Raw genomic sequence first — 100214 nt, 5'->3', positions numbered from 1 at the left:
CAGTCCCAGTGTGGCCGATCACCCTCTCAGGTCGGCTACGCATCGTTGCCTTGGTGAGCCGTTACCTCACCAACTAGCTAATGCGCCGCGGGTCCATCTGTAAGTGGTAGCCGAAGCCACCTTTTATGTTTGAACCATGCGGTTCAAACAAGCATCCGGTATTAGCCCCGGTTTCCCGGAGTTATCCCAGTCTTACAGGCAGGTTACCCACGTGTTACTCACCCGTCCGCCGCTAACATCAGGGAGCAAGCTCCCATCTGCCCGCTCGACTTGCATGTATTAGGCACGCCGCCAGCGTTCGTCCTGAGCCAGGATCAAACTCTCCGATAAAGTAGTTTGACTGACTACGCACATCGCTGTGCGATTTATTTAAAAATGAATTAACAGGTACGTTTTGTCTTGTTTAGTTTTCAAAGATCATTTTCACTTCTTGTTGAAGCGACTTTATTAATATAACATTTCGACTTTCTTTTGTCAAATGTTTTTTTAATTTATTTCTCCGCCGCTGTGAGCTTGTTTTTTCAGAAGCGCATCAGCGACGTTTAATAATATAACATGGTCAAGAATCAGAGTCAATATCTTTTTTAAAAAAATATCCTCGGTGATAGACAGCCTGTCCTTTCGTTTCTATCTGGCAAACGTTGATAAGTCCCTTTTCCGTCAGGTAATCAAGCATAACGCCAAGGTCTTGGGTATAGTGCTTTAAGTCAGGATGCTGAAGAAGCTCACCAAATTGCCAAATGTCTTTTCCTTTCATTACTTCGAAAAGATGTGCTGAACCGATCTCAGCTTTGGAATGGATGAGAAAATCATTTGCTAAGAATAATAATTCGAGTCTTTTTTCCAAGCTCTCGTGACTTTCAATCAGCTCGGAATATAATTTGTACACTTGGGGCTCCATCTGGCGCACTTGGCTCCATACCGTTGTTTCCGGGTGAAATCCCCTATCGATTACTTCAATACGCGCTAAATGATGCAACGCATGAACAACCGCGTTATAAGCATCTAAAAATTGATTCGCTTCAAAAAAAGCTTTTCCTTCAACATATCTTCTGATTAATTTGCCGTATTCGAGTCCGATCTTCAGTTTGCGTTCGGCAAACGGAAATGTATTCAGCCTGTCAATCAGCTCGGCAATGTATTCATTACGGTCAAACATGACTCTGCCATTTACAATCCAATCTATGATTCTTCTATTTGTCCCGAGCAAAATCCATTCTTGAATCTGAGAATCTGTTACCACATGCAAAGAAGCTGTTTTTTGATCAAATTCATAATGCTTTATAAAAACAGGCTCGTCAGCCTCCTTTACAATTACCAGCAGAGCAGCATCAAAGTTATCTGTTAAGGAAGATGTTTTGTTTCTTCTCTCAATCATAATGACAGCCAATGTATTGGGATGACTTGCTCTTTCTTGGTAAATTGGACGGAGAAGATTATCCATCACTATTCCTCCAATGCAATTGTTCAAATTTTTTTATTCTCTATTTGATTCAATTCTATGGTTAAAACGAAATTCCTTTTTTCTAAACACATTGAACTATTATAAACAATTTCACTGTAAGTCTCCATATGTAAATTCCAGTTCAACCGAAAACATGAAGAAAATCCCATTGGGTTTGTGCTATAGTTAAATCAGAGGGGGATGGACATGGCGAAATACTCCAGCAAAATTAATAAAATCAGAACATTTGCGTTAAGTTTGATTTTCGTTGGGTTTATCATTATGTACATCGGGATCTTTTTCAAAGATTCAGTTTTGCTTTCTAGTTTGTTTATGATACTTGGGCTTTTATCCATCGGTCTCAGTACGGTTGTTTACTTTTGGATCGGAATGCTTTCGACCAAAGCGGTTCGCGTTATATGTCCGGGCTGTGAAAAAGAGACAAAGGTTTTAGGAAGAGTAGATATGTGCATGCATTGCAGAGAGCCGCTAACTTTAGATAAGGGATTAGAAGGAAAAGAATTTGATGAGTCTTATAATAAAAAGAAAATGTCCAAATAAAATAAGCTGACCGTTTCGTGCGGTCAGCTTATTTTTAATGGTTCTCTTTTTTCGAACACTCTTGGCAGACGCCGTAAATTTCTAAACGGTGGTGGCTTACTTTAAAACCCGTGACATGGGCAGCCAGCTGCTCCACTTCGTCAAGGCCCGGGTAGTGGAAGTCCACAATTTTACCGCAGTTTTCACAAATCGCGTGATAGTGATCGGATGTGACAAAGTCGAATCTGCTTGAAGCATCGCCGTATGTGAGCTCCTTCACCAAACCGGATTCCCGGAACACACGCAAATTGTTATATACCGTCGCTACGCTCATGTTAGGAAATTTCCCTTCCAGAGCTTTATATATATCGTCCGCTGTTGGATGAGCCATAGAGTTAACGAGATATTCCAGAATCGCATGACGTTGAGGAGTAATGCGAACTCCGGTTTCCTTCAACGTTTCTAAGGCTTCTTTTAGTTCATGTGCAGCCATCCGTCATGCACCTCTCTTCTAAAAAAAATTCTTACATTGTAATGTTTATAATTAGTGTAACTCTTTTTACGATAATTTGTCAATTGATATTAGGGCAAAAGTAAGCATATCATTTGATGCTGAGAGACGAATTTACTTTTCCGACATATCTTTGAGGGTTTGAAGCGCTTCGGCTACATGGTCTTTCACTCTTACCTTTCTCCATTCTTTAACGAGCCGGCCTTCTTTGTCAATTAGAAAAGTAGAGCGCTCAATTCCCATATATTCTTTTCCGAAGTTCTTCTTTAGCTTCCATACGTCAAACGCTTCCGCCAGTTTGTGTTCGTCATCAACAAGAAGCAGAAAAGGAAGGTTATGCTTCTCTTTAAATTTTCCGTGCTTTTCCTGGCTGTCCGGGCTGACGCCGATAATAACGGCATCCAGTTCAGCGAAGCTTTCGTGGCTGTCCCGAAAATCGCATGCCTCAGTTGTGCATCCCGGTGTCATGTCTTTCGGATAAAAATAAAGCACGATATACTTTCCTTTATAATCCGATAATGTTACTGTTTCCCCATGATCGCCTTTTAACTCAAGATCAGGCGCTTTTTGTCCGATTTCTATCGTCATTACGTTACCTCCGAGTGTTTTTTTATTAAGCGTATCCAATTCTTGTCCAGATTACAACTATCGTCCCTGCAACTTGAGCCTGAATCCATTGTTCTTGTTTGGAAGCATGCTACAATAGAAAGGACGCATGGAGATATAGGAGGTTTTTATTCTTGCATACAAAATCAATTGAACTTCACAATGAGGCATTAGAGCACATTGTCGGCGGTGTAAACAGCCCGTCTAGATCATATAAAGCGGTCGGCGGCGGTTCTCCCGTCGCAATGGAAAAAGCAAACGGCGCTTATTTTTGGGATGTGGACGGCAACAAATACATCGATTATTTAGCGGCGTATGGTCCGATCATTACCGGACATGCCCACCCGCATATTACAGAAGCGATTAAAAAAGCAGCAGAGAACGGTGTATTGTATGGAACACCGACGAAACATGAGGTTACATTTGCAAAGATGCTCAAAGAAGCCATTCCTGCTATGGACAAAGTAAGATTCGTCAATTCGGGAACAGAAGCTGTTATGACGACCATCCGAGTGGCTCGCGCATATACAGGCCGGACAAAAATCATTAAATTCGCAGGCTGTTATCACGGACATTCAGATCTTGTGCTTGTCGCCGCCGGCTCTGGCCCGTCTACTCTCGGCACACCAGATTCAGCCGGTGTACCAAAAAGCATTGCAAACGAAGTGATCACAGTTCCATTTAATGATATCGAAAGCTATAAAGCGGCCCTTGATAAATGGGGCAGTGAGATCGCGGCGGTTCTCGTTGAACCGATTGTCGGCAACTTCGGAATTGTTGAGCCGAAAGAGGGCTTCTTAGAAAAAGTAAATGAATTGACACACGATGCGGGTGCTCTCGTTATTTACGATGAAGTCATTACAGCTTTCCGCTTTATGTATGGCGGCGCACAGGATCTCTTACAGGTTAAACCTGATTTAACAGCTCTCGGAAAAATTATCGGCGGCGGACTTCCGATCGGCGCCTATGGCGGTAAAAAAGAAATCATGGAGCAGGTAGCTCCGCTTGGACCAGCTTACCAAGCTGGAACAATGGCCGGGAATCCCGCTTCCATCCTATCAGGCATCGCTTGTCTGGAAGTGCTCAAAGAGGAGGGCGTGTATGAAAAGCTTGATCATCTTGGCGCTATGCTGGAGGAAGGCATTTTACAGCACGCAGAAACACACGGCATCACGATTACCGTCAACCGGTTAAAAGGCGCACTCACAGTTTATTTCTCTGATGAGAAAGTCGAAAATTACGAGCAGGCTGAACGCAGTGACGGAGAAACATTCGCTAAGTTTTTCAAGCTGATGCTGGAACGCGGAATTAATTTAGCACCTTCTAAATATGAAGCCTGGTTTATTACAACAGCACACACAGAGCAGGATATTAAAGACACGCTTGTAGCGGTCGAGGATGCTTTTAAACATCTTAAAAACTAGAATCGGACACCCTGAACAGGAGCATAAAGCTCCTGTTTTTTTATTCATTTAAACAGCGTGTAAGATTTTGGTCTTTTTCTTGAAAAATAGCTTGAATATTTGTATCGATCCCTGTATATTACTTAATTGTTTAGCAAATAAACTAACCGGGAATTTTAAGGATTAGCCATTTGCTATGTCACACAATTTACTATAGAAAGGAATGCACGCACAAACCAATGAAACTTGGTGCCCGCATTTTCAAAACCGGGATTGCGATTACACTCGCCCTTTATTTGGCTTCGTGGATCGGGCTTCCCGCGCCGATTTTTGCTGGAATTGCAGCGATATTTGCGATCCAGCCGTCGATTTACCGCTCTTTTCTCATTATTATTGATCAGGTTCAGGCAAATATTATCGGAGCTGTGATTGCCACAGTGTTCGGCCTTATTTTCGGACCCAGCCCGATCATGATCGGGTTGACAGCAGTTATTGTCATTACAATCATGCTGAAACTTAAAATTGAACATACAATTTCGATTGCTCTTGTAACAGTTATTGCGATATTAGAATCTGCCGGTGACGACTTTTTAATGTTCGCCCTGGTCAGAACAAGCACAGTCATCTTAGGGGTGCTTTCTTCCTTTATCGTTAACCTTGTGTTTTTGCCCCCTAAGTATGAAACAAAGCTGATTCATAATACGGTCGAAAACACAGAAGAAATTATGAAGTGGATCAGGCTGTCCATGCGGCAGTCAACAGAGCATTCGATTTTGAAAGAGGATATTGAAAAACTGAAAGAAAAAATGATCAAGCTTGATCAGACATATCTTCTATATAAAGAAGAAAGAAGCTACTTTAAGAAAACGACCTATGTGAAATCAAGAAAGCTTGTCCTGTTCAGACAGGCCATTATCACTGCAAACCGGGCGCTTGATACACTGAAGAAGCTGCATCGTCTGGAAAACGACATCTATCATATGCCGGAAGAGTTTCAGGAAACACTGACCGAAGAGCTTGATTACCTGCTGCACTGGCATGAACGGATTTTGATGCGGTTTGTCGGCAAAATCAAGCCGCATGATGACGCGGATGAAGAAGGCATTCGATATAAGCAGCTTTTAACAAAGTCATTTTTAAAAAATCAGCAAAACACGGATGATGAGCTTATTGATTACAACATGCTTAATATTATGGCAAGTGCCGTAGAATATCGCGAGCAGCTTGAACATTTAGAAACGCTCATCACAAGTTTTCAAACGTATCATCCGAAAGACTGCGAAATAGAAACAGAAGAGTAACCCGGTTGAACAGCCGGGTTTTTTTATATACAAAAAAATCTTATATCCTTCGTTAAAAGGATATAAGATTGATGTTCAGCTCAAGTTTTGAATGGTAAATAAGTGCTTGTACTGACTGTCATAGTCCATGAGTTCATCATGGGTTCCGACTTCAATGATTGTGCCGTTTTCCATGACAACAATCTTATCCGCATGTGTGATGGTCGATAAGCGGTGGGCGACAACAAAAGTTGTTCTGTCCTTCGCCAGTTTGTCCATCGCTTCTTGAATGTAATGCTCACTTTCCAAATCAAGAGCTGATGTCGCTTCATCTAAAATGAGGAGCGGCGGATTTTTCAGAAATACCCGCGCGATTGAGATTCGCTGCTTTTGTCCACCTGACAGCTTAACGCCTCTTTCTCCCACCCGGGTCTCATACCCTTCAGGAAAACCCATAATAAATTCATGGGCATTGGCAGCTTTGGCGGCTTCGATAATCTCTTCAAGCGTGGCATCAGGTTTGCCGATTGCGATATTTTCCCGAATCGTTTCACTGAATAAAAAGGTATCCTGAAGCACCATGCCAACCTGGTTGCGAAGGCTTCTCGCTTCATAATCGCGAATATCTGTCCCGTCAATCAGCAATCTGCCGGTTGTCACATCATAAAATCTCGGGATCAGGCTGACGAGTGTTGATTTGCCTCCTCCGCTCATGCCGACGAGAGCTACAGTTTCTCCTTTATTTACTTTTAAAGAGACATCATGGAGAATGTTTTCTTTTTCCTTCTCATATTGAAACGAAACGTTTTGAAATTCCACTTCTCCGCGTATCTGATCGGCCTTAATGGCATTTGGTTTGTCAGTGAGTTCATATGGCTCGTCAATAAATTCAAACACCCTGTCCATTGATGCGATTGACTGTGTCAATGTGGTAGACGAATTAATCAGCCTTCTGACAGGGTTGTACATTCTATCAATATATCCGACAAACGCGACCATTGTTCCGACTGTCAGCGGTCCATTAATGACAAAATAGCCGGCGCACGCAATCACGATGAGCGGCGCCAAATCTGTAATGGTATTGACGACCGCAAAGGTTTTGGCATTCCAATTCGTGTGGCGGATGGCTTTATCTAAGAAATGGCTGTTTTTCTCATTAAAATTAGCCTGTTCATGATCTTCTATCGCAAAGCTTCTGATGACCGGCATGCCTTGAATGCGCTCGTGCAAATGCCCCTGCACTTGAGCAAGCGCCTGCGAGCGCTCCCTTGTCAGCCTTCTTAAACGGCCGTAAAAATACTTCACTGATATGCCGTATAATGGAAATAAAACGATAGAGATCAGTGTTAATTTAATGTCAAGTGTCAGCATGATAGAAATCACAATCAAAATCGTCAGCATATCGAGCCATATATTCATTAGGCCTGTGATGACAAAATCCTTTGTTTGTTCCACATCATTGATCACTCGGGAAATGACTTCCCCTGTTCTCGTATTCGCATAAAAACGAAGGCTCAGCTTCTGTATATGATCAAACAGCTTGGCTCTTATATCATAGAGCACCTTGCTGGCTGTCCACTGGGCAAAATATTGCCGATAATATTCTACAGGCGGGCGCAAAATTAAAAATAAGGCGAACATGATCGCCATAATGGTGAACAATGACGTTGTTTTGTCATTGGCCGTGCCGCCTCCTTGAATAATATCGTCTACTACGTACTTCAGAAGCAATGGGAGAGCAAGCGGAATGGAGAATTTTACGATCCCAATTAATACTGTGACGAAAATTTGCTTCTTATAAGGTTTGACGAATTGCATGTAGCGTTTCATAACCCCCACGTTGATTCCCCCTCTCTCTTTATCATGATGTGTGTGAGCCCATGTGAAAAACCTGTTGTACCCCGCAACAGGTTTTTACGTAACGATTATTTTGTATAGCGCAAATACCGTTCATACCACATATCGACAAACTCGGGCGCAAACGGTCCCTGCCGCTGGTGAATCCAATGGAGCAGCGTGTTTAAGTAGTCTCTTAAAATACTGTCGATTTCTTTTGGATAATTCATGGATTTCCGATGATCATCATATTCGTCTTCATCGAGAATATTGTAGGTCATGTCAGGAAAAACCTTAACATCTAAGTCATAATCAATATATTTAATTGCTTCGCCATCATAGGCAAACGGTGAACTGATGTTGCAATAGTAATGAACCCCGTCTTCCCTCAGCATCCCGATGACATTAAACCATTGTCTTGCGTGAAAATAACAGATTGCGGGCTCTCTGGTTATCCATGTCCGGCCGTCTGATTCGGTTACCATCGTCCGGTCATTGGCTCCGATGACACACATTTCTGTACTTTTTAAGATTGTTGTCTCATTCCAAATTCTATGAATCAGCCCGTTGTGCTTATAGCTGTGAATTTGAATGGTTTCTCCTTCCTTGGGATAACCCATATTTCTCCCCTACTTTCTATAAAGCCCTACAGTTAGTATGTCCAAATTTGCTTACCGACAACGTCTTTTACCTATTATAACGTTACAAATTGAAAAATGAAAATAAAAGAGCCATTCCGGCCGGGGAATGGCACATTCCTGCTCTACACAAAGGAAGACGGCTTTTCTGAGCTGCGATAAGAACGAATCACTTGCTCTGTCTGCTTTTGAAACATATCCTGTATATCGGCAAGATGTTTCCGTTTTACCGCAATTTCATTCTGAATTCCGAGCAGCCTTGCATCCCTTTCCAAATGCCGGAGTTCTGCTTCAATTTGTTTGCAGCGGTCGAGCTCTGATTGGAGATCGAGAAGCTTGTCCATCGTTTTCATCTGTTCACTTACCAGCTTTTCAAATTCCGTCATCGGTTCCTCCTTCAGCCTGGTGAAAGTATAAACGTTTCCTCCTTTAATCATTTCGATCTCAATAAAGCAAACCCTTTGACTCATTCTGTAGACCTTTCACAAGTTTTGTCGTTTTTTAAACAGAAAAAAGCACTTCCACCCGAAGATGAAGTGCTTTTTTCTGTTTCAGTGATTAGCTGTTTTGTTGTTTGTTTTGTTCAGCAGATTGGTTTTGCTGTCTTACCTGCTGTGCGTCAGTTTCACTAGCGAATTCAGTGCCGAATTGACCTTGTTGGCCAGCAGCTGATTGCTGGTTTTGTTTTTTGACTTGCTGAGCGTTTGTTTCGCTAGCAAATTCAGTGCCAAATTGACCTTGACCAGCAGCTGATTGTTGGTTTTGTTTTCTAACTTGTTGAGCGTTAGTTTTGCTTGAATTATTTGAGTTAGCCATTGTTATCACCTCCACGGTCATTAGAATGTGCAGGTGATCGTATGGCTATTCCTCTTTTTTAAAATTTTTAAACGAGCAGTGAGCGTCCGCCGTCAACGATAATTGTCTGTCCGCGGATCATGTCAGCCTTGGAAGACACTAGAAATTCAACAGTATCAACCATGTCTTTAATTTCGACCATGCGTCCCGCCGGCGTGTTTTGACGCGCATCCTCAAGCAGATCCTCTCTGTTCGGGAAGTGTTTGAGCGCATCAGTGTCAATCGCTCCGCCTGAAACGGCATTGACGATAATTTGTTTTGGTGAGAGCTCAACCGCAAGATAACGGGTTAAAGCTTCTAATGCCGCTTTTGATACACCAACCGTCGTGTAGTTTTCAAGGTAGCGGATAGAACCTAATGAACTGATGCTGACGATATGCCCGCCTCCGTTCTTTTCCATTAGCTTGGCAGCTTCCTGAGCGCAGAAAAGCAATGCTTTCGCATTAATGTTCATCGTCCAGTCCCAGTGTGTTTCTTCTAATTCCATGACAGGTCTCAGAACGCCTGAAGCGGCATTATTGACAAAAACATCAAGTCTGCCGAACGTTTCTTCAATTTGCTGAAACATTTCTTTGATTTTTGCAGGCTGTCCTACGTTTGCTTTAACGACAAGCACTTTGACGCCAAGCTTTTCGATTTCTTCCGCTGTTTCCAAAGCGGCTTTTTTGCTGCGTGCATAGTTAATAACGATGTTATAGCCATTCTCAGCAAGTCTAAGCGCTGCCGCTTTTCCGACACCGCGGCTGCTTCCTGTTACGAGTGCGCATTTATTTTGTTCCATTTTTTCCTCATCTCCTTGTAGCGTATAGTTCTTTTATTTCCACAAACAATAATGGCAAGAACTTAAAAGGGGGGTCTTCTGTTATGTATGTCGGACGTGATATGAGCGAATTAAACATGGTTTCCAAAGAAGATTGGAAAAACAGTGAACTCGCCTATTTTCATCATGCCTTTCAGCAAATTATGCCTTATTTGAACGAAGAAGGCCAATCAAAATACCGGGAATTAACGCAAGAAATTGAAGCGCGCGGCGGAATGAAGCGCAATGAAGCAGACTACAGCCACGGCACGCGCGTCTCCTACGATTAAGAATGTTTACGGAGCGGCCGAGTATACGGCTGCTTCCACTGCCATCTTCCAGATTTTTTGATGTGACACCGGGAACGCAAATTGTTCGAGCTCTTCTGTCGTTACTTTTTTCAGCTCTGAGGTATCCGACACTTGTTTTACTTTACCGAAAAACACAGAAATATTCCATACCAGGTGGGTGAAAACGTGCTCGACTACACCTTGCAGATCACTGATATCAGCTTGTATCCCGCATTCGTTTTCTAAAAATGCAGTGAGCTGTTCACGCTCGGTTTTAATCCCTTTTTGTGTTTCAAGATTAGGGAATTCCCACAGGTTGGCGAGCAAACCTTTTGACGGCCGTTTGTGTATATACACTTGTCCGTCTTCATCAGTCAGTACGATCGCGGCCATTGTTTTGATCCCGGGCTTTTTCTTTTTGCTTTTTACCGGAAGCTCCCGTTCAGTGCCCTCTTCAAATGCTGAGCAATGCTGCTGAACCGGGCATAGCAGGCATGAAGGCGATTTCGGCGTACAGATCAAGGCTCCAAGTTCCATCAGGCCTTGATTGAATTCAGATGGTTTTTCTTTTGAAATAAATGCACGGACTGCATCTTCAAAGATCGTTCTTGTTTTTGGTTTGGCAATATCATCCCAAATGGAAAGAATTCTGGACATGACACGCATCACATTTCCGTCAACCGCGGGAATGGGTTTATTGTAGGCGATGCTGAGCACAGCTCCCTTTGTATAAGGGCCGACACCTTTTAAGCCGCCAAATTCTTTCTCGTCTGGAGGAACAATGCCCCCGTATTCCTGTTTCACTTCTTTTACCGCGCTTTGCAGGTTTCTGACTCGCGAATAATAGCCGAGCCCTTCCCATGCTTTCAGCACTTTTTCTTCATTAGCATCAGCGAGCGCTTCTACTGTCGGGAATTGTTCCACAAACCGCAGAAAGTAAGGAATCACTGTCTCTACTCTCGTTTGCTGCAGCATCACTTCAGATACCCACACTTTATATGGATCTTGGTCCTCTCTCCACGGCAGAATGCGCTGCTCTCGTTCGAACCATGAGATTAAATCATCGCGAAATTGCTGTATGTCTTTTTGTTTTAATTTGTCTTCAAGTACGTTCATATGTGTTTCTCCCCAGTCTTTCGCGCCCCGCTTTTCTTTAGACTGTTTTTTGTTGTACACTAAGGGCACAGTACGATAATATGTTACATTAAATAGAAGTAAAGAAAAAGCGGAAACATATGAGAAAGATTGAATCGGTTTAAAAATCGGGTATATGAAAATGGGGAATATCTTACAAAAGTGAATGTGCAGGACAATTCTGCAAGGAGGTCACCTATGGATACGGGCACACATGTCGTGATGGGCATCGCACTAGGCGGTATTGCGACGCTTGACCCTGTTGTCGGAGCAGATCCGGCAATGGCTCACGCTGTTATGATCGCAACGCTTGCGGGCTCTCAGGCTCCGGATATTGATACTGTGTTAAAGCTTAAAAATAATGCTGTTTATATAAGAAATCACAGAGGATTTACCCATTCAATTCCCGCCGTTTTGTTTTGGTCTGTCATCATTCCGGCGATTCTGTATTTATTTTATCCGCAGGCCGATTTTCTGCACCTGTGGCTGTGGACGCTGCTGGCAGTCGTTCTGCATGTCTTTGTTGATATTTTCAATGCGTACGGAACACAAGCGATACGTCCGTTTTCGAAAAAATGGGTTGCGCTCGGGCTGATTAATACGTTTGATCCGTTTATTTTTATCAGCCATCTGGCGGCTATCGCGATTTGGTACGCGGGCGGCAGTCCCGGCATCACGTTTCTCAGCTTATATATCATATTGGCTGGCTATTATATGGTGCGCCTGATCATGCAGCTGAGAATCAAACGAAAGCTTCATGAGATGATTCATGATGAGATCGAAAGCATTATTATTTCACCGACGATGAAATTCAGGCAATGGCGGATCGCCGTGACGACAGCCCATGCTTTCTATGTAGGAAGAAGCATGGAAGGGCATGTAGTGATTCTGGATACGTTTAATCGGGTGCCAGTTCCTGAAACCGAAGTGATGCAAGCGGCAAAGCAGGATGATAACATTGCAGCGTTTCTTTCATTTTCTCCGGTTTATCGGTGGGAAGTGGATACGTTCAAAGACCATTATGAGGTGAGATTTATTGACCTGCGTTATCGGAGCAAAGGCCATTATCCGTTTGTGGCCATCGTTCATATCGGCCATGATCTCACGATTCGCTCATCCTATACAGGATGGATATTCAGCGAAGAAAAGCTTCAGAAAAAATTAAAGCTCGGCTCTATTTAGAGCCGGGCTTTTTTCGTCTTATATATAAAACAGCAAGCAGCAGACTGACGAGAGAGATGAGCGCCGATATTTTGAAGTATGGCGGATAGTAGACCAGTTCAATGTCATTGTCTCCCTTTTGCGCCTTAAAGCCTATGAAAGCATAATCCGCTTTTTCGATCGTCTGTGTTTTCCCGTTGATCTTCAGTTCCCAGCCTTTTTCATAGGGGATCGGAAGCATGATGTACTGATTTTTCGGAAGACGATATGCGAACGTCAGCTTATTTTTATCCCATTTCAGATTGTCTGCTTTGTCTGTTTTATTTTGCAGCGCTGCGCTTTTCAGCGTTTGGTAATCTTCTTCATAGAGCGCTATGTTTCTCAGCTCATACGTTCCTTTCGGAAGTTTGATTGAGATATGGCCTGATTTAGGCACTCTGATCGTTATATCATTTACTCCGGTTTTATAAATCGATTGGTTCGATTTCCTCGTTGTGGCATAATCATTTACCTTTAACGTAAATCCTTTGTCTTTTGCTTTGCTTTTCATATAAAAGCTGACATAGTAGTCTCCCGGTGCGGATGAAGCCTCTTTCGGAGTGATGATCAGTTCTCCTCCGTTTTCTCCAGTTACAGTAAGCAGTCCGTTTTGATACTGGGCATGTTTTGCGGAGATGTCAGACTTGGGAATCAGATTGGCCAGTTTTGGTGCCTGCTCCGTTTTCTCCGATGGATCCGCTACTACAATTCCTTTCAGCATTGCCTGTTCTTTCGCAAGAGCAGGCAATTTGTCCAGCTCACTTTCGCTGTATATGGCATCGGCTGTTTTGATGAAAGGAAGCATATATTGATTTTCATAAACGACATAATGCTCCGATTCCAAATGCTTTTTGAAGCCGTACGGGACATTGGCTTCGTTTGTTTTTTCCGTCATATAATATTTGCCGTAAAGCAGACTGTACAAATTCGCCCTGTCTCCCAATGACGCATAACGACTGACGCTTTCCCTTCCCATATCGATGCTCAAGTCATTCCAATAGAAGGTCAGCAGATGTTTGTTTAAAATGCTGGAATAGGCGCTGAAGCCATTAAACCCATAAATAATTGGCGTATTATTGCGGACCCCGTTCATCCAGTCGATTCTCAAGAGCGGATCATCGTCTTCCTTCTGTAAACGTCTGATGATCTCAGATGATTCTTGCCCTTTGTATTCCTCACCCGTGAGATATGCTTTTGTCACACTGTCCAGGCCGCCGCCTTCTGAGAGTGTGTATTTTTGATAGGTGTTGGCGACAAACAGCGAAGATAGAATGATCACACCGTACACAGCCACCGTTGCCCGTTTTTTCGTAAAAGCTACTGCAAACAAGGCAGCGATTGTCAGGAATAAAAGCAATAGAATGCTTTCATTCGCAGGCTTCCATATATCAAGCTCATACCTTTGGATATGATACAAGTAAAGAAGAAGGACAACCGCGGCAGCCGGGAGCAGTTCTTTCCGTTTCAGTTCAGACAGCTGTGACAGGCCTGCCGCAGCTGCTCCCGCAATCGTAAAGGCCAGAACATATTCAAATCGGTTTTGAGGGGCGGAAAAGCCGTTAAATACGCTTGCCGCATACGGACTGAAATGAAGAAGAATAAACAGCAGGCTCAATCCGGCAAAGAGTCGAAACACGCGGTTTTTGTAAAAAGAAACAATAAACAAAAACAGCAGAAAGGCTGCCGGCAAAATAATGATCCGGCTCGAAAATAAGATATTATCGTCGAAATTGAGCCACTCTATTTTCTGGCTGTACGGAGGGCGCAGGTTGTTTAAAAAACCGTATACTACCGGCACAAACGCCGCCGCACTGATGCCGAAAGAAATGATCCCTGAAACCAAAAACATTCTGCATTGAATCCATCTTTTCTCTTCGTGCTCGTCCAGCCTTATCAGCCATCTGAACAGCACGTAGATTCCGATGAATATGAGGTTTATGTATGCAAAGTAAAAATTGTTGATTAATGTGAGCGAGCACGCAATGATAAACCATGCCGGACGCCGCTCTCTAATGATTTTTTCTGCTCCGAGCACAAGCAGCGGAAGCCAAATCATTGTATCGGTGAAAAATTCCCAATACGCTTCGTGGCGGAAATAAATGATCGAGACACCGTATAAAACAGCCCCCGTGAACGACGCCGCTCTATGTTTGAGAATATAGTGAAAAACAGAAGCGGCCGTAAAGATGATCACGCTCAGTTTGAAAATACTGATAAAAACAGCTGACTCCGCCCAAAAAAGCGTATTCGCTTCTCCAATCAGCTGAACGGCTTGAAGAAGCCAGACGGCGGCGGATACCGCAAGAAAAAGAAAGGAAGCAGAAAAATAATAGCCAAGCTGACTGAATGTGCCGCCGCCGAGTCCGAATGAATAATTGTAGAAAAAATTCCCGTGGGTATATTGTTCAAATAGTAATTTTTTAAATACGATCATTTGCGCAAGCCCGTCTCCCGGACCTGTCATATATCTGCCGTCCGTCCATTCTTTCACAAAAAAAGCATGTGCCAGAACGGATGCCAGCAGACTGGCCGCATAGATCATGACATATTTTCTTTTCATATAAATTCTCCAGTCTTGCTTTTGAAATGGTAGACACGCAAAAAAAGCACTGCCAATGGCGCTTGGTGATTTCAGTGCATTTTTGTCAGACGCCGCACGCTTTTCAATTCGTTCGTTTCAGGCAGGTCTTTGTTCGGGATATTCGCTTCTTTAATCAAATAATGCGGGCGTTTTTTTGTTTCATAATAGATTCGGCCGATATATTCGCCTATGATTCCGAGGCTTAACAGCTGTACTCCCCCGAGAAATAACACTGCTGAGATGATAGTGAAATATCCGGGCACAGAAATGCCGTTAGTCAGAATTTTAACGAATGTGGCAATGATATAAATGATGGAAAGCAGCAAAATGAAAATGCCGGTATAAAAGCATATTCTCAGCGGCTTATGATTAAATGAAACGACACCGTCCATTCCGTAGTTAAACAAACTGCTGAATGACCATTTGGATGTGCCGTTTTTTCGTTCGACATTTTCATAAAACACAATTTTCTGATCGAAGCCAATCCAGCAAAACAGACCTTTTGAGAAGCGATTGCCTTCGCTCAGCTTCAAAAGGGCGTTCACGGCTTGGCGGCTTAACAGCCGAAAGTCTCCGACACCATCACGCAAATCAACCTCCACCGCTTTATTGATGAACTTGTAATACAGAGATGACAAGAGTGAGCGGACAGGGCTGTCCCCTTTTCTGTTCCTTTGGGCAATGACTTGATCATAGCCTTCTTCATAGCCTTTGATAAAATCCTTCAGCAAATAGGTCGGATGCTGCAGATCGGCGTCCATTACAATAACCGCCTCGCCTTGAACATGCTCAAAGCCCGCCAGAATCGCGGCTTCTTTTCCGAAGTTTCGAGAAAAAGAAATGTATTTTACCCGGCTGCATACGGCTGCCAAGTCTTTGATCTGCTGAAGCGTGTCATCAACACTTCCGTCGTTTATGAAGAAAATTTCATAATCATAATGAATGCTCTTGAATTCCTTTTTCAAAGATTCATGAATGAGTTTGACATTATATCCTTCATTGTAAGACGGGATAATAATCGAGATTAATCCTTGCTTCATTAAGGCACCTTCTTTTTATTATTCTTTTTAAGTATTGCCTTAGGGGAGTTTCACACAAATCTTCAGTAAGGCTATTCCTTTTTTTAAAGTCGTTTAAACCTGTTTTTTGTTACATTTTTATGGTGACATTCATGATTTTTAATGTTATTTTGTCATGTTTAAAACAGAGTATGAAAAAAACGCACAGAAAAAGTCTGCCATTATGACAGACGAATGGAGAGAAAATCTGACTTATTGTTTTTTAAGATATTCCAAAATAAGCTGATTGACGATGGCAGGTTTTTCGTGGTTAATCCAATGGGAAGCTTCATCAACAAAAATGAGATGTCCATTCGGGCAATGCCTTTCCGTTTCTTTCGCAAGCTTTTTGCTTAAAAAGCGGTCCTCCATTCCCCAGATCATCCGGTAGGGTACTGTTTCGCAAGTGGTTTTCTCTGAAAGGCTTCCTTTTCTGAGGGCCCTGTACCAGTTCAGCATAGCTGTCAGCGCACCGGGCTGTTTCCACGCTTCTTTGTACCTGCTGACATCCTCAGACGAAAAAAGCTCAGGACGGGTTGATAATCCAATCGCTTTGTCTAATGTTTCATAATCATTTTCCTTTAGTGATGCCTCCGGTATGTCGGGAAGCTGGAAAAATGCGATATACGAGCTTTTCAGCCATTGCGGCGGATAAACCGGCGTTACGGTTTTCATGATGTGCGGGTGCGGGATGTTGATGGCAATCAGCTTTTCAAGATATTCCGGGCGTGTGGATGCCAAATGCCATGCGACAGCTCCTCCCCAGTCATGCCCGATGACTATTGCTTTTTCATCTGTGAATTGCGTAATAAGCCCGATGATATCATCTCTTAATGTATCAATCCGATAAGCATCAATACCGTCCGGTTTATCACTGAGATTGTAGCCTCGCTGATCAGGAGCAATGACACGATACCCCGCATCGGCGAGCGGTTTGATTTGATTTTTCCAGCCGTACCAAAACTCAGGAAATCCGTGGAGCAGGACAATTAACGGGCCGTCCTCCGGCCCTGCGGCTGCAACGTGGAGCGTGATTCCGTTTGTTTTGACAAACTGGCAATTAACTCCGTCCACTCATATCTCCCCCTTGACTGTGCGTCATGTTTTTCAGCCTTTTCTCCGTTAGCATAAACGTGATGACACAGGCGGCAAGCAGCAGGATCAGCTGAAGAATGATCAAGTTTGATCTCAGCAGCAAACCCAACGCCGCAATCACCAAACCCGACATGATCATCAATGATGCACTGTAACGGTTCGCTTCATTCCATAATCTTTGATCTGACATTGAGCGTCTCGTTCTGTATCCGTACACACTGTTGATGGATTTGGGAGGAAACAGTTTGATCAGTATACCCGCAATGACCATTAGTCCTCCGCTGACTAAACCAGCCATATCATCATCCCCTTTCTCATTGTTACGTGCAGAAAGAAGAAATGTTTCATATCCAGGCAAAAAGACAAGCCTCGGCCTGCCTTTTTATCATATTTGTAAGTCCTTTGTGTGAATATAGCCTTTGACTCCTCCGTAATCAACGAATGCCCAGGTAAAGTCAAATCCGCCGTTTTCACTGAACCCCCACCCGAGTATTGTCACCTCTGTTCCGGAAGAGAGCTGTTTGGCTTTTCCGTTTTCGGGTGTCGGTGCATAGAAGGCTGTCTGTTTCGCTGTTTTCGCTTGGCTTGGGGTTTTCATTAAGAAGTGTGTTGAAATATATGCTTTTTTTCCTTTGAATTGAATTTGAGCCCAATCGGCATTTGCGAAACCATTGACTGTAACTTTTTGTTCTGATGATATAGTGCCAAGAATGTCACCTTTATGATTTGGCTCAGTCCGGACATTCAGCTTTCCTGCTTTTATGATGTAAGAATCGGATGATGGCATGCTGACAGATATGTTGTGAAGGGGCGCAGCTTTTGCTGCGGGGGCGGAATAAGTTGCTGTCAAACCCAGTCCTGCGGCAGCTGTTAAAGCGAGCAATACTTGTTTCTTTTTCATATAAAGCTCCTCCTCGCATTTGACAAGATATAAGTGGTATTCCCTGATTGACCGATGGTTGAAACACGTTTTGTTTATTTTTTCTGCCTGTTAAGGTAATTTTAAGGAAATGAAAAAAAACTGCCGGATGCTAACGGCAGTTTTTTTAATGCAAAAGGCCTCTGCTTTGGTTTAAGTAATCATTTACGTCGTCACGGGAGCTTTGGAAAAGGTGGAGCTGACCGCCATAGTTTTCGATCCATTGTGTGACGATTTTTTCGGTCATCTTTTCACCCTGATAGGCATGTCCCGCTTTTGCATAGGTTGCTTCGAAATCGCTCCATAGCAATTCCACCCATGTTTTTGCCTGTATATAGCTGATCATATCGTTCTTTTCCAGAAGCAGATTTGTCAGTTTCTCAATGTACGTATTCATGTGTGCAGTCTCCTTTCTTCAGGAAAAAAATGACGCTTTAAAACGTGCTGTTCTCCATATACTAACCTTACGTCTTCATCTGGAAAGACGCAACTTTTTGATCTCGAACCTAGGGGGAAATGACATGGTCCGAAATAAAGAAAAAGGATTTCCTTACGAAAACGAAAACAAATTTCAGGGTGAACCGAGAGCAAAGGACGACTATGCTTCAAAGCGTGCTGACGGATCAATCAATCAGCATCCTCAAGAAAAAATGAGAGCCTCCGGCAAACGGTAAGGAAGAACAGCTGCATGCGCTGCAGCTGTTCAGCGTATAGACAAACCCTCGCATTCGTTGTCAGGCCTGCGCGTCAGTGCTCACGAATTAAAACATTCGCTGTGCTCCGATGCTCGGCCTTCCTAGACTTCAAGGGTTTTCAATCACGCTGAAAAGATGACAAAACCCTAAAGCGAGAACCGCTTTAGGGTTTTGTCGACAATTTGAACAGCTGCATACGCTGCAGCTGTTTTTTACCCTTTATTGACTTGATACTCATAGATGCTCTTCTTTTCTGATACATGTGCGAAGGTAGAAAGCACGAGTCCGCATGCGGTCATAAGCGCTCCGCCTGCAAACAGCCAGGAATAAGAACCTGTTCCGCTTAGAATCATTCCGCCGATCCACGCACCGAGTGCATTAGCAAGGTTAAACGCTGATACGCTGACAGCCGCGGCAATGGTTGTGCCGCTCTCAGATGAGGAAATAACCTTCGTTTGCAGCAGAGGCGGCGTGCCGAATGCGCATGCTCCGAATAAGAACGTTGCAACAATAGCTGCGGCCGGGTAAATGGCGATGTAAGGAAATACGGCCAGAACACCGATCAAACCGATCATCACGCCGATCATCGTCCGAGTCAGCAAAGGAAGCGGCACTTTTCCCGCAAAGAAATTCCCTGCAACGCCTCCCAAGCCATACGCAAAGAGAGCGCCTGTAATGCCGACCGTGCTGAATCCCGCTGAATGTCTCAAAATCGGTTCGATAAAGGTGTAGGCGATAAAGACGCCGGAATAGCCTAAAATCGTAATCGCGAAGGAATACAGCACTTGTTTGTGTTTAAATACTCCCCACTCATTCATAAGCATTGGGATCACTTTTGGTTTTCTGTTCGGCACGGCAGCCATGAGGCCTAAGAATCCGATGACACCAAGTGCGGTAATGATAGAAAATACCGCTCTCCAATTCAGGACATCTCCGAGATAAGAGCCGAATGGAACACCAAGCATCAGAGCCACTGTCAGCCCGCCGTTCATTGATGCAGCAGCTGCGGCACGCTTTTCCGGCGGAACCATTTCACTCGCGAATACCATGGCAATCGCGAAGAAAGCGCCGTGAATGGACGCAGATAAGATCCTTGAGACGGCCAATACCGCAAAATTCGGCGCCAGCGCGCTCATCAGGTTGGAAAGGATAAAAACCGCCATCAATCCAAGCAGCACAGGCTTTCTCGGAAGCTTGACGGAAATGATGGTGACGATCGGGCCAGTCAAACAGACGCTTGCCGCATAGGCCGTGACAAGAAGCCCCGCAGATGAAACCTGTATATGAAAGTCATTGGCAATCGACGTCAAAATACCCATCACCGCGTATTCTGTGTATCCGATTGAAAATGTACAAATCATAAGAACAAATATAATGAATTTTACAGAGGGGTTTTTGATACTCAACGTCATCGCCTCCTTTGATTTTAAAAAACAACGAGTTTCATCTTAAAAGATTTTTGGAGTGAATTCAATGATTTTTTCTTTAAGATTTCGTGTAAATGTGCTGCATATAAAAAAGAGGCTGATATTCAGCCTCCCTGTTACGCTTGTTTCTTTTCTTGCAATACTGATATTGGCAGCGCTTCCTCTTGATGAGGTGACGAGGTTCTGTACCCCCAAGCGAAAACGCCATTTAAATAGCTGATGGTAAACTCGTCTTCAGAGTCTTCCACACGATACGTTTCTCCCGGTGAGAATTCTTCCGGGTTCAGCAAATATGCTTTTGCCATCGTAATTTTCCGTTCGAGCACTGCCAGTTCGTTTATGATTCCATGCTGTTCGGCTTTTCTTGCTTTTTCAGAAAGTGATGCAATTTCGGTATTGAGTTCGTGCGGTGTCATTTGACTGTATCGTTTCTCCATTTTTCCAGCTACTCCTCTTCCTGCAGAAATTGCTCGATTAAATCGAGTGAGAATCCTTTACGGAATAAAAATTGTTTGACCTTCATGGCGCTTTCATATGAGCCGTCATAGCGGTATTTTCTAAACGCTTTTTCCGCATGAAGGCGCAGCGCTTCTTTCTCTGTGTCTTCATCATTTTCATATTCAATCTGCTCCAGCGCCGCGCTGATGACATCAAATGAGAAACCCTTGCGCTGAAGCTGCATCTGGACGCGCTGTTTGAGTTCTTTTGTCGAAAGTTTTTTATCTTTTTTGAGAAGCTTTTCAACATGCTTGACCGCTTCTCTGGTCTGATCCTCAAAGGAAAAGGAACTTAGCGCCTCCTTAATTGTATCGTCGTCGATCCCCTTCGCTCTCAGCTCTCTGGACAAAACGTCAGGGCCTTTTCCGTTCGTTTTTTTGTGGGTGCTGACATAGGCTGCGGCAAATTCCTGATCATTTAAGTACTTATAGTCGTTGAGCTTATGGATGACTTCCGCAATGACGGGCGCCGAGGTTTCTTTTTTCTTTAAGTGGTCCTCAACCTCTTTCGTTGACCTCATTCGGTAGGATAAAAATTCAAGCGCACGGTTGAAGCCTTTCTTCACTTCATCGCCGTATTGAATCTCAATGATGTCAAGGTCATCAAGCTCTTTTCCCTTTTTGAGCTCAAATTTCACGAGCACGTCCGCGTCCACGCTGAAGGCGTATTTTTCATCCAGAAAAATATTGAACCGTTCCGTATTCTTTTTTTGCGTTGATATTTTTGTAATAAATGGCATCTTAATCTCCCTTCTCAGGCCTGAAACGCGTTTTCTTTCATTAAAATGAGGTAAAGTATATTTATTAGAACGATGAGGAGAGATAATCATGAATATAGCAATGACGGGCGGAACCGGTTTTCTCGGCCAGCATCTGACAGGCATTCTTACCCGCCAGGGACACCATGTTTATATTTTATCAAGAAACGCAAGGGAAACTGAACAAAAAAATATCACATATGTCCAATGGCTGACAGAAGGAGCCGCGCCTGAGCAGGAACTTCCTCATATAGATGTCTGGGTAAATCTTGCGGGAAAATCAATTTTTGGCCGCTGGACAGAAAAAACGAAGCAGCAAATTCTCTCCAGCCGTATCAATGCGACGCGTGAAGTGCAGCGGCTTATTCAAAAACAGAAGGAAAAACCGAAAGCGCTGATCCAGGCCAGTGCGGTGGGCATTTACGGCACAAGTCTTGAAAAAACCTTTACAGAGGATTCCGCGACGTCAGATGAGGATTTTCTCAGCCATACTGCACATATGTGGGAAAAGGAAGGACAGAAAATTGAGGCGATGGGCATCCGGACGGTTTATGCGAGATTTGGCGTGATGCTTGGAGAAAAAGGCGCTCTTCCGCTTATGGTTCTTCCCTATAAGCTTCTGGCCGGCGGCACGATCGGAACAGGCAGACAGTGGCTGTCATGGATTCATGTCGAGGACGCAGCCCAGTTGATCTGTTATGCGATGGAAAACGCCGGCATCTCAGGTCCAATGAATGTCACCGCGCCTAATCCTGTGGAAATGGAGCAATTCGGAAAAACGATTGCAAGGGTGAAGCATCGCCCGCACTGGCTCCCTGTTCCGGAATTCTTTTTATCAAAAGCATTGGGTGAAATGAGTCTTCTGATTGTGAAAGGACAGCGCGCTCTGCCTAAAAAAGCGATGACCTCTGGATTTCGTTTTACATATTCGGATCTTGAATTCGCACTCTCACAGCTGATAACGGAACGAAAGGCTGTATAAAAACGGAAGGAAGCGTCAACCTTAAGAATAACATGGTTGAAGGAGGTCCTTTTTATGGAAAAGAAGAGGGAGAAGCATCAGCAAGGAGCCAACCTGAAGAAAATGCAGGAAGTGCTTTATTCAGGCGAATTTAAAAAAGCGGAAAAAGCTGCTAAGCGGAAGTAGGAATACATAGCCCCTTAAAGCCAGATACTATGTTTGTTTGATATCACTTTTTAGGGGGAATTTGATATGGGCAGAAATCATATCCACAAAAACCGTGATAAAAACAAACAAAAACTTCCTCAAGTTCCCGATGCATTAAAAAGGGAAACAGACGGCGTTTACGAAGAATATTCAAGCGAGCTTGCTGACGCGGATGACCGCGAAGCGCAAGAGCGTGCGAAAGCAGCCGACAACAGAGCGAAAAAGAAAAAACGTTAATGAAAAACCCCTTGTCTCCGTTTGAGACAGGGGTTTTTTTACATGTCGGTGAAGCGTTCACGAATCGGCGTGCGTTCTTTTACTTCCGGCGCTTCGTCAGGATAGCCCGTTTGTATGATGGCGGCGAATCGTTCATTATCCTGTAAACCAAAGGCCTGATGCACTTCGTTGTCGTAAAGGATTTTTCCGCTTTTCCAAACCATGCCGATTCCTTTTTCCCAGGCAAGAAGCTGAAGATTTTGGATCAATGAGCTGGTTGCCGCAAAATCATCGTCTCGCGCTCTTTCGTTTTCATCTTCTTGAAACACGACGAGCAGAAATCCCGGGACGCGTCCGAGTGTGTTTTTGAAATTTTGAAGCTTTTCCTCTGTCAGATCCGGCTTGGATTTCTTAGAGAACGCCGCAAATGTGTTGATCAGGTTTGCTTTTCCTGTTTCACTGGAAACGTAAATAAATCTCCATGGCTCTGTCACTCTGTGATTTGGCGCATATTTTGCTGTTTCAAGCATGTCAAGAATGACTGCTGAAGGCACTGGCTCTTGTTTAAATTTTCGAATCGATCTTCTGCTGCGTATAATGTCCCGCAGTGCTGAATGTTGATCTATCTGTTCGGATTGAGGCATACCGTCTCACCTTCCTAAGCAATTGAAAATGATTATCATTCATAATAATAACGGAAAGTGCATCTTTTTGTAAACCATCATCCGTATTAGATTTTAAGGATACGGGTTTCTGAGTACACGGCAGTTCCTGTCATATTCACTTTTACATGGCCGCCGTCTTCGTTCATTTCGATTTCCACTTTTCCGTCTTTCCCGATTTCCTGCCCTTGTTCAATGATAAATTCACGCTGCTCGGCATTGCCGTACTGTTTCATATAAGCCCCCATCACACCGGATGCTGTGCCGGTCACAGGGTCTTCTATCGTTCCCGAATACGGGGATGAAAAGTGGCGTCCGTGCAGGTCGCTGCTAGGATGAACGGTTTCAAAGGTAAACGGGTGAACTGAAGCCTTTGGCAGATCGACTAACACGTCCGGAAACTGTTTGTTATGAGGCACCATTTTTTTGGAGGCCTCTAATGATCTAAGCGGAACGATGGCTGTCCATATGCCAGTGCTGCCAAAAACAATCGGAAGGTCTTCATGAAAGTCTTCTTCGGTGATTCCCAATGCGCCTGCAAGTTTTTCCCGATCGCCTGTAAATGGTTTGAATTGCGGAGAAGCCTGTTCAAGCGTAATATGTATGCGGCCGCCTTTTTCAGAAATTTTCACAGGCAGGATACCTGCTTTCGTTTGGATGCTGTACGTTTTACCGCTCTCCAGCATTCCTTTTTCACATAATGCGTAAAGAGAAGCAACTGTTGCATGACCGCACAAATTCATTTCGTGTCCGGGGGTAAAGTAACGGAGTTCAAGATCAGCCGACTCGCTTTTCCGGATAAATGAGGTTTCTGAATATCCGGCGCGCTCAGCTATGATCTGCATCTCTTCTTCAGTGTAATCGTCTCCCTGCAATACGACTCCCGCGGGGTTTCCTTTGCCGGGACTGCTTGTAAATGCTTCATATTTTAATACCTCTGCTTCTTTCACTTGTCTGCCGCCCTTTCTTTATCAATGTCTCTGTCAGTATAGCAAAAATGATTGTGAATTTTCAGTCATTATCAAAAAACCCATTTTCTTTTTTGAGAAAATGGGAGTAAAGATTAAGAGTTTCTCGTTTTATAAAGCAAATAAATAAAATAAGGGGCGCCGATAGCTGCTGTAAAGACGCCTGCTGGCACTTCCACCGGAGCAAATAAGGTTCTGCCGACGATGTCAGCTGTTAAGACGAGCAAAGCTCCGATGAGTGCCGACGCCGGGAGCAGTGCGCCATAAGATGAGCCGACAAGCCGCCTTGCAATGTGGGGCGCCATCAGTCCGACAAAACCGACTGTGCCGGCAACCGAAACCGCACAGCCCGTAAGAGCCGTACTCAAAAGAAGCAAGAAAAAACGATTTCGCTGCACGGCGCTTCCCGCACCCGCCGCAATATCTTCGCCCAGCACCTGTATATTCATATTTTTTAGCGCGATAAAACAAATAAATAAGAGAATGACAGATAAGATAACAGCTATTTTCACATGCTGCCAGTTTGACCCATAAACAGACCCAGTGATATACACATTGGCTTGTGATGCTCGGTAAATCGGGCCTTTGATCATCAGCAGGGTAGTCATCGCCTGCGCCGACATTGAAAATCCGATTCCGATAAGCACCAGCCGAAATGTGGAGGCACCATTTTTGTATGCCAGTAAATAGACGATGAGTCCAACAGCTGAGGCCCCGATAAATGCAGCAGCCGGAAGCCATGACAGACTGATCGTAAGTGAACTGCTGCGGTCTGAGAAGAACATCATTAAAAGCACGACAGCTACCGCCGCTCCTCCCGTTATTCCGATAATATCCGGTGATGCGAGAGGGTTTCTGACGAGCCCCTGCAATATCGCGCCTGCCACTGCCAGGCAGACGCCGGCGCATAAAGCGGTCAAAATTCTTGGCATGCGGAACGACATGATCATCAGCTCATCCAGCTTGGAACCTGCACCAAAAAATGTTTTTGCTACATCCCAGGGAGGAATAAACCTTTGTCCGAGACCGGCACTAATGATCAGTACAGCTGCTGTTAATCCCAGTAAAATAAAAAAGACGATCCATGCTTTCTTTTCAGCCGCGGTAACGCCAAAACGAAGTTTCATAGTTTTGCCCCCCTTCTTGCGATGTAGACAAACACAGGCATACCGATGATGGCTGTCATGACCCCGACAGGAACTTCCTGAGGCATAATGATATATCGCGCCCCGATATCCGCGGCAACGAGCAAAATCGCACCCAAAACAGCGGAAAACGGCAGAACCCAGCGATAATCATTGCCGACGATAAATCGGGCGAAATGCGGAATAATGATGCCGATAAATGAAATCGGCCCGGCAATGGCGACAGCAGATCCGGCGAGCAAGACAACACAAAGCGCCATCACAAATTTCAGCAGGCCCGTTTTTTGGCCGAGTCCTTTTGCCACATCTTCTCCCATGACGAGGAGATTAATTTTTTGTCCAAGAAAAAAGCAGATCACAAGCGCTGCAGCTGCATACGGGAGCATCGTGATCAGCAGTTCCAGACTCCTGCCCTGCACAGAGCCGGTCAGCCAAAATAGCACCTGAGCAAGCTCGAGTTCATTGACAGAAAGCAAGCCTTGTGTCAGAGAAGAAAACATGGCCGCCATGGCAGCACCCGCCAGCGTCAGTTTGATTGGCGTCAGTCCTTCTCTTCCAAGCGATCCTGCAGCATAGACGATCGCAGCGGTAAATGTTGCCCCAAGAAACGAGCTCCATACTAGCGCCTGAGGTGACTGTATATGCAGAAAAAACGATCCGGCAACAATAAAAAAGCCTGCACCGGCGTTAATCCCGAAAATCCCCGGTGACGCAAGCGGATTTTTTGTGAGCGCCTGCATGAGAGCGCCCGCGGCTGCAAGCGAGGCGCCGACGACTGTCGCAACCAAAGCGCGCGGAAACCTGACATCTTTGATGATGACATGCTCATTTGTTCCGTTGAAGGAAGTAAACGCCTGATAGACCTGTCTCCATGACGTACCTGTATAGCCGTAAACGACGCTTGCGCAGACAGCCGCCAGTAAAATGAAAATCAGACATACTAACACAATCCATTTTGAAGATGCCTTTTTGCAGATCATGATCTAATTCTCCTAGGTTTATTTACTATGTAATGTTTGTTTTTGAGAATAATCCTCAATTAGGGATTGACACTCTTAACACTGCTTATTATGATCTAAATGATAATGAATTTCAATATTGGGAGGAAAAAGATGAAAAAGCATATCAGCATGCTATTCGTATTTTTAATGGCCGTTATGGTACTTTCTGCCTGTAATAGTTCAGAAAGTTCAAGTAACAGCGAGGGGTCAAGCAGCAAAACAAGAACGGTCAAACATGCAATGGGGACATCAGACAACATTCCCGCCAATCCAAAACGGATTGTTGTTTTAACTAATGAAGGAACAGAGGCGCTCTTAGCGCTTGGCATTAAGCCGGTCGGAGCCGTAAAGTCATGGAAGGGCGATCCGTGGTATGACTATCTGAAAGATGACATGAAAGGTGTTAAAAACGTCGGTCTTGAAACGGAACCGAATGTGGAAGCCATCGCAGAATTAAAGCCTGATTTGATTATTGGAAACAAAGTGCGCCAGGAAAAAATTTATGATCAGTTAAATGCGATTGCGCCGACTGTTTTCGCTGAATCTTTGGCTGGGAACTGGAAGGATAACCTGACTCTATACGCCAACGCGGTGAATAAGGCGGACAAAGGCAAGGAAGTTATTGCCGATTTTGATAAACGCGTTTCTGATTTGAAAGACAAGCTTGGCGACCAGACAAACAAAACTGTTTCTGTCGTACGCTTTTTATCCGGCGAGTCAAGAATCTATTATACCGATTCATTCCCTGGGATTATTTTAGACCAGCTTGGCTTCAAACGCCCTGAAAAACAAGTGGAGCTGTTTAAGAAACAAAAGGACCAATTTACATTCTCAACAGACAGTAAAGAATCCATTCCTGATATGGATGCTGATGTGCTGTTTTATTTCACTTATAAAGCCGATAATGCAAAAGAAAATGAAAAATGGGCCAATCAGTGGACAAGCAGTTCACTATGGAAAAACCTGAAGGCCGTGAAGTCAGGTAACGCCCACGAAGTCGATGACGTCGTGTGGACAACCGCAGGCGGAATTAAAGCCGCAAACTACCTGCTTGATGATATTGAAACCTATTTCTTAAAGGCGAAATAAAAAAAGACTCCGTCTGGTTAGACGGAGTCTTTTTTGCTTTTTCCGATCAGCCGCGTGACGAGGAACATGGTGACAGAAAGAGATCTGTTTTTCCGGTACGCCAAGTATTTGCCGCGCCACTCCGGTTTGTATTTTTCTTTAAAGGCCCTGAGGCCGCTGAAGCTGTACATGTATCTGACATTATTAAAAATGATAGCGGCAAATCTTTCTGACCAGAAGGATGTAAAGGCGGTGCCAACATTGGCCAAGGGCGCCATTCCCATGTTAAACGACGTGCAGCCTTCCTCCTTCGCCCATAAAAACATTCGGATGAACAATGCATCCATAATGCCGTTCGGGGCATCATCGCGGTAGCGCATCAGATCAACTGATATCTCTCCTTCCTGATACATCGGCATGACATTTGCAAACGCAACGATCTCCCCTTCTGCATTTTTCATGTAGGCGATCGGCGCTTTCTGTAAATAGGAAGGATCAAAAAATCCGAGCGAGAATCCCTTCTCCTTTTTCGAGCCGAGCCATTCATCTGAAATTTGTTTCAGTTCCTCCAAGAACGCATCAGAAAATGGGGGATGATCCACATGGAAGGTATATTCCTCCCGCTCAAACCGGTTATTGATTGCCCGAAGGCCGGCTTTTTTCTTCCCTGTGAGGGTAAATGTGTTTAAGTCCACATAGGCTTCCTCGCCCAGCTTAAAGAAGTTATAGCCAAAATCGTGATACAGCGCCATGTCCTCTCGTTCAATTTGATAGAACAAAACACTGAACCCCTTCTGGTGTGCTTCGTTCAGAAATTCTTCCAGCACGAGCGGGAACGATTCTCTTTGTCCTGACGGATCGCCGAGTACGACCAGCCTTCTGGCGATTTTTCCAAACATCAGCAGTGCATTCCCGTCACTTGAAAAATAAAACCGCTTATCTCCAAGATAGCCGAGATGGCTCAGCGCGTTGCCTCCGTTTTCATTTAAAAACGAAGCAAGGCGTTCGGGATCAGCTTTTTCCCCGATGTGTTTTGTCTTCTTATGATACACCATTGTAAATATGAAGAAGAACAGCGGCACAATGATAATTGCCATGATCGTCGCATGCGTGATATGAGAATCGCTGTGGACGAAATATTCGTGGCGTAGCACCTTCTTCATCCGGTCCCAAATGAAACCTGCGATGATGTTGTAGTTAAAGAGCGCCACAGTGAAAAGCGCTGCAGCGAAAATCATTTGTCCGAGCGTATAGGATGCCTGTTCTCGGACAAATTGTTTTTTCAAAAGCACAAGCAATACAATAATCATCGGCAGTACGAATATCGCACTGATATTGAGTCCTTTTAAGAAGCTGAACACAAAGCCGCCGACAAGCGCTGTAATCGCCATTGTATACGAGCGTTTTGTCCGTTTATAAAGCTCGATCGGCAAAATCAGCAGAATGAGCGCTGAGCTTAAGGACAGGCCGTTAAACAGCAAAAGGGCCGGGCGCGGAATGTGCGGAATGACGGTAAGCCTGTCAATCGGCAAGGATACTGAAGCCAGGACAATCAAACCTGCAACGAATATAATAAGGGAAAGTGAGCCTTGTAAAATTCTCACTAATATCGCCCGCTGGACAACAAGCAGAACGTTTGTCGTCTCAATTGCCGGTGCGATGCGCGGGTTCGTTTCGAGCCGTTTCATTGTATTTTCGGTCAGGTCGCCGGCAGCAAAGAACAGTCCCAGACCGAATGGGATAAATGAATAGACGATCCTGTACAAAACAATAGATGTAACAATGGCCTCCTGATGATAGCCAAGCTGCTCCATCCCGAGCAAAAACAAAAGGTCAAACGAGCCAAAGCCGCCCGGCACAAGACTGATCATCCCTCCGATCGCCGCAATGACGAATACCCCGAACACATACCTGATATCAGCATGAATGCCCATAGCGAACAAAGACAAATAGATGACGATTCCAGCCATAACCCATTCGGCAACGGAAGCGCCAATATAAGCGAAAATCGGATTTTTCACTTGTTCCGCATTCTCTTCGTCTCCGCCTTTGCGGCCTTTGATTTTAGACACCGCCAAGGATAGCGGCAAAATCAGTGCGAAACCGATAACGACTGCCCAAAGCCAAGGCTTTTCATGAAGCACTTCATCCACTGGCAGCACTCGTGCGGCGACGAAAATGCTGAAAACAGATAATCCGAGCAGCATAGATGATGTAAGCCAGGCGATTCCTTTTACTAGCGCCTTATGGTCTTTCGTATGCTCTTTATAAAACATCATTCTTAACCCGACTCCGGCTAAACCGCCGAATCCGAGTACGTTATTGAATGAATTGGCGATCCAGGAAACCCTGAATACCTTTCCGTTTGTGATCGATAGACGCAGTGAGTATTTCAGGACGTAATCATACAGCGACATGGCAGCAACAGCCAGCAGGCCTATCAATACAAGGATGAATAAGTCCGCTCGTTCCAGCCCATTGATGACCATGAGCGTGCGTTTGAATGACAGATTTGTCAGTTCTTTTTTCGATTGATAAATAACAAATAGTAAAACAGCAATAGGAAAAACAATTTTTAAAATTGATAAAGCATTCTTTTTAATCAGCAATGGTCTCTCCAATCATATTCTAGTTCGATCTTCTTCCCCCAATAATCTCCAACTCATTATACACTACCTCTATTTTTCGGACAAAGTCCCTGATGCAGTTTCTGCTCACTTTCTTTCAGCAGTGAAAATCGAGTAATATGGTAAGAGGAGCGAATGATGAGGAAGTGATGAAATGGAATATAATTTACATGATACAACGGTGTTAAACGAAAACATTCTTTCATCTGAGGAACGGGAAATATGGGTGCTCTATATGAAAGTCTTAACCTCAGCCGGTCTCGGTGATGTGTCCGAGTGGATGAAGCTTGATATGAGCATGCCGCAAATGAAAGTGATGATGCTATTAAACAACCATGGAACACTAAAGGTCAGCGACATTGCTGAAAAAATGGGGGCTTCCCTGTCCAATACAACAGGGCTGCTTGACCGTCTTGAGAAATCAGGGTTTGTCAAACGATCACATTCTGAAGAGGACCGCCGTTCAGTGGTTGTTCAGTTGACGGAGAATGCAAAAAATATTTTTCGGGGTCTATATGAAAAGGGCCATCTGAAATTAAAGCGTTCATTGGAGCTGCTGTCTCCTGAAGAAAAGCAGGCGGTTTCCGAAGGGCTTTCTATCCTTTCCAAAGCATTGGAGAATGCAAAAAAAGAATAAGTCTTTAAGTCTGTCATCCGCAAACTGCGGAAGCAGGCTTTTTTTATTTGACATTTAGTTCACTTAAAATGAATAATATATTCGAAGTGAATTAAAAAGGGGTTGATGAATATGTCTGAAGCATTGACAGAGCAGAAAAGCCAAAAGTGGGCGATCAGCCTGTTTACGATTGGTGTGTTTATGGCTGCACTGGATAACGGAATTATTTCGGCTGCTTTAACAACGATAAACGAGTCATTTGCCGTTTCTCCTTCCTGGGGATCATGGGGCATTACCCTCTATACGCTCGGTCTTAGCGTCAGTGTGCCGATCGTCGGAAAGCTTTCAGACCGCTATGGCAGAAAGAAACTCTTTCTCATTGAGGTTTGCCTGTTCGGACTTGGTTCTTTGCTTGTTGCTTTGAGCCAAAGCTTCCCGCTCTTTCTGATCTCTCGGCTGATTCAGGCGCTTGGGGGCGGCGGGATTTTCATTATCGGCAGCTCGCACATTCTCGCTACCCTTCCAAAGGAAAAGCAGGGGAAGGCGCTTGGGCTGCTTGGCGCGATGAACGGGATGGCTGCTGTGCTCGGGCCGAATATTGGAAGCTTTCTGCTTGATTGGACCGGGTCTTGGCATTGGCTGTTTTTGATTAATTTGCCGATTGCAGTGCTATTAGTTGTTTTCGGTGCATGTTTTATTGCGGAAACAAAAGCGCCTGAGGCTAAACGCCTCGATACGGCCGGAATTTTCCTTCTGTCTCTGTCGATTTTAGCTGTGATGTACGGCATGACGAATCTTGACGGGGCAAATCTTTTAAACAGCTTAGGAGATCCAGAAGTGTATGGATGTATTGTTTTTGGCATTCTCTGTTTTGCAGCGCTTATCTCGTTTGAAAAGAGGGTTGAAATGCGCGGGGGCGATCCGATTTTGGCGTATTCTCTGCTGAGAAACCACATGTTTCAGCGCACGCTTATCATCGGTTTGTTATCCGGCGGACTCTTGGCGGCGGTCATTTTTATCCCGTCATATGTTGAGCAGTATTTGGGCGTTCCTGCTGCAAAAGCAGGCTATTGGATGACACCGCTTGCGTTAGCTTCCGGAATCGGCGCTTGGCTTGGCGGAGCGCTCACCGACAAAAAAGGGCCGGTGAAAACCGTTATTCTTTCGGGCATCATTTCATGTGCGGGATTTGCTTTATTTCCGCTCTGGGTGACGGAAAAATGGGAGTTTGTAATCGCTAGTGTAGCGGCTGGCATCGGTTTTGGCTTCCTGTTAGGCGCTCCGCTGAACGTCCTTGTATCAGAGGCGGCTAAAACGAATAAGGGCACGGCGCTCGGCACGCTTTCATTGGTAAGGCAAATCGGACTGACATTGGCGCCTACTCTTTATGCAGGTTTTATCACAGCCGGGTTTGACCAAATAGATGATGAAATCAGCAGCCGCTTATCGGACAGCGGACATTCAGGAACGGTGATGCAGATGATTCCGGAGATCGACAGTTCTGATGTTTCTTCTTTACAAGAACAAATCGAACGGATTCCCGTCCCTGAAGTCAAAACCGCGATAAGCGACGCCATTCATGCGAGTGTCGCCAGCGGCTATGATCATTTATATGCCGCCGCTGCTGTGATTTCACTGCTGGTGATTGCTGCTATCAGTCTTCCGGCTTTCCACCGGCAAAAGCGTTAAGACCACCCCATCCGTTTTGAAAGCTCCGTAATATGAGCGATATGATGATGTGAGTGCCAGACATACAGCCCGAGCGCGTTTTCTAGGGTCATGATCTCCTTTGTATCGGGATGGTAAAAGCCGCGCTGAAATTGCTGATCCGTCAGGGTGCGGAGAAGAGCCGTCCATCTCCCGTGAAGCTCCTGCAAAAGTGCGAGTGAACCGCTTGGATCTGCTGTTTTCGAGTCCTTTAGCTCCGACCACGCTTTTTCATCATATGGACGGATGGCCGGTGTCTCTTCCGTCAAGCTCAATTTAAACCGAATATAGCTGTTCATATGACTGTCAGCCAGATGATGAATAACTTGCCGAACGGTCCATCCCCCGTCTCGGTACGGTGTGTCAAGCTGGCTTTCCGTCATGCCTTCAACGGCTTTCTTCAGTTTGGCCGGCACTTTTTCAAGCGCTTGAATCCATTCATCTTTTTGCTCCTTCGATACCGATTCCCTCGGCTGGTATTCTCCTATTGGATAGCTTAGATTGGCTGTTGTCATGTATGTTCTCCCTTCTGTTCAATCTTCTCCTTTATTTTACAAGAAAAAGATTGTATATTGTGTCTTTTTCCCATACAATAAAAAACGACACTAGTGTCATTTTAATGATCAGGAGGATGAATCATGGAAAAACCGTTGTTTCGCAATCAAAAAGGACTGATAACACTGTTAGCCTCGCAAACCATTTCTTCACTTGGAGACTGGCTTCACATTTTGGCCGTGCTAACATTAGCCGCTTTTCAGCTTCATGCTTCACCATTAGATATGTCGCTTTTAATGATGTCGTTTGCTTTGCCTGTCATTGTACTCGGACCTGTATCGGGTCTGCTTGCCGACCGTTTTGACAGAAAAACGATCATGTTTCTGTCTGAAATCGGCCGTGCCCTCACCGTTATCAGCTGCGTTTATGTCAGTGAGCTTTGGCAGCTTTACGTATTGCTATGCCTTCAGAGCTGTTTTTCTTCACTTTTTTCACCTGCTAAAAACGGAAAGCTTAAGGAATTGGCTCCGGAAGCACACCTTCAGCAGGCCGTTTCCGTCAGCAGCATCATTGATAACAGCGCAAAAATCTTCGGCCCTGCCCTTGGCGGCATGCTGATCGCTGCTGTCTCTATACATTCTGTTTTCTATATCAACGCCGGCGCCTTTCTTCTTTCCGCTGTCATTTTGTTTTTCCTCCCCAAAGATGCTTTTTTACAAAAAGCCAATACACCTCAAGAAAAAACATCAGCACTTGCTTCTATCAAGGAAGGCCTTCAGTATTTGAAACGGATGCCGCTTCTTTTAACAGGCTTACTCACAGCTTGCGTCGTTCTCTTTGTTTTGCAGATTGGTGATTCCCAGGCTATCATTCTTATCCGTTCTTTTTCAGGCGCTCCGCCTGAGCTTGCAGGCTGGTGCATGGCCGTCAGCGGAGCCGGCATGCTCCTTACGGCGGCAATTGCCGGCAGACGGCGAATCACCTCTTATTTTCTTTATTTCTCAGCTGGGACCTTTCTGCTTGGACTAGCAACTGGAGGCGTGCCATTTCTGAGCGGAATGGGAATTGCCGGCATTGCTCTTTTTATTTTCGCTTTTTTCATCATGGGAGCGGCTTTCGGTCTGGTCCATATTCCATTTCAAATTCTCGTGCAAACAACAGTGCCTGTCGATTACAGCGGCAGGGTGTTTGGCGCCATTCAGAGCGCGACAACCCTCGCCTCCATCCTCGGCATGGCAGGCGGGGGCGTGCTGGCGGAATGGATCGGTGTATCACTTGCTTTTCTTGTCTGTGGCTGCTTGCTGATCATGGTCGGGTTGATTACACTTGTAGGTAAGAAAGTTGCAGAAAGCAGGCGATATCTTGTCACCGAAAGTAACAAAGGAGCACAAGGATAAACGGCAGGCAGAGATTTTAGAGGCCGCCAAAACGGTTTTTAAACGAAAAGGATTCGAATTAACGACAATGAAGGACGTTGTGGAAGAGTCAGGTTTCAGCCGAGGGGGTGTCTATCTTTATTTTTCAAGCACCGAGGAGATGTTTCGGCGAATCATTGAAGCAGGGCTTGATGAAGGGCTCCGAAAGCTTGATGACTCAGCTGAACACCGAAGTGTTTGGGCCGCCATCTCCAGCTATTTGGATGAACTGGCTGAGGGCCTGCGTGATGCAGCGGACACACTGGCGCCGGTGCAGTTTGAATATTTAGTGACGGCTTGGCGCAATGAAGAACGACGGAAGTATTTGGAAAAGCGGTATGATCTTTTTGTGGCAAGGTTTTCAAAGCTATTGCAAAAAGGAATCGATCAGGGGGAATTTCAGCCTCTGCAGCCTCTCTCGACGATCGCGAAATTTTTCCTCAATATGAATGACGGCATCATCCAGAACGCGCTATATTTCGATGAAGAAAAGGCTGATGTATCTGGACTTGCTGAATCTGCAAAACTGTATTTAAAAACGGTACTTCAAGTAGATGAGAAATAAAGAAATGCGGCAGGAACCTCTCTCCTGCCGCTTGTTTTCACCCTGCGTGATCACGCACTTCTAATGTGGCTTTCTTCTGTTTTGGCTGATAAATCTTCCCCACAAATAAATAACCGTATTTGAATTTATTCAGTGCCCATGAGGTCAGAATCGGGCCGGCTGTGCACACGGCAAACAACAGGAGAACAGCCGGTACGGCGGGAATCCCGGGCATATTTAAAAGCAAAACGTAGCCTATGATCATAAAATAAGCATGAAGCAGATAAATCGAAAAGGAATAGTTGCTGATAAACATAATGATTTTCGGCACATGCTTCATTTTAGAAAACAAGTGAAAGCACAGGAAAATCATGCTTGTCGAATACAGCATGATATCAGGCCGTTTCGAGCTGATCATGCCGATTTCACCGACATAAGAAACAGTGACAACCAGCGCAGCAGAAGCTAGCGCGGCGCCGTATATCACTATGCGGTATTGGTTCAGCAAGGCTAAAAAGCGCTTATACTCCTTTCCGCAATAGTAGGCAAGACAAAAGTAGAAAAGCCAGCCTGCGAACGGAACCCAGAAGAACGGAAACCCACCGCCCTCTTCTGAAGCGGGAGCCGGGCTGACTGCTGAAAAATAGCTTAAATAGGCGGCTGTCACCACAAATGAGATGGACAGCACCCATTTCGGCGATGCTTTTTTCAAATACTCATGAAACATCATATGCAGAATGTAAAATTGAAAGATGACGAGAATAAAGTATCCGATAAAGTTTCCTAACAATACGTTCGCCAAATACTTTTGCACGATCGCGAGAAAGGTGATCTCTCCCCCCATCGCACTGGTCATCAGCAGTGCATCGATGGCCGCGATAAATAAAAAAGGAACGAAAATCACTTTTCCCCTCTTCTTTAAAAAACCGTTTGGCACCCCGTCAGGATAAGAACGGGCCAGCAAAAATTCAGAGATGAAAATGAAGGCAGGCGTGCTGAACATCAGGAGTGTGCGGAAAGAATCTACGGTGTGAGAAATATCTGCGAGAGCTTCTGCCTGAAGCATCAGGACCATTGAAATGATATGGAGCAAGACGACACTTAAGCACGAAATGCAGCGGATCATAAAAATTTCTTTAATTTGCATAACAGCGCTCCTTTTATTTCAAATTTTTAGAAATCGATGGTTGTACCTTAACATGTCTGCTTTATTTGAAAAAGTGCCTGATGTCATACATTGGGGTATGTATTATAGACTAAGGCAATAAAAACCCCTGACTTTTTGATGTATCTACCTCAGACGAGCCTAAGAGGATCTCAAAAAACCTGCTGTAACAAAGACGGCAGGTTTTTTTATGGAGATATTAATTTGTATTGAGGCCTTCGCCATTCAGCCCTTCTTTTATATAGCCATTCACTAAACTATTAGAAAGCAAGCCAATATGGCCGATGCCATAAAGCTGAATATTTCTTGCTCCTTGTAACCGAGACAAGCTATTGATTACAATTTCATCATTTAGACTGTAGATAGATGTATAGAGGATTTTCTGATTTGGATCTGTGCCCGGCAGTGCTGTTGACGAAACTAAACCATTAGCCCCTCCAAGCGTTACAACATTTTGAATCTTATTGCCCCCGCCTAAATATTTAATATAGTACAGCGTGTTTGCGCCTCCCATACTATGAGCCACAATATCTACTTTTTTGGCTCCCGTTTCTTTTAGAACGCGGTCAACATATGAAGCGAGCTGCGGACCGTTATTTAGATTGTTCCCTGTTTTATCATAAAAATCAATTGCATACAGTTTGTTGCTTTGCCAGCCTTGAGAAATTAAGTAGTTTTTAATAGCGAAAAAGTTGTATGAGGCACCACTTATTCCATGAACAAGAACAACAGGATTATGTACTGATTCAGCTTTTGCGCTTGACGGCGGAGCGGCTAGAACAGATAGAATCAGCGATAAACAGATAGCGAATGTAATCAATACTTTTTTCACATTCATTCCCCCTTAAAATATTTATACCACCAATTTCCTATTATACATAAAACATCAATATAGTTAATATTTTTTCAGAAAATTAAATATATCATTTTTTATGATCGATGGAAATGAATCCGATATCTTCTCAAATCATTACACACCTTATATCTTCATTTCACGAGTAGACCGGGTTGTGTTCCCTTCCTCCCTTTTCTATAATAAGGGGAATAGGCAGTTAGGATCACAGATGAGCACTTGCTCATCTTTTGTGCGAAACAGCCATAGACACGGAGGATAGCATGAGAGTATTAAAATACGCCATATTAGGGCTTTTGCGAAAAGGCGAATTGAGCGGATATGATATTACGAGTTATTTTAAAGAGGAGCTTGGCCAATTTTGGAGCGCCAAGCACAGTCAGATTTATCCTGAGCTCAAAAAGCTGACAGATGAAGGATTTATCACGTTCCGGACAACAATTCAAGGCACAAAGCTGGAGAAAAAAATGTACACCCTGACAGACAGCGGAAAGCAGGAGCTGCACGACTGGCTGATCCGCCACCAGCCGATACCAGAGACGGTGAAGGATGAATTTATGCTGAAGGCTTATTTCATTTCTTGTCTATCACGGCAGGAGGCTTCCGACTTGTTCACAGACCAGCTGCTGAAACGCAAGGCCAAGCTGTCTGATCTGCAGGGAAGCTATGAAAAGCTTATGGCTTCAGCAGAGCCGATGTCGTTTTCTTCACCGGTCTTCGGCCACTATCTCGTGCTGACGAAAGCGCTGGAGCGGGAGAAAAATTATGTTTCTTGGCTGGAGTCAATTTTGGCCATGATAGATAAGGATTGACCGGGAGCGGCCTTCTGGCTGCTCCGATACTTAATGCGGGGGGACGGACAATTGAAGGTGACATTGCGTGAATTAACAGGGGAACTGATCCGAGTGGTGCCGATGGATAAAAGCCATATTCAAGGTTTATATGAAGCTGCAAATGATGAAAACATCTGGGCGCATTTACCGAAAACCATCAGAACGCTGCATGATATGGAGGCTTTTGTTGAGGAAGCGCTGCAAGCGAAAGATTCGGGTGCAGAATGTCCATTCGTGATTATTCAACGCGAGACTGGCAAAATCGTCGGCACGACACGATTTCTGTATATGTCATCTGCTGCAAGAAGCCTCGAGATCGGCTGGACGTGGTTTCACCCTTCAGTGTGGGGCACCTCGGTCAACACTGAATGCAAATATTTGCTGTTACAGTATTGCTTTGAACAGCTGAACACGATTCGGGTGCAGTTCAAAACAGATGAGCGGAATATCAGATCGCAAAAGGCCATTGAACGGCTGGGAGCAGTTAAAGAAGGCTTATTGCGAAACCAAATGATCAGAAAAGACGGAACATTCCGCAACTCGGTATTTTACAGCATCATCGACAGTGAGTGGCCGTCCGTGAAACAGCATTTGGAACAGAGACTGCAGCTTACAGAAAAAACAAAATGATTGCGAAAAACATCTGCCCCGGGGGCAGATGTTTTTTTAGGCGCGGAGCGCTTTCAGCCCCACTATAAAGGTAATTGCTGCAAAAGCAAGCAAGATACCGCAGATCCCGAAAATATCTGTGACGTGCGCACCGTTAGCGATAATCTCAGTCAACCCGCTCATCGCCCACTTTTGCGGAAGAAATTCAGCGATAGACTGCATAAATGTCGGTTCAATGTCTATCGGCCAATACATTCCGCTTACCATACATGTTGCGATGACGAATAAGTTGCCGTACGCAAGCTGCTGTTCCGGCGTTCTGACATTGGCCGCAATCACCAATCCGATGCCGACAATTGTCAGCAGAAAAAGCGACACTAACACAATAACCGCAGCCGGATTCCCCCAGTTGATGCCAAACAGCCAATGGGATGCGAGAAGCAAGATGCCAAATTGAATCCAGCCTATGACAAAGAAGGACAGCACATACCCAGCACTGATTTCCGCTCGGCTGACAGAGGCTGTAAGCAACCTGGACCAGACGCCATTTTTTCTTGCTTCAAGAATGGTTCCCGCAGCCCCCATCATGGTCATCATGACAAACAGGATGGAAAAGCCTGCTGCTCTGGAAGCTATGTCACTTGCGTCTGCACCCTCTTTTTGATTGCTGAGTGTCTTTCGTTTTACGGCTGGCGCTGCATCTTCGTGATCTTTGGCGATAACCGTTTTATAAGCCGCCTTCCAGTTCTCTCCCGCTGCCTGAGCTGCCGTTTTCGCCGCGGCAACTTGAATATTGAGCTTTGCCAATGTGCTTTCCGCGTACTGTTTGGCCATCGGCGCTTCCGACAGCTCCGGGCCGTGGCGGAAGATCAGCTCAGGATGTTTTCCTTTTTCCAGCTGTGCCTGAAATGAGCGGGATATGATAATGATCCCGGCAATTTTCTTTTGTTTCAGCTTTTCTGACGCTTTGCTTTCAGACATGTTTTCGAATGTATACATATCATCGTGTGACTTCAGCTGCCGAATGTAATGCTGTGAGAGAATCGTGTCGTCCTGATCAACGATCGCAAGCCGCAGCTTGTCGTCATTGCCGCCGAGCATACTTCCAAATACAAAGGTCAGCAAAAGCGGGGCAGCAAACATCATCAAATAGTTCTGCCGCTTCTTGAAAATGAGAGAAAGCTCAATGCCGCAAATGGCTATGATTTTTTTCACCTTGGTGTACCTCCTTATCTTGTATAAAGCCGTCTGATACCAAGCACGAGCGAACAAAGGCCGATCGCCGCAAAAAGAAGCACAGGCTTTTGAAGGCCAGCCCAGCCTCCCCCTTCCATTAAAGAAAGAAAGCCGTCAAGCGCCCATCGATTCGGTACCGCTTTGGATACAGACTGTAAGAAGTCAGGAAATTGGTACAACGGCAGCATGGACCCGCCGAGAACCGCAAGCAATTGAATGCCGAAGCCGCCTATCGCATCGGCCGATTTCATATCGCTGATGCACGACGCAAGCAGCATGGAAATGCCGGATACAGCTGCAGCGTATGAAAGCCCGAGTACACTCACAAACAGCAGATTATCGCCCCAGTCCACACCGAATACATTGATCGTGACGATCAGAAAAATAAAAAATTGTATGATGGCAAACAGATAGGTTCCAAGCCATTTTCCGAAGAGAATGGCGTATTTTTGCACAGGCGTCATCAGCATTCTGGTAAGCGTCTCCGTATCCTTTTCCTGTAAGAATGATTTCGCCCCGACTGTCATATGAAACAGCATAAACATGCAAAGCATTGCCGCCGAATAGTATTGAAAACTGGTAACGGCCTTGCTGCCGACTGATTTTTCCGCAATAGTCAATTTGTCACCCGTTTCTTTTTCAAGCGTCTTTACCAGCTTTTCTGCAATCTGTGAAGGATCAAGTTTTCCTTGCTTTACAGCTGACGTTTTGCTGACGAAGTCCATTGAGGCTGACGCGGCTTCCCGAACCGCTTTATATTGCTCTATAAAAGAGCCGGCGGCTGTTTCGATGATGGAACTTTTTAATGTTTGATCAGGGTCAGCATAGACAAAAGCTGACGTTTTGCCGGCTTCCCAATGACTCGGGATAACGATACCGACATCGATTTTCTTTTCATCAAGCAGTTTCTTCATCTCTTCTTCACTGCTGGCTTGTGTGACCTTTATCGACTTCATTTTTTTGAGCACATCTGTTTTGAACATGTTCGCTGCATCTGACTGGCCTGATTGGACATAGCCGACTTTGATGTCGTCAATCTGGCTGCCTCCGTCAACAACCGATCCGAGCGCCGCCCCTAAAATACAGGTCAGGATCAGCGGCATTAAGATAAGCATCATAAACCCTTTTCTGTCCGTGATTCTGATTTTGACATCTTTCCATGCGATCCATATGCTTTTTTTCATAGCCGTCCCTCCTTAATCCCGCAAAGTGCGGCCGGTCAGATTCAGAAACAGGCGCTCCAGATTCGGTTCCTGCACCTGAAGAGACAGCAGGTTTATATGATGGGCGGTTGCTTCCGCAAGCAGACTTGTGACGACTTTCTCATGATGAGCCGCAGCAATGTCAATTTTGAGCTCTGACTCATGTACTGTTACATCATTCACATGAGCCAGAGAACGGATCGCAAATAGAAACGCTTCGTCGATCCCGCTAACCGTGAGCTGAATGATGGTATCGCCTCCAAGGCGGCTGCACAAATCGGTTTTTGTGCCGATCGCAATCATTTCTCCCTGATCAATAATTCCGATCCGGTCGCATAAATACTCAACCTCTTCCATGTAATGACTCGTGTAGATCACCGTCATGCCCGTTTCATTGAGCTGTTTCACTGTTTCTAAAATATGATTTCTCGATTGAGGGTCGATTCCGACAGTCGGTTCATCCATGATCAGCAGCTCAGGCTTGTGCATTAAGGCGGCACCGATGTTGATTCTCCGTTTCATCCCGCCGGAGAACGTTTCAATTTTATCTTTGGCCCGCTCAGTCAGGCCGACATATTCAAGGACCTCTGTCGATCTTTTTTTGGCCCCGCCATGCGTAAGTCCGTACATTTTCCCCCAAAACATAAGATTCTCGTGGGCCGTCAGCGTCGGATATAAAGCAATTTCCTGCGGGACAACGCCGATTTTTTGTTTCGCTTTGGCCGTTTCTTTACCGATGACATAGCCGCCCACTGTGATGTTCCCGCTGTCATACGGCACGAGGCCGGAAATCATCGAGATGGTTGTGGACTTCCCCGCACCGTTAGGCCCGAGCAGCCCGAACGACTCCCCCTTTTGGAGGGAAAAAGAAATGCCTTTCACGATTGTTTTTTTCCCATAGGCCTTTTTGATGTTTTCTGCTTGCAGCACGTCGTTTCACTCCTTTTTTAATCCCATTGCCATTGTAGAAAAAAGAAGGGCGTGCGGCATGTAGCGCCGGATAGAACATAAGGCATGAAAAAAAGGCCTGTAAAAGGCCTTTTCAGAGAAATGTATATGCTGAACGTCATATGTCAAAAGACAGATACACCATATCTGACTGAATAGATGGCGGCTTGGGTTCTGTCTCTGACAGACAGCTTGCTGATAATGTTCGAAACGTGATTTTTCACTGTGCCTTCTGTAATGTACAGCTTCTCGGCAATTTCTTTGTTATTCAGCCCGTACCCCAGCTCAGCGAGAACTTCCATTTCACGATCGGTCAGGTCGTGCAGCTCCTTAGGTTTTTCTTTCTCGTTTATTCCTTTCAGCTGTCTTTCACGCTTCCATTCATTCAGCATTTGGGCAGTCAGTTCCGGAGGAAGCACCATACCCCCAGATTGAACAGTCATCACCGCTTTTACAATCGTATCGGCTGACATGTCCTTTAGCAGGTACCCGCTCGCTCCTTCTTCAAGCGCTTCAGCAATCAGCTCTGAATCCTTGAAGGTCGTCAGCATCAAAACCTTTACGCCGGGCAGCGAGCTTGTAATCAATTTTGTCCCTTCAACTCCGTTGGAAACCGGCATTCGGATGTCCATTAACACAATATCGGGCTCAAGTTCTTTCGCCTTTTCGAAGGCTTCCTGCCCGTTTCGCGCTGTTGCGATCACATCAAGCTCTTCTCTGAGCTGAAGCAGCGATGCCAGCCCTTCTCTGACGATATCCTGATCGTCGGTAATGATGATCTTAATCATGATAAACTCTCCTTTTGCTGCGCGGGCCCGAAGCTCCATTTTTTATTAGCCAGTGAAAATTTGGCGATCACAGTAAATCCTTGATCCCGTTCGCTCTCAAAGCGGATCATTCCGCCATGCTCCGCTGCCCGCTTTTTCATGTTCAAGAGACCAAAGCCGAGTGCCGCGTCGGGATTTCCTTTTCCGTCATCCTTAATGACAAGTCTGATGCTGTCCGTTGTGCAGGCAAGCTGTATCGAACAGGCTGTGGCGCCGCCGTGCCGTTTAGCATTGGTCAGTGCTTCCTGCACCGTTCTGACCAGAGTCGGATGAAGAGACAGCGGGATCATCGCCGGATCACCGCTGACCGCAAAATCGGTTGTGATTCCCGCATTTTTGTAAAAGTCTTCTGTCAGCTGTTTCAACGTTTCGATTAACGAAGGTTCGTTTTCCGTTTGCAGGGTGCGCACTGATAAGCGGACATCATCAAGCGCTTCACGGGCAAGCGTTTCACATACCCCGACTGTCTCCTCCGCTTTTTGGCTGTCTCTTTTTTGCCATTCACGCAAAAGCTGCAGCTGTACGAGGAGCGCCGTCATTTTGTGCCCGACTGTATCATGGATGTCCCTTGCCATTCTGTTCCGCTCATGAATGGCAGTCAGCTCTTCAACCTGCTTCGCATATAAATGCAGCTCCTGGTGCGCAGCAGACAGCGCCAAGTGTGACTCCGTCAGTTCCTGAAACTGCTGTTTTGCCGTTTCCTGCGTATCCAACAGCTTGCGGATTAATTTACCGACGACTCCGCAAAAGACAACGAATGTCATGCTGATACAATGATCCATCACATATTCATCGCCGAACATACGATATGTACGAATGAGCACAATCAGCCACATGATAAAACAAAAACAAAGGACAGACCATACTGTTTTCCGGTCAAACCCTTTCAAAAAAAAGGTAACAGCAACCGGGCTGAGCAATGTGATATATAAACCTGTACCCGGAAATATGAAACCGAATGAAAAGCCAACTGCAATATCAATCAGACAAAAAATAACGGCATATTTCTCTACTCTTAATAAGAGATGATTTGCTAAGAACACACCCGCACCGCCAGCGATGAACAAATACTCAAACCAACGGTCATCTTTTACAAGAAAAAAGTAAACCGAACAACTTACCATTAAGGTGAAAATCCTAGTAAATATAAGAGCCTTCACGCTCATCACTCCCGTTACCCAATTCCTTTCTTATCATACCTGCCTCAGGTCATTTTTGACAGGAGTTTCTGGAAAATAAAAACCGCATATGAACTTAATGTCATATGCGGCGCTTTCGTTTATTTATTTGAATTCAACCCATACTGATCCTTGGTCTGCTGAACGCACGCAATTCTCAATCCAGCGGATGCCCTCGATTCCTGCATCAATGTCAGGATACACCAAGTTGTTCAAGGTTTCTTCATCTTCGCGGTTTTTCGCATCAATCGCAACGGCAAACTTAAGATAAATATTGGCCCACGCGTCTGACAGCCCTTCGCTGTGTAAGGCGCCCAGACGTTCAACAGCACTGCACGCACCGTCTAAATACGGCATGCCGCGAACGAGTGTCTGAATCGGCTCTCCCTGCACTTCATACGTCAGTTCGTTTGGCTTGCTGTCCCACCATTCGATGCTTGCTTTTGAGCCGACAATCCGGATTCTATTGCCATCCATACATCCGGCATTGATTGATGATGTCCACATCGTTCCGACCGCTCCGTTTTCATAATGCATGAGCACATGTGCGTTGTCCTCCAGCGGCGCTCGGCTGCCTACGAAGCTCTGGCGGTCACACAGCAGTTCTTTGATTTTCATCTGCGGCATAATGAGCTGCGACATATAATACGTGTGGGTAGATAAATCGCCCAGCACAAAGCTTGGCCCGGCGATCGCAGGGTCGACACGCCATTTCTGTGCAGCGCTTATGTTTTCGCCTTCATCTGCTGCACAAAAACCGTGTGTGTACTGCAAGTCAACCACACGAATATCGCCGATCTTGCCCTGCTCAATCATCGCACGCATTTGAAGGAGCATTTGATTGCCGGAAAAACCGTATGTCACGCCGACAATTTTCCCTTTTTTCTCTGCGAGCGCTTTGATTTCATAGCCCTCTTCTGAAGTGAAGAACAGCGGTTTTTCACAAATGACATGCAGATCTGCTTCAAGCGCTGCCTTACATATCTCATAATGAGTGCCGTTCGGCGTGGCAATCGATACAACCTCTATGCCATCCTCTTTTTTCGCTTCCTCCGCAAACATTGTTTGATAGTCGGGATAACAGCGTTCCGCATCCACTCCGAGGTTCACCCCGAAGTCTTTTCCTCTTTCGGCATTGATATCAAAGGCGCCTGCGGTTAATTGAAAGGCAGTATTGTCTCTCAGCGCTCCAATACGATGTTTATATCCAACCTGGCTGAGCCGCCCGCCGCCTACCATTGCCCAGCGCAGCGGTTTTGAAATGATTCTTTCTCCATTTAGCATCAGAAAAACCTCCTATTGGCTGATGGTTTGTTTTAAAGCTTCTATCGATGTGCGGATGCCCGCTTCCGGTGACATCGTTAAGTCCTCCATTTCTAAGGAAACCTCACCGTCATACCCCATCATTTTTACGACTGAAAAAAATTCCTTCCACCACTGTAAATCCTGTCCGCAGCCGACAGCTACATAATTCCATGCCCGGTTTGCAGGATCTGTCACTTCTTTTGTTTCTAACAGCCCGTTAACCGCAGCTAAATGTCTTTCAATTCTGACATCTTTTCCGTGAACATGGTGAATGGCTTCTCCGAGCTCCCTTGCCGCGATGATCGGGTCTGCGCCCATCCATAATAAATGGCTCGGGTCAAGATTCAAACCGACCATCGGGCCGACTGCATTTCTGAGCCGAAAGAGAGTCTCAGGATTATAGACTAATTGAGAGCTGAAATTTTCAAGCGCGATTTTTTCAACACCGCAGGTTTCCGCTTTTTGGACAAGCTCCTTCCAATAAGGAATCGCAACCTCTTCCCATTGATAGTTGAGGATATCTTTTAAAACGGGAGGCCAGCTCACTGTGTATATGATCCAGTTCGGCACTTTGTCGTCCGGGCCGCCGGCTGGCAGGCCGCTCATCATGATCACTTTTTTGACACCTAATAATCCAGCCAGCTCCAGCGTTTTGTCCGTTACTTCTCTGTGCAATTTGCCCAGTTCGCCTGGATCCAAAGGATTCCCCGAGCAGTTTAAAGCGCAAAGTGTCATATTCCGCTTTTCCAGCGCTGCTGAAAACTCTTCTCTTTTGTGGCTGCTTTGCAGCAGTTCATCAAGATTCAAGTGAGGCGCAGGCGACCAGCCTCCGGTTGTCATTTCAAGCGTATCAATGCCAAGCTCCGCGGCAAAATCGAGCATTTCTTCAAAAGGCAAATGTCCTAAGCTGTCTGTTACATAAGATAGTTTCATTGATAGATTCCTCCTGGTATCTGCAGATTACGATAAGTGAGTTGTTTGATTTTGGATTTCCTGATCAGCGCGGCGGCCATACTGGCGAAAGGAATGCTCAAGCTGTTCAAGTGACCGCCCTTTTGTCTCAGGCACATATTTTTTCACAAATAGAATCGCTAGGATATTCATAGCGACAAAGATAAAAAATGTCGCCGACATCCCAATATGATTGAGCAAAATGGGAAAGGTGAATCCAATGAGAAAGTTAGCTGTCCACAAGAAGAAGGTGCTGATCCCCATGCCAAGCCCCCGCACATGCATAGGAAAGATTTCCGAGAGCATCAGCCACGTCACCGTAGAAATGGCAGCCTGCTGAAACGCAAGAAACAAAACGGTCAAACTCAGCACAACATACGGCAGGGCGGGTGTTCCTTCAAGGACAATGGATAAAATCCCGATCAGCAGAAGGGCTGTCATCGTGCCAATCTGTCCGATGATCAGCATGGGCCGGCGGCGGACTTTGCCGAGAAGCCATATCCCCAAAATGACCGCGATAACTGAAATAACACCGTTTGCAATATTGCCGATTAATGCAGCTTCTGTTGAAAACCGGCTTCTCTCAGAATTTCTGTCCCATAGTACATAATCGAATTGACACCGGTAATTTGCTGTACGATGGCGATTCCGATCCCAATGAATAGAATGCGTCTGATCCACGGCTCTTGAAAACCATGAAAGCCGGCCTTTTTTGCTGTGCCCTCAATCGCATGTTTGATTTCTTTTATTTCCTGCTGTGCCCGGCTGTCTTCACGGATTTGCCGAAGCACCCGCAGAGCGTCACCCATTCTGCCTTTAGCCGCCAGCCAACGCGGGCTTTCAGGCACGATGAGCATTCCAAACCATAACACAACTGCCGGAAGTGTCGCGATGACCAGCATATACCGCCATACATTTGCGCTCTCCCCCATTGTGCTGCCGATAATGGCGTTAAAGGTGTATGCCAGCAGCTGGCCAATTACGATCATCAGTTCATTTTGTGTCACGATTCGTCCCCTGCGTTCTGCCGGCGAAATTTCCGCTAAAAAGGTTGGAACCGTTACAGAAGCGCAGCCAACCGCTAGTCCGAGCAGAAAACGAAAGGCAATCATCACGGACGCGTTTGGTGAAAAGGTACAGCCAAGTGTGGCTGCGATGAAGAGTAAGGCTAAATAAAGGATCGTTTTTCGGCGGCCGTGCCGATCGGACAGACGTCCTCCAAACATCGCCCCGAAGGCTGCCCCGAGAAGCAGGGAACTCGCAACCAGTCCTTCTGTAACAGGTGTAAGATTGAGTTGACCTGCAGTTGCCATAAAAGGAAGTGCCCCATTAATGACACCCGTATCATAACCGAACAACAGGCCGCCGAATGTAGATACCAATGTAATCGTTCGTAAAAGCTCTTTATGAGCTAAGCTTTCTTTTTCTTTTACAGCCTCTTTCTTTTTTGTACTCACGGCTTTCTTCCCCTTCTTTCAAGAATGGCAGAGCACCCGACACCAAGCATAAGCCAATGCATCCCTCCTTCAGAACATTCATTGTTGTAACCGCTTTCTAAAGAGATTATAAGACAACGAGATTTCTCGCGCCTTTATCATATGAAGACATTGTTTTGTCATTTCAGGACATCTTATTCGTGCGGCTTGGCCTGTTCGATTTTTTGAAAAGGTTTATTGATTTGAAATGCGGTCATTTTTGAATCTTTATAAAGGGAGCGGAAAAGCCCGGGTGAGCTGCCGATTTTGGCGGAAAATATTCGAGTGAAATAATGTACTGAGAAACCGATTTCTTCCGCTACTTCTTTAATCGATAGACTCGTTGATTTCAGCAGCTCGGCAGCTTTGTTTATTTTTTCATTTTGGACAAATTCTGAGTAGCTGACGCCCAGTTCTGCTGCAAATAAACGTGATAAGTGCCTCCCTGAGATATGAAAGTGGCTGGCAACATCCGTCAGCTTTAACGGCTGTGACAGATTGTCTTTTATGTGCAGTTTCACCTCTGTCAGCAAAGCAGAAGATGTGTGAATGGGCTGCTTTTGTTTCGGGCGTTGGGCGGACGGGAGAAAGGTTTGGATTAATGACAGGATCAATGCATGCGACAAATGAGATAGGATCTCTTTGTCAAAAGCATTGACAGGCTGCGCTGCTTGCAGCATTAACGTTTTCCAAAGCAGGCCCGGCGGTTCGCCATCTTTCAATTGCATTGTGATAAAGGGGCTTTGTTTCACTTCTTCCATCACTTTGATCCATTCGGCGCTTGACTGATCCTCGCTCAGCTCGAAAGCGACGTAAAAAAGGAACAGCCCTGTTTCACTTTTGATTTGGTGCAAATGCTCCGGCTTTGACAAAAAAATCGTCTGTTCACGAAGCGGATATGTACGATCGCCTTCAAGGTAATATCCTTCACCTCTTACGACGTAACAAATTTCATAAAAGGAATGCTTATGAAGCAGTGTGTTATAGTGGTTCGTCATCGCTCCCCAATAGTGGACGTAAAATGAAACATCCTTTTGCTCTAAGCGATGCACATATTGATTTAATGCTATTTTGCCTGTCACAAGGTGATTGAGTTCCATGTAAACGCCTCCTAACAAGTTGGTTCTCCCATCATAACAAGGCGGACAAAAATAAAAAATCCCCCTGCCGTTTTTTCGGCAAAGGGATTACAGTCAAATCACAAATCTAATATGGGCGCCGGAAACAGGATCTTTCACACGGAAGCTGTTTTCCGTTTCTTCGATCGAATATCCGGCACGTTTGACTCGGTCTGCCACTCGATCCAGTTCCTCTTGATGAGGCAGGACAACCGTGTAATAGTCTAGTCCGCTGGCATTTGTCGGTTTAGGCGGCGCGTTTCTTCCCGCCCAAATATTTAAGCCGATATGATGATGGTAGCCTCCGGCTGAAACGAAGAGAGCGGACATGCCCGCATAGTCTCCGACAATATCAAAGCCCAGCACATCCGTATAAAACGCTTTTGCTTCTTTCAAATCACTGACATGCAGATGAATGTGTCCGATGATGGTATCGTTCGGAAGCGCTGCTTTCCGCTCATCTCCGGCTTCTTCCATAAGATCCTCAATGTCCACAGCGGTTGTCGTCATGACGTAGTTTCCTTCACGATCACGCTGCCACGTGCTGCGGGGGCGGTCAGCGTACATTTCAATTCCGTTTCCATCAGGATCAGACAGGTAGAGTGCTTCACTGACAGCATGATCCCCATGTCCGATGGCAATGCCGTGTTCAATCAGGCGGGCGAGCGCGATACCAAGTTCCTTCCTGTTCGGAAGAAGAATTGCAAAGTGATAGAGGCCCGTCACAGACCGTTCAGGCAAGACGACGGCGCTCTGATTTTCTTCGAGAACAAGCAGGACGCGTTTTCCGTCAGCCGATAGTTCGGCTTGGCGATCCGTCTTTTTTAAGACTTGAAAACCGATGACGTTACAGTAGAACTGAAGGGAGCGCTCCAGACTGCGGATTGTGAGTTTGACATAGCCAATGTTTGTATCCTCATGAATGCTGGTCATGCTGTATGCCTCTTTTCTTATGCTGATACGTTTTCGCTCTTTTTTGCTTTAAACACAAGTGGGTCTAGCGCAAGGAAACGGCTTCCGGAAAGAGCCAGGTGGATTGATGTCAAAAGCAGAAGGTAATCAAATTCTGCATTACCCATGAATGGCGCTTTCAGCTTGACTGTAATGATGGCTCCGATCAGCGTGAGGGCAAACAGAACACCGACAATACGTGTAGCCAATCCGAAGAAGACAAGCACTCCGCCAACGAGTTCAATCGCTGCAATGACATACGCCATAAAGCTTGGAAGGCCTATGCTGCCGAAAAATTGGATGGTGCCTTCCATTCCCTGAAACTTAGATAAACCGTGAACAAAAAAGATAATACCTGTAATAACTCTTAAAAGTAATGTGCCAATTTCAAATGATTTATTCATTTTATCCTCCTTGATAAATGTTATCACTTACTTAATGTAAGCTAGTATATATACATAACTTGTTTACGTCAAGTAATTTTGTTACATTTTACGAAAATGAAATAAAAGTACTATAAAACTGTAACAAAAAAGACCTTTGTGCGGGACAAAGGTCTATTTCTCAAATTGGCTTTTATATAAGTCACTGTAAAATCCTTTTTGCCGGATCAGTTCTTCATGGCTGCCTTTTTCAATCATTTCGCCGTCTTTTAGCACCACAATCTGGTCCGCTCTTTGAATGGTGTTCAGCCTGTGGGCGATGATGACGCTTGTTCTTCCCTCCATTAAACGGGCGAGCGCTTCTTGAATGTTGACTTCTGTTACGGTATCAATGTTGCTTGTCGCTTCATCCAAGATGAGAAGAACTGGATCGGCAAGCACCGCCCGCGCTATGGAAATCAATTGTTTCTGTCCTTGGCTGATGCCCGATCCGTTTTGCGTGAGCACTGTGTCATACCCTTTTGGCAGCCTTTCAATAAAGCTGTGGGCGTTCGCTGTTTTTGCCGCGGCTTCGACTTCCTGATCAGATGCATCGAGCCTGCCGTAGCGAATATTTTCTCTGATCGTTCCTTGAAACAAAAACGAATCCTGCAGGACAAACCCCATGTTTTTCCGCAGGCTTGCTCTAGTAAGGGTTTTAATATCTGTACCGTCGATTAAAATCCTTCCCTCATCAGGCTCGTAAAAACGGGCGAGCAGGTTGGTGACAGTTGTTTTCCCCGCTCCCGTCGGTCCGACAAACGCGATGGACCGTCCTGCAGGCACTGTAAACTGTAAATGCTTCAGTGTCTGCTGCCCTTCATCATAACCGAAGGACACATCCCGGAATTCAATACTGCCCGTTTGGATCGGCTGATGCACGGCGTTCTTTTCATCCTCGCGCTCTTCTTTTTCATCAAGCACGTCAAACACCCGTTCAGCGCCGGCAATAGCGGACAGCATCGTATTAAACTGATTGGCCAGATCGTTTAAAGGGCGTGTGAATTGCCTTGAATACTCGGCAAAGACGACGATCGAGCCGATCGAGATCCAGCCTTTCAGCGCGAACAAACCGCCGATTGCGGCAATCATTGTAAAGCTTAAGTTATTCAAAGAGTTCATGACTTTCGGGATAAACCCGGAAATCGTCTGTGCCCAGAAGCCCGAGGTCTTGAGCGCAGCGTTTTTTTCGAGAAATTCGGCATTGATCTGCTTCTCACGCGAATACACTTTGATGACCTTTGCGCCGGAAACAGATTCCTCAATATATCCATTCAGCTCACCAAGGTTTTTCTGCTGTTCTTTAAACAGCTTTCCCGTCCGGTTGGTGATCCATTTCAGGGTTACTGCCATCACCGGAATGATGGTCAGGGTAATCATTGTAAGGAGCGGGCTCATGTACACCATCACTGCAACCGTTCCGACAAAGGTGATGACGCTTGATAGAATTTGAATAACCGACGTGTTTAAAGTAGAGCTGACATTTTCGATGTCATTTGTCACCCGGCTCATCAGCTCACCGTGCCGCTGTTTATCAAAAAACGGAATCGGCAGCTCATGCAGATGGGTGAACAACTCGCTTCTCATTCTGAAAACAGTGCCTTGCGAAATCGTAATCATCCAATAGTTTTGAAACCAGAGTGACAGGGACTGAATAATATAAATGACGAGCAGAAGAAGCAAAACGGGGATCAGTCCACTTACCGTTCGCCCGACGATGAAATGGTCGATGGCCTTTCCGATTACAAAGGGGCCAAGGAGCCCGAATATCGCGCTGATGACAACCATCAGCATGACAAGGATAAGCAGTCCTTTTCGTTCAGCCAAGTAAGACCAGATTCGTTTCAGTGTGCCTTTTGTATCCTTTGCTTTCGCCCGCTTTTTTGCGCCTTCTTTTTTGTCGATTGGCAGTTTGGGATATTGGAAAGGCTTGCGGATGTCTTTTAGCATGACTCGCTCCCCTCCCTTCCGAATTGCGACTCGTAAATGCGTTTGTATAACTGAGATTCAGAAAGCAGCTCACTGTGCGTGCCTTTTTCAATCAGTTCGCCATCCTCAAGCAGCAAAATCTTATCAGCTCTCATCGCCGTGGTCATTTTTTGCGTAATGATCAAGGTTGTGCACTCATATGCGCTGATTGCCTCAAGCAGCTTCGCCTCCGTCTGCAGGTCTAGCGCGCTTGTGCTGTCATCTAAAAGAAGGATGGCCGGCTTTCGGATCAGCGCCCGCGCAATGGAAATCCGCTGCTTCTGGCCGCCGGACAGGTTGACGCCTCTTTGCCCCAAAACAGTGTCATACCCATTCGGGAACTTCATAATCGTTTCATGAATTTGCGCATGTTTGGCCGCTACAATTATTTCATCAAGTGAAGCATTTTCTTTGCCCCAAGCGATATTTTCCTTGATTGTGCCGGAAAACAGAAGCACTTCCTGCGGTACATATCCAATTTGCTTGCGAAGCCCCTCTGCCGGAAAATCGTGAATTGGCTTTTCATCTATGTAGATGCTGCCTGAATCCGGCCGATAAAGCCGCGGAATGAGCTGAAAGAGCGTGGACTTGCCCGATCCCGTCGCACCGAGAATCGCGATCGTTTCCTTCGGCTTTGCGGAAAATGAGACATTCCGCAGCGCTTCTCTGTCCATTTCAGAATAACGGAAGGATACATGCTGAAACTCAATCCGTCCTGACAAACGATCTGGTATGATGCCTTCTTCCCGCTCATCGCCTTCCGTTTCAAGCACCTCGCCTATTCTATCCCCTGAAGCCTTCGCCCGGGTGAAAATCATAATCAAAAACGGAAACATCGAAAGCGCGCCCGTAATTCGTGTTGCGTAGTTAATAATCGCGACAACATCACCGACTTGAGTGCTTCCGTTCGTGATACTGTGTGCACCTGCCCACAAAATCAAAAGGATGCAGAGGTTCATCAGCAGCATCAGCACAGGCATCGTGAATTCCACAAGCTGAAAGGCTGAAACTGTTTTTTCCATCAGCCTCGTGTTGGCTTTGATAAATCTTTTGACCTCGTGGCTGCCGCGAAGCAGCGCTTTGATCAGCTTAATCGCTGTTAAGTTTTCCTGCATGACGGTATTCACCTGATCCAGCCGTTTCTGCACTGAACGGAACAGCGTCCCGCCTTTCTTTAATACCCATAGCAAAAACAAGATCAGGATCGGAATGGTCACAAGCAGAAAAAAGCCGAGCTTCACGTTAACGGTGAGTGACAGCACAATACCGCCTACAATCATTAACGGAGCCCGCAGCATAAACCGCAAACTCATAAAAATCATGTTTTGAACCTGTGTGACATCGTTTGTCAGCCTTGTGATATAAGAAGAGGACGAGAACTGTCCAAAAGTAGAATAGGAGAAGGACTGGATTTTTTGAAAAAGCCCTTTTCTCGTATCGTAGGAAAAGCTTTGGCTGACATGGGCGGCATAAAAGGAATTCAGCATTCCCGCTGCAAATGATAACACGGTCAGTCCGATCATGACCGCCCCCCATGTCCACACATGCCGGAGATCTTGCTTTAAAATCCCATCGTCGATGATTTTTGCGATCAGTAAAGGCTGCATCAGTTCAACCGCAAGCTCCGTCAACATGAGAATCAGCGCAATTCCCACCAGCAATGAGTATGGTTTTAAAAACGATAAAGCCTTTTGCATGTAAAAGCCTCCAAACCCCTTTTTACTCGATTGTCTCTTTCTTTACTTTACTATGACGGTCTTTTTGACGGCAAACGAAAACCCTCCCGAAAAGGAGGGCTGGCATTATTGATTCAATATTTTTTCCACACGCTCCCGCATCTGCGGAACGTTCAATCCGATAATCACCTGAAACGCCTTCCCGTTTCTGACGACGCCGTGTGAGCCAAGCGCTCGGAACACGCTGTCGGGCTCAACCTTTGTTTCATCCTTGACGCTGACTCTGAGGCGGGTGGCGCAGTTTGTCACTTCAGTGATGTTGTCTTTTCCGCCCAGCGCTTCAATATACAGAAAAGCGGTGTCATCTGCCGCTTCAACTGCAGAGGCCGTTTCATCCTTGTTTTTTCTTTCTCTGTATTCTTTTTTTGAATACAGCTTTGTTTCCTGCTGATCATCCTTTTCCCGTCCCGGTGTGGCGATATTGAATTTGAGAATTAAAAATCGGAAGACGAAAAAATAAATAGCTGTAAAAGAAAGCCCGATCAAAATTTGATACACATACGTCATTCCGTGGCTGCCAAAGAGCGGAATCCAGTTCAAGGTCACCGCTTCGATCAGCCCGCCACCCATGTTTCCGACGACACCGGCCATATACATGGCTGTCGACATCGTTGCAGCCAGTACGGCGTGAACCGCAAATAAGAAAGGAGAAATGAATAAGAAAGTGAACTCAATCGGCTCTGTAATACCGGCGACAATCGCCGTCAGCGTGACAGGAATCAGCAGCCCTGCGACAAGTTTTTTCTTTTCCTTTTTGGCTGTGACATAAAACGCCAGGGCGATGCCCGGAATACCGAAGATTTTCGAGTTACCGTGGAGCGCGAATCCGCCTTGCGGGAAGAGCTCCTTCAGCGGTTTTGCGCTTTGCGAATATTCGCCGAGATGCTGTGCCCAATACGTGACGATTCCACCTTCCGCTACAGCAGGCCCGTAAATAAACGGCGTGTAAATAAAGTGATGTAGACCGGTCGGAATCAAAATCCGTTCCAAAAACGTGTAAATCCAAACGCCCACCGCCCCGGAAGCAACCAGGAAGCTTTGAAGCGATCCGATTCCCGCTTGAACCATCGGCCAAATATAAGACACGGCCAAGGCGATCGGGATCATAATGAAGAAGGAAATCATCACGATATACGTTGAGCCTTGAAAGATGCCGAGAAAATCGGGCAGTTTTTTATCAAAATAACGATTATGCAAAAAGACGACAATCGAAGAAATAAAGATGGCTCCGATAATGTTGGTATCGAGCGTTTTGATGCCTGCGATCATCGTTAACCCGCTCGTTCCGCCGACCTCTTGGTTCATGTCGACGCCAAATGCCCCTCCCCATACCGTCAAGATCGAGCTGACAAAGTAATTGAACGTCAAGTAAACCGTAAGCGCTTCCAAACAAGCGCGCGCCTGAGCTTTCTTCGCCAAAGCAACCGGGATGCCGATGGCGAATAAGAGCGGCATTTGATTAAATACTGTCCAGCCGCCCTGCTCAATGATATACCAGCACTGATACCAAAACCCATCAGGATCGGCAAGCGGGCCCATGATGGTTTTATTTTTAAAAAGCGTACTGACACCGACGATAATGCCAGCGAACGCGAATAATAGAACAGGTACAAACATCGCGCTTCCAAAGCGCTGGATTTTTTGCATCATACCAGAACCCCCTGCTACTCAATGTCATTTTTTTCTGCCTCTTTGTAATCAACATATGCGCGGAACAATGCTTCGCCAACGAGAAAGAACGGTGCAAAAGCGACAATTTCCGTTTTATCGCTTAATGTCACAGGTTTGCTTGTCGCATAAAGATTATGCGGAGTCAGCTGGGCGAGTACATTGTTTTTTAAATTCGTAATGGAAATAAAGGGAATACCCTTTGCAGAAAGCATTCTTGCCTGAGGAATCAGCTCCGGTGTTTCTCCGGAAAGAGAAATGATGATAAACAGATCGTTTACTTTAAAATCATTGCGCATCAGATTAAATTCATTTCTGTCTTCAATCAAAATGAGATACCGATGGCGCGGAATAAACATTCTTTGCAGATCACGGGCGCATATCTTTTGCGCATTTCCTGATCCGTACACGAAAATGCGGTCGGCTTCATCAATCAGCTGGCACATATTTGTCATGTCCTTTGTCCTTAAGAACTTCAGATTTGATTCAATATCATCAAGCAGCTTTTGAAAACTCATACTCTCGCCTTCTTCCGGCTGATCTTCCCACTTTAAAAAAACGCGAAATTCACTGTAGCCGCTGAAACCGAGCTTTTGGGCAAGCCGCAAAATCGAGGAACGCGATACACTGCAAGCTTTGGCCAACGCATCGATTCCAAGGGTGTAGCACGTGTGCTTGTGATTCAATATATATTTTAAAATATGAAAATCGTTGTCATTTAATTTGCTGTAGTGCTGATTAATCAGTTCTTCGAGCTGCATATCAGATCCCCCCATTTTCTTTCTATTATATACAATAACAGATTCGAAAATGGTGGGATTTCAGTTACGAAATACGGGTTGGGCTTTGATCAAGCTCAGGCCAGAAGTCTTTGTTGGCCTCAATTAAATCCTCGAGAATAAGCCTTGCCACACGCGCGTTTGGCACAGTTTTTGACAGGATCAGCGCCTGCCACAGCTTTTGGAACGATTTCTCCGCCCACGCTTCAACAGTCAGTTTCTCAACGGATACCTGCTGCTCCATCAGTCCTTTTTGGAATTGCGGAATGGTGCCGACGGTGATCGGTTCAGGCCCATTTGAGCCGACAATACACGGCACCTCGACCATCGCAGTCGGGTCAAAGTTCGCAATCGCTCCGTTATTTTCAACGATCAAGAGCATTCTTTCACCTGTGTTGAAGGCAATCGCCCGGGCTAGATCAACAATATATGATGCGTGATCATCGATTTTGATTTCGCTGTTTTCCGAGGACTGCTCGCGTGTGATCATGTCACATTGGCTGAAAATAAAGGCTTCGCGCCCTTCCATTACTTCGTTTGCCCGCGTATGATTCGGATTTGATTTTTTTACCATATCATCCGGGAACAAGTAATATTGCAAATACGTATTCGGCAGTGTGTCAGGATCTGCGGCCTGCACGTCACGCGCTTTTGCGAACGTGTCATTCCAGCTCGCCTCGACAGCTTCAGCCTCCGTCTTCGGAATGTACCCGTATTGAGATACATGCTCCTTCAGCTTCGGCATTAAATCATTGCCCTCTTGATCCTGAATCGATGTCCACCAGCCGAAGTGATTTAATCCGTAATAGCGAACCTTCATTTCTTTTCTTGAGGACAGACCGAGAATTTGCGCCATCCGGTCTTCGATTCCAACCGGCATATCGCAGATGTTTAGAATTTTCGAATTCGGTCTGAGGCGTCTTGTTGCTTCGGCTACAATTGCCGCCGGGTTGGAGTAATTGAGCATCCACGCATCAGGCGAATATGTTTCCATGTAATCTAATATTTCAAGCACGCCGCCGATCGAACGCATGCCGTATGCGATGCCGCCCGGCCCGCATGTCTCCTGGCCGACAACTCCGTACTTCAGCGGAATTTGCTCATCCAGCGCACGCATCGCGTATTTCCCTACCCTGATGTGCGCCATGACAAAGTCGACATCTGTAAAAGCTTCTTCCGGGTCAGTCGTCGCTGTAAATTCAATTTCCGGCGCTTTTTCTCTGATAAAAACGTCACAGGCGCCTGCTATGCGATCCTGTCTCTCCTTATCATTATCATACAGCTTCAGCTTTCTGATCGGAAACTCCTCCAAATGGTCCAAGAGCATCAGTACGATCCCTGGAGTGAAAGTGCTCCCTCCGCCCGCTATTACGATTGAGAATGATTTTTTCTTCATATGACGACCTCCTTGATAACGTTTACATTTCATTTATACCATGTGAAGGCCCGTCCCGTAACACGTTTGGCGCACTTAGATCATTTGATCAATTTTAGTGTTTTTTCCCACAAAGCGGGAAATTTCTCATTTACCTTACGTCTGGGAGATTTGATTTTTTTACCTTTTTTGTAATCTTAAAGTCTCACCTACTGTGAAATTTAAGTGAATATACGCCCTTCCATTTCTTATGAAAAGGTTCTTTTGTACGATTCGGATACATGCCGAATTATTTATAATCATTTATATAAAACATCCATTTGTGCGTGAATTTAGAAAAGGCAGGGGACAAAAGTTGGACTCATATAAAGTCATTGAGCTGGCAAACAAGTACAGTGCGGCCGCAGAAGAGGTCAGAAGCTCCAAAATGCTGCTTGAATCCCGGTTATCTGCATTAGGGGATGCTTGGCAGGGAAAAGCAAGAGATTCGTTCGACCAGGATTTCGAGGAAACGAAAGCCGCCTACGATCAATTCGAACAGGAGCTGCTTGAAACAAGCCAGGAGCTAAAGGCAGCCGCCGTCAAAATAGAAGAACGAAAAGCTGAAATTGCCAGAATGGAAGAACTGGAACGTAAAGCAAGAGAGGAAAGACATAAACTCAGGGGGTGAATGGTGTGTCAGGAAACATTGCAGTTGATCCGGATAAACTCGAACAGCTGGCAAATGATGTAGTCACTGAATTAACCGATATGGAAAGCAAATATAAGGACCTGCATTTGGAGCTGGGGCAGATGATTTTACAATGCGATCCCCGCTACAGCAGCTGTTTTTCCGGAGTCGGCGATGCGTGGAGCTCAGGAAAAGCGCTCGTCACCAAGCTGAGTGACAATGAGATTTTTATCAGAAAAACGGGCGATAAATTTGTTGAACAAGATGATATTTTACGAAAGCTCTATCATGCTTACGACAAATACGGAACGATGACAAGCTTAACCGCCCTTATGCTGACACAAGGAAAATACTACGGATTAGGGCTTACGAAATTTGTGAAACAGCCAAGCGGTTTGCATACCGCCCGGCACTCAAAACTTCTATTGGATATTTCCAGAGCCGTTGACAGCTCACGTTATCAAAAAGCGGCTAAAGTGCTTATGAATCCTAAATATTTGTTTAAAAAGACAAACCGGCCATTTTCAGATTTGGTACATAAAAAGTTTACAAAGTACTTCCCTCAGGATACGGTCGATTTTTCAAACAGCGTCAGAAGCTACACAAGAGGATTTCTTAATGAAGCCGGCGTACGCTCAACTTTGAAGGATGTCGGAAAAACGGGCTTGAAATTCGCAAAAGGAAATGCCATTACCGCCACACTGATCACCGGTGCGACCGAAACGTTCGGAGCGGGCTTGAAAATTGCTGAAAATTACGCGAAATACCAAGACAAACCCGAAGTTCTCAAGCGTGAAAACGCCAAGGCCGTCGGGAATGCTGTGAATAACACTATTTTCATCGCAGGAGGAGCTACGGCAGGCGCTGTCGTCGGCGGCGCCATCGGAAGTGTCTTAGGTCCTGTTGGTACAGTAGTCGGAGGCACAATCGGATCAGCCATAGGAGGGTTTGCTGGGGAAAAAATCGCAAAGTTCACATCAGGCTTTGCTGAAAAAGCGGCGATAAAGCTGAAAGAACCGATTCACGCTGTCGTCGATACAGCCAAGAAAGGGCTGGAATCAGCCGGCAAAGTCGTCAAATCAGTGAATGACGGCATAGATGCGGCGAATAAAACGATACATAAAGGGATAGACAGTGCGAAAAAAGGAATGGAAAAAGCAAAGAAAACAGCGGACTCGCTTATACACGGCGCAACCCATTTCCTTAAAGGGAAACTTTCATTTGGATAGGAGAATAATCAATGAAGCAGTTTACAATCAGCATAGAGGAACTCTTATTTTGTTTTTACAGCGAAGGGTTTTTTGAACAGGGAATGGCCTTGAAGCAGGCCTATTTTCCGGAAATAGAAGATGAACAGCTCGGTGCTTTGTTCGAAGCGGCATGCCGCTCGCTTTTGGCCAAAGATGCGGCGGAATACCGTAATCATCAATACCGATTAAAGGACGAGTACTGCCCGTTTATCCACGTATTAAACGACGCGGATTATACAGTGAAACTGTCCAAATTTGATGAACAAGGCAAAGAACAGAATGTGTCCTGCCACGTTTCTAAGTTCGGCACTTACTCTCATGAACTGCTGTTTGATGAACAGGTGCACAGCATCAAAAAAATGGATTCAAGTGACGGATTACTTTCTAAAACATCCGAGTTTTTAAATATAATAGATGCTGAGGATAACAAAGAATCAATTATTACTCTGACATCAACTGAATTTGAATTGCTTCTGGAAGGTGCTTCTGACACTCCCACATATCTGAAAGAGTTTCTCGTTAAGCATGAACATCAAGAGGATATTACCCGATTCGTAAATGATCTGGCTTCACGAAAAGGGAAAATGGATACGCTGATGCGCCTTGTTTATGACAAAGACAACTCTCCGGAAGTGGCTGACATGGCTTTCGTCTTGCCTAGTAGCCGTCATACTTGGCTGGTAACAGGTATCACTCAAAATGAATTTTCTATCGTACCAGCAAATAAAGATGTGGTAAAAGGAATACTTTTTTGCTAAAGAGCGATAAAGGAGAATAGCAATTGAAAAACAATGAAGTAATTAAGATCAAGAGTAGAATGTTTTTTAGAATCTGGCTGTTCCTCGCCACAGGGGGCGCTTTTATTGCAGGAGTGTGGCTGGTGTTTGAAGCTCTCACATTTGAATCTAAGTATGCCCTGCTTTATTTGGGCGGAGGATTAATGGCGATTGTTTATGGATTAATCACATTTTTTATGGCTTTTCCGGCGTTCACAAGCCGGGGAAATGTCATTTTCAGCGTAAAGACTGGGCCTGATGGCGAGATCTTCTCGAGAAAGCGCAGTGTGCTGTTTTCTGAGGTAAAACGGATTTATATGGGACGGCATCATTACAGTTTGAAAGGGATCTTTTTTGAGGATATCATCATCGAGAAAACAAACGGCAAAGTCGTTCGCATCCCTACCTGGAACATTATCGCGTATCCTCCGTTTTTCGAAGCGGTTGAACGCTATATCCTTCCCCATCTGAATGAAGAGGCGAAAAGCAATTGGATTGGCCAGTTTACGGAGGTTCAGCGAAACGCGTATTTGAAGGAGATGGAGAATCATCCAAAGCTTTAACAGCACTCCTCCTTTATAATGAAAGAGAAAAGCAAGTTGAGGAGTGCGCGTGATGCTGATTACCATTCTTTTATTTCTCGCGGCGGGGCTTGCCGAAATTGGCGGCGGGTATTTGGTTTGGCTGTGGCTGAGAGAGGCAAAGCCAGTCGGCTATGGCATCGCCGGAGCGCTGATCCTGATTGTCTACGGCATTCTTCCGACGTTTCAGTCCTTCCCTTCCTTCGGCCGTGTATACGCCGCTTATGGCGGGGTATTCATCGTGCTTGCGGTTCTATGGGGATGGCTTGTCGACCGGAAAACACCTGATCTGTATGACTGGATCGGTGCATTCATTTGTCTTATCGGCGTCTGTGTCATTTTATTTGCTCCGCGCGGATAACAAAATGGCCCGCTTATGAAGCGGGCCATTTTTGTTTAATCCTCTTTTAAGTTGGTCAGCTGTACTTCATGCTCCTGCTCAGGTTCGTCCAGCGGATAAATTCTCGCTGTTCCGTTTTCTTCATTCACGTGCTGAATGTAAATAGGCACGCCGTTATATGTTACTTTCTTCATGTCGGGAGATTCTACAATTTCTTTCGCCCTTTGACTATTCATTCTAACACCCTCCTTCATACATAACGTTTCCATTTCTTGAAAGAAGTATGCTTTATGATTCAGCGGACAAGTTGAATTTTTTCAGCCGTTTGTAGAAAGTGCTCCGGGGTATCCCGCTGATTTTGGCGGCTTGAGAGATGTTTCCTTTTGCGGATTCAAGCGCTTTGATGATAATATCTTTTTGGATTTGCTCACGAAGGGTCAGCGCGCCGGCAGCATCCGGCTTTTTTTCCGCCGGGATGATCGGCAGTCCTGCAGCTTCCAGTAAAGCGGTGAGCGGCTCATCCTTCAGCCGGCCGTCCGGAAATCTGATGGAAAGACGTTCAAACACATTAAACAGCTCGCGAATATTCCCCGGCCACCTCCATTGCTTCAGCATATCCAAAAAAGCAGGGGGAAGTTCGCCAGGCCAATGATTCTTCTGTTTGTAGTACTGGAAAAGATCCGGAATATCTTCAGGGCGATCGCGTAAAGGAGGAAGCTCAATCGGATAGACATGAATACGGTAAAACAAGTCCTCTCTGATTTTCCCGCTTTCGGCAAGCTCGCGCAAATCACAATGTGTGGCGGCAATGACTCTGATATCAACCGGAATTTCTTTCGTTCCGCCGACCGGCGTAATCTTGCGTTCCTGAAGCACCCGTAAAAGCGCAACCTGCATCGAGTGGGAAATTTCTCCGATCTCATCTAAAAATAAGGTGCCTTGATTCGCCTTTTGAAAGGCGCCTTTGTAGCCGCTTCGTTTCGCTCCCGTAAAAGCGCCCTCCGCATAGCCGAACAGCTCGCTTTCAATCAAATCAGACGGGATCGCTCCGCAATTGACAGCAACAAACGGGCCGTGCCGCCGCTCGCTGTTCTCATGAAGTGCGCGTGCCGCGACTTCCTTCCCCGTACCAGTTTCGCCCGACAGACAGACCGTTACATCCGCCGCTGCCGCTCGTTCAAGGCTCTTCAGCATAGCTTGCGATCGGCCGCTTTGCCCGATAACTCCGTTGAATCGAAACGCCGTCTTTTTCTTTTGTTCCGCGAGATAAAAACAAGTGCCGCCATCCCCCATAGTGACGGCTTTTTCAATTGAAAAGCCCCGTTCCTTCAATTCATACAGGTGCCTGCCCTGCCAATCCGGCATTGAGGTTCGAACCGCTTCACTCGCGCTGATGATATGCTGTTTGACATTGCAGAGCACCATCGGCACACGGGATGCAGCTCTATCCGCAAAACGGCTGATCAGCTCCAGCTCTTTCTCACGGCTTTTAGCTGCCAGTTCCCGTTCCGCGGCATAGGCAATCGCCGTAGCAATACCGAGCATATGAGGATGCGCGCCTGCTGCCGGACACGATATGTCAATCACACCTGCAAGACTGCCATCCTCATGGTGAATCGGAGCGGCTGAACAGTTCCACTGATGGGAAGCGATAGAGTAATGTTCGGATCCTTGTATCGCAACCGGCTCACTAATGTGAAGCGCCGTGCCAATCGCATTTGTCCCGACAGCCGTTTCCGTCCAGCATGCGCCTTCAACAAAGTTGATGCGTTTGGCTTCATAAAGCGCGCGAGGATGGCCGTCCAATGCCAGAACAACGCCGTCTGAATCAATTAACAGCGCCATCATTTCCATTTCTTTTATGGCAGGCAGCAGTTTTTCGAGGTAAGGCTGTGCGGTCGTCAAGAAGAATGAATGCTTTTTTGACTGCTGATCCAGCTCGGTTTGCTGTAAAACCTTCGGGCCTTTTTCTAAATAAGGATTGACCTCAGCTTTTTTGCAGCGATGCCATGACTCGGCGATCCGTTTTCTTAATCGGGCTTCGTCAAGCACACCGTCTTTCACAAAACGTTTCCAGGTTTGCAAATCGTTTGGGATCGAATTCATTTCCTTGATCGCTCCTCCCTTACACGCCGTTTTCATCTATTGTAGGGGAAAAATAAAGCGCTTTCAACACTAAAAAAGCAGACGCCTTGTATCCCTGCGCCTGCTTTTTCCCGTGTTACGCATGCACTGCAAGCCCAATCGTGCTTAACAGCGCCTCGTGCAATGTTTCCGACAGTGTCGGGTGGGCGGCGATAAAATGCTCCGCCATATCAGCGGTCATCTCACCATTCATGATCGCAGCCGCCTGGCCGATGAGTTCGGTCACATCAGGACCAATCATTGAGACACCGACGATTTCGCCGAATTCCGGTTCTGCCACGATTTTGATCTTTCCTTCCGCTTGCTGTTTAATGAGCGCCTTGCCGTTTGCGGAAAAAGGAAATTCGCCAATCTTCACATCCCCGTATACGCTTCTTGCCTGTTGTTCTGTCATCCCGATGCACGCGATTTCCGGTGATGTATAGATGCAGCGGGGCACATGTTTCTCATTGATTTTGACATCCCTTCCAGAAGCATGAGAAGCAGCGATGATGCCCTCGTGGAAAGCTGCATGCGCCAGCTGAATGCCTCCGATTGCGTCTCCGCACGCATAAATATGAGGCACGTTCGTCTGCATATGCCCGTTTACCGAAATGCCTTTTGGAGAAAAATCAACTCCGGCCTGCTCCAACTGTAATCCGTCAAGACGGGGTTTTCTGCCGATCGCCACCAGCACATAATCAGCCTTCGTTTTAAACTCCCGCTGCCCGCTTTTCCATATTGCCGTTTTGGCCGTTTGATCCACCCGCTCTAACCTGGATGAAGTATGCACTTCAACACCGTCTTCCTCGAGCTTCTCCTGAAAGAGACGGGCAATCTCTTCATCTTCAGCCGGGATCAGCTGGCCGGCTGTTTCAATGATGGTCACCTTCGATCCCAGTCTGGCAAACAGCCCGGCATACTCACACCCGATGACACCGCCGCCGATAATGACAAGCGAAGATGGAATCTCAGAAAGGGAAAGCGCGTCCTTGCTGTCGATGATCCATTCGCCGTCAAACGGGGCGAATGGCAGCTCGATCGGCTCTGATCCAGAAGCAATCAATACTTGATCTGCTTCTCTGATTTCTTTTCCGTTCTCTCCTTCGATCAAGAGCTTTCTGTCAGAAAGAAAGGAGGCCGTCCCCTTCACAACCTGTATTTGATTTTTCTTCATTAAATACTGAACGCCCTGGACAAGCTGTCTGACAACCTGTTGTTTTCGGTTTTGCATTTTACTCCAATCGACCGATATCGCACCTGCCGGAAGTTCAATTCCAAAGCTGGCGGCATGCTTGATTTTATCAAGAACGTTTGCGCTTTCTAACAAAGACTTCGTCGGGATGCAGCCTTCATTCAGGCAGGTTCCCCCAAGCGGGCCTTTGTCAATCAGCAGCACGTTTCTGCCCTGCTGTGCCGCGGAGACCGCAGCCGCATAGCCTGCAGGTCCGCCGCCGATAATGGCTAGTGTCATGTCGTTTTCACCTGCTTTTCCTATAAAATTAATGCTGCCGGTTCTTCTAAATATGTTTTAATCGCCTTTAGAAATGCAGCGGCAGGGGCGCCGTCACATGCTCTGTGATCAAATGTCAGGCTGAGCGGCAGGATCGTGCTTCTGACAATCTCCTCCCCTTGATACACCGGCGTGTCATAGCTTGCTCCGATGCCGAGAATCCCTGTTTCCGGCGGATTTAATATCGGCGTGAAATGCTCGACTCCAAAAGCGCCAAGATTTGTAATGGAGAAGGTTGAGCCTTGCAGTTCTTCGCTTCCCGCCCGTCCCTCGCGTGCTTTTTTGGCATGTTCTGAGATGGATTGAGCCAGTTCGATCAGCGACTGCTTTTCAGCATGGCGAATCACAGGCACAACTAATCCATTTTCCAAGGCCACAGCCATTCCGAGGTGCACATGAGGATGTGTGATGATGCGTTCATTTTTATAAAAGCTGTTTAGCACAGGATGAGCTTGCAGGGCGAGAACGGCGGCTCTTGAGACAAAATGAGTCATCGTCAGCTTTGTGCCGTACCGTTCTTCCGCAGTTGGCGAAAGCTGTTTTTGAAGGGCTGTCAGCTTGGTGATATCAGCCTTCATCGTAATCGTCAGCTGCGCGCTGTTTGCCAGGCTTTCCTGCATTCGGGCCGCGATGACTTTTCTCATGCCTGTCACTGGGGTTTCCTGCGCTTTCTGCTCAGAAACCGGCTCAGCCTGATCTTTTTTCTGTTCAGCAAGCGCCTTTATAACGTCGTCCTTCACGATTCGCCCGCCTGGTCCAGTGCCTTTCAGCTGTTTCAGGTCTAATCCCGCTTTTTCCGCTATTTTTCTGGCGACTGGAGATATCTTGATTCGTTCTTTTTTGGCGGCTGCGGGTTTGTTTTCTTGTTTGACGGGCTGGACGGCTAGCGGCGCGCTATCTTCCGAAGCAGGCTCTTTCGCCTCTTCCTGCACCGATTCATTGGCGTCCCCGATGTAGCAGATCGCTGTGCCGGGCGGAACCTCTTCTCCCTCTTTCACTTTGATATCGATCAGCGTTCCTTTTTCAGGCGCCTCGATTTCCATTTCAATTTTCTCCGATTGAATGCTGGCAATGCTTTCTCCCTTTTCAACCGGGTCACCTACTTTTTTATTCCATATCGATACTTCCCCTTGTTTCATGGCCATTCCCAATTTTGGCATCACTACTTTTACCGCCATTTGTGTCCCCCCTTTAATTCATTGCCGGCTCGCCAAGCAATTCAAGCGTGACGCTGACAATTTGATCTGGTGTCGGCAAATATTGATCTTCAAGCACTGGCGAAAACGGCACTGGTGTATGCGGCGCTGTAATTCGTTTAATCGGCGCATCAAGCAAATCGAAGCCCTTGTCGGCAACAATCGCAGCAATATCCGTGGCAATGCTGCATCGCGGATTGGCTTCATCAATGATGATCAGCCGGTTTGTTTTTTCCAACGATGTGAAAATCGCTTCCTCATCCAGAGGAGACAGACTGCGGGGATCAAGCACCTCGGCTTCGATGCCTTTTTCTGAGAGCTTAGCCGCCGCTTCAAGCGCGGTATTGACCTGCTTGCCGACTGCAAACAGCGTAATATCGCCGCCTTCGCGTTTGATGTCCGCCTTTCCGAGCGGGATTGTATAATAATCTTCCGGCACCTCGCCCTTCATGTTGTAGGACGTTTTGTCTTCAAAAAAGAACACCGGGTCATTGTCTTCTATTGCTGCAAGCAGCAGGCCTTTGGCGTCATATGGATTGGACGGAACGACCGTCTTCAATCCCGGGATGCTGGTGAAAAGGCCATACAGCGCCTGTGAATGCTGGGCAGCGGCCCGGAATCCTGCTCCGTAGGTAGTGCGGACGGTAATCGGCACTTGCGCTTTTCCGCCGAACATATAGCGGAATTTCGCCCCTTGGTTGATCACCTGGTCAAAGCACGTGCCGATAAAATCATTAAACATCAGCTCCGCAATCGGCCTCAGCCCGGTTGATGCCGCAGCCATGGCCGCCCCCATATAGCCCGCCTCAGAAATCGGTGTGTCCAGCACTCTTGTGCGGCCGAATTCCTGTACAAGCCCCTTTGTGACCCCTAATACGCCGCCCCATGCTTCATCATCCTGCAAATGATCGACCGCCGCTCCCCCGGCGACATCTTCACCGATCAAAAGCACATTTTCGTCTCTTCTCATCGCAAGCTTCATCGCTTCATTGATCGCGTCTGACATGCTTATGACTCTCGCCATCTCACATTCCCCCTTTTTCATATGACACGTAGACATCTGTCAGCAGCTCTGACTCTTTCGGATATGGACTGTCTTCACTGAACGAGACGGCTTTTTCAATCGATTTACTGACACGCTGTTCAATGTCTGACAGTTTATTTGCATCTGTTTCTTTTAAAAGATAGTTTTTAAAGCCTTGAATAGCATCCTTTTCTTCAAGGTGCTCAGCTCTTTCATCCTTCGTTTTATAGGTTTGGGCATCCCCTTCGAAATGGCCGTAGTTTCGATAAGTCATACATTCGATCAAAGACGGGCCTCCGCCGTTTCTTGCTCGTTCTATCGCTTCCTCGGCTGCCTGGTAAACTGCTAAAATATCTTTTCCGTCAACTGTGACCCCCGGCATGTTATAGGCAGCCGCCCGGTCGGCGATTGAATCACAGGCCGACGCGTACTCAAATGGGGTGGCTTCGCCATAGCCGTTGTTTTCAGCAACAAATACGACAGGAAGGTTCCATACTGCCGCTAAGTTCAGCCCTTCATGGAAGGTGCCTTGGTTATTTGCTCCGTCTCCGAAAAAGCAAACGCTTACATTCTTAGTCTGTTTATATTTAGCGGTGAGCGCTGATCCGCATGCGAGCGTAAATCCGCCCCCGACGATTCCATTTGCCCCTAACATACCTTTATCGAGATCGGCAATGTGCATAGAACCACCCTTGCCTTTACACAATCCGGTCGCTTTCCCGAAAATTTCCGCCATCATGCCGTCCAGATCACAGCCTTTGGCGATGCAATGGCCATGCCCCCTGTGCGTGCTTGTAATGCTGTCGCCATCATGTAAATGAGCGCACACCCCTACAGCCACCGCTTCCTCACCGGCATACAAATGGACGAATCCGGGAAGCACTCCCTGTGCGAACAGTTCATGCACTTTGTCTTCAAAGCCCCTGATTTCCAGCATCTTTTGGTACATCCACAGCGCTTTCTCCTCAGTTAATGACAAGCCTTCTCGTTTTAACAATTCCATTTTGTGTGCCTCCTTCTATTTAGGGTTCACGTTTTTAAATGCAAGAAGTGTGCCAGCCTTTGGAGCCCGTAAAATCAGTCTTTCCGTTTTTACACTGGAGACAGTTCGAGACAGGTGTCTCATTTTGTCTCGATTTGATCCATTTGTCTCGTTTTATGGCCTGCAAAAAAGACCGGGCATCACCCGGTCTTTTGACAATGATCGACGTATTTATTTCCTCGGAAATCTTTTTAACTTCCTAATTCCTCTGCATCGTTTGGCTGAATAGCCGTTTTCGGAAGAAAATCAATTGAATATTTCACATAACCGATACCGCCGTCGCCGTCCTTCTGCATACAGTCTATCGTGCCGTTTGAATATGTATATCTCTTTTCATTAAGCGTTTTTCTGACCGTTTCCGCCATCTTTGAAGCACCTGTTTTCGATAACTCGCTGGCATCTAATTGAATCGTTATGCTCATAGGCGCTTTTTCAGCCAGCTGTTTGTTCCATTTTGTATCTAATGTGAACTGACCGTTTTCGATGCTCAACGCAGCGTCGGCTTTTATGATTTGCGGAACCGCTTTTTTCAGATCTGCTTCGATTTCCTTCGATGCTTCTTCATTTAAACGTTTTGCTGCTGATTCGGTATACGCTTCTTCAATTCCATCGCAAGTGACTTTAGGATGGAGAAATCCCTTCGTACACATTGGGTAGCGATGAGATTGGGTGTTTGCTTGGAACACATATTCCGAGGTTTTAGCGTTATATACCCCATTCGTGATCTTGATTTCTTTTTTGGGATAGGTTTGTTTCGCATAAGATATAAGCTTCTGCTCTGCGGCATTTTTCGTAAATGGATCACCGAAACATACATGATAGATATATAGCCCGCATCCGAATACCGCAATAACAAGCAAGCCAAACACAAGTTTTTTCATGTTCACACTCTTTTCTTGAAATGTACGTGCTACAGTTCATGCTTGTCTTCAACCGCCCGGTTCAGCGCTTGAAGCATGTAGCCAATGCCTTTGTATGATGACAGAGGCCAGCTGATGTGCTGATGCTCGCCGATGACGGCGTTTAGGACGCTTCGATATTTTTTGCCGCCAAGCATGACAAGCTCTTCGATGTCGGAAAAGCCTTTTTCGCAAAATTGGCGGCGGAGCTCCTCTGCTGTCATGATCTCCGTATGACCGGTTCCAAAAGCCACATCGTAATTTTCGGGAACGATATCATCTGGGCGAAGGAATCCGTGCTTCGCAGACAAAATCACCCATTCATCGAAAAATGTTTTCGCATAACGCTCGCAAGCCTGATGAAACGGGCTGAGATAAGCGTCTTCCGCCCTTACCGGCCCTGTGTCTGGATGGATGTCCCATATTTTTTTCTTGCCGCAGGGGATGATGCACAGTCGTTTCATTTTTCTCTCCCCTTTATCATGTATCTCATATCAATGTACCATTATTTTCTTATTCCTGCATGTCATACAATAAAAATAGAGGGGGGTTCCCCCTCTACTTTAACAGCTTCATTGCAGCCCGCTCCAGCAGCTGGACACCTCGCGGCAGAATGTCTTCCTGGATATCGAACTTTTCATGATGATGCGGGGCGGCGATGTCGGTGCCGATGATCATATACGTTCCTTTTCCTCCCCGCTCTTGAACCCTTTTGATCATGTAGCTTGCGTCTTCGCTCCCTCTTGATCCTGTTTGAATGCCTTTGAGAGAAGAAAAACCGTCAACCTCTGCAGCCGCTTCAAGCACAGTTTTGACCATTTCCTCGTCACATTTGATCGGAATGGCTCCGCCGATGATGTCGATGTCATATTCAAGTTCATGCATGGCTGCACTGTGGGCAATGATCTTTCGTACGCGTTCCTCCAGATCACAATTGACCTCTTCTGAATCAGACCGCGTTTCAATGATCATTTTGGCGTGCTGCGGGATGATATTTGCCGCTGTTCCGCCTTCAAGCACACCGACATTAATGCGGGTATCTCCTGAGCTGAAACGCGGAATGGCGTGAATGTTTAAAAGCGCTGTTGCCGCACCTAGCAATGCATTCTTGCCAAGCTCAGGCGCCGCGCCGGCATGGGAGGAGACGCCGCGGAAATGGACGGCCATTTTTGTCGTGGCCAGAAATCCTTGCGCTCCGCCGTATATTTCTCCCAGCGGCACATTGGTGCCAAGATGGTGGCAGAGAAGATAATCGACATCATCCAGCATGCCTTTCTCGGTGACAGCGTACGCTCCGCGGACGCCCTCTTCGGCGGGCTGGAAGATCAGCTTTAAGGTGCCCGCAAAGTTTCCGTGTGCCATCGCTTTTGCCACACCTAACCCAATGGCGGTGTGGCCATCATGGGCACAGGCGTGCATATTTCCTTCAAATTCAGACCGGAAGTCCTTGGCGAACGGGACATGGTCCGCCTCTGCGCTTTCTGTAATCGGCAGTGCATCCATATCAAAACGAAGCGCGACGACCGGTCCCGGTGCATTTCCCTCCAGCGTGCCGATGACTGCGGTGTATCCGCCTTCCATTGGCGCAATGATATCAGGATCCGCTCCATTTTCTATTGCACGTTCAAAAGCCCGCTGCAGGTCTTTTTCAGAAGGGACGCCTCTGCGGGCATCGCCATCAATTGCATCCTTTCCATATGTCACGTCGTATCCAAGGGCCAGCAGGGTTTCCACAACCTTTCCGGCTGTACGAAATTCCGTGAAGCCTACTTCTGGATGCCGGTGAAAATCTCGTCTCACTTGAATAATATCCATATCTCCCACCCTTTGTTGTTTTTACTTTGCATAGACGCCCGGCCCGATTGGCCAGCCGAATACGTACCAAATAAACATCATGAGCAGCCACGCCAAGAAGAACAGAACCGAATACGGAATCATTGTTGAAATCACGGTTCCAAACCCCGCATCTGTTTTGTAGCGCTTATAGTACGCCAGCAGCATCGGCAAATAAGGATTCATCGGCGTGATGGTGTTGGTGGCGGAGTCCGCTATCCGATAGGCGATTTGAATAAAAGCGGGATGGAAATCCAGCAGCATCAGCATCGGAATAAACACGGGTGCCAGCAGCGCCCATAACGCGGAACCGCTCGTAATAAACAGACTGACGATACACGTCAGCAACGAAAATCCGATTAATACAGGGAATCCCATTAGATGAATAGATTGCAGAAAGTCAGCGCCTTTTACCGCCATAAAAATCCCCATATTGCTCCATGTGAAAAAAGCGATAAACTGAGAAATGACAAATACGAGCACAATAAAACCTGACATACCTTTAACGGAATCACCCATCAGCTTCGGAACATCTGTCTGATCCTTAATGCGTCCGGCCATGATGCCGTAGACAACCGATACAGTAACAAAAAACAGTAAAATGATTGGGATAATGCCTTTCAGAAAAGGTGAGGAAAGAATTGAGCCGTTTTCAGGATCTCGCAGGAGCGCTCCCTCCGGTACGACTAATATCGCAATGATGCCCGCGTATAAGAGAGCCGCAGCCCCTGCCCCCTTCAGCGCTTTGATCTCTTTTTTCGTTAAAGCCGCTATTTCCGGCTGATATTCGCCGCGGTAACTGCCAAGCCGGGGTTCAACGATTTTGTCTGTCACCCATGCTCCGATAAAGGCTAAAACAAATACGGAAGCGGCCATGAAAAACCAGTTATCAACAGCGGACACGTGAGCATTTTTGTCGATCGTTTGGGCGACCTTTGTGGTGATGCCAGAAAGCAGCGCATCTGTCCCGGCAATCATCAGGTTGGCCGTAAAACCTGATCCTACCCCTGCTGAAGCGGCCGCAAATCCGGCGAGCGGATGACGGCCGGCTGCCATGAAAATCAGCGCGCCTACCGGCGGTATAATCACCCATGCCGCATCGGAAGCCAGATTCCCTAAAATCCCGACAAATACAACGGAGTAGCTGATGATCGCTTTCGGAATGTGGGCCATCATCTTCTGCAACACAGCTTCAATTAAACCGACCCGTTCCGCCAGCCCGATGCCGAGCACCATCGTAAGCACAAGGCCGAGCGGCGGAAATTGAACAAAGTTGTTTACCGCTTCCGTCAACATCCAGTGAATGCCCTCGGTGCTAAGCAAACTTTTGACTGCTATTGCTTTGCCGTCTGCCGGATGTGTTACTGCGTTTCCAGCCAGCAAAACAGACATGGCGATGACGATCATACATAAGTAGATAAACAGCATAAAAGGATCAGGCAGCTTGTTTCCAGCCTTTTCGATCCACTTTAATATTCCTTTATGCTCGATCTTTTGTAAAGAATCAGCAGTCATTTCCGTCAGATGTTTAGCCATAGCGCCCTCCTATAATCGGTTTTAGTATGCCTTCACAGAAAACGTATGATGGGAATTGAGAATAAAAAAGACTGAATTTACAAATAATTTAACACCTGCTGGTAATGCGTTTTCGTCAAATGTGAATTTAGGATGGTGATGAGGATAGATCATCTCCTCGCCTCCCGCTCCCAAAGCGATGTAACAGCTCGGCACTCGTTCAGAAAATGCGGAGAAATCCTCACCGCCCATCATCGGTTCTAACGGAAATACCTGTTCCTCTCCCCAAAGATTTATTGCTGCTTGTTTCACCAGCTCGGTGATATCCCGATCGTTTACAACAGATTTGTATCCATGGCGAAAATCAAATTCATATGAGGCGCCGTGGGCTTCGGTTACACCTTTTATGATCTGCTCCATCCGCAGTTTCGCCTGTTCCCGGATTTCTTCCTTAAACGTTCGCAATGTCCCACCCAGCGTTACGGTATCTGGGATGACATTGTAGGCTGAGCCTGCGCTGCACATCGTGACGGAGAGCACCAGCCTTTCAGCTGGATCTGTATGTCTCGAGGATATGGTTTGCAAATGAGAAATCAGCTGAGAGGCGATCACGAGCGGATCGACGCACTGTTCGGGCTGGGAGGCGTGTCCGCCTTTTCCTTGAATCGTGATATCAAAGCGGTCAGAATTCGCAGTGACAGCACCTGATGCCAGACCGATTTTTCCTAATGGCATGGCAGAAAACAGATGGATGGCTAAGCACATATCAAGATGATCGGTAACACCGGCCTGCACCATTTCCTGCGCTCCGCCGGGATGAACCTCCTCAGCATGCTGAAAAATGAAATAGACTTCTCCTCTGATTTCGTCCTTTCTCTGAGATAATATCTCAGCCGCCCCAAGCAGCATAGCGGTATGCCCATCATGGCCGCAGGCATGCATCACACCCGAATGCAGGGAAGAAAAATCGCTCTCATGCTCCTCCTGAATCGGCAGGGCGTCCATATCAGCACGCAGCCCAATGCGTTTACCGGTCCGGGAACCGATCAGCCGAGCGACCACGCTTGTCCTTGTCGGACGGCTGATGTCAAGGTTGCCAAAAGAAGAAAGCGTATCATATACAAATTGAGCTGTTTTTTCTTCTTGAAAGGACAGCTCTGGGTATTGATGGAGATGTCTCCTCCATCCAATCACATTCTTGTACGTAGCGGCATATTCATCCATCATGCTTCCAGCCCCCAATCGTTTTTAGAAACTCTTGCATTTACTTTATTGATTATATGGCGCTGGTTCAATCGGAATGTCAGACAATCTGACTTATTAAAGGTGACATGGATCAAAAAAAGAAGAGGAAATCTGACAGATTTCCTCTTCTACTGCTCTTCCACCCCATCAAGATACTTTCTCTCAAAGTCATCGAGCAATGCACGCACTTCGTCTGTTGACTTTGTGTTCATGCATTGATTTCTTAATTCACTTGCCCCGCGGAATCCACGGAGATATATCTTAAAAAAGCGAGGAAGAGGCTTGTACGCACGAGCTTCTGTTTTAGAATATTCATCATGGAGATCCAGATGCAGCCTTAAGAGATCAAGCAATTCCTTACTGCTATGTTCTTTCGGCTCCTTTTCAAAGGCAAACGGATTTGTAAAAATACCGCGTCCGATCATAACTCCATCAACACCATATTGTTCAGCGAGCTTCAAACCAGTTTGGCGGTCAGGAATATCACCATTGATTGTCAAAAGTGTATCTGGCGCCACCTCGTCACGAAGTTTCTTAATCTCCGGGATGAGTTCCCAATGCGCATCCACTTTACTCATTTCAGCTCTTGTACGCAGATGAATGGAAAGATTAGCAATATCCTGCTTCAATACATGTGTCAGCCAATCGCGCCATTCATCTATATCCGTGTAACCAAGCCTTGTTTTCACGCTTACTGGCAATCCCCCTGCTTTTGCTGCTTGTATTAATTCTGCTGCAACCTCTGGACGACAAATAAGGCCGCTTCCCTTTCCATTCCCTGCCACATTAGGCACAGGGCAGCCCATATTGATATCCAGACCCTTAAACCCTAATTCCGCCATTCCAATACTCATTTGGCGAAAGTTTTCAGGCTTATCCCCCCATATATGAGCCACCATTGGCTGTTCATCCTCTGTGAAAGTCAAACGGCCACGCACACTATCCTTCCCATCCGGGTGACAATAGCTCTCCGAGTTTGTAAACTCTGTAAAAAACACATCCGGTCTGCCAGCTTCACTCACTACATGGCGGAAAACAACATCCGTTACATCTTCCATTGGTGCAAGTACAAAAAAAGGTCGTGGTAATTCACGCCAGAAATTATCTATCATAACAAATTCAAATCCTTTCATTATGGGAGACGGCCAAATCTTTATCCCAAATTAAAAAGCTGATCATGCTTCTTTTACACTTATAGCATGCTTCAGCACTTCTTATCAAACTATAGTAAATTTTGAACATTTAAATCTTTACCAAGTGCAAAGAAAACCAGTGAGAAAAGGCAGTTTAGATCATAGGCTAGGTATATTATCGAGATTTATACAGTATACTCCTGAGTATTTTTTAGATGGACGAGTATCACATACTTGTTTCTGCGCCCCTACCCAAATTTGTGAAAGAAAGTATCGCTAAGATATTGAATTGGTTTGGATCTTAAAAATCCCGGGATTCTTATTGAAAAAAACCGAGAAATTACAGACTGGACAAGGGCGGCGCATGAAAAAGACCCGGAAACCGGAATTGTTTATTTTACCGGAATCCAAGTCTGATTAGGAATTATTTATTTTAGTTAGACGATTTCAATACAAGCTTCGCTACAGCTTCCACATGAGCCGTCTGCGGAAACATATCCACAGGCTGAATATATTCCACACGATAATCTTTCGACAGCGCCTGCAAGTCCTTCGCAAGCGTGGATGGATTGCAAGAAACGTAGACAAAGCGTTTCGGTTTGACTTTTTTGATCGTGTCCAGGAACGTGCTGTCACAGCCGGTTCTTGGCGGGTCGACGATAACGACGTCCGGACGGAAGCCTTCTTTCGTCCATTTCGGGAGCCAATACTCAGCTGTTCCTGTTACGTATGTGGCATTTGTCATGCCGTGTTTTTTAGCGTTTTTCTTGGCATCATCAATTGATTCCTTGATGACGTCCATGCCGCGGACTTCCTTCGCTCCGTCCGCCCCCCACATTCCGATGGTGCCGACGCCGCAATACGCGTCAACGACTTTTTCTTTTCCGGTCAGCTGCGCCGCTTTTTTCACTTCGTCATACAGCTTGACGGTTTGCTCCGGGTTGAGCTGGAAAAAAGCGCGGGCGCTCAGTTCAAATGATACGTCGCCAAGCACCTCTTGGATCACTGTTTTTCCGGCGAGCGGTTTTGTTTTCTCACCGAAAATCACAGAGGTTTTCGCTCCGTTTACATTTTGGATAATGGATTTGACCTCTGGCAGGCGCTTTTGGATCGCTTTGACGATTTCTTCCTTGTGCGGAAGCGTTTCTTTTGCTGTCACAAGCACGACCTGCACTTCGCCTGTTTCAAAGCCGACTCGCGTCACAATGGTGCGAACGTCGCCTTTTCGCTTCCGTTCATTATAAACAGACACATTAAAATCCTCTAAAATGCGGCGGACGATTCCTGTTGTTTTATTTGTTGCCGGATGCTGGACGACGCAGTCTTTAATCGGCACAATATCATGAGAATCAAGGCCGTATAAGCCGGCGATGATGCTGCCGCTTTGCGAGCGCCCGATTTGGAATTGGCTTTTGTTGCGGTAATTCCACGGGTTGTCCATGCCGATCGTTTCTTTGATTTCCATGTTCTCTATTTTAAACTTCGTATGGCGCTGAAGCGACTGAATGACGATGTCTCGTTTTTCCCGAAGCTGCTGGCTGTATGCAAGGTGCTGAAGCTGACAGCCGCCGCACTGTTCATATACAGGACAAGGCGGTGCCACGCGGTGCTCCGACGATTTGCGGATCTTCTTAATGCGCCCCTCCGAAAACTTCGGCTGAACCTTTGTGGCCTGCACGACAACCTCTTCACCAGGGAGTGCGCCGGGCACAAAGACAACTTTTTTCTTAAAGTAGCCGACACCTTCGCCGTTAATGCCGAGACGCTTAATCGTCAGCGGAAAGGTTTGTCCGACTTTCAGTTCGACGGGCGCCTGTTTCTTTTGTTGGTTCACGTTGTTCTCTCCGTTTCTATAATGAAGCTTTCTGCAGATGGCAGAAAGTGAAATGTTTTTTTCACATCTTTCTAGTATAACACGTTTGCAGGATTTCCTTCATTGTCAGACGAATTATTCGATACTCCTCCACAAATACAGAGACGCATAGCTTAAGTAAGGCTCCCAATCCTTGCTCATTGCCAGCATGACATCCTTTGCCGGCTTATCGTCCAGCTGAAAATGACGTTTGATCGCATTCTGGAGACCGATATCGGCAAGCGGGAATAAATTAGGGCGTCCAAGGCCGAACATGAGGACGTTTTGCACGGTCCACGGGCCGATGCCTCTGATTTTGATCAGCTTCTTCATAATGTCTTCATCCGTCATATTCGGAAGCTCTGACAAGTCGAGTGTGCCTTCTGCGATCATCCTTGATGTATCAATGGCGTATTCCGCTTTTCTCATGCTGAATTGCAGATCGCGAAGATCCTGATAATCGAGCTCCGCAATCGTTTCTGGCTTTGGATAGCACCACACGCCGTCCTTCTGCTCGCCAAACGCATGGACAAACCGTTCTGTTAACGTGTAAGCGAAGGAAAGATTGAGCTGCTGGTGGATGATGCATTTCATGATGCAGTTGTACACGCTGTAGTCCAGTACAAGCGGCGTGCCTGCATGCTCTTCAAAAATGGCGGACAGACTCGTTTTCGAAAAATGATCGAGAACGTGCTGCAAATCATGTTCCCATTGAAAAATCCGCTTGATTTCCTTCATCATCTCATCCTGATCCGTTTCCCCGCTGACGAGAAACTCAGGCTCGGCCGCATGGCCTAATGCCTGTACCTTCACAATACACACGTCCCCCGCCTGGTTTCTGATCGGCACGCGGATTTCCCGCGCTTCTTTATCTACCGCATTGAGGGGATCTAAAGACAGTCTGTCCAACACCCGGTCAAAATGGTACGGAGGCGTGACAGATACGTTTTCCTTCCACATGCAATCCACCCTTTTTCCGTTTTTTGTTCAGTATAACACGCCGCTGGAAATTGGCAGAGAACACCGTATACTTTTCTCATAAAGGCCGCATGATATAATGGCAGGTGGAGGGTTGTTTATGATCAACATTACCGCAATTACAACAGAGCATCAGCTGCTGAAAAATATACCGATCGAACGTGTGGAACAGCCTGATATTGCATGGTACTGGGTTGATTTTTACGGCCCGGAGGATACGGAAACGGCGTTATTGAGAGATTTTTTTCATTTTCATCCGCTTGCCATAGAGGATTGCTTCCAGCATATGCAGCGGCCGAAGCTTGACCATTATGACGGCTATCGCTTTTACGTGATTCATGCGCTGAACCACGAAACGCTTGAGATGGAAGAAGTCGATATTTTTCAAGGCGAAAGATTTGTCGTCACCTTTCATTTACACGAAACACCCGGTATCGCCAAAGTCCGGGAGCGATTGTATGCTTCACCCGACATATTTAAAAAAGGGCCTGGGCACATTTCTTATATGATCATGGATCAGCTTGTTGATGAGTATTTTCCTCTCGTGTACAAAATTGAAGACCGGCTAAACGAAATTGAAGAAAGCCGGCCCCACAAAACGTACGGAACACTGATGAATGAGGTGTTTGATCTCAGGACAGACCTTTTGCACTTGAGACGGACAATTATTCCAATGCGTGATTTGCTCTATCGGATTTTAAGCCTAGACCATGTGAAAGAGCAGCGGGAAACGAAAGCCTACTTCAGTGACATATACGATCATTTGTTAAAATTGTCTGAGATTGTGGAATCCAACCGTGACATGACGTCCGACTTGCGCGACAGCTACGTGACACTGAATTCAAACCGGATGAACGCGATTATGATGACACTGACGATCGTGTCAACCATTTTTATTCCGCTCACCTTTATCGCCGGGGTATACGGCATGAACTTCGACAACATGCCGGAGCTGCATTGGAAATACGGATATTTTGCCGTGCTCGGCCTTATGACCGCGCTTGTGATCGGGATGCTGATATGGTTTGTACATAAAGGATGGTTCAATATATTTAAATGAGGACAGCGTGAAGCTGTTCTTTTTATGTTGGCAGATCATGTTCTTTTGTTTATAATGGAAAAAATATTCAGGGAGTGATCAGATTGAAAATCGCTGTCATCGGACTCGGCAATATGGGACAGCCCATTGCCAAAAATGTGCTTCAAGCAGGCTACAAATTGACTGTTTATAATCGAACGAAACAAAAGACGGAAGAACTTGCATCAGAAGGCGCACAGGCAGCTGACACGCCGCGACAGGCGGCAGAGTCCGCTGATATTGTCATAACGATGCTTTCAGATGACGATTCTGTCAGCGCCGTGACATTTGGAGAAGACGGATTGATTGAAGGATTAGCAGAGAACGGCATTCACATCTCGATGAGCACGATCAGTGTTGAGTTCTCAGAAAAGCTCGCAGCAGCTCATGCGGAGAAAGGACAATCCTTCCTCGCCGCTCCTGTGCTCGGCAGGCCGGATGCCGCCGCCAAAGCCGCGCTCCGCATCATAACAGCCGGGCCGGCGGAAGCGAAGCAAACAGCCAAGCCTCTGCTTGACAGCCTGAGTCAGCAGGTATTTGACGTCGGCGATGAAAGCAAGACTGCAAATGCAGCCAAAATCAGCATCAATTTCTTGCTCGTGTCTATGCTTGAGGCATTATCTGAATCATTCTTACTGATGGAAAAGTACGGCTTAGAACAAAAACAATTTTTAGAAATCGCCAGCGCGCTCTTTGGCTCTCCTGTCTATCAAAATTACGGAACCATCATGGCCGAGCAGAAATTTGAGCCGGCCGGTTTCAAAATGACCTTAGGTCTCAAGGATACCAATCTGGCACTCGCCGCCGCAGAACGAGTCTCTGCAAACCTCCCTCTTGCCGAGCTGGCCAAGAGCCATTTTGAAAGCGGGATTGAAAAAGGCTTCGGAGATCTGGATTGGGCTGCACTGATTAAATGTATAAAGTAATGAGAAAAGCCTCTCCGTTTAAGGAGAGGCTTTCTTGTTACAAAGACGGCAGCTTCATCTCTTTCTCAAACATCAAATCATCAATGCTTTTAAATGTATAGCCTTGTTTTTTCAGATCTGTGATCGCATCATCCAGAGCTTCGGCATTGTCCCTCGATACGGTGTGAAGCAGGTAAATGGCTCCTGGATGCGCCTGCTTGATCATATGATCGTAGGCATATTTCTTCCCTTTTTGGTTGTTGATTTTCCAATCAACAAAAGCGACCGACCAGAAAACGGTTTGATAGCCTAAGCGTTTCGTTTCTTTCAGCACATACTCACTGAACACGCCGCGGGGCGGGCGCAGATACAGGTTGTCCTGCTTTCCCGTAATTTTATAGACCTCTTCGTTGACGGAATCAAGTTCGTCTTGAATCTGGTCAGCTGTTTTTTTCGTCAAATCCGGATGGTGAAAGGAATGGTTGCCGATAATATGCCCTTCATCTGACATTCGTTTGATCAGCTCAGGCTGATCCTTTACGAAATGCCCTGTGACAAAAAACGTTCCTGTTACGCGATGTTTTTTTAAGACATCAAGCACTTTTGGCGTATAGCCATTTTCATAGCCGTTATCAAACGTTAAGTAAATCGTTTTTTCCTTTGTATTGCCTAAATAAAACGCGTCATATTTTTCAATTAAACTGTTCAGCTGCTTCCCGGCATCAGGCGGCTGATGATTGACACTTCGTTTAAAGCCCCAGTTAATCGGCTCATTCGGCACCGCTTCCGCCTGTGCTGCGCCCCCGGCAAGCAAGACGGCAGCGCAGCATATTGAACACATCCACTTCATGGCCAGCGCTCCTTCTGCATTTTTTCTTATTTTACAGATAGGTCCTTCGTTTTATACTGACGCTTTATGCCAATATAAAAACCGCGGCATGCGCGGTTTTATTCCCAATCTTTTTTAAAGCGTTCGTATTTGGCTTCCAGGTCATCAAGCATGCTGATAAGCCTATCTATATCTTCAACGTCGGTTGCTTCAGGGTCTAATGAATCGATGACGTTCATAAACATATCAAGTCTGTTCTTCAAATAATCTAGCTGCTGGTCCTTATTGTTTACTGCGTTCCCCATTCTGTTCCTCCATTCATTTTTTATTATGGTAGCTCATTTTTTGCCGTTTTTCAATCGCTCCGCTACTTGCGAACTTGTCAATTCAGGTCTAAAATTAACTGTTGGCAGCGTTAGTATGCCCCATTTATAAAGGAGTTAGATAGTCATGACACAAAACACGAAGCTGCGTCCGATTACACCCGAGTTTGACCCTTGGGAAGCCTATATGGATGTTGAGCAGTATGGCGAAATGCAGCTGACAAACGTTGAATTCACAACGACGACACTGTGCAATATGAGATGCGAGCATTGCGCTGTAGGCTATACATTGCAGCCTAAAGACCCGAATGCTCTGCCAATAGATCTTCTGTTAAAACGGCTGGAGGAAATCCCGCGCCTGCGATCCATCAGTATTACAGGCGGAGAGCCGATGCTTTCGTTAAAATCAGTAAAGGAATATGTCGTTCCATTATTGAAATACGCCCATGAACGGGGTGTGAGGACGCAGATCAATTCCAACCTGACCCTTGATATTGAACGATACGAATGGATTATTCCGTATCTTGATGTGCTTCATATTTCTCATAACTGGGGTACAGTTGAGGATTTTGCTGAGATCGGATTTGCCATGATGGACAGAAAACCCACCTTCGAACAGCGCGCGCGTTATTTTGAAAAAATGATCGAAAACAGCCGCACGCTTGTGGAAGCCGGGGTGATGGTATCTGCGGAAACAATGCTTAATAAACGCACACTTCCTCATATTGAGCATATTCACCGCCAAATCACAGAAGATATGAAATGTCAGCGTCACGAAGTCCATCCGATGTATCCGAGCGATTTCGCAAGCGCTCTTGAATCTCTCAGCCTGAAAGAGATGAGACAGGCCATTCACCGCTTGCTGGATATTCGTGATGAAAATACGTGGATGCTCTTCGGGACACTTCCGTTTTATGCCTGCAGTTCAGACGAAGAGGATCAAAAGCTGCTTCGCCGGCTTCGCGCGGCGAAAAACGTCACGGTGAGAAATGACCCTGACGGCCGTTCCCGCCTGAATGTGAACATTTTCGACGGAAACATTATCGTGACCGATTTCGGCGATACACCGCCGCTTGGCAATATTCAGACGGACAGCCTCCCTTCCGCCTATGAAAAATGGAGAGAGACCAAGCTTGCGAAAGAACTGAATTGCCACTGCCCGAATGTCCGATGCCTCGGGCCGAATGTTCTCGTCAAAAACAGTTATTATCAGAATACAGATTTCACAAAACGTCAAGCCAGGAGTTAGATGCGGATGGAAGAAACACTTACGGAGATTTTTCAGAATAAAATCGTCGATATTCTCCTCGTTGCCGTTATCCTTTGGATCGGTGTCTTTATCATCAACCGATTGGTGCAGCTATTTTTTAAACGGACGGACTTTATTGAAGAAAGAAAAGAAAAAACAATTGAAAGCCTTGTCCGTTCTGTCACCCAGTATACGGCGACGATTGGTTTTATCTTTTACGTTATTTCTTTATTTGTGCATGATTTCGGCAAAATATTAGCCGGGGCTGGCGTAGCCGGTATCGTGATCGGTTTTGGCGCCCAATCGCTGATTAAGGATGTGCTGGCGGGTGTGTTCTTAATTTATGAACGCCAGCTGCACAAAGGCGATTATGTCACCGTCAACAATTTGTTTAACGGGACAGTGGAAGAAATCGGCCTTCGCTCTCTGCAAATCCGGGAATGGAGCGGGAAGCTTCTCACCATCAGCAACGGTGAGGTCAGACAGATAGAGAACTATAATATCGATTTTATGCGGATTACCGAATCCTTTCTCATCAGCTTTAAAGAAGATCCGGACCGCGTGTACAGCGTATTGGAAGAGGCATGTGACATGCTGAATGAAGAGCTTCGGGATTCATTGAAGCGGGATGAATTCGGCAATCCGACAGAACCGTTTCAAATCCACGGAATCACCGCATTGAATAAAATCAATCGCGGCGTCGAATTTACGGTAAAAGGCATGGTGAAAGATGATGATTATTTCAGTGCCAGCCTTGCAGTAAGACGGGTACTCGTTCGCCAGCTGTACCAAAACAATGTGCAAATGCTTGAGGAAGCGGTCAGAATCGAGAGAACGCAATAAATAAAAAAACTGATTCCGAGTTGGAATCAGTTTTTTGTTTATCTTGGCTGTGAGGAAAGCTGAAAGCCAAACGTGACGTGGTCTTGAACCGGAATCCAGGCGCCGATACCCTGTGACGTGACATTTTTTACGACAAGTTTTCGTTTATTCCCTTTCAGCACTAAGTACACTTCTCCGTAAGTCACTTTTCCTTTTTCATTCACAGCCGGTGCATATGCATTTAAATAACCGATTTTTTTAGGAGCGACTTTATAAATCTGATCCCGCTTTGTACCCGCTCCGACGACTGTATCAAATGCAAGCGGAAGGTTCGTTTTTTTCATCGCTTTCAGCATCATCATGCTTTTGACATCTTCCGCATTTGGAACCTTAGCTGTCAGGCCGCCCTTTACTTTGTATTGCTGTTCCTGGGCATAATGCATTTCAGCCGTTTCTTTCCCGCCGCGGTTATCTGCACGGTTTGTGTTGATTTTTTTATATTCCCAGTTCGCAACTGTTTCATTTGATTCATAGCCGAGCGCCCATTTCCCGAGAAATATTGTTGCCCGGTAGCCAACCGCAAGCGGTGTGCCGGATATGTTGGATTCATTCAGCATTTTGATGAGGTGCGGATTTTCAATCTTCACCTCAGAATGATCGAGCAGTTCCTTTGCCAGCTTGCTCGGCTGAAGCATCGGCTGATCCTGTGAAGCATTTGGATACGTATTTTCCTTTGAAATGCTTGCGACAGAATTAGGAACCTTAAACTGCTTTTCCGCGTGGATGGGCTGAACGCCGAAAAAACCAAAGAATAACAACACAATAAGTGTGGAATGAAATAGCTTTTTCATCATATCACTCTTTCTATGGCATTTTCCCTTAGTCTTTTCATCCCGCTTTATTGTTATCCATCATTTTTTTAGGTTAAAGAAGGAAAAAGCCGATCGCCATAATGATATATGCGGCAAGCAGTGTCGCCCCTTCAAACCAGTTGGAATCGCCGTCATTCGAAATGGCGATCATCAAGAGAACCGATGATACCATCGCCACGAGCTCCGGCAGTGTAAACACAAGCGGCATGCTTACCGGGAAAAAGATGGAACAGATGACGAGAACCGGTGCGACAAACATAGCAATTTGCAGCGTGGAACCGACTGCGATTTCAACCGCAATGTCCATTTTATTTTTATAGGCCATGATGATGGCTGACGCGTGCTCCGCGGCATTACCGACAATCGCAACGATAATGACCCCGATAAACAGCTCACTCCAGCCGAACTGCTCAGCCACCGAGTGGAATGTGTGCACCAGGTTTTCGGATATGTATGCCACAGCAATCGTTGCGGCAAACAAAACAATCGTGGCAACCTTCCCTGACCATTCCGGCTCCTCCTCTTCCACATGCTGGGCAGCATGATTCGGCTGATAAACACCGCGGTGCGTGACGAGCTTAAAGTATAGAGCCGCCACATACAACAGAATCAAAATGATGCTGATGCCGATGCTTAAATTGAGCTTGCTCACGTCGCCCATACCAACCGAGAATACCTCCGGAATCACGAAAGCGACAATGATGGCAAAAATCAAAAGACCGGAATTATGGCGCGCATCATGGATATTAAATTCCTGCCGCTTATATTTTAAACCGCCGACAAAAAACGATAGGCCCGCTACCAGCAGCAGGTTCCCCAGCACTGAACCGGTTAAAGAGGCAAGCACGATTCCGGTCAGGCCTTCCTTTAATGCAAAAAGGGAAATAATCAGTTCAACCGCATTCCCGAAGGTGGCGTTTAAAAGACCGCCGATTCGCGGGCCTGCGATGATGGACAGCGCTTCTGTCGCCCTCCCCATATAGCTTGCAAGTGCGATAATCGTTATGCAATACACTGCAAAGAGAATGGCAGAAGGCCAATGCATGAAACTGCCGATCACAGAAAGCGGAATCCCCGCAGCTACTAAAATAAAAAAGATACGATTCATGGTGAGTTGGCTCCTTTTATATGACTTGTTTTATTTTTATTCTTCACAAAAATCATCATGATTACACGAGGTCAAATGTTTACCTGTGATATAGGCTTTTTTCAGGTTGCCTGCTTTTGGAAATCATTGTACGATCAACATAGATTCCACATAAGGAGAACAAACGCGATGTCACGATTTCATTTCTTTATTCTTGTTTTGCTCGTTTCCATTTCCGGGTTTTCACAAGGCATGCTGCTGCCTGTCATCTCGATCATTTTTGAAACAAATGGGGAATCGGCCGCCATCAACGGCCTGCACGCGACCGGACTGTACATCGGCGTGCTTTTAGCTTCACCGTTTATGGAGGCGCCACTCAGAAAGCTCGGATTCAAGCCGCTGATCGTCATTGGCGGAAGCATTGTGATTGTAAGCTTGTTCGGATTTGTTTGGCTTCAGTCGGTTTGGATCTGGTTCCTGCTTCGCCTGTTTATCGGAATCGGCGACCACATGCTTCACTTTTCTACGCAAACGTGGGTGACCTCCATGTCATCGAAACAAAACCGCGGAAGAAACCTGTCGATTTACGGGCTTTCCTTCGGTCTTGGCTTTGCCGCGGGCCCGTTCATGGTTCCGCTTGTCAAGCTGAGCCCGGCGCTGCCTTTTATCGTGTCCGGCTGCTTCAGTCTGTTTGCGTGGCTTTTTGTTTTCTTTCTACAAAATGCATACCCGGAAACCAGTCCTTACGAAACCAAATCAGACAATAGTTTCAGGCGGTTTTATCAAGCCATGCTGTTTGGATGGGTTGCCTTTATGCCTACATTCGGCTACGGCTTTTTGGAGACGGCCCTAAACGGAAGCTTTCCGGTGTACGCGCTCCGACTGGGAATAACAGTAGATGCAGTGGCACTGATCCTTCCCGCTTTTGCGATTGGCAGCATTATCTTTCAGTTTCCGCTCGGCATCCTCAGCGATAAATACGGGCGACGGAATGTGCTGCTTGTCATTTTACTGACAGGGGCGCTCTGCTTTTTCATCGCCGGCGTATTCCCTTTGCCTTTCGTGATCGGCTGCTCCTTTTTTATAGCGGGAATGGCAGTCGGATCAACCTTTACACTTGGCATCAGCTATATGACAGATCTTCTTCCGCCCCACCTGCTGCCGGCGGGGAACCTGCTTTGCGGCATTACATTCAGTCTCGGCAGCATCCTTGGCCCGATTGCCGGCGGCTGGTATATGCAGACATTTGAAAGCGCAAACTTGTTTTATTTCATTACCCTTACGCTTAGCGCTGTATGGCTGGCCCTTGTCCTGGGCAAACCCAAAAGCTGGTCACCGGCTGAGACTTATTCTTCATCTTCCTAATCAAAAAGCCTCCTGACATGACGTCAGGAGGCTTTTATGCTAATGATAGCCGTTTTGTCCGTTGGCGCTTCCGCTTGTTTTATTGCTCGATTTGCTTTTCGAATTTTGTTTATTGTGGCTTCCGCCTTTTTTCGTATGTTTGGTCATCACGATAGCCCCCCGACATCTTTTTGAACCGAAGTTCGTTTATAGGGTGCACTAATAATAGGGATTTTCATCAGGAAGCTTTTTACGTTTATGTAAAAGAGCGTTGATTTCTCCCCCCAGGATAATTAAAATGCCGCTCAAGTAAAACCAAATCATCAGGACGATGATTCCCCCGATGCTTCCATATGTGGCGCTATAATTTGCAAACGTACTGACGTAAAATGAAAACAGGGTGCTGACAACGATCCAGCCGATGGTCGCAAACACCGCACCGGGCATGACAAAGCGGAGGGACAGCTTTTTGTTCGGCGCGATGACATACAGGGCGGAAAAAACGATCAGCAGCACAAGCGGGCTGACACCCCAGCGAACCGCCTCCCAAACGGATAAAAACAGATCCGACGCACCGACAAAGTCTGAAGCAAGCATCCCGATCTGCCGACCAAATACCGGCAGAAGCAAAGCCACTAAAATGGTAAATACCATGGCGATTGTCAGAAAAATTGAGGTTAGACGAACAATGATAAAAGAGCGGTTTTCCTCCACATCATACGCATGATTTAACGAGCGGACGATGGCGTTCATTCCATTAGACGCAGACCATAAAGCCGCGATAATCCCGAATGACAGCAAACCGCCATTTCGATTATTTAAGGTTTGATGGGTAATGGATTCAACGAGGGACATCGCACTGGCGGGAGCATATTGTTCGACAACTCCCAGAACATCATCGGTAGAAAGCGGAAGATACGCGGTGAGCGTCAGCATAAAAATCAAAAACGGAAACAACGACAATAGAAAAAAATACGCCAGCTCCGCTGATTTGCTTTGCCCTTCATGAAGGGTATATCTGCTGAAAAGCTCTTTTAAAAAATTCATGTCGCCTCACCTCGCATGTTTGATTATTTTTTTGTAAAATGCTCTTTCGTTTGCTGTACGAGCTCCATCACTTGCGGCGTTGTTTTCTTCAGTTCTTTCACCTGCTGATTCACAAAGTCGACTTCCTTTGACAGCGTTTGGGCCAGCTTCTTAGCCTCATCCACTTTTGTGATGACGGTGTTTTTCAACAGTTCCGGATTGCTTTTGTACAGTGAAAGTTTATGCTTGCATGTCAGCCATCTCATGCCGCATGCCTGCCTTGTCGGCTTATGGAGCAGCGATAACGCCGCGCCTGCCGCAGCTCCGAGAAATATACCTTTCAGCATTAAACGTTCGTTGTTCATGCAAATTCTCCTTTCACTCACAATTGTTTTTCTTTTTGAATGGATGCAAGCAGATGCTCACAGCCCGATTTGATTAGTTGGCAGACCTCTTCAAAGTTCCCTGTGTAGTAAGGATCGGGTACGTCGGCAAGGTCTGAATCTTCAACATAGTCCAAGAGCCTTTTGATATGCGAGGTGTTCTTAAAACCCGCCATGCTTCTGAGGCTCCCGATATTTTCTGCGTCCATCGCAATGATGTAATCAAAATCGGCCAGATCCTGTTCGCTGACTTGACGCGCCAGCATGCCCTCAAAGCTGATTCCTTCTCTCTGCAATATCTCCTGCGTTCCTTCATGCGGCGGATTGCCGATGTGCCAGCCGCCGATACCGGCTGAATCCGTCTTGATTTTCCCCTCTAATCCTTTTTTGGCTGCCAAGTCCCGAAAAATCGCTTCCGCCATCGGAGACCGGCAAATGTTTCCTAAACAAACAAATAACACGCTTATCATGTTGCGCAACCTCCCTATTCTTTGCCCATATTTCTCTAAAAAGAAACCTTCATCAATATCTTAGTAGGATGTTCATTTCCTTTTCAACTGATGTCTCCACTTTTTTGAAATCAACAGCCAGCTCTTAGAATAGGGTTTTTTTCTGATCGAATTCTGTTAGAATAAAACATACCCAATATCGCGCAAAGAAAGGATGGAACCATTTGTCCAGCCCAAATACAGAAACGTTAACTCAAATGATTGAAGAGATTTCCCAAAAACTGAACATGCTGAACGTCGGCGTGATTAAAGCGGAGGATTTCAGTGATGAAAAGATCGAAGACCTCACGTACCTTCACAGCATGGTGATGAAAAAACAATCATTCAGCCCAAGTGAAATGCAGGCGATTGCTCAAGAGCTAGCCTCACTTCGTAAATAATGGAGACTGGCCGAAAACTCGGCGAGTCTTTTTTATCATTGCCTCAAAACCAATTTTCCTTAAGACAGGCGTCATGAATTAAGAAATACAGACTGCCAAACATGAAACAGGGCGCCCTTGCTTTCCAATATCGGACGGGCCAAGACATCTGTTTATAACATCAAACAGCAAATGTTCGAAAAAGATTTGAAGGAGTACAAGCATGAAAACGACATCTATCAAAACAGCATCCGGAATGTATATCAACTACTTCTTTCTCGGAATGGTCAATATCATTCTCGCATCCAATATGTCCTCTTTAACGAAACAGTGGAATACAGACCCGACCGGCATCAGTTATGTGATTGCCGCTATTGGATTCGGCAAGCTGCTGACATACGGCATTTCCGGCGTTTTATCAGATAAAATCGGAAGAAAGCCGCTTGTTGTCGCTTCTGCGGGAGTTATGGCCGTCTTTTTAGTCGGTATTCCTTTATCACCGAGCTATGAATTGGCGTTTGTGTTCGCCTTATTAGCCGGAGTCGCTAATTCAGCGATGGACGCCGGAACCTATCCGGCCTTAACCGAGCTCTTTCCGGCAGCTTCAGGATCGGCGAATGTCTTGGTTAAAGCCTTTATGTCTGTCGGGGCTGCACTTTTGCCGCTTTTGATCACATTTTTATCAGACCACAGCCTGTTTTACGGATTTGCTTTTTATCTTCCGGCAGCAGTCTACGCGCTGAATATCGTTTATTTATCAACGCTTTCGTTTCCTAAGAGACAGAAGATGCCAACTAGCAGCGGCCAACAGGAATCTCCCGCTTTCTTGTCTGAACCCGTTTTTCAGAAAGAAGGCACCGCACTGATCATTATCGGTTTTACATCAACGGCTTTATTTACCGTTTCCCAAATCTGGCTCCCGAGCTATGCGCAAAAGGCTGCCGGTTTAGCTGAATCAGCATCCGTACAATTGCTGAGCTATTACAGTATAGGATCTCTGACATCCGTTTTATTATTAGCCGTTTTGCTGAACAGATGGGTAAAGCCAGTCATGATTACGCTCTTATATCCTGTTATTACTTTATGTACGCTCGCAGTCATGCTGACGGTTCATGTGCCAATTGTGCTGGACATCACCGCCTTTTTCTTAGGGTTTTCAACCGCGGGTGTGTTTCAAATTACCATTACATTAATGACAGAGCTTTTCTGGAAGCGAAAAGGAACCGTTACCGGAATTGTAGCGACCGCTTCAAGCATCGCGTCAATTCTGTTGCCAATTGCCACCGGGCTCATCGCAAAAGCGGGAGGCATCGCCCATATCTTTATGTTTGACTTCGGCATAGCAGTCATCGGAACAGCTGCAGCCGCCTTCTTGTATTATAGATACAAAAAACTGACGGCTGCTCCAAGCCGTAATTAAATAAAAAAACGGACGCCCGGGAGCGTCCGTTTTTCTATTTCTCAAGCAATGCGAGGGATTCGCGGTTAAATGCCGGAATATCATCCGGTGTGCGGCTTGTAACCAATTGATTTTGGCAAACGACCACTTCCTGGTCCACAACGTCGGCACCCGCGTTTTCCATGTCAACACGAATGGACGTATAGCCTGTTGCTTTTCGGCCATCGAGCGCTTTCGCGTTGATTAAGAGCTGCGGGCCGTGGCAAATGGCGAATACCGGTTTTTTGTCAGTCATAAACGCTTTTGTAAACTGAACGAAACGGTCATCAGCGCGAAGCTGGTCTGGTGAAAATCCTCCGGGAATCAAAAGCGCATCAAAGTCTGAAGGGTTTACGTCATCAATGGACGCGTCAACCGTCACTTCCGCGTTCCCCTGCTTGCCTTTTACTGTTTTTCCTTTTTCATTTTCGATAACAGTCAGTTCATGTCCCGCTTCTTTAAAGGCTTTCGCAGGTTCCGTGTACTCGCTGTCCTCAAAATAATCTGTCAAAACAACTGCAATGTTTTTCCCCATCATTCATAACCTCCCGCTTAATATGACTACATAAAACACTCTACCCCAGCCACACTAAAATAAACATTCCGCAGATCTGACAAGCGCTAAGCATAAATACCCAGCAGCTGTCGTTTGATGCCGTTACATAATACTCATTTTTCTCCCTTTTACAATAATCATAAAGAAACACCTACAAATAGTTACAAAATATTCTTACAATAGGAGCTGTAACACAAATTTCGTTGAAAGGTGGAGAACTGGTGAGAATACAGAAAAGACGAACACACGTCGGTAACATTCTCCGTATTCTTTTGCCCCCAATTATGATACTTAGCCTAATCCTCCCAACACCACCCATTCATGCAGAAGAAAGCGCGGCCCCTCAGGTACATCTGAGTATTTTGGCCACGACTGATATTCATGCCAACATGATGGATTACGATTACTACAGCGACAAAGAAACGACGGATTTTGGCCTGGCAAGAACGGCACAGCTGATCCAAAAGCACCGCCAGCAAAACCCAAACACCCTTCTCGTCGATAACGGCGACTTGATTCAAGGGAATCCGCTGGGCGAATACGCGGTGAAATATGAAAAAGACGACATTATCTCCGGTGCGAAAACCCACCCGATTATCAGCGTCATGAATGCGCTGAAATACGACGCCGGCACACTGGGCAATCATGAATTCAACTACGGGCTCGACTTTCTGGACGGCACGATCAAAGGAGCCGATTTCCCGATTGTAAATGCTAACGTCAAAACAACAAGCGGTGAAAATCGCTATACGCCGTATGTCATTAAAGAAAAAACCGTCACCGACGAAAACGGCAATGAGCAGAAAGTGAAGGTTGGCTACATAGGCTTTGTCCCGCCGCAAATTATGACATGGGACAAAAAGAATCTCGAGGGTCAGGTGCAGGTGCAGGATATTGTAGAATCCGCCAATGAAACGATCCCGAAAATGAAGGCGGAAGGCGCAGATGTCATTATTGCCCTCGCCCACACCGGCATTGAAAAGCAGGCGCAATCGTCTGGCGCGGAAAACGCCGTGTTTGATCTTGCCACCAAAACGAAAGGCATTGACGCGATCATCTCGGGCCATCAGCACGGACTCTTCCCTTCCGCCGAGTATGCGGGTGCTGCCCAATTCGATGTTGTAAAAGGAACGATTAACGGCATTCCTGTCGTCATGCCAAGCAGCTGGGGCAAATACTTAGGCGTGATTGACCTCAAACTCGAAAAAACGGACGGCTCATGGAAGGTGGCAGATTCCAAAGGCAGTATTGAATCCATTGCCGGCACCGTCACATCCCGAAATGAAACGGTCACAAACACCATTCAGCAAACACACCAAAACACACTGGAATATGTCAGAAAACCAGTCGGCAAAACAGAAGCAGATATTAACAGCTTCTTTGCACAGGTCAAGGATGACCCTTCCATTCAGGTTGTGACCGATGCGCAAAAATGGTACGCCGAAAAAGAAATGAAGGATACCGAGTACAAGGACCTGCCGATTTTATCCGCTGGAGCGCCGTTTAAAGCAGGCGGCAGAAACGGGGCCAATTACTATACGAACATTCCGGCCGGAGATCTTGCCATTAAAAATGTCGGTGACTTGTATCTTTACGATAATACCGTTCAGATCGTCAAGCTGACAGGAAGCGAGGTCAAGGACTGGCTGGAGATGTCAGCAGGCCAATTCAATCACATTGATCCGTCAAAAGGCGGTGATCAAGCCTTGCTGAATGAGAATTTCCGCTCCTACAATTTTGACGTGATTGACGGCGTCACATATCAGGTCGATGTTACAAAACCGGCTAAATACAATGAGAGCGGAAAAGTGGTCAATGCGGATTCATCACGGATTATCAACCTTTCCTATGAAGGTAAGCCGATCAGCCCAAGCCAGGAATTTCTCGTCGTCACAAATAATTATCGCGCATCCGGAGGCGGCGGTTTCCCTCACCTGACGAGCGATAAGATTGTCCACGGCTCCGCGGTTGAAAACAGACAGGTACTGATGGATTACATTATTGAACAAAAAACAGTCAATCCAAAAGCGGACAACAACTGGTCAATCGCACCTGTTTCCGGAACGAATTTGACGTTCGAATCCTCGCTTTTGGCCAAGCCATTTGCCGATAAAGCAGATGATGTTGCATATGTAGGCGAGTCTGCCAATGATGGCTACGGTGTGTACAAGCTGCAATTCGATGATGATTCAAATCCTGAGCCTCCTAAAGACGGACTGTGGGATCTGACTGTGATGCACACGAATGATACGCACGCCCACCTCGATGACGCAGCGAGACGAATGACGAAAATCAACGAAGTACGAAACGAAACAGACCACAACATTCTCCTTGATGCGGGAGATGTGTTTTCGGGCGACCTGTATTTCACAAAATGGAACGGTTTAGCCGATTTGAAATTCATGAACATGATGGGCTATGACGCCATGACTTTCGGAAACCATGAATTTGATAAAGGTCCGACAGTGCTTTCTGATTTTCTAAGCGGAAACAACACAACCGTCGATCCGGCAAACCGCTATCACTTTGAAGCACCTGAATTTCCGGTCGTCAGCGCAAACGTAGATGTATCAAATGAGCCTAAGCTGACATCATATGTCAAAAAGCCGCAAACCTTTACGGCAGGTGAAAAGAAAGAGCCTGGCATCCACCCTTACATTCTGTTAGATGTTGATGGTGAGAAAGTCGCTGTATTCGGACTGACAACGGAAGATACAGCCACCACATCAAGCCCGGGCAAAAGCATCGTATTTCATGATGCGTTTGAAACAGCGCAAAACACTGTCAAAACGATTAAGGAAGAAGAAAAAGTAAACAAAATTATCGCTTTAACCCATATCGGGCATAACCGTGATCTTGAGCTAGCCAAAAAAGTAAAAGGCATTGACTTGATCATCGGCGGACACACCCACACCCTCGTTGACAAAATGGAAGTCGTGAACAACGAAGAGCCGACGATCGTGGCGCAGGCCAAAGAATACGGCCAATACTTGGGGCGTGTTGATGTTGCGTTTGATGAGAACGGCGTGGTGCAAACAGACAAATCAAATCTGAGCGTACTGCCGATTGATGAACATACAGAAGAAAACGCAGAAGCCAAAAAAGAGCTCGATCGGTTCAAAAGTGAATTAGAGGATGTAAAAAATGAAAAAGTCGGCTACACGGATGTAACGCTTGACGGCCAGCGTGAGCATGTGCGCACGAAGGAAACCAATCTCGGAAACTTCATCGCGGACGGCATGCTGGCAAAAGCGAAAGAAGCAGCCGGCGCCAGAATAGCAATAACAAATGGCGGCGGCATCAGAGCCGGAATTGACAAAGGCGACATCACACTCGGCGAGGTGCTGAACGTGATGCCGTTCGGCAACACGCTTTATGTGGCAGATTTGACCGGAAAACAAATTAAAGAAGCTCTTGAACAAGGATTAAGCAATGTGGAAAACGGAGGCGGCGCCTTCCCTCAGGTGGCTGGAATCGAATATACCTTTACATTAAACAACGAACCTGGACACCGTGTTTTAGACGTGAAATTCGAATCGCCTAACGGAGACAAAGTTGATCTGAATACAGATGATACCTACCGCGTGGCAACGAATAATTTTGTCGGCGCCGGAGGAGACGGATACTCTGTCTTCACAGAGGCATCCCATGGTGAAGACCTTGGCTACGTGGATTATGAGATTTTCACTGAACAGCTGAAAAAACTAGGAAACAAGGTCTCTCCTAAAATCGAAGGACGCATCAAAGAAGTATTCCTGCCGACAAAGCAGAAGGACGGCAGCTGGACACTCGATGAAGACAAATTTGCGATTTATGCGAAAAATGCCAACACGCCCTTTGTCTATTATGGAACACATGAAGGATCTCAAGAGAAGCCTATCAATCTTAAAGTGAAAAAAGATCAGGTCAAGCTTTTGAAAGAAAGAGAGTCAGATCCTTCATTGACGGTGTTCAACTACTGGTACAGCATGAAGATGCCAACGGCGAACCTTAATACCGCGGACACTGCAATTGGAATCAAATCTACCGGTGAATTGGACGTGTCCATCGGAGACGTATATGACTTTACAGTGAAGCAAAAAGGAAAAGAAGTGAAATCATTTAAAGAACCCGTTCAGCTTTCGCTTCGCATGTTTGATATTGAAGAAGCCCATAACCCTGCCATTTACCATGTTGATCGTAAAAAGAAAACTTTTACAAAGACAGAAAACGGATCAGTCGACGATGATATTGTAACAGGGTACACAAACCACTTCAGTGAATACACGATCTTAAATTCCGGTGAGAATAACAAACCGCCCGAATTTCCGTCCGATCAGCCGACAGGCGGTGATGACGGCAGCAATGGCGGAGGCTCTGATAAACCAGGCGGAAAACAGCCGACTGACGGGAATGGAGGAAATGATACACCTCCTGGCACAGACCCGACAAACGGCTCTGGAGGAAACGGATCGGGCGGATCCGGTACGGACGGCCCGGCTGGCGGCTTGCTTCCGGATACAGCCACATCCATGTACTCGATTCTCTTGGCCGGATTTCTGATCAGCGCGCTCGGAACGGCAATGTACTTGCATCAGAGGAGAAAACAGAATAGAGCGAATCAAGCATAAAAAAAGAGCTGCTCATTATCGAGCAGCTTTCTTTATTTAGACCCACTTCACAACATCTTCAACAGCAGATCTTGTTTTCGGACGAGGGTCTCGTACACGGTAGCCGAATGCCACCATCACAGAAATGTCGAAGCTTCCGTTTTCCAGAAGGCCTTCTTCTTCAAGAATGCGGTGAATGTGATCATACTGGAATCCTTCGATAGGGCAAGAATCAACGCCGATTTGCGCAGCAGCAGTCATCATGTTGCCAAGCGCAATATAGGTTTGTTTTGAGGCCCAGTCAAACAATGTTCTGTCACTTTCAAGCAAGTGCAAATCGTTTTTCTGGAACTCTTCTGTTTTGCTGAGATAGCCTTCATACACGTCCTGAGGCATTTGTTTTACTTCTTTTAAATGACGTTTGATGTAGTCCGCATCATATTTGATATCCTTCGCTGTACGCGCAAGAATCAGGACGAAGTGGCTTGCTGTCGGAAGCTGCTTTTGCGCGCCCCATGTATATTCGCGAAGCTTCTCGCGAAATTCCGGATTTTGGACGACAACAAATTTCCAAGGCTCAAGGCCGAGGGAGCTCGGAGACAGTCTTCCCGTTTCTAAAATAAATTCAAAATCGCTGTCAGATACTTTTTTATTTGGGTCAAATTCCTTTGTTGCATGTCTGAAATTGTATGCATCCAGAATTTGTGTCTTTAGATCTGCCATGTTAAACACCTCTCCTTTTGGTTACTCTCATCTCTATTGTAGCCATTATGATAAAAAGTAAAAGTACGCACATTTTTGTTGGATAGTATCAATTTTGATACCAAATAAAAAAAGCGCACTGCCGCAGGCAGGCGCCTTTCTCATTTTCCCCGCCGCGCAAAATCAACAAACCGGAATTTGTCGAGACGGTGTCTGCTTTCCGTATATTGAAACAGACTCGTATCCTCCAAAAAGACATAGTTTCTCACCACGACCATATGGTCATAGCCGCGTAAATCGAGCAACTCCCTGTCCTCATCCGTACACGGCTCGGCTACAATTTCTTTTTGGGCATAGCTGATTGAAAGACCGAGCTCTCCTTCTATATATTCATATATGGAGTTTTCACAGATTTCTTTCGTTAGGTGAGGCACATGCTTTCTGAAAAAGTAATCCTTGTCCAAAATCACATGTTCCCCGTCAATCTTTCTAGACCTGATGACTTCCCAAATGTCGTCATCCGACTGGGCCCGGAGCTGTTTTTGGATCAGCTCTGACGGGGGCTCCAGCCCGAATTTGTGTACAGTTGTTTTCGTTTCTTTGCCAAGCGTTTGCGCGAGCTCCTTGAAGCTGACAAGGCCTGAAACGGGAAACTGCATTTTTTCACGGTTGAGGACGACGGAGCCTTTCCCTCTGATTTTCTGGATATAGCCGTTTTGCGCAAGCATGTGAAGCGCCTTTCGGACCGTTTCTCTTGATGTATCATACTGTGCGGTCAACTCATGTTCAGACGGAAGAATCTCCTCCGCTTTCCACCGGCCGCCTTCAATTTGCTGTGCGATGTCTTTATAGATTGCGATGAATTTGTTCACCTTCATTATGGACCACCCAGCTTAGTTTAACACGGTTTCCTTAAACGATAAACAATGGACTCATACGGACGGAGCGTCATGTTTTGCAGTTCTTCCCTCACCTCATCGTTCGTCAACAGCACCTCTGCCTTCCACTCGTCAGGCGCTAAAGAGTCCGGCAGTGTAAAGGCTGCCTCTGTCCCGTAAAAATTATTGATGACGAGCAGCTTTTCATTGCTGCCGTGTCTGAGATACGCAAAAATGTTCGGGTCATCCTTTGCGATTAACTCATATGTTCCCTCTGTCACGATGTCATACGTCTTGCGAATCTGAATCAGCTTTTGATAATGGTAAAACACCGAGTTCCGGTCCTTCAGCGCCGCTTCGGCATTGATTTCCCGATAGTTGCCGGCGACCGGTATCCATGGCGTGCCCTTTGTAAAACCGCCATTCGGCGTATCATCCCATTGGACAGGCGTTCTGGAATTGTCGCGGGATTTCGCCTGTAAAATCGCTGTGATCTCTTGATCAGCCATTCCTTTTTCCTTAAAGGCGTGATACATGTTCAGCGATTCGACATCCCGATAGGAGCTGATGTCCGAAAACTTCGGATTCGTCATTCCCAGCTCCTCACCCTGATAAATATAAGGCGTGCCCTGCATCATCTGAATGGCGGTAGCGAGCATTTTCGCCGATTTCACCCTGTACGCGCCGTCATCTCCATATCTCGATACGACGCGCGGCTGATCGTGATTGCACCAGAACAGAGCGTTCCATCCTCCTCCAGCGTGCATCCCCGTCTGCCACTCGGATAAGATCTCCTTCAGCTTCAAAAAGTCAAACGGCGCCAAAGCCCATTTCTCACCATTTGGATAGTCAACCTTGAGATGATGGAAGCTGAACGTCATATCAAGTTCTTTATTGGCAGGATTCGTATACCGGATGCAATGGTCCACAGACGTCGAAGACATCTCACCGACCGTCATACTGTCATAATGCGAAAACACCCTTTCGTTCATTTCATGCAGATATTCGTGCACCCGCGGCCCGTCAGTGTAAAAGGAACGGCCATCGCCTCCGTCTTCCGCATTCGGAAAGCGCTGATCTTTAGAAATCAGGTTAATGACATCAAGCCTGAAGCCGTCTATTCCCTTTTCAAACCAAAAATGCATCATGTCATAGACATGCTTTCTGACCTCTTCATTTTCCCAATTCAAATCAGCCTGCGTCACATCAAACAAATGTAAATAGTATTGGCCCGACGCTTCGTCAAGCTCCCATGCCGAGCCGCCGAATTTCGATTCCCAGTTCGTTGGAGCAGAACCGTTTTCCTGCGGGTTTTTCCATATATAAAAATCACGGTACGGGCTGTCTTTTGACGAGATCGCCTCTTGAAACCATTTGTGCTCTGTTGACGTATGATTGACGACAAGATCCATGACGACTTTCAAGCCTCTTTTATGCGCCTCAGACAGCAGGCGCTCAAAATCCTCCATCGTCCCGTATTCAGGATAAATCGAGTAATAATCACGAATATCATACCCATTATCATGCTGCGGAGAGTCATAAATCGGCGTCAGCCAAAGCACATCCACCTGAAGTGTTTTTAAGTAATCAAGCTTTTCAATAATGCCGTTCAGATCGCCGACACCGTTTCCCGTCGTATCGTTAAAGCTTTTCGGATAAATTTGATAGACCACGGCTTTTTTCCACCATGGCGTTTGTTCTGTTTTCATCTGTCTCCACCACCATATTTAAATTAAAAACGGGAAAAGGGAACGTTCAACACGTCCCGCTCCCCATTGGTTATCTATGTTTGAATCTTGCATACGCGTATGTTCCGGCAAACGGCACGATCAATACAATGGCCATCCCGATTGCAAACGCGCCCCAGTACTGGCTCATGATTGAGAAAATCCCCGGCACGCCGCCGACACCGACGGAGCTTGCCAGCACACCTTGGGAAGAAATATACATTCCGGCCAGCCCTGAGCTGATCATCGCAATAATAAACGGGAATCTGTATCGAAGATTCACCCCGAAGATGGCAGGCTCTGTAATGCCGAGATAAGCTGAAATCCCTGAAGTGAGGGAAAGGCCTTTTTGTTTCTCATCCTTCACGATAAACATCATAGCCAGCGCAGACGAACCTTGTGCGATATTAGAAAGCGCCAGCATCGGCCATAAAAAAGTTCCGCCGAGCTTTGAGCCGATGAGCTGCAGGTCGACTGCAAGAAACGTGTGATGCATGCCGGTAATCACGAGCGCCGAGTAGAAACCGCCATATAACAAACCGCCTAGTGCGGCAAAAGAGCCAAACACCGAGATAAGCCCTGAAGTCAGCACGTTTCCGATCGCAAATGTAACCGGGCCGATTATGATAAAAGAGGCAAAGCCTGTTACGAGAAGCGTAATCGGCGCGACAACGAGCAGCTGTATGCCTTCAGGTGTGCGTTTTGTTAAGAACACCTCTATCTTCGCCAGCATATAGGAAGCCAGCAAAATCGGGAGCACCTGTCCCTGATAGCCGACTTTCTGCACTTCAAGTCCAAACAAATTCCATACCGGGATCTTTCCGCTTTGTTCCGCGGCTCCATAGCCCCACGCGTTCAGCAAATCAGGATGCACGAGCATCACGCCGAGCACAATGCCAAGCAGCGGATTGCCGCCGAACCGTTTGACCGCAGACCAGCCGATTAACGCCGGCAGAAACGTAAAGGCCGTGCCCGCAATCAGGTTAATCATATTAGCGAGATCCGCCCACTGCGGATAGACCTGCACAATCGACTTTGTGCTGAAGAAAATGCCTTGCGCCGTTAAAATGTTATTGATCCCCATCAAGAGACCTGCCGTGACAATCGCAGGCAATATCGGAATAAAAATATCTGCAAGCGTTTTCACAGCACGCTGCAAAGGATTCATATTTTTTTCTGAAGCCTTCTTCACTTCATCCTTTGTTGACTCGCCAATCCCCGTTTCCTTGACCAGTTCAGCATATACTTTGTTGACCGTTCCCTGGCCGATCACGACCTGAAACTGCCCGTTTGTCGAAAACGACCCCTTCACAACGTCAATTTGATCAAGCACCTCTTGGTCAACCTTGCTTTCATCTATTAATGCAAAACGCAAACGTGTCACACAATGAGTTGCCGCTGCAATATTTTCAACACCGCCGACTGCTTCGACAATCTGCCGTGCCGATTTGTTCAGTTCCCCCATGCCAACCCCTCCGTATTCATTTTATAACTTGTATATACAACTTATGATTATATTGTATTCCTGTATATACATGTCGTCAACAACTTTTTATAGCGCTTTCATCCTAGGCCAGGAATATCTAAAACAACAAAGTTCCCCTAAAAAGTCACAAGCACTTATTGAATAAGACATTGAAAAAGCAGGGTGAGCCATGGATAAACGCGCGAAAAAGCGCTTCAGCTCATCAAAGAGCTTAAGAAATCAGGACAGACCGCTCTCTCCCGATTTGAAGGAGAACTTCGATAATCTGACTTTATTAACAGAAG

The 100214-nt window shown here is 46.2% G+C and carries 96 protein-coding genes, 1 rRNA gene and 2 pseudogenes (1 of these 99 cut by a window edge); 30 read left to right on the top strand and 69 right to left on the bottom strand.

Annotated features, from left to right (window positions below; all coding sequences use genetic code 11):
* Positions 1-330: ribosomal RNA gene (locus tag LWH95_RS08715) — 16S ribosomal RNA — on the bottom strand; the annotation flags it as partial.
* A gap of 229 nt (positions 331-559) precedes the next feature.
* Positions 560-1444 carry a nucleotidyltransferase-like protein gene (locus LWH95_RS08710; protein WP_133489086.1) on the bottom strand — a complete coding sequence of 295 codons (885 nt, stop codon included), beginning with the start codon at positions 1442-1444 and terminating at the stop codon, positions 560-562.
* Between the two features lie 207 nt (positions 1445-1651).
* On the opposite strand from LWH95_RS08710, the gene LWH95_RS08705 reads away from it, so the two are divergent.
* The gene (locus tag LWH95_RS08705) at positions 1652-2005 is read left to right on the top strand and encodes a YgzB family protein (RefSeq protein WP_232919347.1); all 354 of its coding nucleotides are present in this window, start codon (positions 1652-1654) and stop codon (positions 2003-2005) included.
* A 34-nt stretch (positions 2006-2039) separates the two neighbouring features.
* On the opposite strand, the gene perR is transcribed toward LWH95_RS08705, so the two are convergent.
* Positions 2040-2477: a peroxide-responsive transcriptional repressor PerR gene (gene perR / locus LWH95_RS08700; protein ID WP_003223285.1), complete on the bottom strand. Its 438-nt coding sequence runs from the start codon at positions 2475-2477 to the stop codon at positions 2040-2042.
* 132 nt (positions 2478-2609) lie between these two features.
* Positions 2610-3083 (bottom strand): thioredoxin-dependent thiol peroxidase, encoded by a 474-nt coding sequence (gene bcp, locus LWH95_RS08695; protein ID WP_003239676.1) that lies wholly within the window; start codon positions 3081-3083, stop codon positions 2610-2612.
* A 152-nt stretch (positions 3084-3235) separates the two neighbouring features.
* Between bcp and LWH95_RS08690 the strand changes: the two genes are divergently transcribed.
* Both LWH95_RS08690 and LWH95_RS08685 read left to right on the top strand, forming a co-directional pair.
* Complete coding sequence (locus LWH95_RS08690; protein ID WP_003239678.1) at positions 3236-4525, top strand: glutamate-1-semialdehyde 2,1-aminomutase; 1290 nt, start codon at positions 3236-3238, stop codon at positions 4523-4525.
* A 218-nt stretch (positions 4526-4743) separates the two neighbouring features.
* Positions 4744-5805: an aromatic acid exporter family protein gene (locus LWH95_RS08685; RefSeq protein WP_232919346.1), complete on the top strand. Its 1062-nt coding sequence runs from the start codon at positions 4744-4746 to the stop codon at positions 5803-5805.
* A gap of 75 nt (positions 5806-5880) precedes the next feature.
* Here LWH95_RS08685 and LWH95_RS08680 read toward each other — a convergent pair whose 3' ends face one another.
* From LWH95_RS08680 to fabL, 5 genes are all read right to left on the bottom strand, one after another.
* Positions 5881-7623 carry an ABC transporter ATP-binding protein gene (locus LWH95_RS08680; protein ID WP_060398222.1) on the bottom strand — a complete coding sequence of 581 codons (1743 nt, stop codon included), beginning with the start codon at positions 7621-7623 and terminating at the stop codon, positions 5881-5883.
* A gap of 86 nt (positions 7624-7709) precedes the next feature.
* On the bottom strand, positions 7710-8240 hold the full coding sequence (ntdP, locus tag LWH95_RS08675) for a nucleoside tri-diphosphate phosphatase (RefSeq protein ID WP_003239685.1): 531 nt from the start codon (positions 8238-8240) through the stop codon (positions 7710-7712).
* A gap of 143 nt (positions 8241-8383) precedes the next feature.
* Positions 8384-8644 carry a YgaB family protein gene (locus LWH95_RS08670; protein ID WP_003239687.1) on the bottom strand — a complete coding sequence of 87 codons (261 nt, stop codon included), beginning with the start codon at positions 8642-8644 and terminating at the stop codon, positions 8384-8386.
* A 172-nt stretch (positions 8645-8816) separates the two neighbouring features.
* Positions 8817-9074, bottom strand: coding sequence for a gamma type acid-soluble spore protein SspE (sspE, locus tag LWH95_RS08665; protein ID WP_003239689.1), 258 nt, complete (start codon positions 9072-9074; stop codon positions 8817-8819).
* 67 nt (positions 9075-9141) lie between these two features.
* On the bottom strand, positions 9142-9894 hold the full coding sequence (fabL, locus tag LWH95_RS08660; RefSeq protein ID WP_003239690.1) for an enoyl-[acyl-carrier-protein] reductase FabL: 753 nt from the start codon (positions 9892-9894) through the stop codon (positions 9142-9144).
* An 83-nt stretch (positions 9895-9977) separates the two neighbouring features.
* On the opposite strand from fabL, the gene LWH95_RS08655 reads away from it, so the two are divergent.
* Entirely contained in the window at positions 9978-10202 is a 225-nt protein-coding gene (locus LWH95_RS08655) for a hypothetical protein (RefSeq protein WP_003223257.1), read from the top strand.
* A 6-nt stretch (positions 10203-10208) separates the two neighbouring features.
* Here LWH95_RS08655 and mutY read toward each other — a convergent pair whose 3' ends face one another.
* Positions 10209-11318, bottom strand: coding sequence for an A/G-specific adenine glycosylase (gene mutY, locus LWH95_RS08650; protein ID WP_232919345.1), 1110 nt, complete (start codon positions 11316-11318; stop codon positions 10209-10211).
* A 216-nt stretch (positions 11319-11534) separates the two neighbouring features.
* On the opposite strand from mutY, the gene LWH95_RS08645 reads away from it, so the two are divergent.
* The gene (locus LWH95_RS08645; RefSeq protein ID WP_003239695.1) at positions 11535-12518 is read left to right on the top strand and encodes a metal-dependent hydrolase; all 984 of its coding nucleotides are present in this window, start codon (positions 11535-11537) and stop codon (positions 12516-12518) included.
* Here the strand turns inward: LWH95_RS08645 and LWH95_RS08640 are convergent.
* The 6 genes from LWH95_RS08640 to LWH95_RS08615 all read right to left on the bottom strand — a co-directional run bounded on the left by LWH95_RS08640 (position 12511) and on the right by LWH95_RS08615 (position 18586).
* On the bottom strand, positions 12511-15096 hold the full coding sequence (locus tag LWH95_RS08640; RefSeq protein ID WP_232919344.1) for a YfhO family protein: 2586 nt from the start codon (positions 15094-15096) through the stop codon (positions 12511-12513). The genes LWH95_RS08645 and LWH95_RS08640 overlap by 8 nt on opposite strands.
* 71 nt (positions 15097-15167) lie before the next feature.
* Entirely contained in the window at positions 15168-16157 is a 990-nt protein-coding gene (locus tag LWH95_RS08635; RefSeq protein WP_003239699.1) for a glycosyltransferase family 2 protein, read from the bottom strand.
* Between the two features lie 231 nt (positions 16158-16388).
* A complete protein-coding gene (locus LWH95_RS08630) occupies positions 16389-17249 on the bottom strand; it encodes an alpha/beta fold hydrolase (protein ID WP_232919343.1) in 861 nt (286 codons plus the stop codon).
* Positions 17236-17568, bottom strand: a complete 333-nt coding sequence (locus LWH95_RS08625) for an SdpI family protein (RefSeq protein ID WP_148983230.1) — start codon at positions 17566-17568, stop codon at positions 17236-17238. The genes LWH95_RS08630 and LWH95_RS08625 overlap by 14 nt, the downstream gene beginning before the upstream one ends.
* An 87-nt stretch (positions 17569-17655) precedes the next feature.
* On the bottom strand, positions 17656-18171 hold the full coding sequence (locus tag LWH95_RS08620; RefSeq protein ID WP_148983229.1) for an SH3 domain-containing protein: 516 nt from the start codon (positions 18169-18171) through the stop codon (positions 17656-17658).
* A gap of 145 nt (positions 18172-18316) precedes the next feature.
* Complete coding sequence (locus LWH95_RS08615; protein ID WP_003239709.1) at positions 18317-18586, bottom strand: YfhJ family protein; 270 nt, start codon at positions 18584-18586, stop codon at positions 18317-18319.
* Between the two features lie 124 nt (positions 18587-18710).
* Between LWH95_RS08615 and LWH95_RS08610 the strand changes: the two genes are divergently transcribed.
* Complete coding sequence (locus LWH95_RS08610) at positions 18711-18863, top strand: small, acid-soluble spore protein K (RefSeq protein WP_010330867.1); 153 nt, start codon at positions 18711-18713, stop codon at positions 18861-18863.
* A 233-nt stretch (positions 18864-19096) separates the two neighbouring features.
* Here LWH95_RS08610 and LWH95_RS08605 read toward each other — a convergent pair whose 3' ends face one another.
* The 3 genes from LWH95_RS08605 to recX all read right to left on the bottom strand — a co-directional run bounded on the left by LWH95_RS08605 (position 19097) and on the right by recX (position 21548).
* Complete coding sequence (locus LWH95_RS08605) at positions 19097-20290, bottom strand: MFS transporter (RefSeq protein WP_003239711.1); 1194 nt, start codon at positions 20288-20290, stop codon at positions 19097-19099.
* Positions 20291-20427: 137 nt separating this feature from the next.
* The gene (locus LWH95_RS08600; protein WP_003239713.1) at positions 20428-20748 is read right to left on the bottom strand and encodes a YfhH family protein; all 321 of its coding nucleotides are present in this window, start codon (positions 20746-20748) and stop codon (positions 20428-20430) included.
* A gap of 8 nt (positions 20749-20756) precedes the next feature.
* Positions 20757-21548 (bottom strand): recombination regulator RecX, encoded by a 792-nt coding sequence (gene recX / locus LWH95_RS08595; RefSeq protein ID WP_148983227.1) that lies wholly within the window; start codon positions 21546-21548, stop codon positions 20757-20759.
* A gap of 88 nt (positions 21549-21636) precedes the next feature.
* Between recX and LWH95_RS08590 the strand changes: the two genes are divergently transcribed.
* From LWH95_RS08590 to LWH95_RS08580, 3 genes are all read left to right on the top strand, one after another.
* Positions 21637-22548 carry a TIGR01777 family oxidoreductase gene (locus LWH95_RS08590; protein ID WP_119913582.1) on the top strand — a complete coding sequence of 304 codons (912 nt, stop codon included), beginning with the start codon at positions 21637-21639 and terminating at the stop codon, positions 22546-22548.
* A gap of 54 nt (positions 22549-22602) precedes the next feature.
* Positions 22603-22713 (top strand): YfhE family protein, encoded by a 111-nt coding sequence (locus LWH95_RS08585; protein WP_003223230.1) that lies wholly within the window; start codon positions 22603-22605, stop codon positions 22711-22713.
* 66 nt (positions 22714-22779) lie between these two features.
* Entirely contained in the window at positions 22780-22971 is a 192-nt protein-coding gene (locus LWH95_RS08580) for a YfhD family protein (protein ID WP_019257831.1), read from the top strand.
* A 38-nt stretch (positions 22972-23009) separates the two neighbouring features.
* Here LWH95_RS08580 and LWH95_RS08575 read toward each other — a convergent pair whose 3' ends face one another.
* From LWH95_RS08575 to LWH95_RS08560, 4 genes are all read right to left on the bottom strand, one after another.
* Positions 23010-23594 (bottom strand): nitroreductase family protein, encoded by a 585-nt coding sequence (locus LWH95_RS08575; RefSeq protein WP_232919342.1) that lies wholly within the window; start codon positions 23592-23594, stop codon positions 23010-23012.
* A gap of 86 nt (positions 23595-23680) precedes the next feature.
* Positions 23681-24562: a PhzF family phenazine biosynthesis isomerase gene (locus tag LWH95_RS08570; RefSeq protein ID WP_148983224.1), complete on the bottom strand. Its 882-nt coding sequence runs from the start codon at positions 24560-24562 to the stop codon at positions 23681-23683.
* 113 nt (positions 24563-24675) lie between these two features.
* Complete coding sequence (locus LWH95_RS08565) at positions 24676-25707, bottom strand: FecCD family ABC transporter permease (protein ID WP_148983223.1); 1032 nt, start codon at positions 25705-25707, stop codon at positions 24676-24678.
* The gene (locus tag LWH95_RS08560; protein WP_232919341.1) at positions 25704-26705 is read right to left on the bottom strand and encodes a FecCD family ABC transporter permease; all 1002 of its coding nucleotides are present in this window, start codon (positions 26703-26705) and stop codon (positions 25704-25706) included. The genes LWH95_RS08565 and LWH95_RS08560 overlap by 4 nt, the downstream gene beginning before the upstream one ends.
* A 132-nt stretch (positions 26706-26837) precedes the next feature.
* Here LWH95_RS08560 and LWH95_RS08555 point away from each other — a divergent pair, with 132 nt between their 5' ends.
* Positions 26838-27815 carry an ABC transporter substrate-binding protein gene (locus LWH95_RS08555; RefSeq protein ID WP_060398210.1) on the top strand — a complete coding sequence of 326 codons (978 nt, stop codon included), beginning with the start codon at positions 26838-26840 and terminating at the stop codon, positions 27813-27815.
* A gap of 17 nt (positions 27816-27832) precedes the next feature.
* On the opposite strand, the gene mprF is transcribed toward LWH95_RS08555, so the two are convergent.
* Entirely contained in the window at positions 27833-30403 is a 2571-nt protein-coding gene (mprF, locus tag LWH95_RS08550; protein WP_232919340.1) for a bifunctional lysylphosphatidylglycerol flippase/synthetase MprF, read from the bottom strand.
* 172 nt (positions 30404-30575) lie between these two features.
* On the opposite strand from mprF, the gene LWH95_RS08545 reads away from it, so the two are divergent.
* A complete protein-coding gene (locus LWH95_RS08545; RefSeq protein ID WP_003239733.1) occupies positions 30576-31058 on the top strand; it encodes a MarR family transcriptional regulator in 483 nt (160 codons plus the stop codon).
* Positions 31059-31169: 111 nt separating this feature from the next.
* Positions 31170-32726 (top strand): MFS transporter, encoded by a 1557-nt coding sequence (locus tag LWH95_RS08540; protein WP_232919339.1) that lies wholly within the window; start codon positions 31170-31172, stop codon positions 32724-32726.
* Here LWH95_RS08540 and bstA read toward each other — a convergent pair.
* On the bottom strand, positions 32723-33259 hold the full coding sequence (gene bstA / locus LWH95_RS08535) for a bacillithiol transferase BstA (RefSeq protein ID WP_084994319.1): 537 nt from the start codon (positions 33257-33259) through the stop codon (positions 32723-32725). The genes LWH95_RS08540 and bstA overlap by 4 nt on opposite strands.
* A 123-nt stretch (positions 33260-33382) precedes the next feature.
* Here bstA and LWH95_RS08530 point away from each other — a divergent pair, with 123 nt between their 5' ends.
* A complete protein-coding gene (locus LWH95_RS08530) occupies positions 33383-34636 on the top strand; it encodes an MFS transporter (protein ID WP_119913579.1) in 1254 nt (417 codons plus the stop codon).
* Complete coding sequence (locus LWH95_RS08525) at positions 34602-35219, top strand: TetR family transcriptional regulator (RefSeq protein ID WP_003239741.1); 618 nt, start codon at positions 34602-34604, stop codon at positions 35217-35219. The genes LWH95_RS08530 and LWH95_RS08525 overlap by 35 nt, the downstream gene beginning before the upstream one ends.
* A gap of 37 nt (positions 35220-35256) precedes the next feature.
* Here the strand turns inward: LWH95_RS08525 and LWH95_RS08520 are convergent, their stop codons facing one another.
* Positions 35257-36345 carry an acyltransferase family protein gene (locus tag LWH95_RS08520; RefSeq protein ID WP_003239744.1) on the bottom strand — a complete coding sequence of 363 codons (1089 nt, stop codon included), beginning with the start codon at positions 36343-36345 and terminating at the stop codon, positions 35257-35259.
* Between the two features lie 217 nt (positions 36346-36562).
* Positions 36563-37195, bottom strand: coding sequence for an esterase EstB (gene estB, locus LWH95_RS08515; RefSeq protein WP_232919338.1), 633 nt, complete (start codon positions 37193-37195; stop codon positions 36563-36565).
* Between the two features lie 284 nt (positions 37196-37479).
* Between estB and padR the strand changes: the two genes are divergently transcribed.
* Entirely contained in the window at positions 37480-38028 is a 549-nt protein-coding gene (gene padR / locus LWH95_RS08510; RefSeq protein ID WP_232919337.1) for a transcriptional regulator PadR, read from the top strand.
* A 51-nt stretch (positions 38029-38079) separates the two neighbouring features.
* Positions 38080-38679: a GNAT family N-acetyltransferase gene (locus tag LWH95_RS08505; RefSeq protein ID WP_232919336.1), complete on the top strand. Its 600-nt coding sequence runs from the start codon at positions 38080-38082 to the stop codon at positions 38677-38679.
* Positions 38680-38715: 36 nt separating this feature from the next.
* Here the strand turns inward: LWH95_RS08505 and LWH95_RS08500 are convergent, their stop codons facing one another.
* The 16 genes and pseudogenes from LWH95_RS08500 to glvA form a co-directional block, all read right to left on the bottom strand.
* Positions 38716-39873 carry an ABC transporter permease gene (locus tag LWH95_RS08500; protein WP_232919335.1) on the bottom strand — a complete coding sequence of 386 codons (1158 nt, stop codon included), beginning with the start codon at positions 39871-39873 and terminating at the stop codon, positions 38716-38718.
* 14 nt (positions 39874-39887) lie between these two features.
* On the bottom strand, positions 39888-41078 hold the full coding sequence (locus LWH95_RS08495; protein ID WP_232919334.1) for an ABC transporter permease: 1191 nt from the start codon (positions 41076-41078) through the stop codon (positions 39888-39890).
* Between the two features lie 12 nt (positions 41079-41090).
* Entirely contained in the window at positions 41091-42026 is a 936-nt protein-coding gene (gene lnrL, locus LWH95_RS08490) for a linearmycin resistance ATP-binding protein LnrL (protein ID WP_232919333.1), read from the bottom strand.
* A 143-nt stretch (positions 42027-42169) separates the two neighbouring features.
* The gene (gene lnrK, locus LWH95_RS08485) at positions 42170-42832 is read right to left on the bottom strand and encodes a two-component system response regulator LnrK (protein WP_003239759.1); all 663 of its coding nucleotides are present in this window, start codon (positions 42830-42832) and stop codon (positions 42170-42172) included.
* A complete protein-coding gene (locus tag LWH95_RS08480; protein WP_133489049.1) occupies positions 42829-44031 on the bottom strand; it encodes a sensor histidine kinase in 1203 nt (400 codons plus the stop codon). The genes lnrK and LWH95_RS08480 overlap by 4 nt, the downstream gene beginning before the upstream one ends.
* A 123-nt stretch (positions 44032-44154) precedes the next feature.
* A complete protein-coding gene (locus LWH95_RS08475) occupies positions 44155-45336 on the bottom strand; it encodes a Gfo/Idh/MocA family protein (protein WP_232919355.1) in 1182 nt (393 codons plus the stop codon).
* Positions 45337-45345: 9 nt separating this feature from the next.
* Positions 45346-46287 carry a sugar phosphate isomerase/epimerase family protein gene (locus LWH95_RS08470; protein ID WP_232919332.1) on the bottom strand — a complete coding sequence of 314 codons (942 nt, stop codon included), beginning with the start codon at positions 46285-46287 and terminating at the stop codon, positions 45346-45348.
* Between the two features lie 27 nt (positions 46288-46314).
* Positions 46315-47762, bottom strand: a pseudogene (locus tag LWH95_RS08465) (sugar porter family MFS transporter).
* A 173-nt stretch (positions 47763-47935) separates the two neighbouring features.
* Positions 47936-48880 carry an AraC family transcriptional regulator gene (locus LWH95_RS08460; RefSeq protein WP_232919331.1) on the bottom strand — a complete coding sequence of 315 codons (945 nt, stop codon included), beginning with the start codon at positions 48878-48880 and terminating at the stop codon, positions 47936-47938.
* Positions 48881-48973: 93 nt separating this feature from the next.
* A complete protein-coding gene (gene catE / locus LWH95_RS08455) occupies positions 48974-49831 on the bottom strand; it encodes a catechol 2,3-dioxygenase (RefSeq protein WP_232919330.1) in 858 nt (285 codons plus the stop codon).
* A 17-nt stretch (positions 49832-49848) separates the two neighbouring features.
* The gene (gene catD, locus LWH95_RS08450) at positions 49849-50253 is read right to left on the bottom strand and encodes a DoxX family oxidoreductase CatD (protein WP_003239773.1); all 405 of its coding nucleotides are present in this window, start codon (positions 50251-50253) and stop codon (positions 49849-49851) included.
* A 153-nt stretch (positions 50254-50406) separates the two neighbouring features.
* On the bottom strand, positions 50407-52221 hold the full coding sequence (locus LWH95_RS08445; RefSeq protein WP_232919329.1) for an ABC transporter ATP-binding protein: 1815 nt from the start codon (positions 52219-52221) through the stop codon (positions 50407-50409).
* On the bottom strand, positions 52215-53936 hold the full coding sequence (locus LWH95_RS08440; protein WP_232919328.1) for an ABC transporter ATP-binding protein: 1722 nt from the start codon (positions 53934-53936) through the stop codon (positions 52215-52217). The genes LWH95_RS08445 and LWH95_RS08440 overlap by 7 nt, the downstream gene beginning before the upstream one ends.
* A 105-nt stretch (positions 53937-54041) precedes the next feature.
* On the bottom strand, positions 54042-55625 hold the full coding sequence (gene malP / locus LWH95_RS08435) for a PTS maltose transporter subunit IIBC (RefSeq protein ID WP_232919327.1): 1584 nt from the start codon (positions 55623-55625) through the stop codon (positions 54042-54044).
* A 14-nt stretch (positions 55626-55639) separates the two neighbouring features.
* Positions 55640-56404, bottom strand: a complete 765-nt coding sequence (gene glvR / locus LWH95_RS08430; protein WP_133489033.1) for a MurR/RpiR family transcriptional regulator GlvR — start codon at positions 56402-56404, stop codon at positions 55640-55642.
* A gap of 64 nt (positions 56405-56468) precedes the next feature.
* Complete coding sequence (glvA, locus tag LWH95_RS08425; protein WP_232919326.1) at positions 56469-57818, bottom strand: 6-phospho-alpha-glucosidase; 1350 nt, start codon at positions 57816-57818, stop codon at positions 56469-56471.
* A gap of 334 nt (positions 57819-58152) precedes the next feature.
* On the opposite strand from glvA, the gene LWH95_RS08420 reads away from it, so the two are divergent.
* The 5 genes from LWH95_RS08420 to LWH95_RS08400 are packed head-to-tail and all read left to right on the top strand — an operon-like array spanning position 58153 to position 61435.
* Positions 58153-58467, top strand: coding sequence for a WXG100 family type VII secretion target (locus LWH95_RS08420; protein ID WP_003239785.1), 315 nt, complete (start codon positions 58153-58155; stop codon positions 58465-58467).
* A 5-nt stretch (positions 58468-58472) separates the two neighbouring features.
* Complete coding sequence (locus LWH95_RS08415) at positions 58473-59696, top strand: hypothetical protein (RefSeq protein ID WP_232919325.1); 1224 nt, start codon at positions 58473-58475, stop codon at positions 59694-59696.
* 11 nt (positions 59697-59707) lie between these two features.
* Positions 59708-60475, top strand: a complete 768-nt coding sequence (locus LWH95_RS08410) for a hypothetical protein (protein ID WP_232919324.1) — start codon at positions 59708-59710, stop codon at positions 60473-60475.
* 23 nt (positions 60476-60498) lie between these two features.
* Positions 60499-61056: a YfjD family protein gene (locus LWH95_RS08405; protein WP_232919323.1), complete on the top strand. Its 558-nt coding sequence runs from the start codon at positions 60499-60501 to the stop codon at positions 61054-61056.
* Between the two features lie 49 nt (positions 61057-61105).
* Positions 61106-61435 (top strand): YnfA family protein, encoded by a 330-nt coding sequence (locus LWH95_RS08400; protein WP_232919322.1) that lies wholly within the window; start codon positions 61106-61108, stop codon positions 61433-61435.
* A gap of 35 nt (positions 61436-61470) precedes the next feature.
* Here the strand turns inward: LWH95_RS08400 and LWH95_RS08395 are convergent, their stop codons facing one another.
* The 14 genes from LWH95_RS08395 to LWH95_RS08330 all read right to left on the bottom strand — a co-directional run bounded on the left by LWH95_RS08395 (position 61471) and on the right by LWH95_RS08330 (position 77750).
* Positions 61471-61650: a small acid-soluble spore protein H gene (locus tag LWH95_RS08395; RefSeq protein ID WP_003239795.1), complete on the bottom strand. Its 180-nt coding sequence runs from the start codon at positions 61648-61650 to the stop codon at positions 61471-61473.
* Between the two features lie 52 nt (positions 61651-61702).
* Positions 61703-63520, bottom strand: a complete 1818-nt coding sequence (locus tag LWH95_RS08390; RefSeq protein ID WP_232919321.1) for a sigma-54-dependent Fis family transcriptional regulator — start codon at positions 63518-63520, stop codon at positions 61703-61705.
* A 115-nt stretch (positions 63521-63635) separates the two neighbouring features.
* Positions 63636-65012 carry an acetoin dehydrogenase complex dihydrolipoyl dehydrogenase gene (gene acoL / locus LWH95_RS08385; protein WP_232919320.1) on the bottom strand — a complete coding sequence of 459 codons (1377 nt, stop codon included), beginning with the start codon at positions 65010-65012 and terminating at the stop codon, positions 63636-63638.
* A 20-nt stretch (positions 65013-65032) separates the two neighbouring features.
* The gene (gene acoC / locus LWH95_RS08380) at positions 65033-66229 is read right to left on the bottom strand and encodes an acetoin dehydrogenase complex dihydrolipoyllysine-residue acetyltransferase (protein ID WP_119913565.1); all 1197 of its coding nucleotides are present in this window, start codon (positions 66227-66229) and stop codon (positions 65033-65035) included.
* Between the two features lie 13 nt (positions 66230-66242).
* The gene (gene acoB / locus LWH95_RS08375; protein WP_100276074.1) at positions 66243-67271 is read right to left on the bottom strand and encodes an acetoin:2,6-dichlorophenolindophenol oxidoreductase subunit beta; all 1029 of its coding nucleotides are present in this window, start codon (positions 67269-67271) and stop codon (positions 66243-66245) included.
* A gap of 1 nt (position 67272) precedes the next feature.
* A complete protein-coding gene (gene acoA, locus LWH95_RS08370; RefSeq protein WP_061188184.1) occupies positions 67273-68274 on the bottom strand; it encodes an acetoin:2,6-dichlorophenolindophenol oxidoreductase subunit alpha in 1002 nt (333 codons plus the stop codon).
* A gap of 230 nt (positions 68275-68504) precedes the next feature.
* Positions 68505-69194, bottom strand: a complete 690-nt coding sequence (locus tag LWH95_RS08365; protein WP_232919319.1) for a YfjL-like protein — start codon at positions 69192-69194, stop codon at positions 68505-68507.
* Between the two features lie 29 nt (positions 69195-69223).
* The gene (locus LWH95_RS08360) at positions 69224-69676 is read right to left on the bottom strand and encodes a DUF6884 domain-containing protein (RefSeq protein ID WP_232919318.1); all 453 of its coding nucleotides are present in this window, start codon (positions 69674-69676) and stop codon (positions 69224-69226) included.
* A 94-nt stretch (positions 69677-69770) separates the two neighbouring features.
* On the bottom strand, positions 69771-71027 hold the full coding sequence (locus tag LWH95_RS08355) for an amidohydrolase (protein WP_232919317.1): 1257 nt from the start codon (positions 71025-71027) through the stop codon (positions 69771-69773).
* Positions 71028-71048: 21 nt separating this feature from the next.
* Entirely contained in the window at positions 71049-72581 is a 1533-nt protein-coding gene (locus LWH95_RS08350; protein ID WP_232919316.1) for an AbgT family transporter, read from the bottom strand.
* Positions 72582-72602: 21 nt separating this feature from the next.
* Complete coding sequence (locus LWH95_RS08345) at positions 72603-73787, bottom strand: M20 metallopeptidase family protein (RefSeq protein ID WP_232919315.1); 1185 nt, start codon at positions 73785-73787, stop codon at positions 72603-72605.
* A 146-nt stretch (positions 73788-73933) separates the two neighbouring features.
* On the bottom strand, positions 73934-74917 hold the full coding sequence (locus LWH95_RS08340; RefSeq protein ID WP_232919354.1) for a tRNA dihydrouridine synthase: 984 nt from the start codon (positions 74915-74917) through the stop codon (positions 73934-73936).
* Between the two features lie 454 nt (positions 74918-75371).
* Positions 75372-76772, bottom strand: coding sequence for a 23S rRNA (uracil(1939)-C(5))-methyltransferase RlmD (gene rlmD / locus LWH95_RS08335; RefSeq protein ID WP_232919314.1), 1401 nt, complete (start codon positions 76770-76772; stop codon positions 75372-75374).
* Positions 76773-76886: 114 nt separating this feature from the next.
* Positions 76887-77750, bottom strand: coding sequence for a DNA-3-methyladenine glycosylase family protein (locus LWH95_RS08330; protein WP_232919313.1), 864 nt, complete (start codon positions 77748-77750; stop codon positions 76887-76889).
* A 118-nt stretch (positions 77751-77868) separates the two neighbouring features.
* On the opposite strand from LWH95_RS08330, the gene corA reads away from it, so the two are divergent.
* Entirely contained in the window at positions 77869-78828 is a 960-nt protein-coding gene (gene corA / locus LWH95_RS08325) for a magnesium/cobalt transporter CorA (protein WP_232919312.1), read from the top strand.
* An 83-nt stretch (positions 78829-78911) separates the two neighbouring features.
* Positions 78912-79772, top strand: coding sequence for an NAD(P)-dependent oxidoreductase (locus LWH95_RS08320; RefSeq protein ID WP_232919311.1), 861 nt, complete (start codon positions 78912-78914; stop codon positions 79770-79772).
* A gap of 37 nt (positions 79773-79809) precedes the next feature.
* Here the strand turns inward: LWH95_RS08320 and pdaA are convergent, their stop codons facing one another.
* The gene (gene pdaA / locus LWH95_RS08315; protein ID WP_060398171.1) at positions 79810-80601 is read right to left on the bottom strand and encodes a delta-lactam-biosynthetic de-N-acetylase; all 792 of its coding nucleotides are present in this window, start codon (positions 80599-80601) and stop codon (positions 79810-79812) included.
* A 98-nt stretch (positions 80602-80699) separates the two neighbouring features.
* Positions 80700-80885: an SE1561 family protein gene (locus LWH95_RS08310; RefSeq protein ID WP_003239829.1), complete on the bottom strand. Its 186-nt coding sequence runs from the start codon at positions 80883-80885 to the stop codon at positions 80700-80702.
* A 145-nt stretch (positions 80886-81030) separates the two neighbouring features.
* On the opposite strand from LWH95_RS08310, the gene yfkAB reads away from it, so the two are divergent.
* Both yfkAB and mscC read left to right on the top strand, forming a co-directional pair.
* Positions 81031-82152, top strand: coding sequence for a radical SAM/CxCxxxxC motif protein YfkAB (gene yfkAB, locus LWH95_RS08305; protein ID WP_019257789.1), 1122 nt, complete (start codon positions 81031-81033; stop codon positions 82150-82152).
* Positions 82153-82995, top strand: a complete 843-nt coding sequence (gene mscC / locus LWH95_RS08300) for a mechanosensitive ion channel protein MscC (protein ID WP_080010752.1) — start codon at positions 82153-82155, stop codon at positions 82993-82995.
* 38 nt (positions 82996-83033) lie between these two features.
* On the opposite strand, the gene LWH95_RS08295 is transcribed toward mscC, so the two are convergent.
* Together LWH95_RS08295 and cax are read right to left on the bottom strand one after the other, a co-directional pair.
* Entirely contained in the window at positions 83034-83828 is a 795-nt protein-coding gene (locus LWH95_RS08295; RefSeq protein WP_003239835.1) for a YfkD famly protein, read from the bottom strand.
* A 70-nt stretch (positions 83829-83898) separates the two neighbouring features.
* Positions 83899-84954 carry a calcium/proton exchanger gene (cax, locus tag LWH95_RS08290; RefSeq protein ID WP_003239837.1) on the bottom strand — a complete coding sequence of 352 codons (1056 nt, stop codon included), beginning with the start codon at positions 84952-84954 and terminating at the stop codon, positions 83899-83901.
* A 168-nt stretch (positions 84955-85122) separates the two neighbouring features.
* On the opposite strand from cax, the gene LWH95_RS08285 reads away from it, so the two are divergent.
* Positions 85123-86298, top strand: a complete 1176-nt coding sequence (locus tag LWH95_RS08285) for an MFS transporter (protein WP_084990678.1) — start codon at positions 85123-85125, stop codon at positions 86296-86298.
* A 198-nt stretch (positions 86299-86496) separates the two neighbouring features.
* On the opposite strand, the gene LWH95_RS08280 is transcribed toward LWH95_RS08285, so the two are convergent.
* Genes LWH95_RS08280 through yfkJ form a run of 3 tightly spaced genes read right to left on the bottom strand, consistent with a single transcriptional unit; the run spans position 86497 to position 88156 of the window.
* Entirely contained in the window at positions 86497-87324 is an 828-nt protein-coding gene (locus LWH95_RS08280) for a YihY family inner membrane protein (protein WP_019257785.1), read from the bottom strand.
* A 23-nt stretch (positions 87325-87347) separates the two neighbouring features.
* Entirely contained in the window at positions 87348-87668 is a 321-nt protein-coding gene (locus LWH95_RS08275) for a hypothetical protein (RefSeq protein ID WP_088111325.1), read from the bottom strand.
* 17 nt (positions 87669-87685) lie between these two features.
* Positions 87686-88156 (bottom strand): protein-tyrosine-phosphatase, encoded by a 471-nt coding sequence (gene yfkJ, locus LWH95_RS08270; protein WP_003239845.1) that lies wholly within the window; start codon positions 88154-88156, stop codon positions 87686-87688.
* Positions 88157-88359: 203 nt separating this feature from the next.
* On the opposite strand from yfkJ, the gene LWH95_RS08265 reads away from it, so the two are divergent.
* Positions 88360-88575, top strand: a complete 216-nt coding sequence (locus LWH95_RS08265; protein WP_003223104.1) for a DUF1128 domain-containing protein — start codon at positions 88360-88362, stop codon at positions 88573-88575.
* Between the two features lie 202 nt (positions 88576-88777).
* Positions 88778-89974: an MFS transporter gene (locus tag LWH95_RS08260; RefSeq protein WP_232919310.1), complete on the top strand. Its 1197-nt coding sequence runs from the start codon at positions 88778-88780 to the stop codon at positions 89972-89974.
* Positions 89975-90008: 34 nt separating this feature from the next.
* On the opposite strand, the gene yfkM is transcribed toward LWH95_RS08260, so the two are convergent.
* On the bottom strand, positions 90009-90527 hold the full coding sequence (yfkM, locus tag LWH95_RS08255) for a general stress protein 18 (RefSeq protein WP_133489000.1): 519 nt from the start codon (positions 90525-90527) through the stop codon (positions 90009-90011).
* A 242-nt stretch (positions 90528-90769) separates the two neighbouring features.
* Between yfkM and LWH95_RS08250 the strand changes: the two genes are divergently transcribed.
* A complete protein-coding gene (locus LWH95_RS08250) occupies positions 90770-95158 on the top strand; it encodes a multifunctional 2',3'-cyclic-nucleotide 2'-phosphodiesterase/3'-nucleotidase/5'-nucleotidase (RefSeq protein WP_232919309.1) in 4389 nt (1462 codons plus the stop codon).
* A gap of 36 nt (positions 95159-95194) precedes the next feature.
* Here the strand turns inward: LWH95_RS08250 and LWH95_RS08245 are convergent, their stop codons facing one another.
* From LWH95_RS08245 to treP, 4 genes are all read right to left on the bottom strand, one after another.
* Positions 95195-95860 carry an NAD(P)H-dependent oxidoreductase gene (locus tag LWH95_RS08245; RefSeq protein WP_232919308.1) on the bottom strand — a complete coding sequence of 222 codons (666 nt, stop codon included), beginning with the start codon at positions 95858-95860 and terminating at the stop codon, positions 95195-95197.
* Between the two features lie 140 nt (positions 95861-96000).
* Entirely contained in the window at positions 96001-96717 is a 717-nt protein-coding gene (gene treR, locus LWH95_RS08240) for a trehalose operon repressor (protein ID WP_133488994.1), read from the bottom strand.
* 20 nt (positions 96718-96737) lie between these two features.
* Positions 96738-98426, bottom strand: coding sequence for an alpha,alpha-phosphotrehalase (treC, locus tag LWH95_RS08235; RefSeq protein WP_232919307.1), 1689 nt, complete (start codon positions 98424-98426; stop codon positions 96738-96740).
* Between the two features lie 70 nt (positions 98427-98496).
* Positions 98497-99909: a PTS system trehalose-specific EIIBC component gene (gene treP, locus LWH95_RS08230; protein ID WP_100276058.1), complete on the bottom strand. Its 1413-nt coding sequence runs from the start codon at positions 99907-99909 to the stop codon at positions 98497-98499.
* A 222-nt stretch (positions 99910-100131) separates the two neighbouring features.
* On the opposite strand from treP, the pseudogene LWH95_RS08225 reads away from it, so the two are divergent.
* A pseudogene (locus LWH95_RS08225) lies at positions 100132-100214 on the top strand (spore germination protein); its annotated part runs 249 nt beyond the window's last position; the annotation flags it as partial.

The organism is Bacillus sp. G16, from assembly GCF_021282335.1.
In the GTDB taxonomy this organism is placed as follows: domain Bacteria; phylum Bacillota; class Bacilli; order Bacillales; family Bacillaceae; genus Bacillus; species Bacillus inaquosorum.
The sequence above is the reverse complement of the archived record's forward strand: the minus strand, read 5'-3'. Positions and strand labels throughout refer to the sequence as shown.

Coding starts and splice junctions, on each gene's coding strand:
- LWH95_RS08710 (WP_133489086.1), bottom strand. CDS start 1,444: ATGGATAATCTTCTCCGTCCAATTTACCAAGAAAGAGCAAGTCATCCC.
- LWH95_RS08705 (WP_232919347.1), top strand. CDS start 1,652: ATGGCGAAATACTCCAGCAAAATTAATAAAATCAGAACATTTGCGTTA.
- perR (WP_003223285.1), bottom strand. CDS start 2,477: ATGGCTGCACATGAACTAAAAGAAGCCTTAGAAACGTTGAAGGAAACC.
- bcp (WP_003239676.1), bottom strand. CDS start 3,083: ATGACGATAGAAATCGGACAAAAAGCGCCTGATCTTGAGTTAAAAGGC.
- LWH95_RS08685 (WP_232919346.1), top strand. CDS start 4,744: ATGAAACTTGGTGCCCGCATTTTCAAAACCGGGATTGCGATTACACTC.
- ntdP (WP_003239685.1), bottom strand. CDS start 8,240: ATGGGTTATCCCAAGGAAGGAGAAACCATTCAAATTCACAGCTATAAG.
- LWH95_RS08670 (WP_003239687.1), bottom strand. CDS start 8,644: ATGACGGAATTTGAAAAGCTGGTAAGTGAACAGATGAAAACGATGGAC.
- sspE (WP_003239689.1), bottom strand. CDS start 9,074: ATGGCTAACTCAAATAATTCAAGCAAAACTAACGCTCAACAAGTTAGA.
- fabL (WP_003239690.1), bottom strand. CDS start 9,894: ATGGAACAAAATAAATGCGCACTCGTAACAGGAAGCAGCCGCGGTGTC.
- LWH95_RS08655 (WP_003223257.1), top strand. CDS start 9,978: ATGTATGTCGGACGTGATATGAGCGAATTAAACATGGTTTCCAAAGAA.
- mutY (WP_232919345.1), bottom strand. CDS start 11,318: ATGAACGTACTTGAAGACAAATTAAAACAAAAAGACATACAGCAATTT.
- LWH95_RS08645 (WP_003239695.1), top strand. CDS start 11,535: ATGGATACGGGCACACATGTCGTGATGGGCATCGCACTAGGCGGTATT.
- LWH95_RS08640 (WP_232919344.1), bottom strand. CDS start 15,096: ATGAAAAGAAAATATGTCATGATCTATGCGGCCAGTCTGCTGGCATCC.
- LWH95_RS08635 (WP_003239699.1), bottom strand. CDS start 16,157: ATGAAGCAAGGATTAATCTCGATTATTATCCCGTCTTACAATGAAGGA.
- LWH95_RS08625 (WP_148983230.1), bottom strand. CDS start 17,568: ATGGCTGGTTTAGTCAGCGGAGGACTAATGGTCATTGCGGGTATACTG.
- LWH95_RS08620 (WP_148983229.1), bottom strand. CDS start 18,171: ATGAAAAAGAAACAAGTATTGCTCGCTTTAACAGCTGCCGCAGGACTG.
- LWH95_RS08615 (WP_003239709.1), bottom strand. CDS start 18,586: ATGAATACGTACATTGAGAAACTGACAAATCTGCTTCTGGAAAAGAAC.
- LWH95_RS08610 (WP_010330867.1), top strand. CDS start 18,711: ATGGTCCGAAATAAAGAAAAAGGATTTCCTTACGAAAACGAAAACAAA.
- LWH95_RS08600 (WP_003239713.1), bottom strand. CDS start 20,748: ATGGAGAAACGATACAGTCAAATGACACCGCACGAACTCAATACCGAA.
- recX (WP_148983227.1), bottom strand. CDS start 21,548: ATGCCATTTATTACAAAAATATCAACGCAAAAAAAGAATACGGAACGG.
- LWH95_RS08590 (WP_119913582.1), top strand. CDS start 21,637: ATGAATATAGCAATGACGGGCGGAACCGGTTTTCTCGGCCAGCATCTG.
- LWH95_RS08585 (WP_003223230.1), top strand. CDS start 22,603: ATGGAAAAGAAGAGGGAGAAGCATCAGCAAGGAGCCAACCTGAAGAAA.
- LWH95_RS08580 (WP_019257831.1), top strand. CDS start 22,780: ATGGGCAGAAATCATATCCACAAAAACCGTGATAAAAACAAACAAAAA.
- LWH95_RS08575 (WP_232919342.1), bottom strand. CDS start 23,594: ATGCCTCAATCCGAACAGATAGATCAACATTCAGCACTGCGGGACATT.
- LWH95_RS08565 (WP_148983223.1), bottom strand. CDS start 25,707: ATGAAACTTCGTTTTGGCGTTACCGCGGCTGAAAAGAAAGCATGGATC.
- LWH95_RS08560 (WP_232919341.1), bottom strand. CDS start 26,705: ATGATCTGCAAAAAGGCATCTTCAAAATGGATTGTGTTAGTATGTCTG.
- LWH95_RS08555 (WP_060398210.1), top strand. CDS start 26,838: ATGAAAAAGCATATCAGCATGCTATTCGTATTTTTAATGGCCGTTATG.
- LWH95_RS08545 (WP_003239733.1), top strand. CDS start 30,576: ATGGAATATAATTTACATGATACAACGGTGTTAAACGAAAACATTCTT.
- LWH95_RS08540 (WP_232919339.1), top strand. CDS start 31,170: ATGTCTGAAGCATTGACAGAGCAGAAAAGCCAAAAGTGGGCGATCAGC.
- bstA (WP_084994319.1), bottom strand. CDS start 33,259: ATGACAACAGCCAATCTAAGCTATCCAATAGGAGAATACCAGCCGAGG.
- LWH95_RS08530 (WP_119913579.1), top strand. CDS start 33,383: ATGGAAAAACCGTTGTTTCGCAATCAAAAAGGACTGATAACACTGTTA.
- LWH95_RS08520 (WP_003239744.1), bottom strand. CDS start 36,345: ATGCAAATTAAAGAAATTTTTATGATCCGCTGCATTTCGTGCTTAAGT.
- padR (WP_232919337.1), top strand. CDS start 37,480: ATGAGAGTATTAAAATACGCCATATTAGGGCTTTTGCGAAAAGGCGAA.
- LWH95_RS08495 (WP_232919334.1), bottom strand. CDS start 41,078: ATGAAAAAAAGCATATGGATCGCATGGAAAGATGTCAAAATCAGAATC.
- lnrK (WP_003239759.1), bottom strand. CDS start 42,832: ATGATTAAGATCATCATTACCGACGATCAGGATATCGTCAGAGAAGGG.
- LWH95_RS08470 (WP_232919332.1), bottom strand. CDS start 46,287: ATGAAACTATCTTATGTAACAGACAGCTTAGGACATTTGCCTTTTGAA.
- LWH95_RS08460 (WP_232919331.1), bottom strand. CDS start 48,880: ATGGAACTCAATCACCTTGTGACAGGCAAAATAGCATTAAATCAATAT.
- catE (WP_232919330.1), bottom strand. CDS start 49,831: ATGACCAGCATTCATGAGGATACAAACATTGGCTATGTCAAACTCACA.
- catD (WP_003239773.1), bottom strand. CDS start 50,253: ATGAATAAATCATTTGAAATTGGCACATTACTTTTAAGAGTTATTACA.
- LWH95_RS08445 (WP_232919329.1), bottom strand. CDS start 52,221: ATGCTAAAAGACATCCGCAAGCCTTTCCAATATCCCAAACTGCCAATC.
- LWH95_RS08440 (WP_232919328.1), bottom strand. CDS start 53,936: ATGCAAAAGGCTTTATCGTTTTTAAAACCATACTCATTGCTGGTGGGA.
- malP (WP_232919327.1), bottom strand. CDS start 55,625: ATGATGCAAAAAATCCAGCGCTTTGGAAGCGCGATGTTTGTACCTGTT.
- glvR (WP_133489033.1), bottom strand. CDS start 56,404: ATGCAGCTCGAAGAACTGATTAATCAGCACTACAGCAAATTAAATGAC.
- glvA (WP_232919326.1), bottom strand. CDS start 57,818: ATGAAGAAAAAATCATTCTCAATCGTAATAGCGGGCGGAGGGAGCACT.
- LWH95_RS08410 (WP_232919324.1), top strand. CDS start 59,708: ATGAAGCAGTTTACAATCAGCATAGAGGAACTCTTATTTTGTTTTTAC.
- LWH95_RS08395 (WP_003239795.1), bottom strand. CDS start 61,650: ATGAATAGTCAAAGGGCGAAAGAAATTGTAGAATCTCCCGACATGAAG.
- LWH95_RS08390 (WP_232919321.1), bottom strand. CDS start 63,520: ATGAATTCGATCCCAAACGATTTGCAAACCTGGAAACGTTTTGTGAAA.
- acoL (WP_232919320.1), bottom strand. CDS start 65,012: ATGACACTAGCCATTATCGGCGGCGGACCTGCAGGCTATGCGGCTGCG.
- acoC (WP_119913565.1), bottom strand. CDS start 66,229: ATGGCGGTAAAAGTAGTGATGCCAAAATTGGGAATGGCCATGAAACAA.
- acoB (WP_100276074.1), bottom strand. CDS start 67,271: ATGGCGAGAGTCATAAGCATGTCAGACGCGATCAATGAAGCGATGAAG.
- acoA (WP_061188184.1), bottom strand. CDS start 68,274: ATGGAATTGTTAAAACGAGAAGGCTTGTCATTAACTGAGGAGAAAGCG.
- LWH95_RS08365 (WP_232919319.1), bottom strand. CDS start 69,194: ATGAAAAAACTTGTGTTTGGCTTGCTTGTTATTGCGGTATTCGGATGC.
- LWH95_RS08360 (WP_232919318.1), bottom strand. CDS start 69,676: ATGAAACGACTGTGCATCATCCCCTGCGGCAAGAAAAAAATATGGGAC.
- LWH95_RS08355 (WP_232919317.1), bottom strand. CDS start 71,027: ATGGATATTATTCAAGTGAGACGAGATTTTCACCGGCATCCAGAAGTA.
- LWH95_RS08350 (WP_232919316.1), bottom strand. CDS start 72,581: ATGGCTAAACATCTGACGGAAATGACTGCTGATTCTTTACAAAAGATC.
- LWH95_RS08345 (WP_232919315.1), bottom strand. CDS start 73,787: ATGATGGATGAATATGCCGCTACGTACAAGAATGTGATTGGATGGAGG.
- LWH95_RS08340 (WP_232919354.1), bottom strand. CDS start 74,917: ATGATAGATAATTTCTGGCGTGAATTACCACGACCTTTTTTTGTACTT.
- LWH95_RS08330 (WP_232919313.1), bottom strand. CDS start 77,750: ATGTGGAAGGAAAACGTATCTGTCACGCCTCCGTACCATTTTGACCGG.
- corA (WP_232919312.1), top strand. CDS start 77,869: ATGATCAACATTACCGCAATTACAACAGAGCATCAGCTGCTGAAAAAT.
- pdaA (WP_060398171.1), bottom strand. CDS start 80,601: ATGAAGTGGATGTGTTCAATATGCTGCGCTGCCGTCTTGCTTGCCGGG.
- LWH95_RS08310 (WP_003239829.1), bottom strand. CDS start 80,885: ATGGGGAACGCAGTAAACAATAAGGACCAGCAGCTAGATTATTTGAAG.
- yfkAB (WP_019257789.1), top strand. CDS start 81,031: ATGACACAAAACACGAAGCTGCGTCCGATTACACCCGAGTTTGACCCT.
- mscC (WP_080010752.1), top strand. CDS start 82,153: ATGCGGATGGAAGAAACACTTACGGAGATTTTTCAGAATAAAATCGTC.
- LWH95_RS08295 (WP_003239835.1), bottom strand. CDS start 83,828: ATGATGAAAAAGCTATTTCATTCCACACTTATTGTGTTGTTATTCTTT.
- cax (WP_003239837.1), bottom strand. CDS start 84,954: ATGAATCGTATCTTTTTTATTTTAGTAGCTGCGGGGATTCCGCTTTCT.
- LWH95_RS08285 (WP_084990678.1), top strand. CDS start 85,123: ATGTCACGATTTCATTTCTTTATTCTTGTTTTGCTCGTTTCCATTTCC.
- LWH95_RS08280 (WP_019257785.1), bottom strand. CDS start 87,324: ATGAATTTTTTAAAAGAGCTTTTCAGCAGATATACCCTTCATGAAGGG.
- LWH95_RS08275 (WP_088111325.1), bottom strand. CDS start 87,668: ATGAACAACGAACGTTTAATGCTGAAAGGTATATTTCTCGGAGCTGCG.
- yfkJ (WP_003239845.1), bottom strand. CDS start 88,156: ATGATAAGCGTGTTATTTGTTTGTTTAGGAAACATTTGCCGGTCTCCG.
- LWH95_RS08260 (WP_232919310.1), top strand. CDS start 88,778: ATGAAAACGACATCTATCAAAACAGCATCCGGAATGTATATCAACTAC.
- yfkM (WP_133489000.1), bottom strand. CDS start 90,527: ATGGGGAAAAACATTGCAGTTGTTTTGACAGATTATTTTGAGGACAGC.
- LWH95_RS08245 (WP_232919308.1), bottom strand. CDS start 95,860: ATGGCAGATCTAAAGACACAAATTCTGGATGCATACAATTTCAGACAT.
- treR (WP_133488994.1), bottom strand. CDS start 96,717: ATGAAGGTGAACAAATTCATCGCAATCTATAAAGACATCGCACAGCAA.
- treC (WP_232919307.1), bottom strand. CDS start 98,426: ATGAAAACAGAACAAACGCCATGGTGGAAAAAAGCCGTGGTCTATCAA.
- treP (WP_100276058.1), bottom strand. CDS start 99,909: ATGGGGGAACTGAACAAATCGGCACGGCAGATTGTCGAAGCAGTCGGC.